The sequence below is a fragment of the Ruegeria sp. YTSA168 genome (assembly GCF_059610045.1).
Genome location: NZ_JBXWMW010000005.1, coordinates 57,141 through 168,612, shown reverse-complemented (window position 1 = coordinate 168,612; position 111,472 = coordinate 57,141). Strand labels below are relative to the sequence as shown.

Sequence of the window (111,472 nt, the reverse complement as noted above, 5' to 3'; positions counted from 1 at the left end):
TCCGGCAAGTAGGGCCCCCATATCGAGCGAATAAATGGTGGTTTCGGACAGCACGTCAGGCGCATCACCACCAACGATTTTGTGGGCCAGACCCTCGGCAATGGCGGTTTTGCCAACCCCGGGATCGCCCACCAGAAGCGGGTTATTCTTGCGACGACGGCACAGGACCTGGATGCAGCGTTCAACCTCATCCGAGCGCCCGATCAGCGGGTCCACATCGCCAGCCCGCGATTTAGCGTTCAGGTCGACGCAGTATTTCGCCAGTGCGCTTTCCTTTTGTTCTCCCTCACCAGCACTGGCCTGAACCTCTTCCTCGGCCTGATCGGCGCCGGAAACTGTACGGCTTTCGCCATAGGCAGGGTCCTTGGCGACACCATGCGCGATGAAGTTGACCGCGTCGTAACGGGTCATGTCCTGTTCCTGCAGGAAATAGGCGGCGTTGCTTTCGCGCTCAGCGAAGATGGCTACCAACACGTTAGCGCCGGTGACTTCGGTACGGCCAGAGCTTTGCACGTGGATCGCGGCACGCTGGATCACGCGCTGGAAAGCAGCCGTTGGCACGGCCTCTGATCCATCGATATCGGTGACAAGGTTTGACAAATCTTCGTCGATAAACTCGACCAAAGTGCTGCGCAGCTCATCCAGATCGACGCTACAGGCTTTCATGACGCGGATCGCGTCAGGTTCTTCCAGAAGCGCCAGAAGCAGATGCTCCAGCGTTGCAAACTCGTGTCGCCGTTCATTCGCAGCCGCCAGGGCCGCGTGGATGGCTTGTTCTAATGTGCTCGAGAATGAAGGCACGCGGGTGCTCCTCTGTCTTGGGTCAGAAGGGGGCGGGCTGTCGGCCGGATCCCCATCCCAACCATGTCCTCATAGTATTAGAGTTTGGTTGATCGTGGCCCGGCTTCAAGGGTTTTCTTTCACTTGACAGTCACATTTGTTGTGACCGTGGCCGTGAAGAGGGGGAAATAGGCATCAGAACCGGTCTTTTCTAGCCCTGATTTCGGCAAAAACCACAGCGGGATTAGCGCCAACCATGCCCAGCTGCGCCTGAATTGCAGAATCTGCAGCGCGCAGAAAGGGATTTGTCGCCTTTTCCAGCGCCAAAGTTGAGGGCACTGTTGGTTGCCCGGCATCCCGTGCCCGCGCTATATCCATCACGCGTTGTTGCAATTCGGCGTTATCAGGATCGACCGTAACCGCAAATTTAGCGTTGGATTGTGTATACTCGTGGCCCGAGCAGACAATTGTTTCGTCGGGTAAAGCCGCCAGCTTGTTGAGTGATGACCACATTTGTGCGGGCGTCCCCTCGAACAGGCGGCCACAACCCAAGGCCATCAGGCTATCTGCGGTGAAGACAGTTGCGCTGTTGGGCAGGTAGAATGCGATGTGACCCATTGTGTGCCCCGAGACATCCAGCACCTCGACCGGTTCGCCACCCAGTTCGAAAATATCTCCTTCCGACACCTGTTGGTCCAGTGGTGGCAGACGATGGGCATCTGCGGTCGCACCAATTACTTTTGCTGGGTGCTTCTCTAGAATGCCCGGCAGGCCATCGACATGATCCCAATGATGGTGCGTCAGCAACACGTGGCTCAGAGTCCACCCGCGTTGGTGCAGTTCGGCCAGAATCGGGCCGGGTTCTGGCGCGTCCACCAACGCGGTCTGGCCAGAGGCCGCATCATGCGCCAGAAAGGCGTAGTTATCGCTGAGACATGGGATAGTTACGATCTCAAGAGGCATGGCCTTTTGCCCTTTCGTTGCTAGACTGCGCCCAGCTAAGCCGATTGATTAGGTCACCGCAATGCATCTTGATGTGCAGGATCTCAGGAATTTTTACTACCGCAGCACTTTGGGGCGCGCGGCGCAGGGTGCTATTCGCGGTCGCCTGCTGGATCTGTGGCCCGAAGCCAAGGGGCAGACAGTTGCCGGTTTTGGCTTTGCGGTACCGCTCTTGCGGCCATACCTGAAGGATGCGCGCCGCGTGATCGGCCTTATGCCGGGGCCGCAGGGGGTGATGCCCTGGCCTGCCGGTATGCCAAACGTGTCGGTTCTGACGGAAGAAACCATGTGGCCGATTGAGACTGGTCATGTGGATAAGCTGGTGGTGATGCATGGGCTTGAGACATCGGAACGACCAAGCCAGTTGCTTGAAGAATGCTGGCGCGTGCTAGGTCCCGGGGGCAGGGCCTTTTTCGTGGTGCCGAACCGGGCGGGGCTATGGTCTCGGTCGGATAAAACCCCGTTTGGATATGGGCGACCTTATTCTGCGACACAGTTGGAAAATCAGCTGAAGGCGCATCATTTCGTGCCCGAAAATCACTGTTCCGCGTTGTATCTTCTGCCCTCGTTTCGAAAATACTGGCTGAAATCCGGCGGGCTGATTGAAAAAACCGGTCAGCGCTTGCCAACAATCATGGCGGGCGGCGTGTTGATGGTTGAGGTCAGCAAACACCTGCGGCCACCCAGCGGCAGCGTGACAAAAGATGCGGTGAGACGCCCGATCAAGGCATCCGACGGATTGCTTAGACCGGCCTGACATGTTGTCGTCTCCATGAGGCGGGTTCAGCAGCAAATCCGCTGCAAAAAGGCCGCAGGAATCGCAAAAACCTTCAGTTTCGAAACATTTTTGAAACGCTCTGATGGGTTCAAAGCGTCGCACTTTTTCTAACATGCTGAATCTAAACAGTTTGTGGATAAATTCATTGCCGCTATATTATGTTGCTAGGTTGGTTCACCTCTGTTACATCCCCGGTGATTTTGATCCCCGCCCTTTAAGGACGGGGTTTCTTCACGCCCCCGGGGTGGCTGCGCGCGCGGTTTTCGGGGCCTAAAATATCGGAAGGGTGGACGTGTCCGAACCAGCTTCGATTTCCACAGGCATCGCCGAGCGCTATGCCACTGCGATCTTCGCGATCGCGAAAGAGAATAACGACCTTGCAGGTCTGGAAACCGGAATCAACGATCTGGCAGCAGCTTTGGGCGACAGCGCCGATTTGCGCGATCTGATCGCTTCGCCGCTGGTTTCCCGTACCGAGCAAGAGGGCGCGATTACCGCAATCGCTTCGAAAATGGGTCTGAACACCCTGCTCAGTAATACATTGGGCCTGATGGCACAGAAACGCCGCCTGTTTGTTGTACCGCAGCTGGTGCAGGTTCTGCGCGAGATGCTGGCTGAAGAGCGTGGCGAAGTGACCGCTGATGTAGCCTCGGCCAAAGCGCTAACCAAGACGCAAATGGAAAAGCTGTCCAAGACGCTGTCCGAGCGTGTGGGCAAGACCGTGACTATCAATGCGACCGTGGATGAAAGCCTCATCGGCGGTCTTGTCGTTAAAGTGGGCTCGAAAATGATCGACAGTTCGATCCGTTCGAAGCTGAACTCCCTACAGAATGCAATGAAAGAGGTCGGATAAATGGGAATCCAAGCTGCAGAGATTTCTGCAATCCTGAAGGACCAGATCAAGAATTTTGGTCAGGAAGCCGAAGTGGCCGAAATCGGCCGCGTGCTGAGCGTCGGTGACGGGATTGCCCGTGTATACGGCCTGGACAACGTGCAAGCCGGTGAGATGGTCGAATTCCCCGGTGGCATCATGGGCATGGCGCTGAACCTGGAAAGCGACAACGTCGGTGTCGTTATCTTCGGCTCCGACCGTGATATCAAAGAAGGTGACACTGTTAAGCGCACCAACTCGATCGTGGACGTTCCGATCGGTGACGAGTTGCTGGGTCGCGTTGTTGATGGTCTGGGCAACCCGCTGGACGGCAAAGGCCCGATCAGCGCAACCAAGCGTGGCGTTGCAGACGTCAAAGCGCCCGGCATCATCCCGCGTAAATCGGTGCACGAGCCGATGGCAACCGGCCTGAAATCGGTTGACGCGATGATCCCGATTGGTCGTGGCCAGCGGGAACTGATCATTGGGGACCGTCAGACAGGTAAAACCGCCGTTGCGCTGGACACCATCCTGAACCAGAAGGTCTACAACGAAGCTGCTGGTGATGACGAGTCGAAGAAACTGTACTGCGTTTATGTTGCGGTTGGTCAGAAGCGTTCGACCGTTGCGCAGCTGGTGAAGAAACTGGAAGAGTCCGGCGCGATTGAATACTCAATCGTTGTCGCCGCGACCGCGTCCGACCCGGCGCCGATGCAGTTTCTGGCGCCTTACGCCGCGACTGCGATGGCCGAGTACTTCCGTGACAATGGCCGTCACGCGCTGATCATCTACGATGACCTGTCAAAACAGGCTGTGTCCTATCGTCAAATGTCCCTGCTGCTGCGCCGCCCGCCGGGCCGCGAAGCGTATCCGGGTGACGTTTTCTATCTCCACTCCCGCCTGCTGGAGCGTTCGGCGAAGCTGAACGAAGATTTCGGCGCGGGCTCGCTGACCGCTCTGCCGGTTATCGAAACCCAGGGTGGTGACGTTTCGGCGTTTATTCCGACCAACGTGATTTCGATCACCGACGGTCAGATCTTCCTGGAAACCGAACTTTTCTACCAGGGCATCCGTCCTGCCGTGAACACCGGTCTGTCGGTTTCGCGTGTGGGCTCGTCGGCTCAGACCGATGCGATGAAATCGGTTGCTGGTCCGGTGAAACTGGAGCTGGCTCAGTACCGCGAAATGGCGGCCTTTGCGCAGTTTGGTTCGGACCTAGACGCCGCCACTCAGCAGTTGCTGAACCGTGGTGCGCGCCTGACCGAGCTGATGAAACAGCCGCAGTACTCGCCGCTGACCAACGCCGAGATCGTCTGCGTCATCTTTGCGGGCACCAACGGTTATCTCGACAAGATCGACGTCTCAGACGTTGGCCGCTATGAGGCCGGTCTGCTGGCGCATCTGCGTGGTAAGCATGCTGACCTGCTGAAGTGGATCACCGACGAAGATCCGAAGATCAAAGGTGAAGCGTCCGACAAGGTCAAAGCAGCGATCGACGAATACGCCGCGACCTTCGCTTGATAGGAGGTTCCGATGCCTAGTCTGAAGGACCTTAAAAACAGGATCGAGTCGGTCAAATCGACCCGCAAGATCACCAAGGCCATGCAGATGGTCGCGGCTGCAAAACTGCGCCGCGCCCAGGAATCTGCCGAAGCCTCGCGCCCCTATGCCGAACGGTTCAATGCCGTGATGGCGGGGCTGGCGGCGTCGGTCGGGGGCAGCGACAGCGCCCCCAAGCTGCTCCGTGGTACGGGCAGTGATGATGTCCATCTGCTGGTTGTTATGACAGCTGAACGCGGCCTGTGTGGTGGCTTCAACTCGAATATCGCCAAGCTGGCCCGCCAAAAGGCGGGCGAGCTGCGCGGCCAGGGCAAGACGGTCAAAGTTTTAACCGTCGGCAAGAAAGGCCGCGATGCGCTCAAGCGTGATTTTGGCGATCTGTTCGTTGGACATGTCGACCTGAGCGAGGTCAAACGCATTGGGTATTCCAACGCGCAGGACATTGCCAAGGACATCCTGTCCCGCTTTGACGGGGGTGAGTTCGATGTTGCGACGATCTTCTATTCGAAGTTCGTCAACGTTGTGACCCAAATTCCGACGGCACAGCAGGTCATTCCCGCCTCGTTCGAGGACGATGCGGCAGGTGACGACAGCGGTGCCATTTTCGATTACGAGCCCAGTGAAGAGGCCATTCTGGCCGACCTGCTGCCCAAGGGGGTTGCGACCGCGATCTTCTCGGCTCTGCTCGAAAACGGAGCGTCTGAACAGGGTGCACGGATGTCCGCGATGGACAACGCGACACGCAACGCGGGTGAGATGATCGACAAGCTGACGATCCAGTTCAACCGCTCACGTCAGGCCGTGATCACCAACGAGCTGATTGAAATTATTTCCGGCGCCGAAGCGCTGTAGAGACTAACCGGAGACGAAACATGGCGAATGCAAAAGGCAAAGTCACACAGATCATCGGGGCCGTCGTTGACGTGCAGTTCGATGACGCGCTGCCTGAAATTCTGAACGCGCTGGAAACCACCAACAACGGCAAGCGCCTGGTGTTGGAAGTTGCTCAGCACCTGGGTGAAAACACTGTCCGCACCATCGCGATGGACGCGACCGAAGGTCTGGTCCGTGGCGAAGTGGTCACCGACACCGGCGCACCGATCTCGGTTCCGGTTGGCAACGCCACCCTGGGCCGTATCCTGAACGTCGTCGGCGAGCCGATCGACGAAAAAGGTCCGGTTGAGGCAAGCGAAGCCCGCGCCATCCACCAGCCTGCGCCGACCTTCGCGGAACAGTCGACCGAGTCGGAAGTTCTGGTTACAGGCATCAAGGTTGTTGACCTGCTGGCCCCGTACGCCAAGGGCGGTAAGATCGGCCTGTTCGGCGGCGCTGGCGTAGGCAAAACCGTTCTGATCATGGAACTGATCAACAACATCGCAAAAGTGCACTCGGGCTTCTCGGTGTTCGCGGGTGTTGGTGAACGGACCCGTGAAGGCAACGACCTGTACCACGAGATGATCGAATCGAACGTGATCAAGCCTGACAATCTGTCGGAATCGCAGGTTGCGCTGGTTTACGGTCAGATGAACGAACCTCCGGGAGCACGTGCACGTGTTGCTCTGACAGGTCTGACTCTGGCCGAGCAGTTCCGCGACCAGTCCGGTACCGACGTTCTGTTCTTCGTCGACAATATCTTCCGCTTCACACAGGCGGGCTCTGAGGTTTCGGCTCTGCTGGGTCGTATTCCGTCAGCCGTGGGCTATCAGCCGACGCTGGCGACCGACATGGGTGCCCTGCAGGAACGCATTACCTCGACCAAGTCGGGCTCGATCACCTCGGTGCAGGCGATCTACGTGCCTGCGGACGACCTGACCGACCCCGCGCCGGCAACATCGTTTGCTCACCTGGATGCGACCACCGTTCTTAACCGTGCGATCTCGGAAAAGGGTATCTACCCGGCTGTTGACCCGCTCGACTCGTCCTCGCGTCTGTTGGACCCGGCCATCGTTGGTGAAGAGCACTACGCGGTAGCGACCGACGTTCAGCAGATCCTCCAGCGCTACAAGTCGTTGCAGGACATCATCGCCATCCTCGGCATGGACGAACTGTCGGAAGAAGACAAACTGACCGTTGCCCGTGCCCGTAAGATCGAGCGCTTCCTGTCGCAGCCGTTCGACGTTGCCGAAGTCTTCACCGGCAGCCCTGGCGTTCAGGTTCCTCTGGATGTCACCATCTCGTCGTTCAAGGCCGTTGTGGCCGGCGAATACGATCACTTGCCCGAAGCGGCCTTCCTGATGGTTGGCGGTATCGACGATGTGATCGCCAAAGCGGAGAAGATGGCCGCAGAAGCCGCCTAAGGAGTATCCTTGATGGCAAACACGATGCAATTCGACCTCGTCAGCCCCGAGCGGAGCCTTGCTTCGCTTGAGGCCAGCGCGGTCCAGATTCCCGGCGCAGACGGGGACATGACGGCGATGCCGGATCATGCCCCGACGATCACGACGCTGCGCCCCGGTCTGCTGAAGGTCGAGGCACCCGAAGGCACCAGCGAATACCTGGTCACCGGTGGGTTTGCCCAGATCAACGGCGACAGCCTGTCGGTATTGGCCGAAAAGGCCATCCCGGTCTCGGAAGTGACCCGGTCGCATCTGGATGAGATGATTGAAGAGGCGCGCGCCTCGCACGAGGCCGCCAAGGCCGGTGACGATCAGACCATCGTTGATGATGCCGCCAAGCTGCTGGCCGATATGGAAGCCCTTGGAACGCATATGAGCCTGTAACAGGTTCAACACGCAACACTTGAACGGCCTCGCTTTTGCGGGGCCGTTTTTTGTCGTGCTTTCGCCAAAAAGGCAGAGTAGGTTTCTGGAATTCAAGAACAATGATGACAGAATGAAGAAATTTCTAACCCATCCCATCGGCATCGATCAGGGCGAAGAGGTGCTGTTTTCCGAGTTCGCCGAAGGGGGCGACATGTGGACGGGCGAGGGCCCGCGCGAACGCCGATCTGCGATCCGGTTCACCGAAGCATTCCGCTCTGCGCCAGTGGTTCAGGTCGGGATCTCGCTCTGGGATGTGGATACATCCTCCGCATTACGCGCCGAAGTCAAAGCTGTGGATGTGACGCCCGAGGGGTTTACTGCGGTGTTCCGCACGTGGTCTGACACCCGGATCGCTCGCATTCGGGTGAGTTGGACAGCCTTCGGTGAGGTGGCGCATGCAGATGATTGGAACATATCCTGAGGTTCAGACGATGGTCAGACGCGAGCGTTCGTGATGAGTTTGGTAGCTGTGCGTCGAACACTCGTCCTTCTGCTGATCACGCTCGCTTTGACGACCGGCTACATCCTAACATTAGATCGAACGACTGAATCTTTGCCCACTTTGTTGCAAGGACTTCCTGTCAACTTCGTAAAAGCAGGGGATGAACTTCAAGCCCGCCTAGAGGTTGAGTACACACCGCCGTTTCCCGAAGAGGAACTGGTTCATCAGTTGCAGTTACAAGGTATTCCCGTCGACCCCGAGAACCGATTTGCACGCGTGAGAAAAGGAGATTTTGCGTGCACTTACATCTGGGATATTTGGTGGCAATCCGAAGATGGTATGGTGAAAAGATTCGAAACCCAGGTTGGGGCAATTTGCCTTTAGCCTAGAGCTACAACCGTTGCGTTTGACCGATGGCGATGACTAAGCGCTCAGTCTTCAATCATATCCACGCGAGTTGCATGTCGGCCGCCTTCGAATTCAGCATCCAGAAATGCATCTACGATGTCCAGTGCCGTGCCTTCCCCCACGACACGCGCGCCGATGGATAGCATGTTGGCATTGTTGTGCTGACGGATCATGCGGGCCGAGAACGTGTCGGAACATACGCCACAGCGAATGCCTGGCACTTTGTTGGCGGCCATCATGATGCCCTGGCCGGTGCCACACAGCACAATTCCCAACTGACAATCACCCGACGCTACGGCCTGTGCGGCGGCTTTGCCGTGCAGAGGGTAGTGCGTGCTTTCGGGCGTGGTTGGGCCGATATCCAGGACGTCCCAGCCTTGCCCAATGATGTGGGCTGCAACCGCCTGACGCAAATCGATGGCGGCGTGGTCACTGGAAAGGACGATACGTTTGGATGCAGTCATCTCAGCGGTTTCCTGTTCAATATCGGTGGTGTGGTCGGAATGTGCCCGACCCCACACTCAGTCCATGTGATAGAGCGACTCATAGATCGGCGTCAGCGTCTTGTCTTCGAACAGTGATGACACGCTGGTGCCGTTCCAGATGTTCAGAATGGCCTGCGTAAAGATCGGCGCGGTGGGCACGATACGGATGTTCGGTGCTTTTACCACCTCGGGTCTCGGCTGGATCGTGTCGGTCAGCACAAGCGACTTCATCACCGAGTTCGTCACACGTTCAACCGCCGGGCCGCTCATGACGCCGTGGGTGATGTAGGAATGGACTTCCTTGGCGCCGTTGTCCAGCAGTACCTGCGCCGCCTTGCAGAGCGTTCCGGCGGTGTCGCACATGTCGTCTACGATCAGGCAGATCTTGTCCTTCACGTCCCCGATGACGGTCATTTCCGCCACTTCACCGGCTTTTTCGCGGCGTTTATCCACGATCGACAGTGGCGCGTTGATCCGTTTGGCCAATTCCCGTGCACGGGCCACGCCGCCGACATCGGGTGAGACCACCATGATCTCGTCCAAATTTTCCTTGAACTGGGTTTTCACATCCAGCGCAAAAATCGGCGAAGCATAAAGGTTGTCGACCGGGATATCAAAGAACCCCTGTATCTGCGCGGCGTGCAGATCCATGGTCAAAACACGCTCGATCCCGGCGCCGGTCAGCATGTTGGCTACCAGCTTGGCACTGATCGGCGTGCGCGCCTTGGTGCGGCGGTCCTGACGGGCATAGCCGAAATATGGGATGACGGCAGTGATCCGTTGAGCAGAGGACCGGCGCAGCGCATCGGCGATGATCAGCAGCTCCATCAGGTTGTCATTGGCCGGGTTCGAGGTTGGCTGGACAATGAACATATCCTCGCCGCGCACATTTTCGAACACTTCGACGAAAATCTCGCCGTCATTGAACCGTTCAACCCGCGCATCGACCAGTCCCTGGTCAACACCACGATGCAAGCTCATGCGGCGTGCGATGGTTTCGGCAAGTGGAAGATTTGCGTTCCCAGCAATAAGCTTGGGTTCGTGAAGTGTCGGCATCGGCTGAGGTCCCCGGGCAGCTTTGGCAATGTGACAGATTCGTGATGTTGACACCGCTTAGCATGGCCTTACCGTCCCGCAAAGGTAACCCAGCGGAGAAAGTGAACATGACCCGGATTGACTACTATTTTGCGACAATTTCGCCCTATAGCTACCTGGCAGGTACACGGCTGGAGGAGATCGCGGCAAAGCATGGCGCGGAGATCAATTACAAGCCACTGGATATCATAGCCTTGTTTGCGCGCACCGGAGGTACGCCGCCGAAAGACAGGCATATCTCTCGCATCGAGTACCGCGCGCAAGAGCTGCTGCGGCAGGCCAGAAATTTGGGTATGACGTTTAATCTGCAACCGGCGCATTGGCCCACGAATATGGCCCCATCTTCCTACGCAGTGATCGCCGCGATCAAGGACGGATCAGGCGATGTGGGCAAGCTGTGCCATTCGCTGTTGCGCGCCTGCTGGGCTGAAGAAAAGGACGTGGCACAGGATGATGTGATCCGTGCCTGTCTGGCTGACGCAGGGTTTTCCCCGGATTTGGCCGATAGCGGCTTGCTGCTTGGGGCTGAGACCTATACCGCCAATCTGGAAGAAGCCGTGGAGCGCGGTGTGTTTGGTGCCCCATTCTATATCACCGAGGACGATCAGCGGTTCTGGGGGCAGGATCGGCTAGCGGACCTGGAGCGACATCTGGCCGACCATCAAGGGTAGAAGATCAAGATGTCCGTAGCGCAAAACTTACATGTCAGCCACCTAGGCCAAGGCGATCGCAAGGTTCTGGCCCTGCATTGCACCATTGCCCATTCGGGCGTCTGGGCCGGTCTTGCCGCGGTGATGAATGGGCAGGCGAGTTTTGTTGCGCCGGATATGCTGTCGCACGGACGCAGCCCAGACTGGGACCGACAGGGTGATCTGTTTGAACGTTTGACCGAGGCTACGCTTGAACATCTGACGGAACCTATGGATGTGATCGGCCATTCCTTTGGGGCGATGATCGCCTTGCGGCTTTCGGTGGAACATCCTGAACTGGTCCGCAGCGTTGTTCTGATCGAGCCGGTATTCTTTGCCGTAGCGCAGCAGGCGGCGCCGGAACTGGTCGCAGAATATGCGCATGTCGCGCAACCCTATATGGATGCGATTGCAGCCGGGGATGAACCTTTGGCCGCCCGCCTGTTCAATCGCATGTGGACCGGGGACGCCGGGCCGCACTGGGCCGACCTGCCCGAAGCTGCACGCGCTGGGATGGTGCGCGGTATTCATCTGGTGGGGGCAGTGGAAAACGCACTGCTCAACGACACTATGGGGCTGCTGGACCCTATCAGGATCGCGCAGGCCAAAATGCCGGTTCTATTGCTGCACGGCTCGCAGACCCATAAGGTAATGGTTGCCATCAATAGTGGTTTGCAGACCCGCCTTCCAAAGGCCCAAAGCGCCGTGATCGAAGGAGCGGGGCATATGGCCCCCATCTCTCATCCACGCGAAACCGGTGCCGCAATCGCGGCGTTCTGGAGCGGATTGCCGTCATAAGTGTGACACCCTTCTAGCGCCGCCAGCGTTAGAGCAGCTCCAGAAACTGGTCGATCAGTTCGTCGCTGATGGACCAGTCACAGACCAGCCGGCAAGCCAGAATTTCCTCGTCGTCCGACCCATCCAGCTCAGCGCCCCACAGGTGATAGACGGCCCCAGCCTCATGCAGCTGTTTGTGTCGGGCCCGCGAGAACTGGGTAAAGATCATGTTCGCCTGTGGCTCGTGTAGGAACGAGGCATCCCTGGCGCGCAGCCCATCGGCCAGCCGGGCGGCGTTTGCATTGGCCTGACGTGCCAGTTTCAGCCACAGATCATTGTCCAGATAGGCAGCCATCTGGGCGGACAGATAGCGGTGTTTGGAAAACAGATGCGCCCCGCGTTTGCGGCGCAACTCAAACTCCCATGCCTTGCTTTCGTCAAAGAAGACAACGGCCTCGACACCCAACAGACCGTTCTTGGTGCCGCCAAAGCTGAGCGCATCGACGCCGGCTTTCCATGTCATTTCGGCTGGCGAACAGTTCAATGCAACCAAAGCGTTGGAAAAACGTGCGCCGTCCAGATGCACAGGTAGCTCGAATTCCTTGGCCACGGCGCAGAGCGCTTGCAACTCTTCCAGCGTGTAGACCGATCCGCGTTCGGTCACCTGCGTGATCGATACGGGCCCGCGCTGCGGTCCGTGAACGCCGCGTGTTTCCTCGCCAAGGATCGACCCCCGCAACGCGTCGGGCGTCATCTTGTCACCGCCTGGAACAAGCGTCAGTTTGGCCCCGCTGTAGAATTCGGGCGCGTTGCACTCATCCTCATGAATATGGGCGACCGGAGAGCAAAAGATCGTCTCCCAAGGGTTGGACAAGGTGGCCAGAGCCAGCGAATTCGCCGCTGTCCCGGTTGCCACCAGGTAGACCGCCGCGTTTGGTGCCTCAAAGACTTCGCGAATGCCTGCGCGAACCTTATCCATCATCGTGTCCGCCCCATAGGCCATCTGATAGCCCTGATTGGCTTCAGCCAGTTTGGCCAGAACATTAGGATGGACCGGGCCGGAATTGTCAGAGGCAAAGAACATTAGGTTGGCTCCTCAATAATGTGGTCTTCCCACTCTTCCATGGGGGTTTCAAACTCGGAAACGGTGCGCCCCTGAACGGAAACGCCGGCCGCATGCACGCTGTCCGGCGTGCCGGATATCAGAGGGTGCCAATCGTACAACCGCTTGCCTTCCCAGAGCAGACGATAGGCGCAGGTTTGCGGCAGCCAATAGGCGTGATCGTCGATGTTGTCGGGCGTCATGACGATACATTCGGGCACAAATTGATGTCGGATATCATATTGCATGCACCGGCAGCTTTCATCATCCAGCAATCGGCAAGCAACGCAGGTCAGGGCAACCTCGCCACTGTCCTCGTCCTCCAGCTTGTTCAGGCAACATTTGCCGCAGCCGTCGCACAAAGCCTCCCACTCGCGCTGGTTCATCTTGCGCAGGGGTTTGCGTTCCCAGAACCGGGCAGGCAAGCCTGTGCGTTCAATCGGGTCCGCGCTCATAGGCCGCCCAGAATGCTGCGCGCCTTGTCGCAATCCGCATCCATTTGCGCGATCAAAGCGTCCAGCCCGTCAAAGGTCAGTTCCGGGCGCAGGAAATCAATCAGACCCACCGACAAGGTCGCGCCATACAGATCGCCGGAAAAGTCAAAAAGGAAGGTTTCAATATTGGGCACTTCACCGTTGAACATGGGCCGCACCCCGACCGAGGCCGCACCGTGATAGCTGCCCCTATGCGGGCCATCCAACACATCGACCAATACGGCATAGACTCCGAATTTCGGCGGGTGCAGCCCTTCGATGGACATGTTGGCCGTTGGAAAACCCAGCTCACGCCCGCGTTGCTCGCCTCCAATCACTTCGCCTTCGATCCGGTGCCAATGGCCCAGCATAGCAGCGACGTCCCGTGGCTTGCCTTCACTGAGCGCAGTTCGGATCGCGGTCGAGGACACCACATTGTCAGAGCGCTCCATCAGCGGTGCGATCGTCACGCCAAATCCCATATCCTGCCCAAAGCGGATCAGATCATCTGCCGTTCCGCTGCGCCCTTTGCCAAAACAGAAATCGGCGCCGACAACTACATGCGACAGGCCGAGGCCATCGCAGATCACATTGCGGGCGAACTCCACAGGCGACAGACCTGCAAGTGCGGCGTTGAAGGGCAGTTCATACAGTTTTTCGACGCCCAGCTTTTCCAACCGGTGCGCCCGTGCATTCCCACGCATCAGCCGAAAGGGCTGTGTGTCAGGTGCAAAATACTCACGCGGATGCGGCTCGAACGTCAAAACACCCAGCGGTGCATCAGGGGCCGCGTTGCGGGCCAGCGCGATGACCGACTGATGCCCAAGGTGCACGCCATCAAAGTTCCCGATCGCCACGCTGGCGCCGCGATCTTCTGGCTCAACAAACTGGAAGTCTCGGATGATCTGCATGCGAAGTGGGTACTGTTCATCCCAGCTATGTTCAAGCACCTCATCCGAGTGGGTGAAAAATTCCTGGCTGCAATACCGCCGGCGTTACTGCTCGGGCAGAGAGCCAAAGCGTTTTCCATCGCTCTGGAACGCAATCGGCGACGGATCGGTATCGGTTGAACGCTGATCAGTCGAATTTTCGCGATGGGGCCAGTACCATCGCCTCGCCGATCAGAACCTTTTTGCCATCGACCGAGCAATGGCAGTCCAGCTTGACGCGGCGTTTGGCAAATTCGATGTCGATCACTTTGACCTCGGCATAGACCATGTCGCCGGGGCGCACTGGTGCCAGGAATTTCAGCGACTGGCCCATATAAACTGTGCCATGGCCCGGCAGCTGCTCGCCAATCACGGCCGAGATCAGACCCGCCGTCAGCATCCCATGGGCAATCCGGCCCTCAAAGATCGTATCGCGCGCATAGTCATCATCCAGATGCACCGGGTTCCGGTCGGTGGACACCTGAGCAAACATCTCGATATCTTCGTCTGTCACCACTTTGCGCAGGTGACGGGTCATGCCCATTTCGATGTCTTCGATACAGATCGTTCCGCGTGGAAGATTATCCAACATGTTGCCCTCACTCGACATCGACCGTGAAACAAAAATCCACTGATCGCCCTAAGATGGCAACTTTATTACTTCGCAGATGCAGAAAATCAAGCCCAAAATTTCTATCTCAAACGGCCAATCGTGTAGGTTGGGTTGATCTTTTCTTTTTGAATATAGCCAGTTAGGGATTCTTCGTGCGGATGATGTGTTGTTTTTGTTTCAGCTGCGGCCAAACCGCCCGAGATAAACAGTGTATCGATTCCCTCACCCATGCCGCCCAGAATGTCGGTGTGGGGGCCATCACCAATGGCCAGGATGTCTCCATCGGGAATGTCCGCGCCCAGTTCCTGTAGCCTGCGACGGGCCAGATCGTAGATCGGGGGATGAGGTTTGCCAAAATAGAGACTTTCGCCACCCATTTCAGTATAAAGCTTCGCCAGGGCCCCTGCGCACCACTCGCGCACCTCACCCCGATCCACCACGATATCTGGGTTCGCACAGAGCAGTTTCATTCCCATTTGCTTGGCATATAGGAAATCCGCGCGGTTCACATCCGGGTCCGCCATGGGATCAAAGGGCCCGCAACATACGATCCCTTCAGCCTGATCCAGCGGAACGCGGTCAATATGGATCGGATGATCCAACAGTTTCAACGGTTCGAAAAAACCAGCGTCGCGTTCCCATTCTCCCATGAAATAGACCTTGTGCCCAACAACACCGCGGAACATGGCAGACCGGGCAGAATCTCCGCTGGTCGCGATGGTGTCATAGGCATCGTCTGGCACGTTGAACTGCGCCAATTGCGAGGCAACCCCGGCCCGTGGTTTGGGCGAGTTGGTCACCAGAACGACCAAACCGCCCGCCGCGCGATAGGATTGCAACGCAGCCACCGCTTCGGGAAACGCCGTAATACCGTTGTGGACGCATCCCCAGAGGTCGACAAACAGCGCCTTGTAACGGTCCGAAATCTCGGTCAGTGAGGAGATAATCTGGGTCATAGGCTCTCTTTCAGCGATGGGGCGCGGGTTGCCTAGGCTATGGCAGACAGAAACAGGTTTTGCCAGAGGGGGGGCGCTGCCCCCGCCGCCCTTTGGGCGACTCCCCCGGGATATTTGCGGCCAGATGAAGCAGGGATCCAATCTTCATCTGGCTCTAAATATCCCGGAGCGCGAGGCAGAGCCTCGCAAAAAGAAGAAAGGCGCTCAATTGAGCGCCTTGGTATCTCAGGTTGTCTGCGATCAAACTTTCAGATTTGGGATGATCTGCTTTTTGCGGCTCATGACGCCGGGCAAGACCACGATGTCTCCTTCAACGGCAGCGTCAAAGCTCTTTTCGGCAACGCTTTTGACCAGATCGTTGGGCACCAGCAAGGTGGCTTCTTCGTTCAGAATGTCGACGACGAACAGTAGCACCTGATCCACGCCGTCTTCCTTGGCGACGTCTACCATCGAGATGGCCAGGTTGTCTTTGCGATCCAGCACAACGCCAGGCGCTGTGGTTTCCAGAACCGAGACGCGGAACTTGGTGCCGTCCACTTCGTATTCCTTGCTGTCCATGCGGATCAGTTCGGCATCCGAGAAAGACGAAACATCCGATTTCGCTGCGAACATATCGGCGGCATAGGCTGAGACATCCAAGCCCAGTTCAGCGGCCAGTTTTTCTGCCACGGCGCGGTCATGCGCGGTGGTGGTGGGCGAGCGAAATTCCAGTGTGTCCGACAGGATACAGGTGAGCGCCGCGCCTTTGACAGCGTCAGGCATCTTGGCCGTGTCGTCACCGATCAGGTCGATCATGATAGTTGCTGTGCAGGCGAGCGGGCGCACAGTGATGTCGATCGGGCCTTTGGTCTCCAGACCGCCAACCAGCTTATGGTGGTCGATGATGGCGCGGATATCGGCGTTATTGACGCTGGCGGGCAGCTCGGCCGGGTTGTTGGTGTCGACGACGACAACCGGTGCGTCTGCATCCACATCCGTGATGATGCGGGGTTTTGGAAGATCCCAACGCTGCAACATAAAGGCGGCCTCGGTGTTGGGTTCACCCAGCAGGACGGGCTCGGCCGGTTCGCCTTTGATTTCGTTCAGGTACCAGGACCATAGGATCGGCGAGCCTGTGGAATCGGTGTCCGGAGATTTGTGACCAAATACGAGGGTTGTCATGACAGTATCCTGAGGATTGCAATTTGCGCGCCTTATAGGTTGGTCCAAACGAAATGTCACCAACAGCTTCGCGCATGCGACGGTTCGTCTGATGCGACTTGGGCCATGACAAAATGGCTAGAAGGGTGCAGGGTTCAGCGTGTATCCGGCCTGTTCCAGCAGGGCCAGCAACCCAAAATCATCGCCCAGATGGCCGGCGCCCACCGCGATCACGGCGGTCTGGTTCTGAATATTCAGGATGTGCTCCATCCAGTTGGCATTGCGTTGTACCAGCATCTTCTGCTCGAACCGGTCCCATTCCACAGCGTATTCGCTTTCAGACAGTCCCGACGCCTCAAGCCCCTGCAACCGTGCAAGTTGCAGGATTTGGGCGTGCTTTTCTTCCAGATAGGCGTTGGCCACCGTAGTCAGGTGATTGGCGTCGCTTTTTAGCGCACCGGTCATCCGCACCAGTGACTCTACCTGCTCTTGCATTGGAAGATCATCAAACAAGGTCATCAGATCTTCGACCCGTTCAAGTGAATGCTGTGGGATGTCATTGGCTTCGGCCAGATCGGTCAGCCTGGCATCCATCCCGTATTTCGCATCCGGGTTCTGCATCAGGCAGGGTGGAATGCCCAGCATCATGCTCAGAAACCAGGGGCGCATTTTCGCCGCCATCCAGCTGGGAATGCCCCGTTCTGCCAGTGTATCGGATAGCGTGGCCCAGTCTTCGGCGCTCATCAGATCGATCAGCGTGGGCCCCGAAGTGATCATGACCGGGCTGAGATCCTGTGCGAGACCTTGTTCAAATACCTTCATCTCGGCCTGAGTGACCTCGAAGTAAAAGGCATCGGCTTGGCTCAGCGCAGGGGTCAGGCGTTCAACCACCGCATCCATGCGGGGATCATTGGTATGGAGCGTTCCGATCAGGTGCAGCGTGGTGTCCCCTTTGCGGGCGATCCAATGGTTGCCTTCCGAATAGGGAATGTCGGCGAGGGCTTGCTCCAGACTGTCTTGCTGAGCTTGCGACATCTGCGGGCGCAGGTCATGCCCTTCGCAGGTGGCGTGTACCGTGGCGGGCAGCAGCATAAATCCGATCAAGGCCAACAGGCGCATGCGTGATCCTCCGGGATGGGTCAGGCAAGGACTTAGTCATCCAAATGCAGCATATTCAAGGCGGCGCATCTGGTATTTTTGTTGGAAACCCATAGCATCGAGTCATGGAGCGCGAACAGGATCTATACCCCCCGATCAAAGCGTTGTTAGAGCGTCAGGGTTATACCGTGAAAGGCGAGGTGGGCCCGGCGGATATCATGGCGGTGCGCGGCGGATCTGACCCCGTGATTGTCGAGCTTAAACTGCGGTTCTCGCTGGCCTTGTTTCATCAGGCCATTGCGCGGCTAAAGATCACCGACCAGGTGTATCTGGGGGTCAGCAAACCGACAGGGCGCGCGGCCAGACGCGCGCTGCGCGACAATCTGGCGATGTGCCGCCGGTTGGGCTTGGGGCTGATCACTGTTCGTGCTGATGGCGCGGTCGAAGTGCAGTGTGATCCCGGGCCCTACGCACCGCGAAAGAACAAGGTCAAAGCAGCGCGCATGCTGCGGGAATTTGATCGACTGGAAGGTGATCCCAACGCCGGAGGTGCAACTCGGCACGGGATCGTCACAGCCTATCGGCAGGATGCACTAAAATGCGCCGCGCATCTGGCAGAGCACGGCGCCACCAAAGGTTCTGAGGTTGCGGCTGCAACCGGTGTTTCTGTCGCCACACGCTTGATGCGTGAAAACCACTATGGCTGGTTCGATAAGGTTGAGACAGGTGTTTATGTCCTGTCCTCTGCGGGTGAAGAGGGGCTGAAGCACTGGGCCTATAGCTGGGAGGATGCAGATGAAACCTAGCCGCGCAGATTGGCTTGCTCACTCAGGGTGCGCTTCGATCTCGGCGATTATTGCGCGGCCAATATCGGAAATCACAGCGTTGCGTTTTGCAAAGGATGCGCTTGTTTCGGTGAGATAGATAGCCGCCAGATAGGTGCGTGATTCTGGTGTTTGCAGAAAAGCGATGATCGCGCGGTTACCATGGCCACCAGCGCCGGTCTTGTTACCGATTGTCCACCCTTCTGGTACGTGAGGGCGGATGAGTTCGTCGGCGACCTGATCTTCGATCATCCATTGCCTGAGTTGAGCGGCGGAGGCTGGTGAAAGGCGCATGCCAAACAGTAGCCGTTCCAACGTCTCCAAAATCGCTCGCGGCGTTGTTGTATCGCGTGGATCACCCGGTGTGGCTTGGTTCAGCGCTGTTTCCCATCGATCAAGGCGGGTGATGGTGTCGCCTGTTGTGCGCAGAAAGCTGGTTAGGTCGCTGGGCCCGCCCACTTGCTGCAACAACAGGTTGGCCGCGGTGTTGTCGCTGATCGTGATGGTTGCTTTGCACAGGTCCTGCACGGTCATGCCGGATTCCACATGTTTACTGGTGACGGGCGAGTAGTCGACAAGGACAGATGATTGATAGGTAATGCGTTCCGATAACGCCTGGGTCCCTGCATCGACCCTTGCCAGAACCGCGCCGCATAAAAGAGGCTTGAACGTGCTGGACATCGCAAACCTTTCATCCGCGCGATAGGCAACCTCCCACCCGCTGTCGACCTCATAGAGCAATACACCAATCCGTGCGCTAAGTTCGCGCTCCAATGTCTTGACTGTGTCAGTCAGACTCTGCGCTTGAACCGGTGTAGTCGATCCCGCCATCAGAGAAATCAAAAGGAATAGACCGATGGCAAAGGAATGATATCTACACATTGGATTCTCTCCGACTAAACGTGGCCGCGGCGAGAGTATTCGGCTGGAGACCACAGTAAACCGCTTGGCCCGTAGAATTCGGCAAAAAATATCACGGCAACTTGTTGACTCGCTTCTTGCGACCCCCTAGCTATGCGTCGTTATCACTCTACGACCCTGAGTGCTAACGCCTCACCGATGGGTGAGGGGAGGATAGATAACTTTGAGCCCAAGGAGCTGCAAAGATGGCATTGAAACCGCTTCATGACCGTGTGCTGGTTCGCCGTACCGAAAGCGAAGAGAAAACCGCAGGCGGCCTGATCATTCCCGACAGCGCAAAAGAAAAGCCCAGCGAAGGCGAAGTCGTTGCGACCGGCGAAGGCGCCCGCAAAGACAGCGGCGAGTTGATCGCAATGGCTGTGAAAGCTGGCGACAAGATCCTGTTCGGCAAATGGTCCGGCACCGAGGTTCAGGTCGACGGCGAAGAGCTGCTGATGATGAAAGAAAGCGACATCATGGGGATCATCGAGTAAGCCGCGCGCTTCACTCTGATCTTCATCTTTATACATTTTCTCAAGGAGAAACGACATGGCTGCAAAGGACGTCAAGTTCGACACCGATGCCCGCAACCGCATGCTGTCAGGTGTGAACATCCTGGCCGATGCTGTTAAAGTGACCCTGGGCCCCAAAGGCCGCAACGTGGTCCTGGACAAATCTTTCGGCGCACCGCGCATCACCAAAGACGGTGTTTCGGTTGCCAAGGAAATCGAACTGGAAGACAAGTTCGAAAACATGGGCGCGCAGATGGTGAAAGAAGTCGCCAGCCGCACCAACGACGAAGCCGGTGACGGCACAACTACCGCGACCGTTCTGGCGCAGGCCATCGTCAAAGAAGGCCTGAAGCAGGTTGCAGCGGGCTTGAACCCGATGGACCTGAAGCGTGGCATCGACCTGGCAACCGCCAAGGTTGTTGAAGGCATCAAATCGGCTTCGCGCGAAGTTAAAGACTCGGCAGAAGTTGCTCAGGTTGGCACCATCTCGGCCAACGGCGAAGCTGAAATTGGCAGCCAGATCGCAGACGCGATGCAGAAGGTTGGCAACGAAGGTGTCATCACCGTCGAAGAAAACAAAGGTCTGGAAACCGAGACCGATGTTGTTGAAGGTATGCAGTTCGACCGTGGCTACCTGTCGCCTTACTTCGTCACCAACGCAGACAAGATGATCGCAGAGCTCGACGACTGCATGATCCTGCTGCACGAAAAGAAACTGTCCTCGCTGCAGCCGATGGTTCCGCTGCTGGAGCAGGTGATCCAGTCGCAAAAGCCGCTGCTGATCATTGCTGAGGACGTTGAAGGCGAAGCGCTGGCAACTCTGGTTGTTAACAAACTGCGCGGCGGCCTGAAAATTGCTGCTGTCAAAGCACCGGGCTTCGGCGATCGCCGTAAAGCCATGCTGCAGGACATCGCGATCCTGACCGGTGGTCAGGTCATCAGCGAAGATCTGGGCATGAAGCTCGAGTCCGTCACCATGGACATGCTGGGCACTGCCAAGAAGATTGAAATCACCAAAGACGAAACCACCATCGTTGACGGTGCAGGCGAGAAAGCCGAGATCGAAGCACGTGTTGCTCAGATCCGCACTCAGATCGAAGAAACCACCAGCGACTACGACCGTGAGAAGCTGCAAGAACGCGTTGCCAAACTGGCAGGCGGTGTTGCTGTTATCCGCGTCGGCGGCATGACCGAAGTGGAAGTGAAAGAGCGTAAGGACCGTGTGGATGATGCTCTGAACGCAACGCGCGCTGCCGTTCAGGAAGGCGTTGTTGTGGGTGGCGGTGTTGCGCTGGTTCAGGCCGGTAAAGCACTGGAATCTCTGACAGGTGCAAACGCCGATCAGGACGCTGGCATCAACATCGTTCGTAAGGCAATCGAAGCGCCGTTGCGCCAGATCGCCGAGAACGCAGGCGTTGATGGTGCGGTGGTTGCGGGCAAAGTTCGCGAAAGCGACGACGCAGCATTCGGCTTCAACGCTCAGACCGAAGAATATGGCGACATGTTCTCATTCGGCGTGATCGACCCTGCGAAAGTTGTCCGTACCGCTCTGGAAGATGCGGCATCGGTTGCTGGCCTGTTGGTCACCACCGAAGCAATGGTTGCCGACAAACCCGCCAAAGAAGGCGCGGCACCCGGCGGCGGCATGCCCGACATGGGCGGCATGGGCGGCATGATGTAAGCTGCTTAGGCCTTAGTGCTTATCGACGGGGTCGCCTTCGGGCGGCCCTGTTTCGTTTTGAATAGCCGCTTTGCGGCTATGCCTCCGGCGGAGGTATTTTTGAACAGAAGAAGCTGTGGGCGTGTTTGCAGGAATGTGAGTGTGCAAACCTGACAGAAGCAGGTATGCGGTTGGGATGAAGTTGCTTTTGCTCACAGCCCTGACCATGTGCGCCTTTGCTGCGAATTCGATCCTGAACCGGCTGGCGATTGACAGCGGTGCCAGCGATCCTGCCAGCTTTGCGGTTGTGCGCGTGCTGGCGGGCGCGGTGGTTCTGAGCCTGTTGGTGTGGGCGCGTAAGACTTCAATGCCGCTGCGTTCGGGTCGGCGAGTTCTGGGGGCAGGGTCCCTGTCTTTGTACATGATCGGGTTTTCGGTGGCCTATCTGACGTTGGATGCGGGTCTTGGAGCGCTGATCCTGTTCGGGGTTGTTCAGATATCCATGTTTGCGATCGGCGCATTAACTGGGACAACACCTACAGGCCGGCAAATCGCAGGTGCAGCGGTCGCTTTGGCTGGGTTGGCTTTTGTGCTGTGGCCGACTGAGGCGGTTCAGGTCGACGCCTCGGGGGCGGCGCTGATGGTCGCGGCTGGTTTTGGTTGGGCGATTTATTCTTTGGTCGGGCGGTCCGAACCGGACGCCTTGGCCGGGACAGCGGCCAATTTTGTTATCGCGCTTCCCGTAACGGCGTTGGCGCTGGTTTTCATGGGCGGAGATTGGGAGATCGATGCAACGGGATGTGTGCTGGCCATATTGTCTGGCGGGGTCACGTCGGGTTTGGGATATGCGCTTTGGTATCGGGTCTTGCCGCAACTCGCGCCCTCGGTTGCCGCGGTGGTTCAGTTGAGTGTGCCCGTGATCGCGATTGTCGGCGGCGTGGTCCTGTTGGGTGAAGTTGCAGGCGCGCGGCTGTTGGCCGGGGCAGCTTTGGTACTGGGTGGCATTGCCCTGGCCGTTCTGCGCCGGACCCAAGGGTAGGTCTTCCCTCAGACCCTCATTGGCATTATTGGGCGGTCATGAGAATTCTGTTTGCCCTCATTTTCCTGTGCCTGCCTGCGGCGGCCAGCGCCAAATGTGTCATCCTGTTGCATGGGCTGGCGCGAACCGAGGCGTCGTTCTCGGTGATGGAGCAGTTGTTCAAGGCGCATGGCTACACCGTCATACGCCCTGGCTATCGGTCGACAGATATGGGCATTCCCGAACTGGCTGAACAGACACTGCCCGATGCGGTTGCAGCCTGTGGCGAAGATATAGCTAACGTTGTCGCGCATTCCATGGGCGGTATCTTGTTGCGGTATTGGCTTCAGGATAACAGGCCTGAAAACCTTGGCCGCGTCGTCATGTTAGGCCCGCCTAATCAAGGCAGCCAACTTGTTGATGAGCTCAGCGCTTGGGAAGTGTTTGGTTATCTGAACGGACCCGCCGGATTGCAGCTTGGCACTGGATCTGAAGGCATCCCAAGGAAGCTGCCTGCGGTGGATTTCGAACTGGGCGTGATCGCAGGTGAGAATTCTTTGAACCCAGTGTTTTCTTCACTGATCGATGGGCGGGACGATGGTAAGGTTTCGGTCCGAACCACCAAGGTGGATGGCATGGCGGATCATATCGTTCTGCCGGTGACGCACACGTTCATGATGAACAATCCGCGCGTGATGGCACAGGCCCTGCATTTCATCGAGTTCGGCCAATTTGATCCGCAGATCACTTGGCTGGATGGGGTCACTGACATCATTGACGAGATTTGCATCGGGCAGGATTGCTCTGAACCAGAGTCGGAGCCGACCAGATGACAACGCTGGAGCTGACGCTGTGCAACGCTGAAGTTCTGTTGCCGTGTGCAGGACTGACACAGGAGCCAGTTGTAATAGCTGATGGGCAGGTGCAGGCGTCACGCGTGGGTCGAGAGATTGACCTGACCGGTTATATGGTCCTTCCGGGAATCATCGACCTACATGGTGACGGTTTCGAACGCCACATCGCCCCGCGCCGAGGGGCCATGAAGCAAATGAACGAAGGCATTTTGTCGGTCGAGGCAGAGTTGGCGGCAAACGGGATCACCACCGGAGTACTGGCGCAATTCTATAGCTGGGAAGGCGGCGTGCGCGGTCCCGATTTTGCTGCGCAGGTCTTTGACGCGATTGCTGCGGTTAAGAACAGCACTGTCACCGACTTGATCCCTCAGCTAAGGTTCGAAACCCATATGCTGGACGACTATGGGGACCTGGTTGCGCGGATCAGAGACTGGCAGGTTCCTTACGTGGTCTTCAATGACCACCTGCCGCATGATCGCCTTGCGCAGGGCAAGAAACCGCCGCGCCTGACCGGACAGGCACTGAAAGCGGGACGTAATCCAGACGCTCATTTCCAGATGCTGCTCGAGATGCATGCCCGCCGGGAAGAGGTTCCCGCTGCGATCGAAACGCTGTGCGTTGAGCTAGTGGGGCTGGGTGTTCGCCTCGGCAGCCACGATGACGCGACCGCTGAAATCCGGGGCTGGTGGCGGGATCGTGGCATTCACATCTCTGAATTCCCCGAAACACTTGAGGCGGCTGAGGCTGCGCGTTCAGCAGGCGATCACATTATTCTCGGCTCACCCAATGTGGTCCGGGGCGGGTCACACAAAGGAAATGCCAGCGCGGTTGAACTGATTGCCATGGGTCTGTGTGACGCTTTGGCGTCTGACTATCACTACCCCAGCCCGCGCCGTGCGGCGTTGATGCTGGCCAAAAGCGGCGTTCAGGATTTGGCTGCCGCCTGGGATTTGATCTCCTCCGGCCCCGCGCGTGTTCTGTGTCTTGAAGACCGTGGCACGTTAGAGCCGGGCAAACGCGCTGACCTTGTCATTCTGGATCGGAAGACCCTCCGCGTCGCCGCTACGCTGGCCGGAGGGCGCATCAGTTACATGTCCGGAGACATCGCGGCCCGGTTCATCTCTTGAACCCGGCCCCCTTCTCTTGTTCACAAATACCTCCGCCGGAGGCATCACGCGCTAGCGTGATTTCTATTCGCGCGCGATCCGGTTGAAATGTCCCATCTTCCGGCCTGCCTTTACTTCGGCCTTACCGTAGAGATGCAGGGCGACGTCCCGTTCCTGAGCCAGCTCAAGTACGCGGTCCATATCGGCACCGATCAGGTTCTCCATCACCACATCCGAATGCCGCTGCCCATCACCTAAGGGCCAGCCAGCCACAGCGCGGATATGTTGTTCAAACTGATCGACGGCGCAACCATTCTGCGTCCAATGGCCCGAGTTATGAACGCGCGGCGCGATCTCATTCACGATCAAACCCTTGGGCGTCACAAACAGCTCGACCCCCATTACTCCAACATAGTCGAGCGCATTCAGGATATTGGCGGCCAGCAGGATCGCATCTGTGCGCTGCGCCGGACGTAGGCGGGCAGGTACTGTGGTCGTGTGCAGGATGCCGTCCCGATGCACGTTCTCGCCCGGATCGAAACAGGCGACCTGACCGTCCAGCCCGCGCGCGGCAATAATTGACACCTCATGGCTGAAATCAACGAACCCTTCCAGGATCGAGGGCGCGCCGTTCATGTCCGCCAACGCGGCGCTGGCATCCTCGGGCATGCGCAGCCGCGCCTGGCCTTTCCCATCATAGCCGAAACGACGGGTTTTTAGGATGGCCGGGGTTCCGATTTGCTCAATTGAGGCCTCAAGGCTGCTCAGATCTGATACATCCGCAAAAGGCGCCGTGTTCAGGCACAGCTCCTGCAAGAACCGCTTTTCTGTCAGTCGATCCTGACTGACGCGCAAGGCTTCACGCCCGGGGCGAATGGGGCGATGCGCTTCCAGAATATCCAGCGCCTCGGTCGGTATGTTTTCGAATTCATAGGTGATGACATCAACCGAATCTGCAAAGGCCTTTAGCGCCTCGGCGTCGTCATACGCCGCCGTTGTTATGCGATCTGCCACCTGACCGGCAGGTGGGTTCGCGCCGGGCTCATAGATGTGGCTGACAAAACCCAGTCGCGCCGCTGCGACTGACAGCATGCGGCCCAACTGACCACCGCCCAGAATTCCAATCGTTGCACCGGGGGCCAGCATTTGTGTCATCATCAGGTCTCCAACCGTTTGCCAATCGCGGCCAGGGCGGCGTTCAGCGCGTCATGTGCCTTGCCCGACTGTAACGCATCGGTCATCTGCAGGCTCAGCGTTCCATCTGTGGCCAGCGCATCGCGCTCGGCCGCAAGTCGCCCTGCTTTGCCCTTTTCCATCGCGGAAAGAAAGCCCGAGATCAGCTGTGTGGTATAAAATTCGGCACCGTCTGAGTTTCCGGTTTGATCGGACAACCAGCCTGCTCCCGTCGCCATCAAATCCAGCATCCCCGGCACCATGGCGCAGATTGCGAAATGGGCGTTCAGCGCCGTCTCATCCGCGACTTTGATCACGGGGTTCTCTGGCTCGAACAGATTGGCCAATAGGCGATCATTGCCCAGGGCGGCCAAGGGGCAACCACCGGTTGCCAGAAAGCCTAGTGGGATGGTCTGCACGAAATCCGACGCAGGCGTACAGAGCTCTGCCAACTGATCTGTCGAAACGGCAGCCATTACAGAAACAATCTGTTGATCCGCGCGAAAGGTCAGAGGCGTCAGAATGTCAGCGGCCACCTGTGGGCGCAGACACAAAAACACGATGTCTGAGGCGTCGAGCACAGATTGGATATCCGCAACTGTCACACCCAATTCTGATTTGAGTTGTGCAGATACTTCGGCATTGCGTTCGGTGATCCATATGTCATGATCTTTGGCCGCCAGAAAGCGCACCATCGGTGCAGCGATGTGGCCGGTTCCGACAAAGCCGACCCGCCTCATCCTTCGGGTTCTTCTGCGATAGAGGCTGATAATGCCATTCGCCATGCGTCTAGCCGCTGGGCCAACGCGTCATCCCGAAGTGCCAGAATACCAGCGGCCATCAGCCCTGCGTTTGCACCTCCGGCCGATCCGATGGCCATGGTGGCAACCGGGAAACCTTTGGGCATCTGCACAATGGAATACAGCGAATCAACACCTGACAGAGCACGGGTCTGAACAGGAACGCCAATCACCGGCACCCGCGTTTTCGATGCCATCATACCCGGTAGGTGCGCCGCGCCGCCTGCGCCAGCGATAATCACGTTCAAGCCACGTTCGACAGCGGTTTTGCCATAGTCCCAGAGGCGGTCCGGTGTGCGGTGGGCCGACACGATGCGCTTTTCATAGGCGACACCCAATTCGTCCAGAATATCTGCGGCTTCCTTCATCGTGGGCCAGTCGGACTGGCTGCCCATGATGATCCCAACTTTGACGTTACCCATCCGCTTGATCCCCGCCTTGTTCGCAGAGCGCGCAATATATCCAAATCCGCCTTCGTGGCAATGCGTTAGGCCGATATCAGGCGATGATGTCCGGCGTTAGACGATCTTCGATCAATCGGATGATATCCTTAAGGCGCAGCTTTTCCTTTTTCAGCCGGCGCAGGGTCAGCTGATCTGCGGTCCCGCGGTCATGCAGTGCTTCGATGGCCTCATCCAGATCACGGTGCTGTCGTCGGAAAACCTCAAGCTCAACCCGCAATACGTCATCGGTTTTCATCGAAAGATCGGTGGGCGCGTTCATTGGCGACTCGAGCTGGTTGTGGTGCTTACCCAACAAGATAGTGTGTCAGACGTTATCACGCCAGACCTTGTGGACATCCTGGTTTCTTCCCATATTCTATGGTGCGCGGTTGCCAGAACGGGGCCGCACCACACGTCGCTTTGGCAATAAAGGACGAGAAAACGTGTCAAAACTTACTCTTGGCTCATACCCGCATCTATTGGGGTTCGAGCAGTTGGAACGCCTTCTGGAACGGTCTGCAAAGGCCGGTAATGAAGGCTACCCGCCCTATAACATCGAACAGACGTCGGATTTTTCGTACCGGATTACTCTGGCTGTGGCCGGGTTTGCCGAAGAAGACTTGTCGATCACCATCGAGGATCGCCAACTGGTGATCCGGGGCCGTCAACGCGACGACAGCGAGGGGCGCATCTTCCTGCACCGTGGCATCGCGGCGCGTCAGTTTCAGCGCATGTTTGTGCTGGCCGACGGGGTCGAGGTGGGCGAGGCGATCATGGAGAACGGTCTGCTGCATGTGGATCTAACCCGCGCCGTGCCGGAAACCGTGGTGCAGACAATCAACATACGAAAGGGGTAAGAGCAATGAATACACCGATTGAAATCAACACCGAAGGCGACCGTATCGTTTATGTCAAAACGGTCGAGGTTGCCGATCTGCCAAGCGATCTGCAGGATCAGGCGGGTGATCTGGATCAGCTTTATGCCGTGCATGATTCCGATGGTCAGCAGCTGGCACTTGTGGCTGACCGCAAGCTGGCCTTTGTGTTGGCACGACAGCATGATCTGTCTCCGGTCGCTGTTCACTGAGGGGGCCCTTTAAGCCTGATTTGGGCGTGACAATCCCAATGACACACGCGAAGGTTTGAGACCGGCGGACCCTGCCGGATTTGTCCTGTGTTCGGAGGCCGCGCGATGAGCTGGTTTGACTTTGATTGGGTGGATGCCTTCAGTGACCGCGCCTTTGGCGGCAATGGCTGCGCCGTTGTCCATGATGGCGCAGCGCTGCCAGCCGATGTTTGCATGGCCTATGTCCGCGAGACCTCGCTGGTGGAGTGCACATTCACCGGGCCGTCCGAATTTGCAGATATTCATGTGCGGTACTTTCTGGCCAGTCGCGAGATCCCCTTTGCCGGTCATCCAACAATCGCGACGGTTGCCGCAATGCGGTCGCGGGGATTGATCTCGGGCGATTCTCTGACACTTGAAACAGGTGCGGGGCTTGTGGCGATCAAGTTGAACGGCGACGAGATTGAGATGACGCAGGTCGCGCCGGAGTTCGGTGCATATGTGCCTGCTGACCTTGTCGCTTCGACAATCCAACTGCCGGAAGATGCCATCATCTCACCGCCTCAGTTTGTATCGACCGGGTTGCCCTTTTGCATAACGGTTCTGCGTGATCATGAGGCGCTGCGCGCAGCACGACTTGATGTAGAGCCGTTGCGTGAGGTTGCCGCCGCTGCCGGGTTCTCCGGTTCGGATATGGCCGAGCCGTTTCTGGTGGCTTTACAGGGCGCAACGGCCAAGGGCAATACGTTCTCGCGCCTTTTGCTGGCCCCGCCCAGCCCGCCGGAGGACCCGTTTACAGGATCAGCGACCGGCGCGATGGCTGCATATCTTTGGAAACACGGATTGATGCCAAAGGACAGTTTCATCGCGGAGCAGGGTCACGACATGGGCCGTCCTGGTCAGGCGACGGTGACCCGCGTTGGGCCATCTGAGGCGATGACCGGGATCAAGGTCGCAGGGCGTGGTCATGTGCTGATGCGCGGACAGGTGGATTTGCCTGATCAGATGTAAGCGCATGTGGGGTTAAGTCAAAAGAAAAGCCCCCGTTTTGGCGGGGGCTTTCTGTATTCTGGTATTTTACCCGGCGATCAGGCCCATGCTTTCCAGCTTTAGCAGAACCTGATGGGCGCAATTATCGACTTCGACATTCTCGGTCTCGACGCTTAGCTCAGGGTTCTGCGGCACGTCATAGGGGTCCGAGATCCCAGTGAACTCCTTGATCTTGCCTTCACGCGCCAGCTTATAGAGCCCCTTACGGTCGCGGCGTTCGCATTCCTCAATGCTAGTCGCCACATGGACCTCGCAGAAGGCGCCGAACTGCTCGATCTCCTCGCGCACGGCACGGCGCGTGGTTGCATAGGGCGCGATCGGGGCGCAGATGGCGATGCCACCGTTCTTGGTGATCTCAGACGCAACATACCCGATGCGGCGGATGTTCAGGTCGCGGTGTTCTTTCGAGAAACCCAGTTCCGAAGACAGGTTCTTCCGCACGATATCACCATCCAGCAGCGTTACCGGACGTCCGCCCATCTCCATCAGCTTGACCATAAGTGCGTTTGCGATGGTGGATTTACCTGAGCCTGAGAAACCGGTGAAGAACACGGTAAAGCCCTGCTGGCTGCGCGGCGGTTTGGTCTTGCGCAGTTCCTTAACAACTTCGGGGAAGCTGAACCATTCTGGGATTTCCAGACCCTCAGACAGACGGCGGCGCAGTTCGGTGCCTGAAATGTTCAGGATCGTGACATTATCCTTGTCTAGGATTTCGTCATTCGGTTCGTACTGGGCGCGTTCCTGCACATAGACCATATGTTTGAAGTCGACCATTTCAACGCCGATTTCATCCTGGTGCTTACGGAACAGGTCCTGCGCGTCATAGGGGCCGTAGAAATCGTCACCCGCCGAATTCTTACCCGGCCCGGCATGATCGCGTCCGACGATGAAGTGGGTGCAGCCGTGGTTGGCACGGATCAGGCCGTGCCACACCGCCTCGCGCGGGCCTGCCATGCGCATGGCGAGGTTCAGCAAGCTCATCGAGGTGGTCGAGGCCGGGTATTTATCCAGCACAGCCTCATAGCAGCGCACGCGGGTAAAGTGATCGACGTCGCCCGGTTTGGTCATGCCGACAACCGGATGGATCAGCAGGTTGGCCTGTGCTTCCTTGGCGGCGCGGAAGGTCAGTTCCTGATGCGCGCGGTGCAGCGGGTTGCGTGTCTGGAAGGCGACGATGCGGCGCCAGCCCAACTTGCGGAAGTAGGCGCGCAGTTCATTCGGTGTATCCCGACGGGCGCGGAAATCATAGTGCACCGGCTGCTGGATGCCGACGACGGGACCGCCCAGATAGACCTTGCCAGCCACGTTGTGCAGGTAGTTAACCGCAGGGTGTGCATCATCATCGGCACCAAAGACCTTTTCGGCCTCACGCGACTTGTCCGGTGTCCACCGGTCGGTCACAGTCATGGTGCCAAGGATCACGCCTTCCTGATCGCGCAGGGCGATATCCTGGCCCAGCTCAATACCTTCGGCAAAGTCTTCATTGACGTCCAGCGTGATGGGCATGGGCCACAGGGTGCCATCGGCCAAGCGCATGTTTTCGACGACATTGTCATAATCGGCTTCGCTCAGGAAACCCTTGAGCGGGTTGAATCCGCCATTCATCAACAATTCCAGATCGCAGATCTGGCGCGGGCTCAGGTCCCAGCTTGTCAGATCGGCGGCTTCAACTTTTAACTTCTGGGCCGAGTCATACGATACATACAGTTCGGGGATCGGAGCCAGATTACTTAACATCGTCATCAGAATACTCTTGTCACAGTGGAAAATTTGCCGGTGATTCTCGGCCGTTTCGGGGCGGATTTGCCCCGACTCTTACCCGAAGTCCACCACCGGTCACCAAACAAAGGACGATATGCGCTGATTTCCCCGGAATTGGAAGGATTTTCCAGTACACAATTCCAAAGGCGACTGAGGTTCTGTTTCTGTAACGCGATCCAATCAGGCAGAGGATGCCTGTTCTTCCTTGGCCGCCGTGCTGCGCAGTTCGGCGGCACGTGCGACAGGCAGTGCGGGAACCGGTTCGGTCACGCCACGCAGTTGGAACAATCGGATTTGCTCGGGATTGATTATTACTTCTGCTGCTTGCAACAATTCCTCTGATACCAGCAGTTCGGCCCCAAGTGCTTTGGTCTCGCTTTCAAGGCGGCTGGCGACATTGACAGCATCTCCGATAATCGTCTGCGAAGCGTGCCCGGCGGCACCGATCTCGCCCAGTACCAGATCCCCCAGATGCAGACCCATTCCAATGCGAATGCCCGGGCTGCCTTCGGTTGCGAGGCGTTGGTTGAAACCATCCAGCGCAAGGCTGATCTCGATCGCAGCGTTGAGCCCTGATTTGGCGGATGCAGCCGCGTCGGCTTTGTTAAACACCGCCAGCAACCCATCGCCCATGTATTTGTCAACCACGCCGCCCGCATCCGTGATGGCCGGAACGATGGCGTCGAAGAACCGGTTCAGTAAAAAGACGATGTCATAGGGCAGTTGCCCGGTTGTGCGCGCTGTGAAACCCCGCATATCCAGAAACAGTACAGCCAGTTGCCGTTCCTGCCCTTGGCTGGCATGCCCCCGGTTCCGCTCGCCATCCGGGCGAAAGACACGGAAGACGGTCAGCGAGTCGGTTGGCCGGATTTGGCAGGCAAGTCGGGTCCGGGGCGAGGCACCCACCGCAGCCAGGCTGCGGGCCTCTACTTCGCTTGGGGCGTCCAGCCCTTCGCCGCCGTCCTCGACGATGACACGACATGTGGTGCAACGCCCCTTACCGCCACATAGTGCCGTGTGTGGGATGCCGTTGGCTTGAGATATCTCAAGCAATGTCATGCCCTTTTCCGCAACCACATCAGGGCCTTGCGCATAGGTGATCCGCACTGAATGCCTACGGCGCCAAAGCTTGCGGCCCAGAAAGAAGACCCCGCATGCACCGAGCGTGATCAGGAAGCCCAGAACGGCATTGTTCTTCATTGCAAACAGGATGTCGAAGGTTTCAGCTGAGGGCCAGTTATAGTGCTCAACATATTGTTCGCGCAGAAACTCATCCGCGAAATCCACCCAGATGCGCCGGCCTTCGGTTAAGACACCAGCCAACGCAAAGGAGGGCACAAAAACCGCTAAGCCGATCAGGTAGGGAACGGTTTTTGACCACCAACTGGTCAGGCGCAGCCACATATGCAGGCCGATACAGCCATGAATCCAGACGATCAGCAGCAGCAGGCTCTGCATCCAGATGGCTGAGCTGGGCCACATCAGGACGATGATGTAGCCCATCTCATCATTGACGTCGAATACCTCATGCGCGACGCGGGTATGCACGATGTGCGAAATCAATTGCAGCGGGATCAGTAACCCTAGCACAACCTGCAACGCGGAACTGAAAGGCATGCGCAAGGTTCTGCGCTGGATGATCGAGATCACCGCAAGTGCCGCGTGAAGGATCAGCGCAGCGTAGAAGAGCAGGCTGACGACATTGTGCCGGGTGATTGCCTTACGACCTTCCTGCATCCCGTGCAGGTAGTCGGTGTGAAACAGGCCCAGCCCGATATTGATAAAGTGAAAAAACGCAAAAACAAACAGGATCAGGCCGCTGCCAATCCGTAGCTGGGCTGCCCACCCGCCGCGCCAAAGAGCGTTATCCAATTCCAGTACCCGCGAATGCTTCGTTGGGGTCAAGTGTGAGGGCCGGGCTTGCGCGGGTCAAGCAGACCTGTACCGCCGAAGGTAAAAGGGCGGAGGTTTCGATGTGCCCCGAAACCTCTGCGCGCCACTCTATTCCTGTTCGGCCAGAAAACGCTCGGCATCCAGGGCGGCCATGCACCCCATGCCCGCGCTGGTCACGGCCTGGCGGTAGATGTGGTCGGTCAGGTCGCCTGCAGCAAACACGCCTGGAATTGAGGTTTCGGTCGAACCCGGCTTGGTCACCACATAGCCGCCCATGTGTGTTTCCAGTGTGTCTTTGACCAACTCATTGGCGGGTGCGTGGCCGATAGCTACAAACACCCCCTTACAGGGAATCTCAGAGATTTCACCGGTCTGGACATTCTTGACCCGAACGCCTTCAACACCCAATGGCGCATCCGTTCCAACGACTTCTTCCAATTGGTGGAACCAAAGGGGCTCGATCTTTTCGTTTTTGAACAGGCGATCTTGCAGGATTTTCTCGGCGCGCAACTCATCCCGTCGGTGGATCAGGGTCACTTTGCTGGCAAAGTTGGTCAGGAACAAGGCTTCCTCCACAGCAGTATTGCCGCCGCCAATCACGACGATTTCCTGTCCGCGATAGAAGAAACCGTCGCAGGTTGCGCAGGCCGAGACACCAAAGCCTTTGAACTTCTCTTCCGACGGCAGGCCAAGCCATTTGGCGCGGGCGCCTGTGGCCAGAATAACCGCATCCGCAGTATAGATGGTGCCGCTGTCGCCCTTGGCGGTGAAGGGGCGCTTGCTGAGGTCCAGATCGCTGATGATATCGCCGATCACCTCGCACCCCATGGCCTTGGCGTGATCCTGCATACGTACCATCAGATCAGGGCCCTGAACCTCGGTATCGCCGGGCCAGTTCTCGACCTCGGTCGTGGTGGTCAACTGACCACCCGGTTCGATGCCTTGCACCAGAATGGGTTCCAGCATGGCCCGGCTGGCATAAACGCCTGCGGTATATCCTGCGGGTCCCGACCCAATGATCAGAACCTTGGTGTGTCGTGTCTCGGCCATGGTACCCCCGCTCGAACTGCCTGACTTGGGCATCTCGCCCGCCGCACCGATATAGCGGCGTGCGCGCAGGGCTTAAAGCCCCTTCCTTTTCACGAACGAGGCAGATGCGTGGTGGTTTTTGCGATCTGAAAACAAAGAATATTGCGCAGCAGCGAAAGATTATTGCGCAAGCGGTGGGTGCTGATATAAGAACCGAAAAATCAGGAGCGCTTTATGGTCACCACACGGCTGGATGAGATTGATCGCAAGATTCTGGCAGAGTTGCAGGCCGACGGTCGGATGACCAATGTTGAGCTTGCCAAACGTGTCGGGATCTCTGCGCCGCCGTGCCTGCGCCGGGTGCGTACATTGGAAGAATCCGGTTACATCAACAGCTATCACGCTGCGGTAAACGCGCGCGAATTGGGATTCGAAGTTCAGGTCTTTGCCATGGTCGGTTTGGACAGTCAGGCTGAATCCGAACTGCGCGCATTTGAAGAACGTTGCCGTGAATGGCCGCTGGTCCGTGAATGCCACATGTTGAATGGCGAAGTGGATTTCATTCTGAAATGCGTCGCCCCAGATCTGAGCAGCTTTCAGCAATTCCTGACCGGTGAACTGCTGACCACGCCGAACGTGGCCAGCGTTAAAACCTCGCTTGTTATCCGAGGCGCAAAAGACGAGCCAGGCGTACCATTCGACGTTCTGGAAGAGCGTATGAACCGTAGCGCGTGAACCGCGTCTGTTTTGGATGTGGCTGGCAGGGTGGCAGCATTGCCGCCACCGCCAAGGATACAATCCAGCTTAGTAATATCTGCATGATGCCCCCGCTCTGCAGTAATATGTAAATTTTAAGCCGTCAGAGCGTCTACCTCTCCGTCTCCGGCGCGCGGCAACAGCAGCGGGCCGAAATCGTTCAGTGTTTCGACATGCGCAAACAGATTCAGATAGATCGACCGCAGCGAATGGCTGATCAAACGAACCGCGTTTACCCCCGGGTGATAGGTTTCAAACTGTAACCCATCGACGCGAATGACCGAATGCTTCTTCAGGCAAATGTGAAACAACTCTACCGGAGTTGGCGGCATTGTTTCAATAACGTTCATGCCGTCCTGAAACTCTGACACTGGTGTCAGAACGGGTCCGTCCCCATAAATGTGCCGCAAATGCCCCGGCGTGCCCAGTAGTCGCGCAGCGGGGCCGGCGATCACACCTGACAGAGGCTTTTGCATGCCGAACGTGTCCGCCATGATTCGCGTCAGGGGACGCGTACGTCCATAGGAATCCTCGCGCCCCGGAATCAGTGTGACCGATCCTTTCCAGACGACGGTTTCCGAGGTTCCATCCTGTGTCAGGACAGTATCCCCGGGCATAAGGTCTTCAATCGCCATAGGGCCATGTTCGGTTTCCACCAGCGATCCACGCGAGAAGGCGCAAAATGCGTCCTCGAACATGGGCAACGCAGGTGCAATATGGCGTGTTTGCGCGACATCCCCGTTGTCGAGCAGGGTGCTTACCTCATACCGGCGCAGTTGCGCCTTTGGCTTTGATGCTTGTCTTGGAACCTCGCGCAACAGTGCGGATGTCTCAACCGCATTTCGGGCCGCGCGGGCCAGTGAACTAGGAATAGTCACTAGTATTCCTTCCTTTCTAATATCCGAACAGACGAGGCATACCCCCGTACAGGCCCGTCCGACGGAATAGTTCTTTGCCTTGAAATAAATGAGGGACCCTTGGGCACTGCCAATGACGGCGGTGCACAGCGACAAAACCTTCGCTTTCCATTGGTCAACACATTGACCCCCCAGGCAAACTCGTACTTTGCGGGCGTAAATTGCCCGCACACACACTCCTGAACATAAGATCGCCATGGTATGGCGATCCCACGTGCACCGGGCCGGAGCATTCCCGATGCGCGCTCCACCGCAGGACCGGCAGCTTGGCCCTGGTGGTTCTCTGGTTCAGCGTCGTGCCATCAACCGACGGGCGACCCTGACAGAATGGCTTGAAACCCGTTTCCATGGCATTTCCAGATTCTGGTCCTGCGTCGCGGCTAAAACCGCGTTGAGAAAGCGGGTTTTCGATTTCATTCTCTGGTCCTGCACTGATAGGGCTTACTGCCCTTTTCCCTTATGCCCCCAAGATCATGCCGTTTTGCGGCAGAGTTGTGGCTAATCCGGGTTAATATCAGGACTGAAAGTGAAGTTAGGCAACTCCTCCAACTTGAAGCGCCAGAGTCCACTTGAGTGGACGTCAGGTAACGATCTGAACACTGGCAAAAACACTACGATTCTGCCCTCAGATAAACACAATGATTGTGGCGGAAAGGTGGCGACTTTGCCTTAATCGGAACTATTTCTATAACCGAATCGCAGAAATCAAACGGCCGTAATCCGCTTCTTTCGAGTGGGTTGCGCGGCGGTAGGAATAGAATCGATCAGGGTCGGAATAGGTGCAATGCCGGGTCCATTCGGCCTGGCCAACACCAGCCCTGCGCAGCCGATGAAGCCCAAATGCGGGAAGGTCAAATTGTAACCGATCTTCCTGCCCGTTCGCAAAGAAGCGGCTGTTATCCGGGGATTCTGCCAGAAAATCATCCAGGAACTCCGGGCCGACTTCGTAGGCGCGTTGCGAGATGGATGGCCCGATCACGGCGCGGGTGTTTGCACGTTGCGCACCCAATGCTTCCATTGCGTCAAGCGTTGCTTCCAGCACCCCGTCCAGCGCCCCGCGCCATCCGGCATGGGCGGCGCCGATAACCTTAGCCTCCGGATCGGCAAACAGAACCGGTTGGCAATCGGCAGTCAGTATGGTCAGCGCAAGATCGGGGGTCGCGGTAACAATTGCATCAGCTTTGGGTTTCTCGCCCTGAATCGGTGCATCAATTGTCAGAACGGTTGGTGAATGGACCTGATGAAGCCCGATCAGCTGCTCAGGTGCCACATCCATGGCCGCGGCGACCCTGTTCCGATTCAGGGCGACGGCTTGTGTTTGATCCGATGATCCATGCCCGCAGTTCAAGCCGGCAAAAATACCAGAGGACGCGCCGCCCCGCCGCGTAAAGAACCCGTGCCGTACGGGCGACAGCATGTCGGAGGTCAAGATTTCCAGTGTCATGGCTCCAGTCCCGGCGGTGGCGCTGATTGTGCGGGGTACAGGCCCAGCACTTTGAACAGGTTTCCCATTTCATCGGGATGCGTCAACCGGCGATGTGCGCTGATCAGACGTTTCTGCTCTGGCGCGTTGAGGTTCTGCAGCAAGGCCTGCGCACGTGGGGTGATTCCCAATCGTTCCAGAAACACGCCTTGTGGCGTCAGCCGGGTATGCGCGCATCCCGAAGCACGGGCCGTCATCGCCAGCGGTTCAAAATCGACATGCGCGGTTAGATCGGACTGGCCCGGATCGTCCAATGGTTTGGTTTTCTCATGCGCTTTCACGGCTTGCAGCGTATCGCCCAGCGAGCGCCAATCGCCGTAGTCGATGATCAAAGCCGCTCCGCCATGGGAAGTGATCCGGGTGGCGATATCGGTCACGATCGGGGTTGCGGTTGCGCATAGTTCGACAAGGTCGCCATCCTTGGTATCGCCGAGCCTGTCGTTCAGAGTCGCCTGAGGCGCATTGGGTCCCAGACCGAATGCAAGACCGTCTTCTGCCATGCCAACCCGTCGTTCTCGCCAACCGCCGCCCTCTCGAATGAACTGGCGAATGGGCAGGGCATCAAAGAATTCATTAGCGACCAGATACAGGGGCTGTTCGGGCAGCTCGGTGGCGGTGCCAATCCAGTTGGGCGTGTCCTGGCCCAGCGTTTTCGCCTGAACCTGCCGCAGCGTGGGCGACGCTTCGACCAGATATATCTGTGCTGCTTCGTGAAACCCTGAAACCTGCTGTGTGGCGCGCAGGATATCGGACATCAACGTCCCGCGTCCGGGGCCAAGCTCGGCCAATGTAAACGGGTTTGGGCGGCCTTGATCCATCCAGCTTTGTGCCAGCGACAGACCGATCAGTTCCCCAAACATCTGGCTGATCTCGGGGGCGGTGATGAAATCCCCTTGCGCCCCAAACGGGTCGCGCGTGCTGTAATACCCTAGTGTGGGATGCAGCAGGCATTCAGTCATGTAATCAGCCACGCTCATCGGGCCATCATGCTGGATACGCGCGATCAGGTGATCCTTAAGCGTCATGTTTCCCGCCGGGCACGCAGGGCAAACCACAGGCCAATGGCAATCATCGGAAGTGACAAAAGTTGGCCCATTGTCAGGCCGTAGCCGCCAACATGCCAGGCCAGGCCCAGCGGGTTGCCGAGAGAAACGAACTGAGCATCTGGTTGCCGAAAGAATTCGACAATGAACCGTGAGGCGCCATAGCCCGCGAGAAAAACACCCATGATCAGGCCGGGTTTGCGAAAGGCGCCGCGGCGATAGGCCAGCCACACAAGGACTGCACCCAAGATCAACCCCTCAAGCGCGGCTTCATAAAGCTGCGAAGGATGGCGCGCGCAAAAACCCGCAACGACGCCCGGGCAATCCTGCGCGGCGGTGCCGGGGAAGATCACAGCCCAGGGCATCTCGCTTGGGCGGCCCCATAGTTCGGCGTTGGTGAAATTGGCAAGGCGCCCCAGCAACAGGCCGGGCGGCACTGTGTAAGCCACCAGATCGCCCAACGACAGGATTGGCAGGGCGTGACGGCGCGCATAGAGATAAGAGGCCAAGATGACCCCTAGCAGGCCGCCATGGAAGGCCATGCCACCCTGCCAGACCTTAAGGATGTCGATCGGGTGCGAAAGGTAGTAGGCAGGTTGATAAAACAGTACGAAACCAAGTCGCCCACCAAGGATGACGCCCAGAATGATCCAGGTCATCAGATCTTCCAGCTGTTCCGGTTTCATCGGTGTTGCATCATCGCGCCACAATGAGGGTCGCCTGAGGGCAATGATCGCCATGCGCCAGGCGATCAGGATGCCGGCGATATAGGCCAGTGCGTACCATCTCAGGGCGAACTCCATCCCGAACAATGAGATCGAGAAGAGTTCGGGTGACAGATCGGGGAAATTCAGAACAGCCTGCATGTGCGTCTCATTGCCCGGGGTTTGCAGGGCAAGTCAACCTTGAGCCTGCGCCAATCATTCCCCATATAGAGACCAACAGCGTTATCGGAGTAAAGCCATGCAAACCCGCAACAAGATCCTCGACGATGTCTCTCAGTTGATGACCAACGCCATGGGCGTGGCGCAGGGCGCACGGGAAGAGGCCGAGAACGCGATGAAATCGATGTTGGACCGCTGGCTGGCGGATCGGGATTTCGTAACGCGGGAAGAATTTGATGCGGTGCACGCGATGGCTCAGAAAGCGCGCGAGGAGAACTCGGCGCTCGAAGCCCGCATCGCCGCACTTGAGGCGAAACTGGACAAGTAACGCCCAAACGTCTGATTTTCGGAAAACACTAAACACCGCGCAGACCTTTCCGGGTTTGTGCGGTGTTGTGCATCTTGCCGCCTTGCAAAATTTAATCAAGACAAAGCTGCATCCAACGCCAGTATTTTGATTGTCGTTGCCAGCTGTCCACAACTTATTGCGGTTATCCCCAAGAAATAGGGTTGCCAGAACGCGCCTCGCGTCGCACCATATTTAGTACAGGCCTACGGGGGAAGCCCGGCTTGTAGAGCAGGCAACTAGCGCTGGGGCGCTGCCAGCCCCAACATGCTAGAGATTAGTGAGGTGGCATTATGGCCCTTTCCGAGCAGTTTCTCGAAGAAGACCTTCATCCAATCGATATTGTTGAACACCTGGCCGAACATCACGACTGGGATTTTGATCGTATCGGCGACGATCAGATCGCCATGGCCGTTGAAGGGCAGTGGCGGACCTATTCCATCACACTCGCCTGGTCCAACTATGACGAAACGCTGCGCATGGTGTGCTCATTCGAAATGGAACCACCGGCCGAGCGTGAAATGCAGCTTTATGAGCTGCTCAATAAGATGAACGATCAGTGCTGGGCAGGGGCGTTTACCTATTGGGCAAACCAGAAACTGATGGTCTATCGCTACGGTCTGGTTCTGGCTGGCGGCCAGATGGCCAGCCCGGATCAGATCAACACAATGATTTCCGCCGCTGTGATGAGTGCTGAACGCTACTACCCCGCAATTCAACTGGTCACATGGGGCAATCGCGATCCGGAAGATGCAATACAGGTTGCCATTGCAGAGGCCTACGGCCGGGCGTAAAGCTTTGCCCCAAACCGATATGTAAGGGGAGGGGCAATCATGAACATATCGCGCGTGGCCGAAAACGGCCTGGTGCTTTTGGGGTGCGGGAAAATGGGGTCCGCGATGCTGGCGGGTTGGCTGGAACACGGTCTGCCCGCTTCATCCGTTTGGGTGATCGATCCCTTTCCATCAGATTGGCTGCAAGCGCAGGGCGTTCATATCAACACCACATTGCCGGACGCGCCTGCGGTGGTTCTGGTGGCCGTCAAGCCGCAGATGATGGGGGATGCTCTGCCTGCCATCCAGGCGCTGGGCGGAGGTGGCAGCCTGTTCGTTTCAGTCGCGGCAGGTACGTCAATTGCAACATTCGAAAGCGTTCTGGGCGCAGGCACGCCGATCGTTCGTGCAATGCCCAACACGCCGGCGGCGATTCGGCAGGGAATCACGGCGATGATTGGCAATGCACATGTGAGCGAGGATGATCTGAACCTGGCCGAGAGTCTTCTCTCTGCGATTGGTGAAACCGTCCGACTATCGGAAGAGGCGCAGATTGATGCGGTTACAGGTGTCAGCGGTTCAGGTCCGGCCTATGTGTTCCATCTGATTGAAACGCTGGCGGCTGCGGGCGTGGCGCAGGGGTTGCCGGATGACCTGGCCATGAAACTCGCCAAATCCACGGTTGCCGGGGCAGGGGCGTTGGCTGTTGCCGCCGAAGACGACCCAACGCAGTTGCGGATCAACGTAACCTCGCCGAATGGCACCACTCAGGCTGCGCTTGAGGTGCTGATGCATGAGCAGGAAGGCTTTCCCGATCTTCTGCAGCGCGCAGTCAAGGCCGCGACGGATCGATCTAAGGAATTGTCCGGTGAGTGAAATCAGCTTTGATGACTTTCTGAAAGTGGATATCCGCGTGGGTGAGGTCATCCGTGCGGAACCGTATCCCGAAGCCCGAATGCCCGCGATCAAGATGTGGATCGATTTTGGCGATGAGATTGGTGAGCGGAAAACCTCGGCCCAGATAACGGCCCATTACGACCCCGCCACGCTGGTGGGGAAACAGGTCATGGCCGTAGTCAATTTCCCGCCGCGCCAGATTGGCAAATTCATGTCCGAAGTGCTGGTGCTGGGTCTGCCCGATGAAAGCGGTGAGATCATGCTGATCGGGCCGGATGGGAAGGTGCCTTTGGGCGGGCGAATGCACTGAACACACTATGTGTCTGTGCCTGAATCTAGCCGCCGACAGCCTCGCGCCAGTGTTTGCGGCAAAGTGAGACATAGGTCTCATTCCCGCCGATTTGCACCTGCGCACCTTCGGTGATCGCGTTGCCGTTCTCGTCCTGCCGAATCACCATCGTGGCTTTGCGTCCGCATTTGCAGATGGTGCGGACCTCTCGCATTTCATCGGCCAGGGCCAACAGTGCGGCAGAGCCGGGAAACAGCTTGCCCTGAAAGTCAACGCGCAACCCGTAGGCCAGCACCGGGACTTTCAGGTCATCGACGGCGCGGGCCAGTTGCCAGACTTGATCCTCAGACAAAAACTGTGCCTCATCAATGAACACACAGGCGACAGGGCCGCGTTTCAAGCGGGTATCAATCATCGCAAACACATCATCATCGGGCCGGAAAGTATCTGCCTGTTCCGAGATACCGATACGCGAGGCGATACGGCCCTGACCGGCGCGCCCGTCAACGGCTGCCGTCATCAGATAAGTCTCCATGCCGCGCTCACGATAGTTATGCGAGGCCTGCAGCAACACGGTCGATTTGCCCGCGTTCATGGTCGAATAGTTGAAATACAGCTTTGCCATAGGCCGGGTCTAATTTGCCTAGGCCGGCGGAACAAGACTTCAAAAAATACCTGGAAAAAATAGACGCCGCCGTTGCAATTGCAAAGGTCGAGCACAGGCTCTTTGGGGATGGAACCCCTGCGCCTACAACAGCGACGCTATCGGCCAACATGAGGCCTGAACAGTGCGAGGCTCAACAATCTTGCCTCACGATTACTCGTTACCGGCAGGAACTGCCGCCACTCACTCACAAAATCCCCCGCATATCTGAGGGATAGCCAATGTATGACATTTCAATTATGACTCTGTTATGGGAAATTTCCCGGCGCTTTCCCCCAATACTGGCGGTGGAACAGCGCATGCAGGTAACAAAGGTAAAACAATGGCAGATATCGGGGCTTATCTGAAGAAACACACCGAGGCGCTGGTCAAAGATGTCGGAATCGAAGCGGCCTGCGAGATCACCGGAAAATCCAAGGCGACACTTGGCCGGTACTATTCCGACAACACGGAACATGCCGACAGGTTTATGCCCGTGGACGCGGTCGCTCGACTTGAAAACGCCGCATCCTATCCGCATGTCACTTCGGCGTTGGCTGATCTTAAAAATATCACGCTGTCCTACGATGGGCGGAACACTGATGCCCCTCGTACTGGCGGCGTAAACTCGGATGTCATCGCGCTGAGCCAGCGTTTTGCCATGCTGATGACAGAATATCAGGCCGCTATCGAAGACGGTATCATCACCGTGAACGAGGCAAAGCGTTTGCTGAAAGAAACCAGCCTTCTGCAACAGGTTTTGATCGAGATGAAACTGCATCTGGAAGAAGAAAGCGTCAGCTGAGTAAGGGGCGAACCCCTCTGATGCGCCAAGGCTCTGGCATGGATGTCGGGTGCCTCAATTCCGTCATTTCTGGTGGATATGAAAGCGACCTGGGCAGGTCGGTCAAAGGCAATCCAAAATGAATACACGGCATGAGGCTTATAGCATCCTGTCCGACAGGCTGGTTTTCCGCCTGTACTGGTTTGCTTTGGTGATCCTTGTCGCCTTGATGACGATGGCGGGTTCGATTGATGGGCCGGATGACTTCATGCGCTGGGTCTCGGTTCAGGACTTGCGAAACGGGCAGGGGTGGTTCGACCCTTATCAGCACCGTTTGGGGCCCGGCGAAGGGACGCTGATGCATTGGTCCCGCTTCGTCGATGCGCCGATTCTGGCGATTTATGAACTAAGCGCAGTGTTTGTTTCACCAGAGGCCGCGTTTGTGGTTACCGGGTTTATCTGGCCAACCTTGCTGGCTGGCCTTACCCTTTGGGCTTTTGCAGCGACCGGCGGCGCGTTGGGTGGGCGCGAAGGGGCAGTTGCGGCACTGCTTTTTGGCGTTTTGGCCCTGCTGAACTCGGGCAAGTTCGATCAGTATTCCTTTGATCATCACGGGTTGCAGATTTTGCTGTTTGCCGCTGCGCTGATGTTCTTTGTCCAAAGGCAGGACAGAAGGTACGCCGGGTTTTGGCTGGGCGTGTCTCTGGCACTGTCTTTGTCCATTGGCACCGAGTCGCTGGCTCAGATCGCCCTGATTGCGGTTTTTTCAGCGCTCGATTGGGCTCTGACCGGGGGTGAGGCTCGGCGCAGGACTGTTACGCTGTGCCTTGGGATTCTGGCGACTTTGCTGGTGGCGATCCTCGTTACGGCCAGCCGCACCAGTTTCTTCTATCCGGGCTGTGATGCGCTGACGCTTAGCGTCGCACTGCCGCTTAGCCTGGCTGCGCTGGGATTACTTATTGCGGCTGCTTTGACCTCGCAAAGCTCTGTCTGGATTCGTTTCACGGGCCTTGTGCTGATTGCAGGCATCGCGGTGTTCGCGTCGTATATTTATGCGCCCTATTGCCTTGGAAACCCAATTGATCAAATGCCTCTGGCCGTCAGGCAATTCTGGCTCAGTCAGATCACCGAGTCCCAGAACGTTCTGCTGGTCCTTCAAAGACATGCGGGCGAGACCATCGCTCTGATCCTGATCTCGCTGTTCCTGGTCTTCGCCTCTATGGTGTTTATCCGCAGGAGTGATGCGAAGATCGAATTCACCCTGTTTCTGTGTCTGATCGCTGTAGGGCTTGTTCTGTTCATGTATCAGTCGCGCCTGATGACGTTCCTGACCATGTCGCTGGTTGCCGTGCAGGCACAGGTTTTGGCGGTGTTGTATCGCAGATACAGGGCCGAGGGCCGTTCGGCCCTTGGGGTTCTGATGATCCTGTTTGTCGTCTTCATGTCACCGAAAACGGGTTCCGCGATTGAGGATCGCGTCGCGCCCCGGGGGGTCTCAGACGCAACAGCGGGTACACAAATCGCCGCACCGACTTTTGAATGCAACACTCAGCAGGCCATTCTGCCGCTGCGAGAGCTTGAGCCGGGCTTCGTTGTCGCTGATTTCGACTATGCCGCTCAGATCCTGCGGCATACGGATCATTCGGTTTTGGCGGGGAATTACCATCGGAACAAGGCCGGTATGCTGGCGCAGATTGACCTGTTCCGGTCCGAATCAGTTGATGCCGGCCCGCGTCTTAACGAACTGGGCGTGGATTACATTTTGATCTGTAAATCGCACCCGCGCGCCGTGTATTGGTCCAGCGTTTCGGAGGGTATTGGGTTCCCGGCAGGCATGATCCAGGGCAAACTGCCAGAGAATGTGGTGGAGATTCCCACCGACGCCGATGCTGTGTTCCAGATGTTCCGCGTTCAGGATGCGACAGGGTCCTAGATCAGACGTGCCGTTTCACGATCACCGATCCAACCGAATAGCCAGCGCCAAAAGAACAGATCAGTCCGACATCCCCGTCTTTCAGATCGTCCGAGTGTTTGGAAAACGCGATGATTGAACCCGCAGACGATGTGTTGGCATAGTCCTGCAGGATGTTGGGTTGCTCATCCGCTTCCGGCTCGCGCCCCAGCACCTTTTTACCAATAAAGTCGTTCATGGTCTTGTTGGCCTGATGCAGCCAGAGACGTTTGAGATCTTCGCTGCCGACGCCCTCAGCCCCCATATGATCGCTGATATGTTTGCTGACCATTGGCAACACTTCTTTGAAGACCTTGCGACCGTTCTGCATGAACTGCATGTCGCGGCGATCATCCATCCCGTCAGGACGTGAACGGCGGAGAAAGCCGTTGTTGTTGCGAATGTTGTTGGAAAATGCAGTGGCGCAGCGGGTCGAAAGAATCTCGAAATGCGGCCCTTGTGCGTCCTCGATCCGTTCGATCAGAGTAGCAGTTGCCACATCGCCGAAGATGAAGTGGCAATCCCGATCCCGCCATTCCAGATGACCCGAACATATCTCGGGGTTTACCACCAGCGCAGCCCGAATTGAGCCAGACCGCACCATGTCCGCTGCAGCCTGAATGCCGAACGTGGCTGACGAACAGGCGACATTCATGTCAAACCCGAACCCGTCAATGCCCAAGGCTTGTTGGATTTCAATCGCAACCGCGGGATAGGCCCGTTCGTGGTTCGAAGCAGCGCAAATGACCAGATCGACATCCGCAGCCGTGTGACTGGCCTGCGCTAGTGCTTTGTTGCAAGCGTCGATCGCCATTTCCGTCATGATACCCGGTTCATCATCGCTGCGCTGGCGCAGTGCCGGGTACATCTTGTCCGGATCAAGGACGCCGGTCTTGTCCATGACATAGCGGTTTTCGATGCCAGAGGCCTTTACGATGAACTCTTCCGAGGAGTGCTGTATCGGTTCCATTTTGCCATTGGCGATGGCTTCTGCGTTTTCCGCGTTCTGCTTATCAGCATAGGCGTTGAACGCTTGAACAAGCTCAGCGTTGGTGATGACGTTTTCTGGCGTGAAAACACCGGTACCTGTGATGGCGGGCGTATGCATGACGGGTCCTGAAAGTTTCGAATCCGCCTAAAATGCAGTCACTGGCGATTTTGATCAAGGGGAGTTGACCCAAGGGAATGAGCGCGAGCTTGTCTTAAAGTAGCTTCATAACTTGAATAGTTCAGATAATGAAGTATATGGCGGCCACCTAAGTGGAAAAACCCTGTGTCAGAAGATGTCAGCGAAAGGCTTTGTCGTCTGAGTCCTGAAATTCAGTCCATAATGGGGGTCTATGCCCTGTACTGGAAACTGGAAGAGGCGTTTGAGAGCATCGAAATAGAGCTTAGCCATCCTGAATGCCACATGTTGATCAAGCTTGATCAACCCAAGCGCATGGGCATTCTGGCGGCTGATATGCTGACCGTTCCGTCCACAATCACGGCGACGGCAGATGCGCTGGAGAAGGCAGGGTACCTCAAGCGGGAGCGTGACCCAATAGACCGGCGCGCCTGGTTGTTGGTTTTGACCTCAAAAGGAGAGGACGCCCGAAACATGCTGGTGGCCGAAGCTGGGGCACTGTTCCACCGCGCCTCGGGTCTGGATGCGGACGAGACCGCTCAATTCGCGCAACTGGCGCACAAAATCCGTGATACCATTGTGAAAACAGGAATTCCCGAGGGACTGAAGAAATGAAATTGCTGACTTCTTTGGGCTTTGCCCTGACTGTTCTTTCGTCTCCGCTGGCTGCACAGGATGTCGCCAAGCCAGTTAAGTTGATGCTGGTGCAAGAAACGATGCCGGGGTTTTCACGTCAGTTCTTCGGGCGTGTCGCTGCGAGGCAGACTGTCGATCTGGCCTTTCAGGTGTCAGGCCAGATTGTCGAGATGCCGGTCACCGAAGGGTTTGTCATCCCCAAGGGCCAGCTGATTGCCCGCCTCGATCAAGAACCCTTTCAGTTGCGTTTGGATCGGGCAAAGCTGCAAAAGGAACAGGCAGACCGGACCGAAGCCCGCTTGTCACGCCTGCGTGGAACCACTGCCAGCCAGGTTGCTGTCGACGACGCTGTGACCGAAGCCCAATTGGCGGCTATCGCGCTTCGCGATGCGGAATACGAACTGGAACATGCAACCCTGACCGCACCTTTCGATGCGCTGGTATCCAGCCGCGCGGTCGAGGCGTTCACAACCGTTTCCTCGGGTACGCCAATTGTGCGGATTCACGATATGTCCGAACTGCGGATTGAAGTGGATGTGCCAGAAATCCTGTTCCAGCGCACTGGTCAGGAAGATGACATTGTCCTGACTGCAAAGTTTCCTGTCAGCGACGAAGTGTTCCCGCTGGAGATTCGCGAATTTGATGCCGAATCCTCGAGCGTCGGTCAAACTTTCCGCATTCAGTTCGGCCTGACCCCGCCTGAGGGCTTGCAGATTCTACCCGGGTCTTCTGTGACCGTGACTGCGCAGGTGCAGGATCACAACCGGGGCATCACGATTCCCGCAACTGCAATTGTAGCCGATGCCAGCGGCGCGCTTTCGGTGATGGTTTTTTCGCCTGTTGGTGCCGATGAGGGCACCGTGCGTCGTGTTCCCGTTACGATCGAGCCAACGCAGTCGGGCGATGTTCGGGTGCTGACAGGTTTGTCCAGCGGCGACGAGATTGTCGTCGCAGGCGGGGCCGTGCTGACAGATGGTCAGGCGGTGCGCCGCTTTTCCGGCTTCGCCAACTGAGGGGCTGAGATATGAACATCGCGCGCGCCTCGATCGACCGGCCTATCTATACGTGGCTGATCATCCTCATTGCTTTGTTCGGCGGTATCTGGGGGTTTCTGTCACTGGGTCGCTTGGAAGACCCGGCCTTTACCATCAAAAACGCCGTTATCGTCACGCAGTACCCCGGTGCCACGGCCGAACAGGTGGCGCTGGAAGTGTCCGAGCCCCTTGAATCAGCCATTCAGCAGATGGGCGAGGTAGACACCATCACCTCGGTCAATCAACCCGGGCGATCCCTGATCGAGGTCGAGATCAAATCCACCTATGATGGCAGCGAGCTACCCGCCGTCTGGACCCGATTGCGCGCCAAGATACGCGATGCGGCGCGTGGGCTGCCCTCTGGGGTCAGCCAACCCTTCGTCAACGACGGCTTTGGGGATGTGTTCGGTCTGTTCTATGCGGTCACAGCCGAGGGGTTTTCGGATGCAGAAAAGCATGAACTGGCGACCTTCTTGAGGCGCGAATTGCTAACCGTCTCAGGCGTAGCGGATGTCGAAGTTCAAGGCCTGCCGCAAGAGGCGATTTTCATTGAGCCCGACCTTGCGATTTCGGTCAATCAGAACGTCCCGATTCAGGCAATTAACGAGGCGATTTCCAACGCCGATTCCGTCAATGCTTCGGGCTCGGTGCGGTCAGCCGATGATCGCACCACGATTCTAACAGCCGAAGGGTCTGACAGCGTGTCCGCTATCGCGGGGCTTTCGGTCGGCTCGCAGGGGCAGGTGATCAACCTGTTTGATATGTCCAACGTCTACCGCGCGCGGCAGACCGACCCGGACGTTGTAATCCGGTTTGACGGGGTCGAGGCCTTTACGCTCGGCGTGGCGGGGCTGTCGACTGAGAACATCGTCGAAGTCGGCAAACGCGTAGACGCAAAATTTGCTGAACTTGATACCGCGATCCCCTATGGCGTCGACATCCTACCGATCTATCAGCAGCATGTTGTGGTCGAGCAGGCGTCGAATGACTTTTTGGTGAATCTGGCGATGTCAGTGGCCATCGTGGTCGCAGTGCTGGGTCTGTTCATGGGCTGGCGCGCCGCCGTTGTTGTTGGATCAACCCTATTGCTGACGGTGGTCGGCACGCTGCTTTTCATGTCCATGTTCTCGATTGAGATGGAGCGGATTTCTCTTGGCGCATTGATCATTGCGATGGGAATGCTGGTCGACAATGCCATCGTTGTTGCTGAGGGGATGCAGATTGCCATGCTGCGTGGCAAATCCTCCCGCGATGCGGCGGAAGAGGTCGCTTCAAAAACGCAAATTCCGCTGCTTGGTGCGACAGTAATCGGGATCATGGCCTTTGCGGGTATTGGTCTGAGTTCGGACGCGACCGGAGAGTTCCTGTTCTCGCTATTCGCGGTGATTGGGATCTCGCTACTCCTGAGCTGGGTGTTGGCTATAACCGTGACACCGATGCTGGGGCACTATTTCTTTAAACAGGGCACAGAGGGGGACGTAGACGCCTATGGCGGAATAATGTTCCGTATCTACGGGTCAATTCTGCGCGGTGCATTGCGGATGAGATGGCTGGTTGTTGTCGGATTGGTTGCGGTCACCGTCGCCTGCTACGCCGGGTTCGGGCTTGTGAAGCAGCAGTTTTTCCCGGATTCGAATACACCTCTGTTCTTCGTGCACTACAAACTGCCGCAAGGGACAACCATCGCCCGTACCGCCGAAGACATGGCTGTGTTCGAAGACTGGCTGACAGAGCGGGATGATGTCGTCTCGGTCACAACCTTTGTCGGGCAGGGGGCCACGCGGTTTATGCTGACCTATTCGGCTGAGGACCCGAACCCAAGCTATGGGCATATGATCATCCGTACCGAAACGCTGGAGGACATCCCGCTGTTGCAGGCTGATCTGGAAGAATTCGGCTCTGTCCAGTTTCCCGAAGGTGAGTTCCGGACCAAGCGGCTGGTCTTTGGACCCGGTGGCGGCGATCCGATCCAGGCACGTTTTTCAGGCAGCGACCCGGTGATCCTGCGGCAACTGGCCGACGAAGCGGTGCAGCGCATGGCGTCCGCCTCGCCGAATGCGTTGAACATCTCTCATGACTGGCGCGAGCAAGAGCTTGCGGTACAGCCGATCTATGCGACCGAACGGGCGCAGACGGCAGGTGTCACACGCGAAGACATCGCGGCCACTTTGCAGTTTTCCACCGACGGGATTACCGGGGGCGTGCTGCGTGAGCGGGACCGTCTGATCCCGATTATCCTACGTCGCCCGGCCGATGGCGAATATTCGATCGTCGATCAGGTGGTCTATTCCGATCAGTCGCAACGCTTTGTACCCATCGAACAAATGGTGGATGGGTTTGAATACCGTTCGCTGAACACACTGGTCCATCGACGCAATCGGGTTCTTACCATCACGGTCGGCGCTGATATCCCGCCCGGCTTTACGGCTGCCCAGGTTCATTCTGAGGTTCGGGGTGCAATCGAGGCCATCGATCTGCCACCCGGATACAAAATGGAATGGGGCGGCGAGTTCGAGAACTCTCGCGATGCGCAAGAAAGCCTCGGGCGGCAACTGCCGCTGAGTTTGCTGATCATGGTGTTGATCTCGGTTCTGTTGTTCAACGCGATCCGTCAACCGATCATTATCTGGCTGTTGGTTCCGATGTCCGTGAACGGCGTGGTGATTGGCCTGTTGGGCACCGGGTTGCCATTCACCTTCACCGCGCTTTTGGGTCTGCTGAGCCTGTCGGGAATGCTGATCAAGAACGGCATTGTACTGGTTGAGGAAATCGATCTGGTCCGTGCGACCGGCAAACCATTGCAGGACTCGATCATCGAAGCCTCAATCTCGCGTCTGCGCCCGGTCATGCTGGCCGCGATCACTACGATCCTGGGAATGGCCCCGTTGCTGACAGATGCGTTCTTTGTATCGATGGCGGTGACGATTATGGGTGGGTTGGCCTTTGCCACCGTCTTGACGATGGTCGCCGCACCCTTGTTCTACATGCTGTTTTTCAAGCGGGATGAGCGGCTTCAGGCGGCCGAGAAATCCGCTGTCTAAATGAAAACCCCCCGGTTAGAACCGGGGGTTTTGCTTTACTCTTTGGGTAAATTACCCCTGCAGCGACTGTACCTCGACATCCCCTTCGGCCTGCGCCTTGATGGCCAGTGCGGCGGCGTGGCTGGCGGCTGCTGTGGTGAAGTAAGGGATCTTGTCATAAAGGGCGACGGAACGGATGACCTTGCTGTCCTCAACCGCCTGGGCACCTTCGGTTGTGTTCATCACCAGCTGCACCTGACCGTCTTTCAGCATGTCTGCCACATCCGGGCGACCCTCATAGACCTTGTTGACCAGATCACAGGCAACGCCCTGTTCCGCCAGCCAGCTTTGCGTGCCGCGGGTGGCGACAAGGGCAAAGCCCTGCGCGGCCAGAACCTGTGCGGCTTCGAGCATTGCCGGGGTTTTGTCGGCATCCTTGATCGAGATGAAGGCGCGGCCCGATGCGGGCAGCACCATGCCGGCGCCCATTTGAGCCTTGAGGAAAGCGCGTGGGAAGTCACGGTCCCAGCCCATGACCTCACCGGTCGAGCGCATTTCGGGCCCCAGAATGGTGTCGACACCGGGGAAGCGGGCGAAGGGCAAAACCGCCTCTTTCACCGAGAACCATGGCATGTCGGGATCGGCCAGTGTCATCTGATCAGCGATCTTGGTGTCCTGACCTTCCTGATACGGCGGGCGTTGCGGGAAGTTCGAAAGCTTCTCTCCCGCCATCAACCGCGCCGCGATCGAGGCAATGGCACTGTCTGTTGCCTTGGCCACAAAGGGCACGGTCCGCGAGGCGCGCGGGTTCACTTCGATCAGGTAGATCTCATTATCCTTGATCGCGAACTGAACATTCATCAGGCCGACGACGTTCAGCGCCTTGGCCAGTTTGAACGTCTGATCCTTGATCTGCGCGATGATCTCTTTCGATAGCGAATAGGGCGGTAGCGAACAGGCCGAGTCGCCTGAGTGCACTCCGGCCTCTTCGATATGCTGCATGATGCCCGCGACATGCACATCGGTACCATCACACAGGGCATCCACATCCAGCTCAACCGCACCTGCCAGGTAGCTGTCCAGCAGAACGGGGCTGTCACCCGAAACCACAACGGCCTCGTTGATGTAGCGTTTCAGCTGATCCATATCGCGCACGATTTCCATCGCGCGGCCACCCAGAACGTAAGAGGGGCGGATCACCAGCGGGAAGCCGATCTCATCCGCGATGGCCAGCGCTTCGGCATCAGTGGAGGCAATGCCGTTCTTCGGCTGTTTCAGGTCCAGATCGTTGACCAGCGCCTGAAACCTCTCACGGTCTTCGGCCAGATCAATGGCGTCGGGCGTGGTGCCGAGGATCGGAATACCTTCGGCCTCTAGCGCGTTGGCCAGTTTCAGTGGAGTCTGACCGCCGAACTGTACGATCACACCGTGCAGCGTGCCGTTTTCCTGTTCCTTCGTCAGGATTTCCATGACGTGCTCGAAGGTCAGCGGCTCGAAATACAGGCGGTCCGATGTGTCATAGTCTGTCGAAACTGTCTCGGGGTTGCAGTTGACCATGATGGTCTCATACCCCGCCTCGGTCAGCGCGAAACAGGCGTGACAGCAGCAATAGTCAAACTCGATCCCTTGACCGATCCGGTTTGGGCCGCCGCCAAGGATGACGACCTTCTTGCGGTCGCTGGGGCGTGCCTCGCACTCAACCTCGCCCATCATGGGGGCCTCGTAGGTCGAATACATGTAGGGTGTCTGTGCCTCGAATTCGGCGGCGCAGGTGTCGATGCGTTTGAAGACGGCGGTCACGCCCAGGTTGCGACGCGCACGGCGGACGTTGTCCTCGTCCCGGCCAGTCAGGTTACCCAAACGCGCATCGGTGAAGCCCAGCATCTTAAGCCTGCGAATGCCGTGTTCGGTCACCGGCAGACCGTCCTTGCGGACCTGACGCTCTGCTTCGATGATCTCGCGGATACGGGACAGGAACCAGGGGTCGAACTTGGTAACGCCGAAAATCTCGTCATCGCTCAGACCGTGGCGCATCGCCTGTGCGATGGTGCGCAGACGATCCGGAGTTTGCTGGCTGATCGCCTTGATAACGGCAGCCTTGTCGTCAACCGTGTCCCAGACACCCACATTCAGACCGGGGATTTCGATCTCATCGAAACCTGTCAGACCCGATTCCATCGAGGCCAGCGCCTTTTGCATCGATTCGTGGATGGTGCGGCCAATAGACATGGCTTCACCCACCGACTTCATCGCGGTGGTCAGATAAGGTTCTGAACCAGGGAATTTCTCGAATGCAAATTTGGGGATCTTTGTCACGACATAGTCGATGGTCGGCTCGAATGACGCAGGCGTGACCTTGGTGATGTCATTGTCCAGCTCGTCCAGCGTGTAGCCGACGGCCAGCTTGGCCGCGATCTTGGCGATCGGGAAACCGGTCGCTTTGGACGCCAACGCCGAGGACCGCGACACGCGCGGATTCATCTCGATCACGACCATGCGGCCATCAACTGGGTTGATCGCCCATTGAACGTTCGACCCGCCGGTTTCCACACCGATCTCACGCAACACGGCAATCGAGTGATTGCGCATGATCTGGTATTCTTTGTCGGTCAGTGTGAGCGCTGGGGCCACGGTGATCGAGTCACCGGTGTGCACGCCCATCGGATCAACGTTTTCGATGGAACACACGATGATGGCGTTGTCGGCGGTGTCGCGCACCACCTCCATCTCATACTCTTTCCAGCCCAGCAGGCTTTCATCAATCAGGATCTGACCCACGGGCGAGGCATCCATGCCTGAGCGGCAAATATGGATATAATCCTCACGGTTATAGGCCACGCCACCGCCGGTGCCGCCCAGGGTAAAGGCGGGGCGGATGATGGCGGGTAAGCCGACTGTTTCCAAAGTGTCCAGAGCCAGCGCCACGCCGGCCTCCAGATCTTTTTTGCCCGCTGCGTTCTTGGGGGCGGTCACGATCTCGGCCTTGGGGTTCTCGATTCCCAGCCGGTCCATTGCCTCGCGGAACAGTTTTCGATCTTCGGCCATCTCGATCGCATCGCGTTTGGCGCCGATCATCTCAACACCGAATTCGTCGAGCACGCCCATCTCTTCAAGCGCCAGCGAGGTGTTCAAACCGGTCTGACCACCCATTGTGGGCAGCAGGGCGTCGGGGCGTTCTTTTTCGATGATCTTGGCGACAACTTCGGGTGTGATCGGCTCGATATAGGTTGCATCGGCAAGACCAGGATCAGTCATGATCGTTGCAGGGTTCGAGTTCACCAGAATGACCCGATAACCTTCTTCACGCAGAGCCTTGCAGGCCTGTGCCCCGGAATAGTCAAACTCGCATGCCTGCCCGATAACAATGGGGCCCGCCCCGATGATCATAATCGACTGTATGTCGGTTCTTCTCGGCATGGCTTTGCCCCTTCACAATGTACGAGTCACCGGCACCGCCCCAGTGCCCAAATTGTCCTGCGTTATAGGGTCCGCGCTGAAAGGTGCAAGAGGTATCGGAATTCGGGGCTAAAATGCCGCTTTATTCTCTTTCCATTGGCTGCGTATTCTCTATATCGCGCAGCACTGTTGATGAGGATGCACTTGCGTATTCGTTTCGATCACGGCCCCGCCGGCCCGGGAACCCGGTTTGACCGGCCATCCCGCATTATCCGCGCGGACAGCGCGGAACAGGTGCCGCATGCGCTGGCGGCCTTGGATGAGGCGCGCGCATTGGGTGGATGGCTGGCTGGTTATGCCAGTTATGAGCTTGGCTACACGCTTGAGCCGCGGCTGGTTGCGCGACTGCCAGAGGGACGAAAGCTGCCTTTGCTGTGTTTTGGTGTCTATGACGCACCGCAGCAAAGCGAATTGCCCAAAGCCTTGGGCGGTGTATCAAAGTTTCAGCCGCGTTGGGATGAAGCGCGATACAGCCGGGCGTTTGAATCCGTGCATGACGCCATTGGCGCTGGCGATATTTATCAGGCCAATCTGACATTCCCGATTGATCTTGAGATAGACGGCGACAGCGCCTCGCTTTACGCGGCGCTGACCTCGGGCCAGCCGGTTGGCCACGGCGCGTTGGTTCAGCAAGACGGGTTGCCTGATTTGCTTAGCCGCTCACCTGAGTTGTTTTTTCGCACGGATGAGGCCGGGCAGATCGAAACGCGCCCGATGAAAGGCACACAGCCGCGCAGCGAGGATATGGCCGAGGATGCCCGCCGCCGAAACTTCTTGTCCAGCGACGAGAAGAACCGGGCTGAGAACCTGATGATCGTTGATCTGCTGCGCAACGATATCAGCCGTGTTGCCTTGCCGGGATCCGTCCATGTGCCTGAACTGTTCAAGGTCGAAACCTATGCCACTGTGCACCAGATGGTTTCGCTGGTGCGGGCAAAACTGCAGATTGGTGCCGGGCTGTCGGACATCCTGACGGCTCTGTTCCCGTGTGGGTCGATCACCGGTGCCCCCAAAATCCGCGCGATGGAGATATTGTCTGAATTGGAGCCTTGGCCGCGCGACATCTATTGCGGCACCATTGGTTGGGCCGCGCCGGATGGTCGGGCAGAATTCAACGTCGCCATCCGTACGCTTATGGCAGAGGGTGGCAAAGCGATCCTGAATGTCGGCGGCGGTGTGGTCTGGGACAGCACAGCCCCATCGGAATACGAGGAGGCATTATGGAAAGCCCGCTTTGCCCACCAGTTGAGCCTGATTTCCGCCTGATCGAAACGCTGGGCTTTCGGCCTGGGCAGGGGTTTGACCGGCAGGATCGGCACCTGAACCGCATGGGCCGAACAGCCGCGGCTTTGACCCTGCCTTTCGACCGTGCGGCGGCGCTGGCGATGTTGGCAGAGGTCGATTGCGATGTTGCCCTTCGGTGCAGGCTGACGATGGATGTCGCTGGCTGTTTTGACCTGACAGCCGCCCCGCTGGCAGACAATCCACCCTTTTGGCGACTTGCCGTCTCTGACACCAGGCTGAGTTCTGACGATATCTGGCTGCGCCACAAAACGACGCGGCGCGCGATCTATGATACCGCGCGCGCGTCGCTGCCCAAAACCGTGGATGAGTTGCTGTTTCTGAACGAACGGGATGAGCTGTGCGAGGGGACAATCACCAATCTGTTCCTTGAAACCCGCGATGGACGGCGCTTAACTCCAAAACTGTCAAGCGGGCTGTTGCCCGGTATCCTGCGCGAAGAAATGCTGGAACAAGATTTTGCCGAGGCGGTGCTGACCTTGAACGATTTGAAGGATGCGAAGGCGATTTATATGGGGAATTCCCTGCGCGGACTGATCCCGGCTGAGTTGGTGAGCCTGTGAGCAGGAGCGCGGCATTTGCCACCCCTCCGGTCGCGCTGACGCGCTTGCGGTTTGAATTTTGCCTGTTTTTCATCGCAGCCCCTTTGGCCATCGCGATTTTCCTGCCGCCCAACTGGATGTTCCCGGCGTTATTCGCATTCACCGGTCTGGGTATCCTTCTGCTGCACGCGACCCCTGGGTTTCGCTGGGCCGAACTAAGATACGGATGGGCGAACTGGTCGCTGCGTGAACTGGTGCTGTTTGCTGGGGTGACAGCCGCGTTCTGTATCGCGCTGATCTATGTGACACGCCCGGATGCGGCTTTTGCGCTACTACGGTACCGGCCCGAGATGCTGGCTTTCATCTGGCTTGGGTATCCGCTGCTGTCTGCCTTACCACAGGAACTGCTGTTTCGCCCGCTATTCTTCCGCCGGTATCACGCCTTGCTACCCGAAGGACGCCGGGCCGACTTGCTGAACGCAGCCATCTTTTCCTTTGCGCATCTGATGTATTGGAGCTGGATTGTAGCCATCATGACCTTTGTTGGTGGGCTGCTCTTTAGCTGGGCCTATCGCAAGCGCGGCTCGTTTTTCTATGCGGTTTTGCTGCACGCGGTTGCCGGGAACATCATCTTTGCAGTTGGTCTTGGCATCTATTTCTATTCGGGCAACGTGCAAAGGCCGTTCTGACCGCGCGACTTGCCTTGACTTTCCGGGCCTGACGGGGTGTATCGGCGCGACGAATTCTGCGCCCGAAGGGATATTCCATGCACGCCTATCGCAGCCACACCTGCGCCGCTCTGACCGCCGCCAATGTCGGTGAAACCGTCCGTATTTCTGGATGGGTGCATCGGGTCCGAGATCACGGTGGCGTGCTGTTCATCGACCTGCGCGACCATTTTGGTGTGACGCAGGTTCTGTGTGACGGCGACAGCGCGGCCTTTGCCGAGCTGGAGAAAGTACGCTCGGAATGGTGTATCCGCATCGACGGCACCGTAAAAGCGCGTGACGCCGATCTGGTAAACCCAAAACTGCCCACTGGCGAGATCGAAGTTTACGTGCGTGAGCTTGAGGTTCTGGGCGCGGCCGACGAGTTGCCGCTGATGGTGTTCGGCGATCAGGAATACCCCGAGGAAACCCGCCTGCGCTATCGCTATCTGGACCTGCGCCGCGAGGCGATGCAGCAGAACATGACCCTGCGCTCGGACGTTGTCGCCTCGATGCGCCGCCGCATGTGGGATCAGGGCTTTCGCGAATATCAAACGCCGATCATCACCGCCTCGTCGCCCGAAGGCGCACGCGACTTTCTGGTGCCGTCGCGTCTGCATCCGGGCAAGTTCTACGCTCTGCCGCAGGCGCCGCAGCAGTTCAAACAGCTGATCATGGTGTCGGGTTTCGACAAGTATTTCCAGATTGCGCCGTGCTTCCGTGACGAAGACCCGCGCGCCGATCGCTCGCCTACCGATTTCTACCAGCTTGACCTCGAGATGTCGTTTGTCGAACAGCAAGACGTGTTCGACACCATCCAGCCCGTTCTGACCGGGGTGTTCGAAGAGTTCGGCGGCGGCCGCAAGGTCGATCAAGACTGGCCCCAAATTTCCTACAAGGATGCGGCCCTGTGGTATGGTAGCGACAAGCCCGACCTGCGGAACCCTATCAAAATGCAAGTGGTCTCCGACCACTTCCGCGGGTCTGGCTTCGCGATTTTCGCGAAGCTGTTGGAGCAGGACGGCACCGAGATCCGCGCCATCCCTGCGCCGACCGGTGGCAGCCGCAAGTTTTGTGACCGCATGAATGCCTTCGCCCAGAAAGAGGGTCTGCCCGGTATGGGCTACATCTTCTGGCGCGATCAGGGCGAAGGCATGGAGGCAGCCGGTCCGCTAGCCAAGAACATCGGCCCCGAGCGCACCGAGGCGATCCGTGAGCAGCTGGGTTTGGGCGTTGGGGATGCCGCGTTCTTCCTGGGTGGCAAACCGAAAGCTTTTGAGAAGGTTGCGGGCAAGGCCCGTGATGTGATCGGTGAGGAACTGAACCTGACCGAGAAAGACCGGTTTGCTTTTGCCTGGATCGTGGATTTCCCGATCTATGAACAGGACGAGGAAACCGGTGCGATCGATTTTGAGCATAACCCGTTCTCGATGCCTCAGGGTGGAATGGATGCGCTGAACGGCGATCCGTTGGATGTACGCGGTTATCAATATGACCTGGCTTGCAACGGGTATGAGCTGGTCTCGGGCGCCATCCGAAACCATAAGCCTGAAATCATGCTGAAAGCCTTTGAACTGGCAGGTTATGGCGAGGATGAAGTCAAATCCCGCTTTGGAGCTCTGTTCAATGCCTTCCACTATGGCGCTCCGCCGCACGGGGGCTGTGCTGCGGGCATTGACCGGATCGTGATGCTACTGGCGGATGAGGCCAACATTCGCGAGGTCATGATGTTCCCCATGAACCAGCGGGCCGAAGACCTGATGATGGATGCGCCGTCCAATCCGACCTCGGATCAGTTGATGGAACTGGGTCTGCGGATCATACCACAGGACTAAATCACTCTGGCCAGACCGAGCTGGTGAAGCGTGAACCACTGATCGATTTTTGCCTGACAGGCACTACAAATCGCGACCCCTTCTTCCGCGCATAGCGGGGGGAGGAACCCGAGACGGGACAGATCAGTTTGGGACCTTTGGACTAGTCGATCAACTTATCCGACCGTTCTCGGCTAACGCGAATGGATCGGGCGGTTTGGCGGGTGTGGCGGTACATCCAGACAAACAGCAATGATGCGGTGATAAAATATGCGGTTGCCATTTCAGATTGCCTCTCTCTGTTCTAAGCGGCTTTGAACAAGGCCCGCGACCTGCGCTGCCACTGCCGTGATCGGGGTGCCTTGCGCGCGCGACTGGGCAAGCTTGCGCGCGGCTTCTGCAAGAACGGTATCTTCAGCTTCGCGCGCAACGCCCTGCAGAAACTGCGCGGCATAATCCAGTGTACGCGGATCGGTGGGGCCGGCCAGAACATCTGCGATATGAGCCATGTCATCTTGATAGGCCAGGGGATCGGGTTGAATCACCTCATCTCGAACTGAATGAAGGTCACTGGGGCGCCGATCCTCGGGCAGGCGTTCAAGGATGGATTTCTGAAAATAAGACATTGATTTTAAGGGCTTGGGCAGAAAACCATCCGCCCCGGCACTTTGCGCAACCGCCTGGTTCCCATCATCGCCGGACATGCCCAGAATCACGCTGATCCGTGGGGATGCTGTGCTGAGTTCGGCGATAAGATCGGCGCCTGAACCATCGGGCAGGCCCATATCCACCAGAATGACAGAAGGGCGATAGATCTGCAGATGACGGCGTGCGGATTTTAAACAGTCCGCGCGCCTGATCCGTGCCCCGCTGTGCAGACACATTAAACGAATGGCATCACAGGCATAGCGACTGTCTTCGACGACCAAAATGGTTTGTCCCAGCAGCGGCCGCGTTGCTGTGGGCGCGGCGATGGTGGTGGCGAAGGGGACCGAATCGTCCATGGCAGCTCTCCTATCCAACAGATGGTTCACGCTAGGAACTTCTGGCTAACACAGGGTTAACGGGCGATTTGGCGCACTTGTTCTTTGCCGGGGCTGCCCCCATAACCCAGTTAACGCAAGCCTGAGGAGACTATTATGATAGGACGCCTGAACCACGTCGCCATCGCCGTACCCGACCTTGAAGCCGCATCCGAGCAGTACCGTTCTGCGCTGGGTGCCAAGGTGGGTGCACCGCAGGATGAGCCGGATCATGGTGTCACGGTCGTGTTCATTGAACTGCCCAATACAAAGATCGAACTTCTGTTTCCGCTGGGCGATGACAGTCCGATTAACGGGTTCCTCGAGAAAAACCCCGCAGGAGGCATTCACCATGTGTGCTACGAGGTCGAAGATATCATCGCCGCCCGCGATCACCTGAAAGAAACCGGTGCGCGTGTATTGGGCAGCGGCGAGCCGAAAATTGGTGCGCATGGCAAGCCCGTTTTGTTCCTGCATCCCAAGGATTTCAACGGCTGCCTGGTCGAGCTAGAGCAGGTATAACCATCCCAAGCCCGGAGGGCCCGAAATGACCATCACCGCTGCGCTGGTGCTGTTTGCCGTTATCTGGTTCATGACGCTGCTTGTTGTGCTACCCATCCGCATAAAAACGCAGGGCGATCTGGGCGATATCGTTCCGGGCACCCATGCAGGTGCGCCGGAAGTTCATCATATGAAGAAAAAGATGTGGATCACGACCGGTATCACGTTCGTTTTGTGGGCGATCATCGCGGGGATCATCTTGTCCGGTTGGATTTCTGTGCGCGATTTCGACTGGCTGAACCAGCTGGAACCCCGCTGAATGGTGTCAGGCCGTACGGGCCGACACTGCATGATAGATATGAGTGAAGGTCGCGGCCCCGATAATCGGGATCACCAAATTCACCAGCGGGACGGAGAGTGGGATAGCCATCAGCGTACCCGCCAGCCAGATCGTCGAGGCATGTTTCGCCCGCAGCTGACGCGCTCCACCACGCCCCAGTCGACGCATCGCAGCAAGAGTGAAGTACTCGCGTCCCAGCAGGAATCCGTTCATCGCCCAGAAGATGAAGGGCGCAAAAGGGGGGAACATGGCATAAAGGATCAGCGCCAGAATGTTCGCTAGGATCAACACACCCATAAAGCTGAGACCGTCCATGACCGCCTCGCTGAACGGGATGCGAGGGACGGGCGGCAGATGGGGGTAATGCTTGTCTTCGACCGCTTGTGCCACCTCTTCCAGAAAGATCGAGGTGATGGCCGAGGCGACAGGCACCATCAGGAATACCGGCAGAATCATAACCAAAAAGATGCCCGAATAGTTCAGCACATCATTCAGCCAAGACACCTCGCCAACGAAAGGTAGTGATATCTCGTTTCCGGACAGAGAATTGATGATCCAGATCGCACCCGCGCAAGCGAGGAACAGCAAAAGGATCGTCAGGCCAATTCCACGCAGCAAGACCGACCGAAACTTGGAGTCACCAATCTGACCGAGCGCGGCAAAAAACGCGTTGAGGATGATCATTCAGAAACCCATTCGGTCAGTGCATCAACATCAGGGCGCGGGCGCTCGGGCGGAGTGGGGCCTTCGGTGGCGATATGAATCAGACCGGCCAGACGTTCGTTCTGATCCAATCCAAAGGCGGCCTTGCAAAACGCGGGGTCATGAGATTGCCAGCCAGACAACCAGTTCGCCCCCCAACCCGCCGCCAATGCGGCGTTCAACAAGGCAAGGCAAACAGCCCCTGCGGAATAAGTTTGCTCAATCGCCGGGATTTTTTCCGAAGGTTTTTGAACCTCGACAACGGCGACGGCCAGATGCCCAAGGTCGAACTGATTGCGGGCCTTGGCGATATCTTCCGGAGTTTTCCCGAGTGCCTGACCAAATGTTTCGGTCAACGCGGCCAGACGAGCCATCGCACCTTTCTCGATCACGATAAAGCGCCAGGGCTCCAGCTTGCCATGATCCGGGCTGCGTGCAGCGGCCGTCAGCAAAGGCAATAGCTGATCCCGCGTCGGTGCCGGAGCGACCAGCGTCTTTGCAGGTCGAGACCTGCGCGACAACAGAAACTCTAGTGCGGCGGGGTTCTTCAAGGACATATGTTAACTTCCTTTACATCAGCTCTGTCTATCTTGGGCGGCGTAGCTGGCGTTTCAAGGGCGTGCTAATGTATTTGGCGGATCAATTTCACCTCAACCTGTGCCGTGCAAGTGAAATAATGCACAATACTCCGGCTGCGCCGCCCAAACGCGGCGAGGTTTCTTGGGGTTGGACAGTTTGGTTCGCAGGTCTATTCGCGCTGATCCAGCGTCTCGCGGATCTGGTAAACGCCTTCGGGCAAATCCAAGGCCGCCGCCAGATCACGCACTTGTTCAGGCGACAAGGTGATCTTCTGAATTTGCTCGGTCCGGGGGTCCAATTGTTCCAGCGTCACACATTCGGCGAAACTGTTGATGACGACATCCTCCTGCAAAGGCTTGGGGCCTTCATCCACCAGAGTAATGACGGTCGAGTCGAATTCATGCTCAATCGAAAACATGACGCCAGAGTGCAGCCCGTAGCCCTTCAATGCAACCCGGAACTGGCCGAAACCGCAGTGGTACTGACCGCAGGGTATGACTATGTTGGGCTCACAGCCTGATCGGCAAAAAGGACAACCCATGCATCGCATTGCTATGCTGATATCAGCCGTGTTTCTGGCCGCCTGTTCGACAGGTGATTTGCGTCTGGTTCGGGCCGAGGATTGGCGCGGGTTGACACCTGACGAAACCGCCAGTGCTGCGTCTTTTCGGGAGGTCAGCCGCAAAATCGGGCAGGAAGCCCGCACGCGATGTAAGCGCGCCGCCAGAACGGAGAATTGTGATTTCGACATATTTGTCGATTTGAATCCGTCTGCCCCGGCAAATGCTTTCCAGACTTTGGACGATCAAAAACGTCCTGCCATCATCTTTACCCGCTCGATGATCGCATCGACCCGGAACACCGATGAACTAGCTTTTGTGATGGGCCATGAGGCGGCGCATCACGTGCTGGATCACATTGCCCGTCAAAGCGAGAACGCCAGTATAGGCGCCGCGAAATTCGGCGAGGCGGAACGTATAAGGGGCAAAGGGGACGCTGCGGTGGAAAAGGCCCAACGGTTGGGCGCGAAGGTTGGTGTGCAGGCCTATGTTCAGGACTTTGAGCTTGAAGCGGACCAGCTGGGAACAATCATAACCTTCAACGCTGGTTACAACCCGTTGGTTGGCGCAAAGTACTTTGATCGCATCCCAGATCCCGGAGACAGTTTCCTGGGTACTCATCCCCCCAATGCCGAACGGGTTCAGATCGTTCTGGAAACCTCTCGCAAACTAGGCCTGTCGCCATGACCGAACTGGTGCAGTTGGGTGTGATCCTGACGGATCGCGGATCAAAATATGCAGTCTCTGGCGCGGCGGTGTCGTCGCGTGCGCAGGTCGATGCGGTGTTGACTGCGTTGAAACGCGATAAGTCCTATGCCAAAGCCACCCACAATACCTGGGCCGCGACCCTGCCCACCGGGTCACTCAAGGCTGATGATGGGGAAAGCGGGGCGGGCATGGTCATTCTGCGTATGATGGAGCGCGAAGAGCTGCAAAATCACGTGATCATCGTCACCCGTTGGTACGGCGGGAAAAAGCTGGGCGGTGATCGTTTTCGGCGTGTTCAAGATGCAACGCGCGCCTATCTGGACCACATTGCGGCCTCTGCTTGACCTGAATCAAGGTTTTACCTTGGCCAGCAGATACCTTCCCCTCATGGCGCGACAGGGAAAGGACAGGATATGCCCAGCCGAGAAACTTTGCGATTGCACGCCGGATTGGTCGATGACATGGCGCGAATGCTGGACATCGACTTGCAGGAAACCGCCATTGAAGGCGGCATATCGATTGATGAGATTTCGGATGCCGTTGTTCGGTGTGCCGATTGTCCGAACCCGAAACACTGCCAAAACCTGTTGCAGAATGCCGACACGCTGAACCGTGCGCCGGAATATTGCCGCAACCAGGATTTGCTTCACAAATTAAGGCCCTAGCGATGGTGATCTGATGCCACGGCTCGGAGATATCATGACCCACCTCCGTCTGATTCTACGGATGGGTCAGGCGACCGGTACAGATCTGGTTAAGGCGCATTCCACAGGTCGTCTCAGCCATGAGGAGTGGGCGGAAATGATCCGGTTCTGCCGTGGCTGTATGTGGGCTGAACAGTGCCCCGAATGGCTGAATGAGCACGAGGAGATCACTGCCGCCCCGCATAGTTGTCCGAATCGCACACAGTTTGCTGCGCTGAAGCGCGCGCAGATGGAAGACGTCCGATGCCTTGCGAAAAGCTAGGCCCGATTGAAAAACATTTCTGGCTGAGTCGCTCTGTCGCGCGATCACTGGGCGTTTCTTTTACCGATGCGATGGCCGAAGGGCGACTTTCCGCCGAAGGATATGCGGCATTGGTGACGCGTTGTAGGGCAGCGAATTGCAGCAAGGAATGCGCGATCTGGTTGGATGAAAACCGGTCCTCCGCAACTTCGGCACCCGGGTTCTGTGTAAATGCTGTTTTGTTTGCCGCCCTTCGCCACAGGTCAGATCTTCGAATGTGATCCGTCGCACAGGGGGGCTTTCTGGCTATGCTTGCAACAGCAAAAAAACACCTTTTTGCTGGCTTCAGCCGTGTATTTTAAGGGTTCAATGCCCGTGCCCTTGTGTGATCCATCGCAAAATGGCTGCCTGGCTGATCGGCCGCAGGCGCACCAGAAATAGGTTTTGCCTTCGACCACGTCGACGGCTGCGGGTTCTTTTCTGGCGATGATTGGGGTGTCAGACATGTGGCTCCTCCGGATTTGGCTTATGTCACCACAGAAGTGTAATCCGATGTACCGAGAGGGCCAGAGCGGAATAGATACAGCGTAGGACGTGTTGACACAGGCGTAGCTTCGCTGCCGATCACCGGTGCGTGATCGATTCTGTTGCCAGAGTGAGCTTCTGCTTTTATCCTGACTATGGCCCCGAAAAATTGGGCAATATCAGAAAAGTAATAGAGGAAAGACGGACATGAAACTGAAACTCGCTGCTGTTGGCACTTTCGCGCTGCTTCTGACTGCGTGCGCACAGCCGGAACCAACCCCTGTGTACATTCAGCCAAGCTATGACAAAGCTGGCACACCAAGCTGCCCTGGCGGGTATGACCTGGCGACGACAGAAGCAGGTGAGACTGTCTGTAACCCGGTTACACAATAAGCTTTCCGCAGGCGGTCCAATTTGGGCCGCCTGTCTTCTTTTTGAAACCGCAACGCCGCCCAACGGGCGGTTTTTTGTTGTCGAGCGGTCGCCGAAACAGGGGGCGACCTAGTGTTTCTTGTTGTGAAACCCATGCCTGTAGATAAACACACGATGACCATGGCCCCGAAACGCCCGATTCGGATGGCGTCTAAGCCCCTTGCGTCTGTGACCCGCGCGAACATTGGGTCGGTGCAGGTTCTGATGGTGTTTTCTGATGTGATGCTCGGCTTTGGGGGCATAGTAGTGCCTTTGGACCGGACGGGCGCTCTGGATATGAACGCTGAATTTTCCGCCTCCGACATACACAACATCGGATGACAATTTGCTGAGGCCAACTGCGCCAGCCGGGTTTGACAGTATTAAGGCGGAAATCGCCAGCACCATACTGCGTTTGGCCAAATGAGTTACGCGTGACATGAAAACCTCCGTTTGGTTTCATGTCGAAGATGAGAGTGGCGGCGCCTATTCTCCAATAAACTCAGGTCACGCTTTACCGATGGACGGTGTTCGGACATAGCCCTGCGGTTAGGAAATCTGACCCCACAGGTCATACTCACCCGCTTCGTCAATCGTCACCTGAACGATATCGCCGGGTTTAAGCCTTTCGAATCCTTCATCAATGAATAGGTTCCCATCGATTTCTGGCGCATCTGCCTTGGTGCGGCAAGTGGCGGCCTGATCGTCAACTTCATCAACAATGACGTCAATGGTCTGTCCAACTTTGGCCTGCAACTTCGCCTCGGAAATCGCCTGAGCCTTTTCCATAAAGCGATCCCAGCGTTCTTTCTTGACCTCGCCGGGAACATGATCCGGCAGATCGTTCGAGCGTGCGCCAGCGACGTTTTCGTACTGAAAACAGCCAACGCGATCCAGCTGTGCCTCGTCCATCCAGTCCAGCAAAGTCTGGAATTCTGCCTCTGTCTCGCTGGGATAGCCGACGATAAAGGTCGAACGCAGGGTAATGTCGGGGCACATGGCGCGCCACGCCCGGATCTCATCCAGGGTTTTGGCGGCTGCTGCCGGGCGTGCCATGCGTTTCAGAACATCCGGGTGCGCGTGTTGGAACGGGATATCCAGATAAGGCAGCACGTTGCATCCGGCATCTGCCATCAGCGGAATCAATTCGCGCACATGCGGATAGGGGTAGACATAGTGCAGACGCACCCAGGCCTCCAACTGCCCCAGCTCACGCGCTAGATCGGTGATATGGCTGCGCACCTTGCGGTCTTTCCAGGGGTTCGCATCGTATTTTCGATCCAACCCATAGGCCGAAGTGTCCTGTGAGATCACCAAGAGTTCCCGAACGCCATTGTCGACCAGTTTCTCGGCCTCGCGCAACACGGCATGGGCCGGGCGGCTGGCAAGTTTCCCGCGCATGTCAGGAATGATACAGAACTTGCATTTGTGGTTACAGCCTTCCGAAATCTTCAGATAGCTGTAGTGGCGCGGGGTCAGTTGCACGCTGCTGGCGGGCAACAGATCGACGAACGGGTCCGGGTCAGGCGGAACCGCCGCGTGTACCGCATCCAGAACCTGTTCATATTGATGCGGCCCAGTGACGGCCATAATGCGTGGATGGTGTTCGCGGATGTAATCGGGTTCCGCCCCAAGGCAGCCGGTGACGATCACCTTGCCGTTTTCGACTAGCGCCTCGCCAATCGCATCCAGGGATTCTGCCTTGGCGCTGTCCAGAAACCCGCAGGTGTTCACAATGACGGCATCGGCCCCGGCATAGTCTGGTGAAATGCCGTATCCTTCAGCCCTCAGACGGGTCAGGATGCGCTCGCTGTCGACCAGTGCTTTGGGGCATCCCAACGACACCATACCAATGGTTGGCTGGTTTGAGCGGGATGTCTCGGGCATCCGGGCGGCGGGCGCGAGGTCGGGGCGTAGATTTGGCGGGTTCGTGGTCATGGCGCGGCATATAGTGGGGAAAGCTTCCCCTTGCAAATGTCACGCTGCATTTGGATGATGAAATCAAACAGGCCAGCAGGTGGAGAGCAGACACATGAAATGGCTAATACGCATCTTGTTCATTCTTGTCGCCGTCGTGGGGCTGGTCATCGGTGCCTTGCTGCTGATGCCTGGCGACAAGCTGGCGGCAATCCTGTCCGAGCAGGTGAAGGCCCAAACGGGCCGTGATCTGACCCTCACAGGCGATGTAAACCTGTCATTCTGGCCGGTGCTGGGTATGGAAACCGGACCTGTGACATTCGGCAACGCCTCTTGGGCCGGCCCTGAACCAATGCTGAGCGCGCAAAGCCTTGCCGTGGGTGTTGATGCCGCCGCTTTGCTGGCGGGCGATCTGAAGATCAAACGTGTTTTCGCGGATAATCCCGTTCTGAGGCTTGAACTGGCAGATGGGCGCGGAAACTGGGTTCTGGGCGCGCCTTCCGCGGCGTTGTCCGGAGGTGGCGGTGCCTCCAGCGTAGTGTCGGCCGATTCAAGTGCTGCGGTCACGCTGGAACAGTTGGAGCTTACGAATGCGCGGCTCATCTATGTCGAAAACGGCGTGACCCAGATGGATTTCGCAGGAGTGACCCTGTCGGCCAGTTGGCCCGATATCTCGGCCCCGATGGTCATGGAGGCCAATATGGGTGTGCCGGGCGGTGCGGTACAGGTGGACCTAAAAATTCCCGATCTGCCCGCGTTTTCCACTGGTGAGGTGACGCCCCTAGAGCTGTCATTGAAAGCGCCTGGTGGCGAGATCGGGTTCGACGGTCGGGTTAACCTGTCTGGAGAGATGGACGGCAAGACGCAAATCACCACAAAAAGTACCAAAAAGATGCTGGCTGCTTTTGGGCAGGGTGGTGTTGGCGTTCCCTATGGCCTGGGTCAGACGGCGGATATCTCGACCCATATGACCTATACAACAGACGGCAAGGTGTCGTTGCGCGATATGGTGGCCCAGCTCGATAACAACCGTTTTGCGGGCGAAGCCGATATCACGATTGCCGCGACCCCGAACATCGTCGCCCGGTTGGATGCGGGGGCGTTGGATCTGACCAAAGCAACTGGCGCGGTGGAGGGATCGGATGGGGGCTCGGAATCCTCGGCCAACGAAGGCTGGTCCAAAGACACGATTGATGCATCAGCTTTGTCTCTGGCGAATGGCAAAATTCGCCTGACCGCGAAGTCCATTGCGGTTCCGGGGATGGAGCTTGGCGCGTCGGACCTTACACTAAGTCTGGATCGCGCGCGTGCGGTGCTGGAAATGCATCCGGCCACATTGTTTTCGGGTCAGCTTAACGGGCAGGTGGTTGCGAACAACCGCAACGGCTTGTCCGTGGGCGGCAGCTTGAAAGCCAGCGGCTTCGATCTGCAACAGGCGTTAACGACCCTGGCAGGGGTAGAGCGCCTGTCCGGTACCGCATCAGGTGCGGTCGAGTTTCTGGGGGTGGGGCAGACCGAAGATCAGATCATGCGTTCGCTCAGCGGGAAGGGCAACGTAGATGTTGGGCGCGGTGTGATCTCGGGCTTTGATCTGGATCGGCTTATGGGCCGGGGGACGGGCTCTGGCGGTACGACCGTGTTCAACAGCCTGACCGCCAGTTATGTGATCGACAAAGGCGTGCTGACCAACAATGATCTGCTGATGTCGCTCAAGAATTTCCGCGCTGATGGCGCGGGCCGCGTCAATCTGGGCACGCGCAGCATCGACTATCTGTTTACACCTACCGCCCTGCGCGCCAATTCCGGCGATGGAATTTCGGTGCCTGTGCGCATTGAAGGGCCGTGGAGCAGCCCATCGATCAAACCCGATCTGACGAAAGCCATCGAGGCCGCGGCCGAAGGAAAGGTTAAGGAACTGGAAGACAGTGCCAAACAGAAGGTGTTCGACAAGGTCGGGCAAGAGCTGGACACAACCGTGACAGACAGCGATCAGATCGAAGACGCCCTGAAGAACAAGCTAGAGGAAGAGGCCAAGAAAGGCCTGCTGAAACTGTTCGGAGGCGATTAAAGGCTAGCGGGCAGGGGCTTTGTCCCCAACACCCTCAAATGGTCTGATCGTAGTCGCCCACACCAGGCTCTGACCGGATGACGGCGTCGATATCCGCAAAGATGGCGCGCATCTCGGCTTCGCTTTCGCTGCTTTCGCAGACAACCACCAGATTGGGCGTGTTCGAAGACGCACGCACCAATCCCCAACTACCATTGTCCAGAATGACGCGGGCACCGTTGACGGTCACCACCTCTTTGATCGCGCGGCCCGCAAGGCTTTCGCCCGCTTCTGCTTTGGCGACCAACTTGTCGACCAGCCGGTTCAGAATACCGTATTTTTCGGTATCCGACGCGTAGGGCGACATGGTTGGTGTGGACCATGTCTTGGGCAATGCCTTGCGCAGGTCCGACATGCTTTGGTCAGGGTTGCGATCCATCAGCTTGCAAATCTCAACGGCAACGCGCATGCCGCAGTCGTAGCCACGCCCGACTGGTTCGGCTAAAAAGTAGTGCCCCGATTTTTCGAACCCTGCCAAAGCACCGATCTCTTTGACGCGCCGTTTCATGTGGCTGTGCCCGGTTTTCCAATAGTCGGCTTTGACCCCCAGGGCATGTAGCTCTGGGTCGCTGGCGAACAGACCAGTGGATTTCACATCCGCGACAAAGGTCGCCCCCGGATGCAGTTTGGCCAGATCACGGGCCATGATGACACCAACCTTATCGGCGAAAATCTCTTTGCCCTCGTCATCTACAACGCCACAGCGATCGCCGTCCCCGTCAAAGCCAAGCGCCAGATCGGCACCGCTTGATTTCACGGTATCGGCCATGTCGTGCAGCATCTCCATGGCTTCTGGATTGGGGTTGTAGTTGGGGAATGTGTAGTCCAGCCGGGTGTGGCTGGGCACAATCTCAACCCCGATCCGTTCAAGGACTTCGGGCGCGAATGCCGAGGCGGTACCGTTGCCGGTGGCGCAGACCACTTTCAGCGGGCGGGTCATTCTGAAATCACCGACCAGATCATCGATATAGGCGTCTTTCACGCCATCGACGAATTCATACGAGCCACCTGATTGGGACTGCCCTTCGCCGTTTAGAACGATGTCGCGCAACTCGGCCATCTCATCAGGGCCATGAGTCAAAGGACGTTCGAACCCCATTTTCACACCAGTCCAGCCGTTTGGATTGTGGCTCGCCGTGACCATCGCGACGGCCGGAGCATCCAGATGGAACTGCGCAAAATAGGCCATTGGGCTAAGCGCGGGGCCAATGTCCTTGACCTGAATGCCTGCCTGCATCAGCCCCAGGATCAGCGCGTTTTTGATCGACAGGGAATAGTCACGATAGTCGTTGCCCACCGCTATGACCGGCTCGATCCCGCGCCGTTGAATTTGGGTGCCCAAACCGAGGCCAAGTGCTGTCATTCCCGGTAAATTGATCTCTTCGGGGAATTTCCAGCGTGCGTCATATTCGCGAAACCCGGTAGGCTTGATCATCGCGTCGCGTAGAAAGCTCCAGGTGTTTGGGGACACCTCGGGGATAGGTTTGGTCATAACAGCACTCAATGGTTAGATATGGATGGGGTTCGCTTTAGCCAGCGCGTCAAAACGCATCAATGTGTCGATGAGTTTTGGCATTTGGTCCAGGTAGATCATGTTAGGCCCATCGCAAGGTGCATTGTCCGGGTCCTGGTGCGTTTCCATAAAGACTGCGGCTGCACCAACTGCCACAGATGCGCGCGCCATCACTGGCGCAAACTCACGCTGGCCGCCAGACGATCCGCCCTGGCCACCCGGTTGTTGCACCGAGTGGGTCGCATCCATGACAACGGGGTAACCGGTTTGAGCCATTTGAGGCAGCGAGCGCATATCGGCCACCAGAGTGTTGTAGCCAAAAGATGTGCCACGCTCGGTCAGCAAGATGTTCTGATTGCCAGTGCTTTCGATCTTCGAGATGATATTCGGCATCTCCCACGGGGCCAGAAATTGCCCCTTTTTAACGTTGACCACAGCGCCCGTGTTTCCGGCAGCCAACAGCATATCCGTCTGGCGGCACAGGAAGGCCGGGATCTGCAAAACATCCACTGCCTCGGCAGCGACGGCACATTGAGCCTCGGTATGGACATCTGTCAGCACCGGCACACCGATGGATTTACGGATGTCGTCCAGAACCTTCAGTCCCGCATCAATACCCATGCCGCGCTTGCCCGACAGTGATGTCCGGTTGGCCTTGTCATACGAGGCCTTGAACACGTATTGCGCGCCCGCAGCTTCGCAGGCTTCTTTCATCTTGCCTGCTATCATCTGGGCATGATCGGCTGTTTCAAGCTGGCATGGACCGGCAATAATGGTCAGCGGAAGGTCGTTGCCGACCGTCAGGTCGGAGATTTTTACATGTTTCATGTGTCTTACGAGGATACCTGTTCACGAAGGACCGACGCGGTAAGCGAGATCATCAGGTAGATACCAGCAAACAACAGGAAAGCCAAAATCGTATTTTCGAATTTGCGCGGATAGCTGGGATCCTGGCTTGGCACGGGATTGACCGAGACGGTCAGATACCGCACCTGCCGGTTGGCCTCGGTTCGTGTGGTTTCCATGTACTGCATCGCGGTTTGCAGCAACATATCCCGTGCGACCAAATCAGCCTGTGCCATTTGAATCCGAACGCTCAGGCGGGCCAGCGAGTTTTCGCCTGCCGAGACATCCAGCATCTCGGCATTCAGCTCGTCCAGCACGTTTTCCAGTCGGGCAATATCTGCGTTCACCCCGTCGACCTTGGCCTGATTGGGGCGCAGATTGTCCAGCAAGGCAGCCAGCTCAAGGCGTTTGTCCTGCAGCAAAATCTCAATCTCGTTGATCCGACCACGCAGACCTGCAAGAACGTTTTCGGGGTCAAGAACCGCGCCTTGAAGCTGCAGTTCGATCAGGTCTTCCTGAGCTTGCCTGCGCGCCTCTTGCGCGGCTTCGAAACTTTCAAGCGCATCCCGCATCTGGTCATCACGCTTTTCACCAGACAGAGTGTTCACACGACTTTCTGCGTAGGAAATAAGGCGCTCAGAAAACTCGGTCGAGGTTTGCGGGTCTGGGGCGATGATTTCCATCCGGATGATTCCGTCGGTAGGATCGTATCCGATCGTTACGATGCGCTTATAAAGCTTATATGCCTCTTCAAGTGTTGCGTCTGGAGCCAGACGTTGGACCGGATCAATCCAATCCTGCTTGAACACCTCAGCGAACCCCGCGTCCCGGTCCAGCAGCAGCAGTGCTTCTTTTGATTCCAGAAAATCCTGCACCGAAACCGAATCCTGGGCCGTGGCAAACTGTGTGCCCGACAGTAAGCCGCCTACAGAGCCACCTGCAGCATCCGCTTGCAGGATCGAGAAGGAGGAGTTGCTGGCATACATCGGCGTCGCGATGCGATAGAAATAGAACCCCACCACAAAGGTCGGCAGAAGAACAAACGCGGCCAATCTGGCGAACAAGGTAAAGAGTTTGACGCGCCGCCTGTGCGCGATCTCTTTCTGAATTTGCCCGATTTCCAGATTGCGCCGTTCGGCCGGGCTCATTTCAGGGCCCGGAACGCCATACTGTTTTTCCTGCGTAGTTTGGGGCAGTTGGACCCGGACTTTGTCTTTTGGCTTGCCGGGCTGTGCGTCTGCATCTGGCTCTTTTGCAGCGGCAAGTTCGAGCAGATTTGTCCGCTCGAACGGATCAATGCCCTTTTTGCGCAGCAGGCGCACAGCGTCATAGTCAGAAGACGCGGCAAGCCCGTGCTTTTGGGCAAGACGTCGTGCGATGCGCAATTGGCGACCGGTCAGACCTTCGCGCTTTATGTCGTCCAGTTCTGTTCCGGGCTGGGTTTCATTGGCGGCGGCGGGGCTTTGTGTGGCGTTTCGGATGCGCGCAATAGCATCCGCGCGCGCCTCGGCCGAGGCATCGACCTGCCGCTTGCGGCCCAGATTGTACTTTCTAACCTTGGGTTTCGTAGTCATATAACTGTTTTGCCTCTTCCAAGGTTTCAAACATGTAAAGCTGCCCGTCCAACAGAACCGCCGCCTGTTGGGCAAACTTCTCTAGTGTTTCGGGGCTGTGCGATACAATCACCAAGGTCGTCGTGCGCAGACGCTCCTGTAAGATATCCCCGGCTTTTTTGTTGAACTCAACATCCGTGGAAGAGGGCATCCCCTCATCAATCAGATACATGTCGAAATCCAGCGCCAGCAGTAGCGAAAAGGTGAATCGCGCCCGCATCCCCGAGGAATAGGTCGCAAGCGGCTGGTTGAAATATTCACCCAAACCGCAAAGCCAACTGCAATAGGCCTCAACATAATCGGGATCCATGCCGTATATTTTGGCGATGTAGCGCGCATTTTCCAGCGCCGACATCTTGCTGGACACACCCCCGGTAAATCCCATTGGAAAGGACACTTTGCAATCGCGGCGAATGACCCCTTCATCCGGCTTTTCCAACCCGGCCATCATATTGATAAGCGTGGTTTTTCCGGTTCCATTGGGGGCGAGGACCCCAAGAGATTTTCCCAGTTCAACCCGGAATGACACCTGATCCAGGATCACCTTTCGGCTGGTCCCGGTCCAGAAGGATTTGCTGACATTCTCGAACTCAAGCATCTGCTCTCTGCTGCTCAATCCAGTATTGTGTCGCTCTTATCACATGGCGATGAGGTGCATTTCCTATCGGTCCATGTTGGCTACATTATGTCGAATTATGAAACAAATCATCAATATGCGCCAGCGTTCGGAAGGGACAGGTAACATTCCATGGTCAACCTGATCGATGAGATTCAAGCCTGCAGCCTTTGCGCCGATCAATTTGCGCAAACAGAGACGGCCCATTCGCCGCGACCGGTCGTCTGGTTTAAACCGGGCACACCGATCCTGATTGCGGGGCAGGCGCCTGGTGCGCGTGTACACGAGTCAGGTCGTCCGTTTACTGATCCTTCCGGGGATCGATTGCGCGCGTGGTTGGGTATTGATGATGCCGTCTTCTATGACCGGACCAAGCTGTCAATCGTGCCTATGGCCTTTTGTTTTCCGGGCTATGATGCCAAGGGCGCGGATTTGCCGCCACCGGCAATCTGCCGTAGGACATGGCATGATCGTGTGGTCGAGGCGCTTGGCGGGGTCCCACTGACGGTTCTTGTGGGAGGCCATGCCCATAAGTACCACCTTGGTGCGCGCAGTTCCGTTACAGATACAGTCAAAGACTGGAAGTCCCACGCGCCATATGTCTTCCCCTTGCCTCATCCGTCCTGGCGCAATACGGCATGGTTGAAGAAAAACCCGTGGTTCGAAGCCGAGCTGCTGCCAGTTTTGCGAGCCAGGGTGCAAGAGGTGCTGGATGACTGAAACAACGGCTTTGGACACGGCCCACGCCGCGATGCACGCCGCCCCGAACGATGACAAAGCCCGGCTGAGGTTCTTCGAGCGTTTGGCAGATAGTGAGCTGTTCTTGATGCTGACCGAGGAGGCACAGGGCGAAAATGTCTCGCCCGAGGTGTTCGACGTGGCAGATGGTCAGTTTGTGCTGGCGTTTGACCGCGAGGACAGGCTGGCTCAGTTTGCAGATCGCCCGGTACCCTATGTTGCGCTGTCTGGGCGGGTGCTGTCATCGATGCTTGCCGGGCAGGGGATTGGTTTGGGTCTGAACCTGGACGTGGCCCCGTCTTCGATGCTGATCCCGGTCGAGGCGTTGGGTTGGCTGGCGACGACTTTGCAGCACAGCCCGGAAGAAGTGCAGGAAAGGATTGCTGAGTTTCTTCCGCCGAAAGGGCTACCTGACAACCTGCTGACCGCGCTGGATACAAAACTGGCCACCGCCGGTGGGTTGGCCCAATCGGCCTATTTGGTCGCGACGAAATCAGCACACGGAGCAACAGGGCATTTGCTGGGGTTCGTGGGTGCGGTTGAGGGCGCGGAACCTGCTTTGGCCAAGGCCACCTCGGAGGCATTGACCTTTTCGGGTGTCGAAGCTGGTGCGATGGATGTTGGGTTCTTCGCCATGGACGACGTCGCGGCCGGGCTGCTGGCGAAAACAGGCTTGCGGTTCGACCTGCCGCAGCCGGAACAACCGGATACTATACGCCCTGTACCGGGGAGTGATTCTGAAAAGCCGCCGATCCTGAAGTAGCGATCTGCGCCTTACGCGGTGCCAAAGCGACACCGCGTAAGGATGTGATCTGTTTTATTCGGGCGCTGTTTCCAGCTTGTCCTGAGTGCGCGTTTCGAAATCGCTGGCCTCGTGGCGTTCGTGCAATTGTGTGTGCGGCTCGCCAAACGGGCGGTTGACCATTCGGCCCCTTTGAACCGCCGGACGCGCATCAATCGCTTTGGCCCAACGCATGACGTTCTTGTAGGATTCGACATCCAGAAACTCTGCGGCGTCATACAGGCGGCCCAGAACCAACTGCCCATACCAGGGCCAGATGGCCATGTCGGCAATGGTGTAGTCTTCGCCCGCGATATAGGTTTTCTCGGCCAGTTCCCGATCCAGAACGTCCAGCTGGCGTTTGGTTTCCATTGCGAAACGATCGATGGGGTATTCCCATTTTTCAGGCGCATAGGCGTAGAAATGGCCAAAACCGCCGCCCAGATAGGGCGCGCTGCCCATCTGCCAGAACACCCAGTTCATAACCTCGGTCCGTTCCGGGCCGGACTTGGGCAGGAAGGCGTCGAACCTCTCGGCCAGATGAAACAGGATCGAAGCGCTTTCGAAAACACGGACAGGTTCGTCACCGGATCGATCCCACAGCGCGGGGATTTTCGAGTTCGGATTGGCACCGACAAAACCTGAACTGAACTGGTCACCCTCACTTATATTGACGAGCCAGGCATTGTATTCGGCACCTTCGTGACCCAGGGCCAACAACTCTTCCAGCATCACGGTGACTTTGACGCCATTGGGCGTGGCTAGCGAATATAGCTGCAAAGGATGGCGTCCAACGGGGAGATCCTTGTCATGGGTCGCACCTGCGATAGGCCGGTTGATGTTCGCAAATCGCCCGCCGCTTTCGCTGTCCCATGTCCAGACCTTGGGGGGAGTGTATGTGGATTGATCGCTCATCTGGTGCCTTTCTTACTAATTCCGGGTGCCCGCGCGCCCGGTCCTCCTACAGCTAATGTTGCAATCTTCCGAGTCCAACCCCGCCCAAAAGCGCTTCCTGTAATATTCCCCGCTGAACATCTCACGATTTCTCGTTCTGGGTCACAGCGGCGCGAGCAGGGCTACGTCAGCAAACAAATTCGATTATTGTTATCGCAGTCCCGCCAACACGGCACTTTTAGGCACATGACCGAGAAAAGGAATGACCATATGAAACGCTTTGCTTTGACTTTCGCCGCGGCCATTGCGCTGGCTATTCCGGCCTTTGCCGGCCCGCAATATGTTGATGGAACGGGGTTTGCCGTCTCGGGCTATGACGTTGTGGCCTATCGCAACTTGGATCAGGTTGCCGTTGGCCAAAGCCAGCCGTCCGCTGTGCGTGGAAATGCGGATATCACTGCGGAATACAATGGCGCGACCTGGGCGTTTGCAACCGAAGAGAACCGCGACAAGTTCCTGGAAAACCCGGCCTACTATGCGCCACAGTATGATGGTCACTGCGCCTATGGTGTCTCAAAAGGCGGCAAGGTTCCAGCCAACCCGAACCTTTGGCGCATCGTCGATGACAAGCTTTATCTGAACATCACGGATGTTGTGGTCGGGTTCTGGGAAGAAGATGTGCCGGGCAACATCAATCTGGCCGAAGGCAACTGGCCGGGCATTGAAACCGGCGATGCGTCGACCAGTGTTATCCCTAAATTCACCTCGGAAGGTCCGGTTAGCAACTAACCGATCACTCACGAAACAAGGCCCGGCTTACCCCCATAAGCCGGGCCTTTCACTGATCAGCTGGCAAGCCAGTATTCGTTGCGGATCGCCTGATCAGCTTCGAACCGAATGCGCACACTCTTGGCGCCAGGGAACTTGCGTTCGCAGATTGTGTCTGGAATGACGACCTCACCGGCCCCCTCGTCGTTCGACTGAAAGCTCAAAACCTCGGTTTCGGTGGTCCGGGAAGAGCTTAGAACCGATGTCGGCAGCGCAATGCGATTTGCGCCTTCACACACTGGGGTCGGCACAAAATAGGTCAGGTTGCGCCCATAGCACCCAACCGCGTCCGGCACGTGATCCGAGTCCGCGAGCGTTGCCGCATCTGGATCAGAGGCATCGTGCGATGCCGCATTTGGCAAGGCACGGCCCGGGTCCAGCATGGCCATGCAATTGGCGATATCTTCCGGTTCCAACTCGATAATGCGCCGCCGCAAACGTGGTCGCCGCGGTTGGCGAGGCCCGGCATTCGCCCCTTTGACGGTCAAACCTTCTTTGCGCAGATAGTCATAGGCTGACTTGGCGCGCGCGAAGTTTGCAGAATCCCCACCCGTGTGATCGGGATGGGCGTGAAAGGCGATGCGCCGCCACGCGTCCCGGATGTCATCCGGAGCGGCATTCGAGTCCAGCCCGAGGTCCGCCAATGCGTCGGTGCGTGCCTTAACTTTGTCAACAGTCTCCATACTCAATACACTCTATACAAACACATGAGCCAAGTTTCGATATCGTCACGATTTTGTCAAATTTTACAGAGTATTGGGGCGGGTCGAGGTGACAATAGAATTGTCACCTGCAGATTGTTTTCGAATTGGGCGCTCGCCCCGGCTGGGTCTGCGAGATTGATGGCAAACCTTCCTACAGATGAAGAAAACCCGGACCGCGATGCAGCCCGGGCAGAAAGCCAATAGAAGCGGTTGACTTAGGCGACGTTCTGAAGTTCGGTTTTCGGGGTGATCCCCAATGCAAAGCAGACATCGCGGGTTAGTTCCGGGCGGTTCAGCGTGTAGAAATGCAGCTTGTCCACGCCGCCTTCAATCAGGTCTGAGCAAAGCTCCGTGCAGAGCGCGGTGGCCAACAGATCCTCACGGTCGTCGCGCACGGCTTTCTCAAAAGCCCGATCGACCCAATCCGGGATATGGGTGCCGCAGCGCTGGGCGAAACTACGTGCGCCCTTCCAGTTTTCGATCGGCAATATGCCAGGCACGATGGGCTTGTCGATTCCAGCCTTGACGCAGGCATCGCGGAAGCGGAAAAAGGTTTCGGCCTCGAAGAAGAACTGGGTTAAAGCCTCATCCGCGCCTGCATCCAGCTTTGCCTTCAACCAGTCCACATCCGCTTGCATATCGCGGGCTTCGGGATGTTTGTCAGGATAGGCACCAACCCGGATGTTGAACATCTCGGTCTCGGCCAGCGCTTCGATCAGTTCGACGGAATGGGCAAAACCGTCGGAATGAGGGACGAACTTGTTCTGCCCTTTTGGTGGATCACCGCGCAAGGCCACAATGTTCTCGACGCCCGCGCGGGCGAACCTGTCTGCGATCTCCAGCGTTTCCTGACGCGACGCATCAACGCAAGTCAGGTGCGCGGCGACCGGCAAGCCAGATGATTTGTGCAGCGTCGCAACCGCATCCCGCGTCAGCTCTCGTGTGGTACCGCTTGCGCCATAGGTGACCGAGACAAAGCGGGGCTCCAAAGGGGCCAGAGTCTGCACCGTGTCCCAAAGACGGAATGATGCCTCAAGCGTCTTGGGTGGAAAAAACTCGAATGAAATTTCAGGTCTGGTCATCACGGCCTCGCAGGATCAATTGAGCCTCTTGTGCCACGTAGAGCGATGTGAGACAAACTCATATTCTTCAAGAACAACATGAGTTGCGCGACATATGCATATTGAATTCCGGCATCTGCGGACCATCAAAGCCATCCACGAATGTGGTGGGCTGGCGCGTGCGGCGGACCAGCTGAACATTACGCAATCTGCGCTGAGCCATCAGATCAAGGGCCTTGAGGATCAGGCCGGGGTGGAATTGTTCCTGCGCCGGTCGAAGCCGATGAAACTGTCCGCAGCTGGGTTGCGCCTGTTGCGGCTGGCCGAACAGATCCTGCCGCAGGTCGAAGCAGCGCAGCAGGAATTTACCTCGTTGCGCGACGGGCGCACGGGGCGGATGCATATTGCTATTGAATGCCACGCCTGTTTCGAATGGCTGTTTCCGGTGCTCGAATCGTTTCGGAAATCTTGGGGTGACGTCGATGTCGACATCCGTCCCGGTCTGGCTTTTGATGCCTTGCCCGCGTTGCAAAAGGAAGAGGTTGATCTGGTGGTGTCATCTGATCCCGAAGATCTGCCGGGCGTCGAGTTCGTCGAACTCTTCGATTACAATGCTGTATTTGTGGCTGCCTCGTCGCATCCGCTGGCCGAGAAAGGATATATCGAGGCCGAGGATTTTCGCGGTCAGACCCTGATCACCTATCCGGTAGAACGCACGCGTCTGGATGTCTTCAGCCAGTTGTTGATCCCGGCGCGGGTTGAACCAACCGCTATCCGGCAGGTTGAGCTGACAGCTGTGATCTTGCTGCTGGTTGCGTCAAACCGGGGTATATCCGTGTTGCCTGATTGGGTCGTGCGCGAGGTCAAATACAACTCGGACTACGTTACCCGGCCTTTGACGAACGAGGGGATCACCCGCCGCCTATACGCTGCCGTCCGCTCGGAAGATTTGGAAAAACCTTTTGTGCAGGAACTGATCGAGCTCGCCCGAGACGAGGCGCGCAAGCTTCAAAGCCAATAGACGTCCTGCTACGACGTGGAGGACCTCGCTGATCGCGAGGTCCGGAAATGCCTTAGCACTTGCCGAAGCACTGATGCACAACCTGAATACCCAGTGCGGTAATCGTCACGCAAGCTCCGGTTGGAAAGCCGAGTGTTGTGCATATTTTTATACAGGCTTTTGCTGCGGTTCCGTTGGGGATAGACGATGGAATTGGAAAGCAGACCTTTTTGTCAACGATCGGAATTTTCAGACAGATTTTTCCGTTTTCGACATCTACCGAAATGCAGGTTTCCCCCAGTTTCAAAGGGGTGGCCTCGTGCATCATGTCATTGGCGGACATGGATTTTAGATCCATTTCCGCATAGTGGGCACGTGCGGTTTCAACGAGTTGGTCGATGTCCTGCTGCGGGAATTCATGGTAAGTCGTCATAAAATTAACTCCAAATAAGATTTTAAGCGCGAGAAAAAAAGCGCGGGACCTTAAGGCAACGTGAAACAAAAGTACTAGGAAAAAAGCCAGATTTGGCATTTCGATATTGGGCGATGTTCAGGCGAGAGTCTGTGACAGAGATCACATCACAGGTTTGAAATACACGCTAATAATAGTGGGTTTTGAGTGTCTCTTGAGTCCGCTTGCCGAGAAAGCTGCTATGCAAAGACTATGGTGCTGCTATGCGCATCATTCCACTTGGCAAGTACGCCTTGCCCCAGTATACGCGCGGCTTGACCGGACAGGAGCCTTTTCACAATGGTTGGCAGTGCAAATCTCAATATCATGATCAAAGCCGCGCGCAAAGCGGGGCGATCTCTGGTCAAGGATTTCCGTGAAGTCGAGAACCTGCAGGTATCGATGAAGGGCGCGGGCGATTTTGTGTCCAAGGCCGATATCGCCGCCGAAGCCATCCTGAAAGAAGAACTGCTGGGCGCGCGCCCGACCTATGGCTGGCTAGCCGAAGAGGGCGGCGCGATAGATGGTGAAGACCCGACCCGCCGCTGGATCGTGGACCCGCTGGACGGCACCACGAATTTCTTGCACGGGCTGCCGCACTGGGCGGTCTCGATCGCGCTGGAGCACAAGGGCAAGATCGTTGCTGGCGTGATCTACGACGCCGCCAAGGATGAGATGTTCTTTGCCGAAAAAGGCGAAGGGGCCTGGATGAACGACATGCGCATCCGTGTCTCGGGCCGTCATCGGATGATCGAATCGATCTTCTCGACCGGTTTGCCCTTCGGTGGTCGTTCGGACCTGCCTGCAACCTTGCAAGATCTGGCGCGCCTGATGCCTGTATGTGCCGGCGTCCGCCGGTGGGGTGCCGCCGCGCTGGACATGGCCTATGTGGCCGCGGGCCGCTATGAAGGGTTCTGGGAACGCCGCCTGAACGCGTGGGATCTGGCTGCGGGTATCATCATCGTGAAAGAGGCCGGTGGCTTTGTGCAGCCCCTGAACCCAGAGGGCAACGTTCTGGACGATGGCGAGGTGATCTGCGCCAACGAGCCGATCTTTGACAGTTTTGCAAAGATAATCCGAGGCTAAACCCCTTACCTGCGCGGCACGCGCGGGATGCGGGATTGCGACAGTTTGTATTTTGCTTCGGGATGCGGCGGATGGCCATGGGTGCGATCCCAATACGCGACGCCACCGCGTTTCAACCACAGTGGAATGCACAGGATCAATCCGACGACAAACCCACCGGTATGGGCCCAATAGGCAACGCCGCCTTCGTCGGGGTTGCTGTTCAAGCTGCCCACAAATTGCATTCCCAACCAGACACCCAGCATCACAAAGGCCGGGATCGAAAAGACCCGGAAATACACGATCAGGATCAGCAGGATGTCGACGCGGGCTTTCGGAAACAGCAGAAGATACCCGCCCATCACTCCGGCAATTGCGCCAGACGCGCCGATGGTTGGCACCATCGAGTCGGGCGCGGTGATGACATGGATCAACCCGGCACCGACCCCCGCCACAAGGTAGAACAGAAGAAAGGGCAGATGGCCCATCTCATCTTCCAGGTTGTCGCCGAAAATCCATAGAAACAGCATGTTGCCTGCCAGATGCATCCAACCGCCATGTAGAAACATGGATGTTACAAAGGTTTCGAACGCATAGCCATCCGCGATGCGCGCGGGAATGATCGCGTAGTCGTAGTACAACCGGTTGATCAGCGGCGCGTCATTCATGATCCCCACATAGCTGACAAAGATCAGGATATTGGCGGCCATGAGTGCGTAGACGACATAGGGCGTGCGCCCCGAGGGGTTATGATCGCGGATCGGAAACATGGCGCGACGCTGGGCTTTTCCACGCCCGGCGTCAAGGACAGCTTATGCCGCACTAAGCAACAACGAAGCCCTTCCGCTGCAACTTGACAGAACGCGGAACAAGGTCATCCTTGAGGTATGACACACGTGTTCTATGGCCTGATCATTGGCGTCGCTCTGACCACTTCCGCAGCCGCGCAGACCTGCCCGGATGCTCCGGATCATACGCAAGGGGTGAGCGATCTGATTTCACAGCTTCAAAAAGCCGAGTCGGAGGCTGTGGCGCGCACGTTTTCCAACCAGATGTGGGAGCTTTGGACAGATGCGCCCGACGCAAAGTCACAGACCCTTCTAGATCGCGGTATGGCGCGGCGCGAGGCTTGGGATCTGGTCGGAGCTTTGGAAGAGCTTAATCAGTTGGTTGAATATTGTCCGGAATTTGCCGAAGGCTATAACCAGCGGGCCTTTGTGAACTATCTCAGGCAGGATTTCGGATCGGCCCTGCAAGATCTGGATGTGGCGATTGACTTGTCGCCGAACCATGTTGCTGCAATCAGTGGACGGGCGTTGTCGTTGATGGGTTTGAAACGGCTGGACGAGGCCAGGGCCACACTGAAAGAAGCGCTAGAGCTTAATCCCTGGCTATCAGAACGGGCTTTGTTGCAGCCGGGTGGCTTGCTGGACCCTCCGGGGCAAGACATCTGAACTACCTGGAGCGTCCTCCGACCGCCAGGGTGATGTCGCGCGCGGCTTCGGCAACCAGCCTGCCAAGGTTCTCGACCGTATCAGGGTTAAAGCGGGCCGTCGGGCCAGACACAGAAATCCCGGCGCATGGACTGTTTTGTTCGTTGAAGATAACCGCGCCAATGCAGGACATCCCTACATAGCGTTCTTCTACGTCATATGACCACCCACGCTGCCGGGTGGTTTCAAGATCAGCCATCATCGCATTGGGATCACTCAGCGTTCGTTCGGTAAAAGCCTCGGGTTCGCTCGCGGTCAATACCCTTGAAACGGCCTCAGGCTCCATCGCTGACAGGATGGCCTTGCCAATGCCCGAGGCATACATCGGTGACCGTGCTCCGGGCGGAAAGAACGCGCGGATCGGGTTTTTGGTTTCGATCTGGCCCACAAATACAACGTCACTCGCATCGGGAACGGCCAGATTCGCCGTTTCTCCGGTATCGTTCATCAGCCGGTGCATGATGGGTTGCGAAACCTCGATCACACTGTTGCGTTTGAGGAACGAAGCACCGGCGCGATAGGCTTCGATCCCGATCATCCATTCCTGGCGCATATCGTCGAACCGGACAAAACTGTGCTTGGCCAACGTGGTCAGGATACGATGTGTGGTGGCGGTGGGTATTCCCGTTTCGCGGCTGAGATCGCTGAGGGTGCAGCGTTCGAGCCGTGCAAGGGTGCTGAGCGCCTCCAGTGCGCGATCCAGAGATTGCAGCGTCCCAGCGGAACTTTCCTTAAACAGTGATTTGGGCCTACCTCGCGGCCGTTTCTGAATGTCCAATTTTGGACCCTCCTGAGTCTTGCAGGAATAGTACGAGGAACTCAGATTTTTTCATATATTGAAAAACGTTTTTGATATTTTGGCGGGTTGGATGGGATGGAGTTGACGCCCTGACACAGTGCTCCAATCCAATATTTTTTAAGATTTTTGTTTCGCTACGGGAAACCCCCAATATCGCGCCAGTTTGGGATGCGGTATCAAGGTGAAGTCTATCAGGTCGTGCGCGACCAAATAGTTTTTCCCCGATGAGGGGCTGGCCTATACCCCCTTCTGGCCGGCCCCTCACTTAGTTTTTGGGGGATCAGATCACTTTGCCTGTAGGCTCAAGCATCTGAGCAACCCGCGATGGCAACTCTGCTGCACTATCGTAGGCCGCTGTGTGTGGGATACTGGCAACGGGTGATTTCCGATAGCCTTGCGTGAATAATAGAAACGGAGTTTCAGCTCGGATCGCCGTTTCGGCATCGACTTCGCTGTCGCCGACAAAAAGGCGTGTCCCTGTGCTGCCTATTGCGTCAAAGCTAGCCAGCAGATGCCGAGGATCCGGTTTGCGCATCGCCATGCTGTCTCCGCCCAGAACCACATCGAAGAATCGCGACAGATCCAGCGCATCCAGAATGTGGCGCGCGGGGGCTTCGGGTTTGTTAGTACATACCCCGAAGGAATAGCCCATGGCCCGCAAATCTTCCAATGCGTCAGGGATGCCCGGATAAGGAACAGTCGTGCTGCTGGCAGCGTTGGCGTAGTGAACTTGCATGCGTTTTGTCAATTCAGCATGTCGTTCCGCAGGAAGCCCGACGTGACGGGTCATACGTTCAACCAGCTTGGGCAGTCCGTTGCCTACGAAAGAGGCAATGACCTCTTTCGGCAGAGGCGGAAAATGGATGTCCTCCAGCGTTCGGTTGGCCGCTGCGGCGATATCTCCAAGACTGTCGACAAGTGTTCCATCAAGGTCGAAAATGATTACCGCCGCCATGGGCTGCATTCCTTCTTTGCCGTTTGATTTGCTGTCTAGCGCGCGGAAACTCGGGTCGTAAACCGGCAATCATAGGTATTGTGAGATTGGGTGCTTGACATACCTTACTAAATTAATCAGATTAAAGGGCAAGACAATGAGCCAACCCGGTTTCGGGTCAGCCAGAACTTGAGAAACGCGAACAGATCAGGCGTTTGCCTTGACCCTTCTGGAGTTGACCGATGAATGTGCAGAACCCGAATCCCAGCCAATCCTATGCTGTATCCATCTTGCCATCTTACAAAGCCGATGATCTGACCAAAGGTGGCAATCTTGCGCATATCGAGCTGGGGGACCAATTGTACACCCTGCGGATCACCCGCGCGGGTAAGCTGATCCTCACGAAATGAGCGGCATGTCACCTCGGGGCGGCGCAGCTGTTGGCCGGCTGTCCGACCTGAGCCCAATCGAAGCAGGCGCTGTGATGTATTTGCGGCTGTGGGGCGATGGCCCAGCAGGCCGTGCAGACGCTGCAAGCGACTTTGATATCGCGCTGGGTGAGGATCAGGGACAGGCCGCGATGCTGACGCTGGACAGGCTATGCTCGCTTTGCGCCACTCACGGTCGCCGTCAGTTGGTACGGCACGGTCTGGGATGCGCTTGCCTTGGTGCCGATGAGAACTGTTTTGCGCAGATGATCGGTGCGGCGGCCGATGGCGCGCGCGAGGATGCCATGATGATGGCGTCTTTGATCGTGCGACCGGATTTTGCCCCCGCACTGGCGTCATTGTCCGAGGAATTGGGCTTTGCCCTGCGCCGGATGATGAAATCTGTACCGCTGCCAAGCACCGGTCATCAGACATCATCAACCGCTTTGCATTAGCCCCCTTAACAACACCCGCATCCGGCGTGATGGTGATCATGATCGCGCGCCGGTGCGGGGGTATAATCTCCAACCTCTGACAACACATCCCGCAGCGCCCATAGGATCATATCCACATCTTCGGCTTCGATGGTCAGAGGGGGGCGGATTTTCAGGATGTTATCCTTGGGCCCCTCGCTGCCGATCAGGATGCGATGATCGCGCATCCGGTTCTTGACATATTGGCAGATCTTGGTGCTTTCCGAGCCATCTGGGTTGATAAGCTCAACCCCCAGGAACAGGCCCATCCCGCGTACATCCCCGACGCATGCGAAATCAGATTCAATCTGTTTCAGCCCTGCGATCAACCGTGCGCCCATGGCCCACGCATTACCCTGCAGGCCCTCGTCATCGACGATGTCCAACACCTCTTTACCGATCCGGCAGGAAAGGGTTGAACCTCCAAAGGTTGAAAAGAACTCGATCCCGTTGTCAAAACTTTGGGCGATCTCCTCTGTCGTGATCACAACGCCAAGGGGGTGCCCATTGCCGATGGGTTTGCCCAGCACAACGATATCAGGCAACGCCCCCTGATGTTCGAAGCCGAAGTAATACTCCCCTAAACGCCCCAGCCCGGTCTGCACCTCATCGGCGATACAAACGCCCCCTGCAGCCCGAATTTTCTCATATATCGCAGGCAGATATCCTTTCGGGGGGATGATCTGCCCCCCAACCGAAGGGAAGGTTTCGGCGATAAAACCCGCAATCCCATGGCCACTGTCGCGGAGTGCGGCAATGGCGGGCTCCACAAGCGCGGCGAATTTAGTGGCTCGGTCGGGGTCGTCCCGTTTGAACGATCCGCGATAGTCGTCAGCCACTTCGACCAGTTCCACCCAATCGGCCTGCCCAACGCCGCCGGGTTTGTTGAATTTATAAGCAGAAATCGCCACGGTTGCGTTTGTGTTACCGTGATACCCATGATCCGGGGTCACGATCCCTTTGGCGCCGGTATGGGCGCGGGCCAGCCTCAGCGCAAGTTCATTGGCTTCGGTGCCGGAATTGACGAAGAAGCACACCTGTAAATGATCAGGCAGTTTGGACAATACCTTATCAGCAAACGCCGTTTGTGCCGGATGTAGATAGCGCGTGTTCGAGTTCATCCGTTTCAGCTGATCCGCAGCAACGGCCTGTATTCTCGGATGCGCATGCCCGACATGCGGCACGTTGTTGTAAGCATCCAGATACGGACGGCCCCATTCATCGAACAGGTGATGTTTCCAACCCCGCACCAGCATGACAGGGTCATCGTAGGTTAGGCTGAGGTTGCCGCCGAAATGATCATGTCGACCCTGCAGAACAGTGCTTTTGTCGCTAGGTTTGTAGAATACCTTTTCGTCCGGCAGATTCAGCAACGCCGCCGGGTTTGGGCAGAGTTGGTGCCATAGGAACAGCTCATCCGGGTCGCCAACGCCGGGCCATTCAGCTTCCATTCCTACCGTGGTCAGCGCCAGCTGGAAATGTACATGCGGGGCCCATCCGCCATTCTGGCTGGCATCCCCTAACCGGGCAAAGGCTGCGCCTTGGGCAACCGGATCGCCGGGTTTTAGCCGCTCACAAACCTCAGGGTCCAGATGACCATAGAGTGTGTAAAACGGATCGCCCTCGGGCGTTTCATGACGCAGGATCACCACGCCGCCATAATCCAGGTGAGAGTTCCGATTCTCCGCAACCTCAACTCGCCCGCTCAGTGGTGCATGTAAAGCCGTGCCCGCTGGTGCGAACACATCCACGGCCAGATGCACGGTCCGCCGGTCCGAGGCTTTCCACGGACCATTCCGAAACCCAGGCTCCGCATAGATCAGGCGCGGTTCGTTATAGTAGCCCAGCCAGAGCCCGTCCCCGAACTCCTCCCCCACGCGTGCCGCTTCTTCCAGCGGCATGTGGAACGGGTTTTGTGGCCAGACCGAGTTTTCAACAGACAAAGACCCCATGGGAGCGTCGCTCAGGTCTTCTCCGAACATCGGTGCGAACCCGCCGCGATGTTCGGCAAGGAAGGTGCGAACACGATCAGCCCCGTCGGTCACGGGCAGGCCGCAGGCTGCACGCAGGCGTGCAGGCATCAGGCCGCCGTTGACAGATGCGCTTTCCAAGAACCGCCATGCAGGCGCTTGCGAAATCGTGACATAAGGATCGTCTGGATTTTTCACCGCCATCAGGGTCGAGTTTATAACTGACACCGCCAGACGCATGCGCAGCAGCGGCCAGATAAGATCGATTTCCTCGGCGCTCAGACGGTTGGCGGCGTGATATCCACGCACCAATGCGGTCAGCGCGCGTTCGGGTTTGGGATGATCCAGAACGATATAAGCCGCCGCGATCGCCAGATCGCAAACCCGAGGGGCTGCGCACATATCGCCCAGATCAATCAGGCCCGAAACTGTCCGTCGTTGCCCAAAATCGCCATCGACCAGAATATTGTGGTCATTTGCATCATTGTGAATGGCCTGCTTGGGTAATCGCGCAAGCTGTTCTGAAACAGCCCTGAACCCTTGCGCAACTTCTGCTACCAACATGCGCCGATCCGGGTTCGAGACAGCCTCCAGATGCGCCTCAATCCAGCTGGCCTGCATGAGGTCCCATTTGAATTCTGCCCGCTCCAAGGCCTCATGGGTGAATCCCTCTAACGCACGATCCGTCGCACCAAGTACACGCCCGAGTTTCAGGATCAACTCTTCACTCTTTGGTGCCACCTTGGCGTAGCATTGACCGGGTAAGCGCTCCAATAGCCAAACCAGGCGCGGGGTGCCGGTCTCGTCCTGAAGCTCAGCCAACAGACCCCCATTCAAATTGGCAAAAACCTTTGGAAAAGGCAGGCCTGGTGCCGCTGACGATAGGTGTTCCAACGCCTCGATTTGCAAATCCACAAGGCTGGCTTCGCATCCCGCACGCATGACCTTAAGAACATAATCCTGCCCGTTCTTGGCCTCGACCAGAAAGTTCAGATCAAATTCGCCATCCAGCCGTGTCAAACGGGCCTCAAGCCCCCATTGCGCCCGCAATGCTGCTGTCCAGAAAGCAATCAAATCGCTCATACCTTTTCCTTCTGACCGAAGGCTTCACCCTTCATCTGGCCAAAAATATCCTCGGGGGGAGGCGCGCCGAAAGGCGCGGCGGGGGGCAGACAGCCCCCCCTTACATCAACCCAAAGCGCGCAAACGTTTGAACAATGACGATGTATCCCATCGTCCGCCGCCCAGTTTTTGCACATCCTTATAGAATTGATCGACCAGCGCTGTGACGGGCAGGGACGCCCCTGTGTCATTGGCTGTGTCGAGGCAGATCCCCAGATCCTTGCGCATCCAGTCCACCGCGAACCCATGATCAAAGTGATCGTCCAGCATGGTCTCGAACCGGTTGGACATCTGCCAGCTGCCCGCCGCGCCCTGGCTGATCACCTCGACGACCGAACGGCCGTCCAGCCCGGCCTTCTCGGCAAAATGCAGCGCTTCGCTGAGGCCCTGAACCAGACCGGCGATGGCGATCTGATTGCACATCTTGGTCATCTGTCCTGCGCCACTGTCACCGATCCGACGGCAGATTTTTGAATAGACCTGCATGATGGGTTCGGCAGCCTCGTAAGCGGCCTGATCCCCGCCGCACATGATAGACAGAACGCCATTCTCGGCACCGGCCTGACCGCCCGAGATCGGGGCATCTACAAAAGCGATGCCCTTGCTTTGACATGCTGCATACAGCTCGCGGGTCACTTTGGCGGAAACTGTGGTGTGATCGACAAATGTTGTGCCTGAGGCCATACCGTGAAAGGCCCCATCATCGCCCGTGCAGACCATACGCAGGTCATCATCATTGCCGACACAAGCCATGACAAACTCGGTCCCCTGCGCGGCAGTTAGCGGAGTGGTCGCCATTGATCCACCATGTTGGTCCACCCAGGCTTGGGCCTTTGCGGCGGTGCGATTGTAGACGGTTACGTCATGACCTGCAGCCTGCAAATGCCCCGCCATTGGGTAACCCATGACACCCAGGCCAAGAAACGCAACTTTTGCCATTTTGAAAAACCTCTCTGATATCGGGCCTTGTGGCCTGCGATGTTCCGCAGGCAAGACCGGTTGGGCAGAGACAAAGCAAAGCTGCGCCCAAAGGGCAACCCCGCGTCAGGGCCTGCCGCCAAGATCTTGCAAGATCGGACAATCGGGCCGATCATCCCCAGCACAGGCATCAATAAGATGACCAAGCGTATCCCGCATGGCTTTCAGATCCGCGATTTTCGCATCGATCTGCGCCAGATGATCTCGGGCCACGCGTTTCACATCTGCGCTGGCGCGGGTTTCATCCTCATACAAGGCAAGCAACGTCCGGCAATCCTCAATCGTGAATCCCAATGCGCGGGTACGCCCCAGGAAATTCAGCTTATGCAAATCCTGAGCGCGAAAAACACGATACCCATTATCGTCGCGCAGCGGTTTGATCAGATCGATCTCTTCGTAATAGCGGATGGTCTTTGCAGGTAGCCCCGTGCGGGAGGCGACATCTCCAATATTCATGCGGGGACCTCTCTGGATGTGCCGAACGCGGCATGCGGCAAGTCGGCCCTCACCCGGCGCAGGCGCAGGGCGTTTGAAACGACAAAGACGCTGGACAGGGCCATGGCCCCGGCGGCCAGTGCTGGCGACAGCAAGAGTCCACCGAAAGGATAGAGCACGCCCGCAGCCACCGGGATCAGAAGGATGTTGTATCCGAAAGCCCAGCCCAGATTCTGGCGGATGTTGCGCAATGTCTGGCGGCTGATTTCGACGGCATTCGCCACTCCGCGCAGATCACCTGACATCAAAACGACATCAGCAGTTTCGATTGCCACATCTGTGCCGGTACCAATCGCAAGGCCAATATCTGCGGCTGCGAGGGCGGGCGCATCGTTGATACCGTCACCGACAAAAGCCACCGTGCCAAACTTGTCGCGCAACTCATCAATCGCGTCTCGTTTTCCGTCAGGCAGAACTTCCGCCGTGACGTGATTGATGCCCAAACGATCCGCCAGTGCCTGAGCCGTGCGCGCGTTGTCGCCTGTGACCATGGCCAAGGTTACACCTGTTCCTCCTAAGCGCTTCAGCGCCTCGGGCGTGCCGGGTTTGATCGGGTCCGAGACATAGATCGCCGCCGCCAATTGCCCGTCAATGGCCACGTACAAGGGTGTTGCGCCTTCGGCGGCACGGGTATTGGCCTCGGGTGTGAGGTCACTTACCGAAATCCCAAGCTGATCCATGAGCGATTGCGAGCCAATTGAAACGGATTGACCTTCGACCCGCCCTTGCAGGCCAAGGCCGGTGAGTGATTGAACCTCTGAGGCCTCCGGCAAATTGGCAGGTCCAGCACGAGTGATTGCAGTTGCAATAGGGTGCTCAGACCGCGCCTCCAAAGCCGCAGCGATGCGCAGAACATCAGCCGCGTCAAAACCATTGACGGGGGTCATGCTGTCCAGTTCGGGATGTCCAAGGGTCAGTGTCCCGGTTTTGTCCAACGCAATCACCTTCGCCTGCTGCAATTGCTGCAAGGCAGCGCCTTTGCGGAACAGCACGCCCAGCTCAGCCGCGCGGCCCGTTCCCACCATGATCGAGGTTGGCGTGGCCAGACCCATCGCGCAGGGACAGGCGATAATCAGGACTGAAACCCCCGCGACCAAGGCATGTGACAGGGCGGGTGCCGGACCCAGCAACAGCCAAGCGACAACGGTGACAGCCGCAATGACCATAACTGCTGGTACAAACCGATAGGTGATTTGGTCGACTAAACCTTGAATTGGTAGTTTGGCCCCCTGCGCCTGTTCTACCATCCGAATGACCTGCGCCAACACGGTATCAGCCCCCACATGTGTGGCCTTGACCCGCAAAGCACCGGTTCCGTTGACGGTTCCGCCAACAACCGGGTCACCTGCGGTTTTGCCCACGGGGATCGGCTCGCCCGTGATCACGCTTTCATCGACATAAGCGCTACCTTCCAGCACCTGCGCGTCGACCGGAATGCGCTCTCCCGGACGGATATGCAAGATGTTGCCGGCGGCTATATTAGCTATTGGGAGGTCTTGGGTCTCGCCTTCGATCTCGACGCGAGCGGTTTTGGGCTGCAACCCGACCAGCCTGCGAATTGCCGCGCCGGTCTTGCCTTTTGCCCGCGCCTCGAGCCAGCGACCCAGAAGGATCAAAACCACGATCACGGCGGCGGACTCGAAATAGATATTGGCTGACCCCTGAGGCAACACCTCGAGCGCAAAAACGGCCGTGAACGAATACAGATAGGCGGCACCCGTTCCTAACGCGACCAAGGCATTCATGTCAGGCGCGCCGCGCAGCAGCGCTGGGATACCCTTTTGATAGAATATGCGCCCCGGTCCGATCAGCAGGGCAGAGGTTAGTGCAAACTGAATCAGCTGGCTGGTCTGTACCCCGATGGTTCCGTGAACCCAATGATGAAAGGCGGGGACCAAGTGACCACCCATCTCAAGGATAAACACCGGCAGGGCTAGGATTGCTGCAAGAAGCGTCGCACGGCGCAGGTCTGTCGCCTCATTTGTGTTCGAACTGATATTCGCCTCTGACGAGCTGACCTGCGCGGGATAGCCTATATCTGTGACGATCCCTGCAAGAATGGCGGGCGTAGTACTTCCCTCGGCATAGGTTACATGCGCTGTCTGGGTGGCCAGATTGACATCGGCGCGGACAACGCCCGGCGCTTTGGCCAGCGACCGTTCGATCTTGGAAATGCATGATGCGCAATTCATGCCGTCGATCTTGAGAACAATCTCATTGAGGACGGCAGGATAACCGGCCTGTTCCAACGCGTCGGTCAACACAGAAACAGGCGTGTCGCTGGCCACCTGCGCCGACTGGGTCGCAAAGTTGACCGTCGCGGTTCTGACACCTTCGGTGCCGGATAGCGCGGCTTCGACCCGCGCAACGCAAGAGGCGCAGTTCATACCTGTGATTTTGATCTGTATCTGCTGAGCGTTCGCCATCCGACTCATCCCGGTCCTATGTTGCTGCTTAGTTGGGGGTTCCAGTGACGGGAAGGTCAAGGGCGCGCGTGGCATTTCTTTGGAAACACGACAAGATCTGACTTGGTTTAAGCAGGAACGCAGCGTTGAAACTGCCAGAAACGCCGCGTCACATGGATTGGCGGGACGCGCGCAGACCTGTAGTTTTTGGATAACTACTTATCGGAGAGCTTAAGATGTCGCTTTTTTCTTCATCCGCCGCCTGGGTCACTGATGAACACCGCATGTTTGCCGATATGGCAGGCCGGTTCATGGACGATGAACTTGTTCCCAATATCGAGACTTGGGCCGACAATGGCGTGGTAGATCGCGCGTTCTGGCACAAAGCAGGGCAGGCGGGCCTGATGGCTGGCGCAATCCCCGAGGAATATGGTGGTGTTGGCGGCGGCATGGGGTTTGATGCCGTTACCATTTACGAACAAACTGCAAGAGGTGATGCGGGTTGGGGCTATGGTATCCAATCCATTGTGACGCATTACATCACGGCCTATGGCAGCGAAGACCAGAAACGGAAGTGGCTGCCCAAGTTGGCATCAGGTGAGATGGTTGGGGCTTTGGCCATGACTGAGCCTAGCACCGGGTCTGATGTTCAGGCCGTGCGGACGGTGGCTGAAAAGGATGGCAATTCCTACAAGCTCAATGGCTCAAAAATCTTCATCACCAATGGTCAGTCGGCGGATTTGGTGATCGTCGCGGCGAAGACGGATAAATCTCTGGGTGCCAAGGGTGTTTCGCTGATCGCGGTTGAGACAGAAGGGGCCGAAGGGTTCCGCCGCGGTCGGAACCTCAAGAAACTTGGCATGAAGGGCAACGATACCGCCGAGCTGTTCTTTGAAGACGTCAAGGTTCCAATGACCAATCTGCTGGGTGCGGAAGAAGGTCAGGGGTTCTATCAGCTGATGAAGCAACTGCCGTGGGAGCGGTTGACGATTGGTTTGATGGCTTTGGGCGCGATCGACTTCGCCATCGCCGAAACAGTGAAATATGTGCAAGAGCGCAAAGCCTTTGGGCAGCGCGTCATGGATTTCCAGAATACGCGGTTCAAGCTGGCAGAGTGCAAGACCAAGGCGGAAGTGCTGCGCAGTTTTGTAAACGACTGTATCGCCAAGCTGGAAGCTGGAGAGTTGGACGCTGCCACGGCTTCGATGGTCAAATACTGGGGGTCGGAGGTACAGAATGAAATCATGCACGAATGCCTGCAACTGTTTGGTGGCTATGGTTTCATGATGGAGTACCCGATCGCCCGCCTCTACGCCGATGCGCGCGTGCAGATGATCTATGGCGGCACCAATGAGGTCATGAAGGAACTGATTGCACGGTCTTTGGATGTGTAGAAGGGGCTCCCGCACATCTTCGCCGTTTCTGGCGAAACGACTGTGATGGTTGGGCCGGGCCAGCGCGGGCTTTGCCCGCGCTGGCCCGGCCCCTGCCGTCCGCAGGACGCAAGGCCAAAGGCCGCGCAGATTTTTGATCAGGTTTGATCTTTGGTTGGAATCGGTTGCCATGACGCGCTATGGCTGCATCGAATGACCAAAAAACGCGCCATGAACACTCCCGAGCATCCCCTTTGGCGGACGACCTGTCGCGAAAGCGTCCCAACGACCTCTCTGTCGTCTGACATAAGTGTGGATCTTGCCATCATAGGCGGTGGCTATACGGGCTGTTCGGCAGCTTTGTATGCGGCGCAGCAAGGTGCGTCTGTCTGTTTGCTCGAAGCAAAAAGCATCGGGCATGGCGGGTCCGGGCGCAATGTGGGGCTGGTCAATGCGGGGCTTTGGCTGCCACCGGAAGATATCCGCAACCATCTGGGGCAGGAAGCCGGTGACAGGCTGATCGATCTGTTGGCGCAGGCACCTGCGGATGTATTCGATCTGATCGATCGACATGGGATCAATTGTGAGCCGGTGCGACACGGAACGCTTCACTGCGCGCATTCTGCTTCTGGTTTCCGTGATCTGCAGAAACGACATACGCAGCTAACAACCAGTGGCGCGCCGGTCGAGTTGTTACCAGCGGAGGAAGCGGCACAAAGAACTGGCAGCAGCGCGTTTTTCGGAGCGCTTTTCGATCCACGCGCGGGCACAATTCAGCCGATGGCATTTGCCACAGGCCTGGCGCGTGCGGCCTCCAAGGCTGGCGCGCATATCAATACAGATAGTGCGGTTCGTAACCTGCGACGCGAAGGGGGAAAGTGGTTGCTTGAGACATCTCGGGGAGAGGTACGGGCACAGGCCGTTATTCAGGCCACAAATGCGTATCATCAGGGCCCTGATGATACAGCTCCCGCCTATGTTCCGGTCTATTATTTCCAATATGCGACCGCGCCCCTGTCGCACAATCTGCGAGCCAGTATCCTGCCTGGGGGCGAAGGGTGCTGGGATACAGGGTTGGTTATGACCTCGTTTCGTTTGGACGGGGACGGGCGGATGATCATCGGTGGTATGGGCGATTTGGGTCGTGCCGGGCGGGGTGTGCATGCCGCGTGGGTGAGACGAAAACTGGATCGGATTTATCCGCAACTCTCAGATCAACCCCTTGTAGAGGGGTGGCACGGTCGGATTGCCATGACGTCTGATCACATTCCAAAGATCACGCAGATTGGCCCCAATGCGTTGTCGGCGCATGGGTTTTCCGGTCGGGGCATCGGGCCCGGAACTGTATTCGGGCGTCTGATGGCGCAAAGTCTTCTTTCGGGTGATCCGACCTGCTTGCCTGTTCCGGCTGTACCCAACTACCAAGAACGCTGGACCGGTCTACGACGGACCTTTTTCGAAACGGGCGCTGCGCTGACACATCTGATCAAGGCACGGTTTTGACCGGGTGATTGACGTTCAACTTCTTAACCGCGCTGCGATCTCTTCAATCCGTTTGCGCAACCAGCGATGGGCGGGATCGTTGGCCATGCGCTGATGCCAGACCATGTAGATGGACACAGGTTCGCATTCGAAAGGTAATGGCGCGCTGTCCAGTTCAGATAACGGCCCTTGTTTCATCAGCGCCGTATCGGTCGAAATCAGGGTGCTTCCCTTGACGAATGAGGGGATCGCGTTGAAATGGGGTAAGGTCACGACGGGCGAGCGGATTTGGCTCTGATCCACCCCACGCATCACTGCCCGCGCGCTGCGGCCATCGGGGAACCGCACATCGATATGGTCGCTTTTGCAATAGCTTTCCCAGCTGTCGGGTGCATCGCGTTGGGTTCTGTCGAAGAACACCATCAAGGGGCTGCACAACAGGCGTTTCTGTAGAATATCTGGCCCATCAGGGGGCAGAGGGGTCAGCATCAGCTGGCATCTGTCACTGCGCAGCACATCCGGGTCCGGAACGCCTGAGGCAATGAAGTCGATCCTCAGCCGAACCCCCTCAGTGCGGGTTGCGCGCAGAAGGTCGGGAAAGATCAGTTCGCGCGGCATATCATTGGTTGCGATGGAGATTTTGGTCTCTTCGGATTGCGGATCAAACGGGCGCTCATCGGCAAGCGCACGCATTCCGTCGAGGACGTTTTGAACCGGCTCTTTCAAGGACAGGGCGCGTTCCGTCGGCGTCAGCCCTTGACCTGATCGCACAAAAAGCGGGTCACCCAGCACATGGCGCAGTTTGCCTAATGTATGGCTGATCGCGGATTGGGTCACGCCCAGCCGGTCGGCAGCTTTCGAAACAGAACTCTCTTCAAGGATCGTCAGAAATGCGCGCAGGACCTTCCCGTCAAGATCTGTGAAATCGATTTTCTTCATATGATATATGATTAGGCATGAATGGATTTGCTGTCCACCGGGCGCTAGACAGTCATCAGGCAAGGGGGCTCTATGGGCATTCGATTTTTCTCGGACAAGAACCGACCTGTGCATATGGGTCCATATCCGTTGGAGCGTCTGACGCGCCAAAGCGCCATGCCCAACCTGTCAACGCTGTCTGATATGCCGCGGCTGAGCTTTAACCGGGATGAACAGCCTGAAAGCATCGTTAACGCGATGGGTGAGTTTCAGGCGATGATGGACACGATCCGAGATGGTCTGGTGAACCCGACCGTATCGGATATCCCCGCCGATCCTGCGACCCGCGCGAACCATCTGAAAGCGTTTGGATATTTCAACGATGCGTCAATGATGGGGTGCGGGCCTCTGCCGCGTGACGCTTTCTTGGATCAACCTCGCCGAAATCCCGATATCAACCGTTTGGCGCATGCCTTGCGCAATCGTCAGACCAAGACGTTGGCTTCTGGCATTGATGTGATCATGGCGGACTTGAAGGACAGCGTTGAGGCAACGCCCGGTCCGATCCATAACCATCGCCATGTCATTGTTTTTCTGTACGAACACAACCGCGACCCTGATCCGGGTGAACCCGGCGCGGATTGGATCATGGATGCGCAGGACCACCGTGCTTGCCTTTTGGCGACTGAAAACGCGACGGTTATTGCGAACTACATCCGATTGCTCGGCTTTGATGCGCGGGCGCATTCGGCCATGTCCTCGGATGTTGATCTGGGCAAACTGGCCGTGGCGGCTGGATTGGCCACGGTCGAGAACTCGGTGCTGGTAGCCCCTTGGTTGGGGCGGCGTTTTGGGCTGGCTGCGGTCACCACAGAGATGGAGATTGCGCATGATCAGCCTTTGGCCCCAATGGCGCAGCAGCCCTGGTTCCACACTCAAGGCCCTGCTTGGTGGTTGGGCGCAGGGTTTGCCAAAAATGCGTTAAACCGCGATTCTTATGCCAAAAGGCGCTATGTAGACGGCGCTCATCCGTTTGAAGATTTGAAACGGGTCGAAACACCAACCACGTATATCGACGAAGAAAATGTCGCCCGCGTCCCCAAGCGCGCAGATATGTTCGCCCGCGCCCAGTTCGGGGATATGGGCAAACATCTGCAAGATGCTGCAAAGGGCGGATACTATGTGCGCAAATCCGCCCCAAGCTTTGCGCAACGCCGGGCCCTTGGCGCGTTTGTTCTTTTACAGGATGGCGACAGTGCGGATGTGCCCAAACCCTCGGACGCTGCTCGGAACGCCGCCAACATCAAGGCGGCCAGCTACTTTCTGGGCGTCGATGCTGTCGGGCTCAGCCGCTGCCCGGACTGGAGTTGGTACTCCCACGACGCCACGGGCGAAGAAATCGTACCGCCCCATGATCAGGCCGTCAGCATGATCATCGATCAGGGCTATGAAACGATGGAAGGCGCAAGCGGCGATGACTGGATCAGCGTTGCACAATCCATGCGGGCCTATCTGAGGTTTTCGCTGCTGGGCGGGGTGATCGCGCAGCAGATCAGAAACCTGGGCTACAAGGCCAAGGCGCACACGGTGATGGATGGCGAAGTGCTGCAACCGCCGTTGTTGCTGCTGTCTGGATTGGGTGAGGTTAGCCGCATTGGAGAGGTTATCCTGAACCCCTATCTGGGTCCGCGTTTGAAATCGGGGGTGGTGACAACCGATATGCCGATCGATCATGACAAACCCATCGATTTTGGCCTGCAAAGGTTTTGCGAATCCTGCAACAAATGCGCGCGTGAATGCCCCTCGGGTGCGATTACGGCCGGACCTAAGCTGATGTTCAACGGCTATGAAATCTGGAAGTCCGACAGCCAGAAATGTGCGACCTACCGGATCACGACGCCGGGCGGGTCAATGTGTGGGCGTTGTATGAAAACCTGCCCCTGGAACCTCGAAGGCATCTTCAAGGAACGCCCCTTTCGCTGGGCTGCGATGAACATTCCGCAGGCAGCCCCCGCATTGGCACGGCTTGATGACGCAGTTGGAAATGGCGGGCTGAATGACACCAAGAAATGGTGGTGGGATATCGAGTTGCAGGGCGATGGATCTTATCGGCCCTCAACCCATCCACCTAACCGCCGTGATCTGCAACGGGAGCTTGACCTAAAGTACGAGGATCAGACTTTGGCGGTGTACCCTGCCAATCTGGCCCCGCACCCGTGGCCCTATCCCTTTGCCATGGATCGAGAGGCTGGGATCGCCGCGTATCAGGCGATGGTTTCGGCAGATGAATACAAATCCCGCAAGGCTGCGGGGGATTTGTCTGTTGTACATCGCTATCAGATCGCAGGCGACGCACCTGTGATGCGGGTTGCCGTGACCAAGGTCGATAAGATGACAGCGGATGTTACCAAATACGAGTTCGCATCGCTGGATGGTGCGCCCCTGCCGGGATGGACAGCGGGCGCACATCTGGACGTGCTGGTCGCGCCCGAATTCCTAAGGCAGTACTCGATGTCGGGCGACCCTGCGGACCGGACAACCTATCAGATCGGTGTGCTGCGTGAGGATGAGGGGCGCGGCGGATCCGCCCTTTTGCATCGTATCTTCAGCGAAGGGCGAAAAGTTTTCATCTCAAAACCGATCAACCATTTCGAACTGGACGAAGCGGCGACCAAGACCTTCCTGATGGGTGGCGGTATCGGGATCACGCCGATGATTGCCTTTGCCCATCGCTTGCATGCGCTGGGCCAGGATTTCGAACTGCACTATTCCGCCAGCACGCGCGACGGCGCCGGGTATCTTGAAGACCTGGCGGCAGCCCCTTGGGCAGATCGCGTTCACTATCATTTCTCGGGCGAAGGAACCCGTGCCGATCTGGATGCAATCCTATCGGGCTATCGCGAAGGGTGGCACGTCTATACCTGCGGACCGGATCGTTACATGGACGGCGTGATGCAGGCGGCCACTCGACAAGGTTTCCCTGAGGACGCGCGGCATCTGGAGTATTTCTCGGTTCCGGAAACGCCTGAATATGAAAATCACCCGTTCAGCCTCAAACTCGCACTTACGGGTCAGGTATTGCCTGTGCCAGCCAACAAGGATGCGGCTCAGGTCCTGAATGAGGCCGGGTTTCACGTAGATGTGAAATGCTCAGATGGGATTTGCGGGGTCTGTAAATGTGGGGTCCTGGCAGGTGACGTAGACCACCGTGATTTCGTTCTGTCGGCCAAACAACGTGAAAGCGTGATGATCCTGTGCCAAAGTCGCGCTGCAGAGCCGGACGGCGTGATCGAGATCGACCTTTGAAAAGAGTCTGAAAGCGACATCATTTGACATCAAAATAGGTCGCGCGGGCCATGGACGCCGGAGGGCGGCTGAACTAACGTCCATCCGAACCCCAGTGAATCCTGATCCACAGGCGCGAGGTAAAATCATGGATTATCACAGCCCTGCCAGCTTTGCCGAAGCTTCGGCTCTGGCCGCAAATGCAACGGGCATCACACGATTTCTGGCGGGCGGCACCGATGTCTTGGTGCAGCTGCGCTCGGAACTGGTGACGCCCGATACGCTGATCGACATCAAGAAAATCAACGGTGTACACGACATCACGCGCAACGCCGACGGCAGTTGGACACTTGGCGTTGCCACCACGGGTGCCGAGATGAGTGAACATCCCGAGCTTGGCCGTGACTGGCCCGGTGTGGTCGAGGCGATGGACCTGATCGGATCGACTCAGGTACAGGGGCGCGCGACGCTGACTGGGAACCTGTGCAACGGCTCTCCGGCAGCTGATTCCGTGCCCGCCATGGTCGCTGCTGGTGTGACCGTTTCGGTCACCGGACCAGATGGGACGCGCGAGGTTGCTGTTGAGGACATCCCCACCGGACCCGGCAAGACCTCGCTGGCGAAGGGTGAAGTGATCTCGGCCGTCAATATCCCCGCACGGGACGACAATGCAGGCGACGCCTATCTACGCTTCATCCCGCGTACCGAAATGGACATCGCCGTCGTTGGCGTGGGCGTCAACCTGCGTCTGGACGGCGACCTGATCGCCGAGGCGCGCGTCTCGCTGGGCGCTGTCGCCCCAACCGTCTTGCTGGTAGAAGACTGCGCGAACGCGATCATTGGCAGCACACTGGACGATGCAGCGCTCGATGCGCTGGGCGCGGCAGCCTCTGCCGCCTGCAACCCGATTGACGACAAGCGCGGCACCATAGCGTTCCGTACCGAGGTGGCCGGTGTACTGGCCAAACGCGCCGCGAAAATCGCCTATGCCCGCGCGAAGGGAGAAGACGTATGAGCAAACTTCACGTATCCACCACCGTCAATGGGGACGCGGTTGATTATCTGTGCGACCCGCGCGAAACTCTGCTGGATTGTCTACGCGATAAACTGAATCTGACCGGCGCGAAAGAAGGCTGCGGCACCGGCGATTGCGGCGCCTGTTCCGTCACAGTCGATGGCCGTCTGGTATGCTCGTGCCTGATGCTGGGCGTCGAAGCTGAAGGCAAGCAGATCGAGACGGTTGAAGGTATCGCGGACGGGGACGTTCTGCACCCGTTGCAGAAGAAGATGATCGAATACGCGGCCCTGCAATGCGGCATCTGCACTCCGGGCATTCTGGTCGCGGCCAAATCGCTGCTGGAAAAGAACCCCAACCCGACCGAAGAAGAAACCCGGTACTGGCTGGCAGGAAACCTCTGCCGCTGCACGGGCTATGACAAAATCATTCGCGCTGTGATGGACACGGCGGCTGAGATGCGGGAGGCGTCATAATGGCTCTGGACGATCGCAAAACTGATTTCACTTTTGTTGGCACGCGACCAAACCGCCCCGATGGTCTGGACAAGGTGACAGGCCGCGCCAAGTTTGGTGCGGATATCACCGCGCCCGGCATGCTGCACGGCGCGATCCTGCGTTCTCCCCATGCCCATGCGCGGATCATCAAGATCGATGCGTCCAAGGCCGAGGCGCATAAGGACGTCAAAGCCGTCATCACCCGCGCCGATTTCGCCAATGTCCCGTTCAAGCCCGGTCTGGAAGGCGAATTCTGGAACGTGCTGGAAAACGTCATGGCGGGCGAAAAGGCGCTCTATGATGGTCACGCGGTGGCAGCTGTGGCGGCGACCTCTGCCCTCGCGGCGCGTGATGCGTTGAAACTGATCGAGGTTAAATACGAGGTCCTGCCACATGTCACCGATGTGGATAAGGCGATGGCACCGGACGCGCCGGTGATCCGTGAAGGTGCTGCGGATTATTCCGTGCCTGAAGGCATGCACCCCAACGTTGTGCGCTATCACGAAAGTGGTCACGGAGACGTCGAAGCCGGATTTGCCGAGGCCGATCTGATCGTCGAAGACAGCTTTGTGACCGAGGCGACCCATCAGGGCTATATCGAACCGCATGCCTGTCTGGGCATGTTGGGCAATGACGGCAAAGGTGAGCTGTGGTGCACCACGCAAGGCCACTGGATTGCGCAGAAAACCTGTGCCGCACTGCTGGGGATCGAGACCTCACAACTGCGTGTCACCGCATCCGAAATCGGCGGCGGCTTTGGAGGCAAGACCACCGTCTTCATCGAACCTGTCTCGCTCGCACTGAGCCGTAAGGCGAACCGCCCGGTCAAGATCGTGATGACCCGGTCAGAGGTGTTCCGCGCCACGGGGCCGACGGCCTCGGCATCGATGGATATCAAGATTGGGATGAAGAAGGACGGTACGATTTCGGCGGCACAGGGCGTGTTCCGTCTGCAAGGTGGGGCGTTCCCCGGCGCGCCGGGCGATATGACCGCCATGTGCGCTTTTGCCCCGTACAACCTGACCAACGTCAAGCAGATCGGATATGACGTGATGGCCAACCGCCCGAAACAGGCCGCTTACCGCGCGCCGGGCGCGCCGATGGGGGCGTTTGCCGTCGAATCGGTGATTGATGAGTTGTGTAACAAGCTAGGTCTCGACCCCGTCGATGTGCGCCTGAAAAACGCCGCGCATGAGGGCACCAAAGCCAGCTATGGCCCGACCTATGAACGCATTGGTCTGGTTGAAACGCTGGAGGCGGCTAAAGCCCACGCGCACTACGCGGCTCCGTTGAAGCCGGGGCAGGGGCGCGGAATTTCCTGTGGATTCTGGTTCAACCACGGCGGTGAAACTTCGGTGTCGCTGGCGCTGTCCGAGGATGGCTCGGCGCAGTTGATGGTGGGTACACCGGATATCGGCGGTTCGCGCGCATCGATGGCTCTGATGGCGGCCGAAGTTTTGGGCATTCCCTATGAAAACATCCGTGTAACCATCGCGGATACCGCAACACTTGGCTACAACGACGTCAGCCACGGCTCGCGCGTAACCTATGCCAGCGGATTGGCCACGATCAAAGCCGCGAAACATGCGGTTGAGAAGCTGTGTGAACGTGCAGCGGCTAAATGGGACATTCCCGTCGATGCGGTAAAGTGGGAAAACGGCTGCGCGGTGCCATCCGGGCCCAATGCTGGAAACTTTGACCCAATGCCGCTGGCTGATATCACAGCCAATATGGGGCGGACTGGCGGACCGATCTCGGGCCATTTCGAAGCGACGCCCGAAGGTGCGGGTGTTTCGTTTGGCACGCATATCGTCGATGCCGAGGTCGACCCGGAAACCGGCAAAACCAGCATCATCCGCTACACGGTCATTCAGGACGCCGGTAAGGCGATCCACCCAACCTATGTTGAAGGCCAGTATCAGGGCGGTGCCGCGCAGGGCATCGGTTGGGCGCTGAATGAGGAATACATCTATGGTGAGGACGGGCGGTTGCAGAACTCAATCTTCCTTGATTATCGCATTCCGGTAGCGAGCGATCTTCCGATGATCGATACGGTGATCGTGGAAGTGCCCAACCCCGGCCACCCGTTTGGCGTGCGTGGTGTGGGTGAAACCGGCATCGTTCCGCCCCTGGCCGCTATCGCCAACGCGGTGTCAAACGCCGCTGGTGTTCGGATGAAGCAATTGCCAATGTCCCCGCCGCGCATTCTGGCGGCGCTTAAGGACAATGGTTGAGGTCCACCTTTGGTCTGGCCTCCGGTCGCTGACCGGGGGCCAGCAGGTAGTGGAGGTCGAGGCCAAGACCACCGGAGAGCTTCTCCAAGCTTTGGTCACCGCGCATCCACAATTGCAGGCCCCGATAGATGCAGGCGTTTCTATCGCCATCGACGGACGTGTGATCGCCACGGGTCTGACCGAACCCATCCCCGAAGGCAGCGAAGTCTATCTGATGCAACGTCTCAGAGGCGGCTAAGCCCCGGGCGACCACGGTTCGCGTCCGACCATCCGGTCGGCCTCGGCCGTGATGTCGTTCATGTGTTGCTCAAGGCTCAGCCGCAGCGCCTCGATTTCCTCTTCACTGGCCTTACGCGGCACCGTCTCGGTCCATTCGCGGCACAGAAACACGCCCTCATTGCGCCAGGGGCGGGGCATCAACAGGCGATCCCAGGTACCTGCCTCGCGACCATGTTTGGCAGAAAAGGTGATGCCAAAAACCCGTTTGCCCGAGGTGCGCGCCCAGACCAGTGGTACGGTCGACAACACCCGTTCCGGGCCCCGCGGGCCGTCAGCGGCAATCCCGATTGAGATACCCCGTTTTATCTTGCCGATCACTTCGCGCGACACCGCGATGTTGTTCGCGTTCTTGCTGGTCATGGCGATCGTGTCCATGCCGAATAGTTTCTGTACGCGTCCAACCATGCTGCCCGCGCGTGCCGAGGATGTGATTGAACAGATTTCGCCTTTGTCTAGTGGGAAGAAATAAGGCGATTGGGCCAGTCTTTGGTGCCACAGCACAACGATGACCGGTTCCCCCTGTTCGACCAGCTGGTCCAGTTCCTCATACCCGATGCGCTGCCAGCGCGTGTTGCGGTTGACCAACCGGATATAACTGGCGATCCGCCGCGCAGCCCAATTCAGTAAAACTTCGCTGTCGGCGATTTTCGTGCGGAGGCTCAAGCTGGGTTCCTTTTGCTGCCCGAGCCTTGTCTTACCGCACTGCGCGCGCCACGCAACTTGTTTGTCTGATGACGAACTGAGAAGGATTGCAAAAAAGCCTCTTGAGTCCACCGCGCGGCTGGCATATCTGGTGGCGCACCATAGGGGTATAGCTCAGTTGGTAGAGCGACGGTCTCCAAAACCGTAGGTCGCGGGTTCGAACCCTGCTGCCCCTGCCATTAAAATCAACAACTTAGCCGATTTATCTGCCTGCGCTTTGCAGAACTTTGTGCGTTTTTTTGTGCGTTTTTTCGAAAAAGGGTGTGATTCAGCTTGAGTGACGGTCAGTGAGCAGTCCACATTTAGTCATGGGCTCAGTTTGCCCTAGTGCGAAAGTGTGGGTCAGAAAAACGATGGATAAATCGGACTGGGCATTTCTGATTTCGTGTCTCAGCGTTCTGTTTGCCGGGTTGAGTGTTCTCTACGCCAGACGGATGGCAATAAACGACAGTTTGAGGATGCGTCGTAAACCACTTGTGGCAGAGGTAACCTCAGAACCGTTTAGGGAGTTTCAGGGTTGGTTCGGCGTGACGTTGATCCTCAGAAATTTTGAGCCCGTATCAGCGCGAGTGCATTCGATTCGAGCATCGCGGCGAAAGACACTGTTTTTACTTCCTGAAGCAGCGCTTGTAGCCCCTGACCGTCACAGCCCAGAATATCGCGAGCGTCTGCCAGTAGGCGAAGCTTCGAATAGTCTCGAACTCAAACTAACCGTCGATCCCATCGGACATGTTTCTGAGGTCCCGGGATCAGGACCATCAATATACTTTCACTTCATTTCGAACCGCGACTTATCTTCAAAGGACGTTGTTTTAGACTGGGAATGGTCTGACGGAGAGTAAGCCTGAATGAACACCCCACCGACAACCAGCATAAATCAGCAGAAAGCCCCGCTTGTTTCCATCATTGTGGAAAGGGTGGGCTGCTATTCCTGCTATTCGAGTGTGAAGCCTAAACCTGCCCGCCAGTCAGGTTTTGCCCGCGTTGCGCGATTTCTTACACTGCTTTCAGTATAACAACCAGCCCATTTCTGGACCGGCTGCAAGCTGGAGCATTGGCCTTTCTACGGCTAGCTTCCTCAGATATTCACCTCACCCAGCAGGCGGGCGGTGTCACGGCGAAGGATTGCGTTGGCGTGGGGGTCAACCAGACCATCAACGCGTGCCATGATCCTGGCCTTGATTGTGATATCTTTGAAGTTATACGCCTCGGCTTCGAGTATCTGGCGTTCTAGGTCCATGACCACATCTGAAAGCGGGGCAACAAACTCGTTATAGTGTATATCGGTCAGGTTTTCTTCATTGGGATTGCCTTGTGACAACAGACGGGCCGAATAGGATTCGTTGGCATCAATCATATCTCCGTAGCGATTGGCCTCTTTCTCCCATTGCGCATACGCTGATATCCGGGAATGTGCCGAGGCGTTCGCGCTGGCGGCGCTTGCCGCGCTGTATGACCACCTCCCAAACCTTTGAACCGCGTTTGCCAACGCGCAGGACTAGTCCGCGCACAATCTCGTCACGGACCTCATAGCCCCTGTCCTTGGGGCCTTGTGCGCTGTGCCGTAGGCACTCTCTGAACTGCAAACTCCCGAGCCTTGATCCGATTGGGGTTCAGAGGCCTTGGTTGAACGAATGCCATCCGCTCAGATTGGACATCACCGCATTAACCAGACCCACACACCATCAAGCCAACAATAATTGGTCCCCGATATTCGTCTTGTGCCGGGTCGGCATCGTTTTGGCATCCCGCCCGTCGATGGTCAGTGACAGATCTTTGTAAAACCCCTCGCTATCGAACCACCAGCGATGGGATTTGGCCATCTTGCGCTGCCCTTTCGGCACGTCGCGCTTGTATTGTTCCTCGCAATAGATGTCCCAATGCCCTTTTGAGGTCAGCTTGGGCATTCCAACGCGACCGACACGTTCCCTGCCACCGTTCACAAGGCCGCCGGATAGCGCCAGAACCTTGTCCTTGCCGCTGTAGTAGTTGGTAAACCGCTTGCTGCGCTTTTTCAGAACCAGATCGCCCCAGGCGCCTTTTTCCAACCAATCCGCATCCACATCACCCGAGGCGAAGGTGACCTGATCTGCCGACCAGATTTTGTTGCCGGGTCCTGCGGAATCACCGAAGTCAGAAAAGGCGCGCAAGACAACCAAAGCCCCCATAGAATGCGCCAGAATGTGCACCTTGGGCTTGGGTGTCATGCCGAGAATTGGCAACATCCCATCCCCAACCAGATGCGGGGCTACAGCTTTGGCATCTGCGCGGTCGCTGTCATAGGTATGCAGCGACCCGTCGCTGGGCCAGTCAAAGGCGACAACCGCGCCCTTAAATCCGTTGGCCCGGACGCCCTTTTCAATCTTGTCCAACCGATCCAGCATATCCTTCTGGCTGGTATTGAAGCCGTGAACATAGATTAAAACGGCAGAGTCTCCGCCTTGCTGCTGCACAAGCTCCAGCCATTTCGCCTTTTTGATGATGCCCCCTTTGCGGATACGTCCGTCGGCGGTTTTCTGAGTGATATGGACGTAACGCGTTTTCGCGGCAGGTTTCAGGGTGAATTTCTTCTTCTGTGCATTGTAGGTGCGGCGTGAGAAAAATAAGGCCATTTGTTAAACTCCTTTATTAATAATCTGCTGAGTGTCGCATGAACCGCGGTGTTCACAAAACGCAATTTCGCAAGGGTTGGACGGTCGAAGCATAAGGAAGGTCGACAGGTTCCCTCTGCCGATCGAATGGCCTATGGTCAGGTCCGGTAGACACAGACACACGAGGACCCATGTCGCGCTTTGACGGATATTTCCTGCGGCAGTTGCTGATTCTGTTTGGCTTTTTCACGTTGGTCCTTGTCGGGGTGTTCTGGATCACCCGATCCGTCAGCCTGTTTGACCGGGTCATCAGCGGCGGGCAATCGGCGATGGTGTTTCTGGAGTTCACAGCCCTGACACTGCCAACCCTGATCCGCACGGTGATGCCGATGGCGGTTTTTGCAGCGGCGGTTTACGTCACCAACCGATTGAGCCGTGAAAGCGAGTTGACAGTGATGTTGGCGACCGGGTCCAGCCCGTGGAGGTTGGCGCGCGCCGTGGTTCTGTTTGGCCTGATCACGGGTTTGATGATGGCGATCATCAGTGTCTTCCTGCGCCCGGCTTCGGTTGAGCAGCTTGAGATCAGACAGGCCGAGGTTGCCGGGGATGTGACGGCACAGCTGTTGAACGAAGGTGAATTCATGCACCCGGCCGAAAATGTAACGGTCTATATCGGGGGCATTGATCTGGATGGAACACTGCAAGAGGTGTTTGTATCCGACCGGCGTGATCCAGAGAATGCAGTCAGCTATTCTAGCGCCACGGCCTATCTGGTGAACAACAGCACCGGTATTCATCTGGTGATGGTCGATGGGGTGGCTTTGCGCCTAAATGCCGAGGGGCGGACGCTGTCCTCGACCCTGTTTCAGGACGCATCCTACGACATCTCGGAACTAGCCAATACAGGCGGCATGACCCGGCGCAGCCTCGAGGCGATTTCAACGGCAGAATTGCTCTATTCCATGAAGACCATCGAGGAAACGGAATTTCACAGCCGTGGGCATCTGATCGAAGAATTGCATCAGCGCTTCTCGTGGGTTGCGATCTGTATCGCGGTGTCGCTGGCGGGGTACGCAACGCTCATGCTTGGCAGTTTTTCCCGGTTTGGGCTATGGCCACAGATCCTGGGGGCCTTCACAATTCTGGTGCTGCTGGAAGGCGTCAGAGGGTTTGTGTCGCCCGTCGTAATCGACGATCCACGGCTTTGGGGATTGCTCTACCTGCCAGCGGTGATCGGAATACTCATTTCGGTGCTGTTCCTACTTGTCGCAGGTCGACCGGTGTTGAAGAAACGCGTCAGGCCAGAGGGGGCTGTGGCCTCTCCGGCCTGAGGTTGTTGGCGACGCGGGCCTGAGCTGGTTGGAGTGCCCAAGAACTAGCAGGACGCCATCAGTCGATAGACGATCTGTGCTGTGGTGAAATCCCATGCAGCGTTGCCGTCAGGGGCCAGTTCGACCACGTCAAAGCCAACGCATTTACGGCCTTTCAGGGCGTGTTCAACAAGATGCAGCGCTTGGTAATACCCTAAACCACCGGGAACGGGTGTGCCGGTGGCGGGCATTTGTGAGGGGTCCAGGCCATCGACATCAAAGCTGACATAGACCAATTCGGGGAAATCCTCGGGCAGGTCGACGGCGTGAACGTTGCCGGTCACCAAGTCTTCGGCATCCATGTGGAAGATGTTGTTCGTCAGGCGGCTTTGCGCCTCTTCGGTTGAAAACGCGCGGACGCCGAATTGTGCCAACCGGATGCCTTCCTCAGCCAGCAGGTGCATGACCGAGGCGTGGCTGTGTTTTTCGCCCTGATATGCGTTGCGCAGGTCTGCGTGGGCGTCGATCTGAACCACGCCAATCGGTTGGTTCAGCGCGCGTGCTACGCCCATCACGGCGCCATAACTCAGCGAATGCTCGCCGCCCAAAGTAACCGGCACTTGGCTCGCGTTGATTGCGGCCTCGGTCCGCTGGGCGAGGCGCTCCATCACCTGGGGCAGAGGGCCGTCACAATCAACCGGGGCTTCGGTGAAGATACCCTCAGCGCAAGGTTCCGCGTGGCCGGTAATGCGTTCAAGTTCGTTGCTGGCTTCGATGATCGCTTCGGGGCCTTTCGCGGTGCCTGATCCATAGGAAACAGTACGCTCTAGCGGGACTGGTATTACGCGGAACCGGGCGTCTTCGGAGCGCTCGGATGCGGTTAGCTCACTGTCGAGGAAAATGCTCATGAAAGGCGGTCCTTAAAGTCATCATAGCCGAACTGCTTGATAAGTTTCAGCTCGTCTGTTTCGCTGTTCCACAAGGCGATGGTGGGCAAGGGAACACCGTTGAACGTGTTGGTCTTGACCATGGAGTAATGCGCCTGATCGAGGAAGGCGAAACGCTGGCCGACTTCCAGAGGTTTATCCCATGTATAATCACCGATCACATCCCCGGCCAGACAGGACGGCCCGCCGAGGCGGTAGGTGTGGCCAGTCTCGGCTTCGCCCAACAGGGCGGGGCGATAGGGGGCCTCGATCACGTCGGGCATGTGGCAGGTGGCCGAGATATCGGTGATCGCGAGGGTCATGCCATTGGTCGGCAGGTCAAGAATTTCGCCCACCAAAATGCCCGCGTCCAGAGCGACGGCTTCACCGGGTTCGAGGTAGACATCGATGTCGTGTTTTTCACGGATCGTTTTGATAAAATCCACCAAGCCATCACGGTCATAGTCGTTTCGGGTGATGTGATGTCCACCTCCGAAGTTCAGCCATTTGAGCGCGCCGATGAATGGTGCCAGCTTGGGTTGAACCGCTTCCCAGGTTCGGCGCAGCGGCTCGAAATCTTGTTCGCAGAGCGTGTGCATATGCAGGCCATCGACGCCACGCAGAGTATCGGCGGTCAATTGACTGACCGGGGTGCCCAGGCGTGAGCAAGGGGCGCAGGGATCGTATTTCGGTATCTCGCCTTCAGAGTGTTCCGGGTTGATGCGCAGGCCGACTTGTACGCCTGCCGTTTGCGCTTTGGCGAGGAACCGGTCTTTTTGAGCGGGAGAGTTGAAGATAATATGGTCAGACAGGGACAGGATTTCGTCGATCTCGGCGTCTTTGTATCCGGCGCAAAAGGTTGCGACCTCACCACCATATTCCTCGCGGCCCAACCGTGCCTCATAGATGCCGGAGGCGCAGGTGCCGCCGAGGTGTTGGCGGACCAATGGGGCCAGCGAGAACATCGAAAACGCCTTGAGCGCGCTGAGCACATGCGCGCCGGAGCGGGTGCCGATTTCGGAGAGGATGGTCAGGTTCCGCTCGACAGCTTTTTCGTCGACCACAAAGCAGGGTGTGGGGACGCGGCTGAGGTCGAAATTGCGGAAGGCACCAGCGTCACCGGCTTGGGTTTTCATCATGTCGGACATGTCCGGCGTCTCCGATTGTGCAGAGGCCGGGGGCGCTACCGTCGCCATTGGTGCTCGGACCAATGGCGCATCAATGGCGACCCCCGAGGTATTTTTGAACAGAAGAAGTTCAGGAGATTAGAATTCGACCGGGCCGTCGAGTTCGTGGACCTGCCACGGCAGGCCGTGATCGTTCAACATATCCATAAAGTCATCGGGGTCGAGCTGTTCCATGTTCCAAACGCCCGGCTCAGTCCAATTACCTTTCAGCACCTGTGCCGCGCCGATCATGGCGGGGACGCCCGTGGTGTAGCTGACGGCCTGGCTGCCGACCTCGGCATAGCATTCCTCGTGGTCGCAGATGTTGTAGATGTAGAAGGTTTTCTCGCCCGATCCGTCCTTGGCCTGACCTGTGGCAATGTCGCCGATGCAGGCCTTGCCTTTGGTTTCCGCCCCCAGATCGCCGGGATCGGGCAGCAGGGTTTTCAGGAACTGGATCGGGATGATCTCCTTGCCGTCATGCATCACCGGGTCGATGCGTGTCATGCCGACGTTTTCTAGGACCTTGGCGTGCATGATGTAGGCGTCGCCGAAGGTCATCCAGAAACGGGCGCGCTCGATCTCGGGGAAGTGGGTGCTGAGCGATTCCAGTTCCTCATGATACATCAGGTACATGTTCTTGGGGCCGATGGCGGGGAAGTCGAACTCGACCTTGTGGGTCATGGCGGGGGAGTGCTTCCACTCGCCACCTTCCCAGTGGCGGACCTCGGCCAGCACTTCGCGCAGGTTGATTTCCGGGTTGAAGTTGGTCGCAAATTCCTGATCGTTGCTGCCGCCATTGGCGTCCAGCACGTCGATCTGGCGGATGGTATCCAGCTTGTGCTTCTTCAGCCATTTCGCGAAGACGGATGTCACGCCCGGATCAAAGCCCGAACCGAGGATGGCGGTCAGCCCGGCCTCTTTGAACCGCTCTTGATAGGCCCATTGCCAGTGATATTCGAACTTGGCCTCATCCTCGGGTTCGTAATTCGCAGTGTCGAGGTAGTGGATGCCGGCCTCAAGGCAGGCATCCATCAACACCAGATCCTGATAGGGCAGGGCGAGGTTTACAAGGATTTCAGCTCCGGTTTCCTTGATCAGCTTGACGGTGTCTTCGACCTTGTAGGCGTCCAGTTCTGCGGTCGCGATATCCACACCGACGCGGTCTTTGACGGCTGCGGCAATGGCGTCGCATTTCGATTTCGTGCGGCTGGCCAGAGTGATCTCGGTAAAGATGTCCGAGTTCATCGCCATCTTGTGCACGGCAGCGTGCGATACGCCGCCCGCGCCGACAACCAGTGTTTTTCCACTCAAAGAACCCATGGGGGTCATCTCCTCTCACAGGGGGTTATTCGTAATAGGTGTAGCCGTTGATCGAGTCGCGATAGGCGCTCATCAGGGTTTTGCGGTCCTTGGCTTGCAGAGTACCGGTCGAGATCGCCTCGTCCACCATTTTGCGGAAGGCAGCGACGCAATCCTGCGGGTCGAATTCGACGTAGGACAGGACCTGGCTGATCGTGTCGCCCTCTTGTTCATGCAGCAGGTCGAACCCGCCATCGGCGCGCAGGTCGATGGTGACGACGTTTGTATCTCCGAACAGGTTGTGCAGATCGCCTAGCGTTTCCTGATAGGCGCCGACGAAGAAGACGCCCATGAAGTACTCGTCCTCATCCGGCAGCGAATGCACCGGCAGGCTGGGTGAGACACCGTCGGCCAGA

115 protein-coding genes and 1 tRNA gene (2 of these 116 only partly in view) are annotated in these 111,472 nt (G+C 57.4%); 59 read left to right on the top strand and 57 right to left on the bottom strand.

The features are described 5' to 3' along the window. Positions 1–801 carry the 5' portion of an ATP-dependent Clp protease ATP-binding subunit ClpA gene (clpA, locus tag AC2FFE_RS12200; RefSeq protein ID WP_496846756.1) on the bottom strand. It extends 1,524 nt beyond the left edge of the window, so 801 of the gene's 2,325 nt are visible here — the first part of the coding sequence; it begins with the start codon at positions 799–801; its stop codon lies beyond the left edge, outside the window. A 174-nt stretch (positions 802–975) separates the two neighbouring features. After that, on the bottom strand, positions 976–1,743 hold the full coding sequence (gene gloB / locus AC2FFE_RS12195; protein WP_496846755.1) for a hydroxyacylglutathione hydrolase: 768 nt from the start codon (positions 1,741–1,743) through the stop codon (positions 976–978). 61 nt (positions 1,744–1,804) lie between these two features. On the opposite strand from gloB, the gene AC2FFE_RS12190 reads away from it, so the two are divergent. The 8 genes from AC2FFE_RS12190 (at position 1,805) to AC2FFE_RS12155 (ending at position 8,579) form a co-directional block, all read left to right on the top strand. Further along, positions 1,805–2,539: a class I SAM-dependent methyltransferase gene (locus tag AC2FFE_RS12190; RefSeq protein ID WP_496820279.1), complete on the top strand. Its 735-nt coding sequence runs from the start codon at positions 1,805–1,807 to the stop codon at positions 2,537–2,539. 313 nt (positions 2,540–2,852) lie between these two features. Next, a complete protein-coding gene (locus AC2FFE_RS12185; RefSeq protein ID WP_496820280.1) occupies positions 2,853–3,413 on the top strand; it encodes a F0F1 ATP synthase subunit delta in 561 nt (186 codons plus the stop codon). Further along, entirely contained in the window at positions 3,414–4,952 is a 1,539-nt protein-coding gene (atpA, locus tag AC2FFE_RS12180) for a F0F1 ATP synthase subunit alpha (RefSeq protein WP_496820281.1), read from the top strand. Positions 4,953–4,964: 12 nt separating this feature from the next. Continuing rightward, on the top strand, positions 4,965–5,843 hold the full coding sequence (locus AC2FFE_RS12175; protein WP_496820282.1) for a F0F1 ATP synthase subunit gamma: 879 nt from the start codon (positions 4,965–4,967) through the stop codon (positions 5,841–5,843). Positions 5,844–5,863: 20 nt separating this feature from the next. Continuing rightward, positions 5,864–7,288 (top strand): F0F1 ATP synthase subunit beta, encoded by a 1,425-nt coding sequence (atpD, locus tag AC2FFE_RS12170; RefSeq protein WP_496820283.1) that lies wholly within the window; start codon positions 5,864–5,866, stop codon positions 7,286–7,288. 12 nt (positions 7,289–7,300) lie between these two features. Continuing rightward, positions 7,301–7,711 carry a F0F1 ATP synthase subunit epsilon gene (locus AC2FFE_RS12165; RefSeq protein ID WP_170536213.1) on the top strand — a complete coding sequence of 137 codons (411 nt, stop codon included), beginning with the start codon at positions 7,301–7,303 and terminating at the stop codon, positions 7,709–7,711. Positions 7,712–7,823: 112 nt separating this feature from the next. Then, a complete protein-coding gene (locus tag AC2FFE_RS12160; RefSeq protein WP_496820284.1) occupies positions 7,824–8,174 on the top strand; it encodes an H-type lectin domain-containing protein in 351 nt (116 codons plus the stop codon). A gap of 33 nt (positions 8,175–8,207) precedes the next feature. Next, positions 8,208–8,579 (top strand): hypothetical protein, encoded by a 372-nt coding sequence (locus tag AC2FFE_RS12155; protein ID WP_496846754.1) that lies wholly within the window; start codon positions 8,208–8,210, stop codon positions 8,577–8,579. Between the two features lie 47 nt (positions 8,580–8,626). Here the strand turns inward: AC2FFE_RS12155 and rpiB are convergent, their stop codons facing one another. Both rpiB and AC2FFE_RS12145 read right to left on the bottom strand, forming a co-directional pair. Then, positions 8,627–9,067: a ribose 5-phosphate isomerase B gene (gene rpiB / locus AC2FFE_RS12150; RefSeq protein WP_496820286.1), complete on the bottom strand. Its 441-nt coding sequence runs from the start codon at positions 9,065–9,067 to the stop codon at positions 8,627–8,629. 57 nt (positions 9,068–9,124) lie between these two features. Continuing rightward, a complete protein-coding gene (locus AC2FFE_RS12145; RefSeq protein ID WP_496846753.1) occupies positions 9,125–10,144 on the bottom strand; it encodes a ribose-phosphate pyrophosphokinase in 1,020 nt (339 codons plus the stop codon). A gap of 107 nt (positions 10,145–10,251) precedes the next feature. Between AC2FFE_RS12145 and AC2FFE_RS12140 the strand changes: the two genes are divergently transcribed. Both AC2FFE_RS12140 and AC2FFE_RS12135 read left to right on the top strand, forming a co-directional pair. After that, entirely contained in the window at positions 10,252–10,854 is a 603-nt protein-coding gene (locus tag AC2FFE_RS12140) for a 2-hydroxychromene-2-carboxylate isomerase (RefSeq protein ID WP_496846752.1), read from the top strand. Between the two features lie 9 nt (positions 10,855–10,863). Further along, complete coding sequence (locus AC2FFE_RS12135) at positions 10,864–11,670, top strand: alpha/beta fold hydrolase (protein ID WP_496846751.1); 807 nt, start codon at positions 10,864–10,866, stop codon at positions 11,668–11,670. A gap of 28 nt (positions 11,671–11,698) precedes the next feature. Here AC2FFE_RS12135 and AC2FFE_RS12130 read toward each other — a convergent pair whose 3' ends face one another. The 7 genes from AC2FFE_RS12130 to AC2FFE_RS12100 all read right to left on the bottom strand — a co-directional run bounded on the left by AC2FFE_RS12130 (position 11,699) and on the right by AC2FFE_RS12100 (position 17,981). Then, the gene (locus AC2FFE_RS12130) at positions 11,699–12,733 is read right to left on the bottom strand and encodes a threonine aldolase family protein (RefSeq protein WP_496846750.1); all 1,035 of its coding nucleotides are present in this window, start codon (positions 12,731–12,733) and stop codon (positions 11,699–11,701) included. Further along, entirely contained in the window at positions 12,733–13,206 is a 474-nt protein-coding gene (locus tag AC2FFE_RS12125) for a YcgN family cysteine cluster protein (RefSeq protein ID WP_496846749.1), read from the bottom strand. The genes AC2FFE_RS12130 and AC2FFE_RS12125 overlap by 1 nt, the downstream gene beginning before the upstream one ends. After that, positions 13,203–14,135 carry a bifunctional riboflavin kinase/FAD synthetase gene (locus AC2FFE_RS12120; RefSeq protein WP_496846748.1) on the bottom strand — a complete coding sequence of 311 codons (933 nt, stop codon included), beginning with the start codon at positions 14,133–14,135 and terminating at the stop codon, positions 13,203–13,205. The genes AC2FFE_RS12125 and AC2FFE_RS12120 overlap by 4 nt, the downstream gene beginning before the upstream one ends. Before the next feature lie 166 nt (positions 14,136–14,301). Then, positions 14,302–14,745, bottom strand: a complete 444-nt coding sequence (locus tag AC2FFE_RS12115; protein WP_496820293.1) for a MaoC family dehydratase — start codon at positions 14,743–14,745, stop codon at positions 14,302–14,304. 101 nt (positions 14,746–14,846) lie between these two features. After that, entirely contained in the window at positions 14,847–15,722 is an 876-nt protein-coding gene (locus AC2FFE_RS12110; RefSeq protein ID WP_480828008.1) for a TIGR01459 family HAD-type hydrolase, read from the bottom strand. A gap of 240 nt (positions 15,723–15,962) precedes the next feature. Next, on the bottom strand, positions 15,963–16,883 hold the full coding sequence (locus AC2FFE_RS12105) for a manganese-dependent inorganic pyrophosphatase (protein WP_496846747.1): 921 nt from the start codon (positions 16,881–16,883) through the stop codon (positions 15,963–15,965). Between the two features lie 117 nt (positions 16,884–17,000). Then, on the bottom strand, positions 17,001–17,981 hold the full coding sequence (locus AC2FFE_RS12100) for a TraB/GumN family protein (protein WP_496846746.1): 981 nt from the start codon (positions 17,979–17,981) through the stop codon (positions 17,001–17,003). 104 nt (positions 17,982–18,085) lie between these two features. On the opposite strand from AC2FFE_RS12100, the gene AC2FFE_RS12095 reads away from it, so the two are divergent. Then, entirely contained in the window at positions 18,086–18,766 is a 681-nt protein-coding gene (locus AC2FFE_RS12095) for a DUF2161 domain-containing phosphodiesterase (protein WP_496820299.1), read from the top strand. Positions 18,767–18,784: 18 nt separating this feature from the next. Here the strand turns inward: AC2FFE_RS12095 and bla are convergent, their stop codons facing one another. Beyond that, positions 18,785–19,666, bottom strand: coding sequence for a class A beta-lactamase (gene bla, locus AC2FFE_RS12090; RefSeq protein ID WP_496820300.1), 882 nt, complete (start codon positions 19,664–19,666; stop codon positions 18,785–18,787). Positions 19,667–19,890: 224 nt separating this feature from the next. Here bla and groES point away from each other — a divergent pair, with 224 nt between their 5' ends. From groES to AC2FFE_RS12065, 5 genes are all read left to right on the top strand, one after another. Further along, the gene (groES, locus tag AC2FFE_RS12085; protein ID WP_170352338.1) at positions 19,891–20,178 is read left to right on the top strand and encodes a co-chaperone GroES; all 288 of its coding nucleotides are present in this window, start codon (positions 19,891–19,893) and stop codon (positions 20,176–20,178) included. Positions 20,179–20,233: 55 nt separating this feature from the next. After that, entirely contained in the window at positions 20,234–21,877 is a 1,644-nt protein-coding gene (groL, locus tag AC2FFE_RS12080; RefSeq protein WP_496846745.1) for a chaperonin GroEL, read from the top strand. A gap of 175 nt (positions 21,878–22,052) precedes the next feature. Next, complete coding sequence (locus AC2FFE_RS12075; RefSeq protein ID WP_496846744.1) at positions 22,053–22,895, top strand: DMT family transporter; 843 nt, start codon at positions 22,053–22,055, stop codon at positions 22,893–22,895. A gap of 38 nt (positions 22,896–22,933) precedes the next feature. Continuing rightward, on the top strand, positions 22,934–23,707 hold the full coding sequence (locus tag AC2FFE_RS12070; RefSeq protein WP_496846743.1) for an alpha/beta fold hydrolase: 774 nt from the start codon (positions 22,934–22,936) through the stop codon (positions 23,705–23,707). Beyond that, positions 23,704–24,855: an alpha-D-ribose 1-methylphosphonate 5-triphosphate diphosphatase gene (locus AC2FFE_RS12065; protein WP_496846742.1), complete on the top strand. Its 1,152-nt coding sequence runs from the start codon at positions 23,704–23,706 to the stop codon at positions 24,853–24,855. The genes AC2FFE_RS12070 and AC2FFE_RS12065 overlap by 4 nt, the downstream gene beginning before the upstream one ends. A gap of 63 nt (positions 24,856–24,918) precedes the next feature. Here AC2FFE_RS12065 and AC2FFE_RS12060 read toward each other — a convergent pair whose 3' ends face one another. The 4 genes from AC2FFE_RS12060 to AC2FFE_RS12045 form a co-directional block, all read right to left on the bottom strand. Continuing rightward, positions 24,919–25,989, bottom strand: coding sequence for a 5-(carboxyamino)imidazole ribonucleotide synthase (locus tag AC2FFE_RS12060; protein ID WP_496846773.1), 1,071 nt, complete (start codon positions 25,987–25,989; stop codon positions 24,919–24,921). Between the two features lie 2 nt (positions 25,990–25,991). Next, positions 25,992–26,747, bottom strand: coding sequence for an NAD(P)-binding domain-containing protein (locus tag AC2FFE_RS12055; RefSeq protein ID WP_496846741.1), 756 nt, complete (start codon positions 26,745–26,747; stop codon positions 25,992–25,994). After that, positions 26,744–27,229 carry a 5-(carboxyamino)imidazole ribonucleotide mutase gene (purE, locus tag AC2FFE_RS12050; RefSeq protein WP_496846740.1) on the bottom strand — a complete coding sequence of 162 codons (486 nt, stop codon included), beginning with the start codon at positions 27,227–27,229 and terminating at the stop codon, positions 26,744–26,746. The genes AC2FFE_RS12055 and purE overlap by 4 nt, the downstream gene beginning before the upstream one ends. A 76-nt stretch (positions 27,230–27,305) precedes the next feature. Further along, entirely contained in the window at positions 27,306–27,530 is a 225-nt protein-coding gene (locus AC2FFE_RS12045; RefSeq protein ID WP_170536261.1) for a YdcH family protein, read from the bottom strand. A gap of 163 nt (positions 27,531–27,693) precedes the next feature. Here AC2FFE_RS12045 and AC2FFE_RS12040 point away from each other — a divergent pair, with 163 nt between their 5' ends. The 3 genes from AC2FFE_RS12040 (at position 27,694) to AC2FFE_RS12030 (ending at position 29,327) form a co-directional block, all read left to right on the top strand. Further along, positions 27,694–28,107 (top strand): Hsp20 family protein, encoded by a 414-nt coding sequence (locus AC2FFE_RS12040; protein WP_058275530.1) that lies wholly within the window; start codon positions 27,694–27,696, stop codon positions 28,105–28,107. A 5-nt stretch (positions 28,108–28,112) separates the two neighbouring features. Continuing rightward, positions 28,113–28,337, top strand: a complete 225-nt coding sequence (locus tag AC2FFE_RS12035; RefSeq protein ID WP_170536263.1) for a DUF1150 family protein — start codon at positions 28,113–28,115, stop codon at positions 28,335–28,337. Between the two features lie 105 nt (positions 28,338–28,442). Continuing rightward, positions 28,443–29,327, top strand: coding sequence for a PhzF family phenazine biosynthesis protein (locus AC2FFE_RS12030; protein ID WP_496846739.1), 885 nt, complete (start codon positions 28,443–28,445; stop codon positions 29,325–29,327). Positions 29,328–29,393: 66 nt separating this feature from the next. On the opposite strand, the gene AC2FFE_RS12025 is transcribed toward AC2FFE_RS12030, so the two are convergent. From AC2FFE_RS12025 to trxB, 3 genes are all read right to left on the bottom strand, one after another. Continuing rightward, positions 29,394–31,109, bottom strand: a complete 1,716-nt coding sequence (locus tag AC2FFE_RS12025) for a bifunctional sulfate adenylyltransferase/adenylylsulfate kinase (RefSeq protein WP_496820308.1) — start codon at positions 31,107–31,109, stop codon at positions 29,394–29,396. A gap of 198 nt (positions 31,110–31,307) precedes the next feature. Beyond that, a complete protein-coding gene (locus AC2FFE_RS12020) occupies positions 31,308–32,999 on the bottom strand; it encodes an adenylate/guanylate cyclase domain-containing protein (RefSeq protein ID WP_496846738.1) in 1,692 nt (563 codons plus the stop codon). A gap of 129 nt (positions 33,000–33,128) precedes the next feature. Next, entirely contained in the window at positions 33,129–34,070 is a 942-nt protein-coding gene (trxB, locus tag AC2FFE_RS12015; RefSeq protein ID WP_480499646.1) for a thioredoxin-disulfide reductase, read from the bottom strand. A 213-nt stretch (positions 34,071–34,283) separates the two neighbouring features. Between trxB and AC2FFE_RS12010 the strand changes: the two genes are divergently transcribed. Next, entirely contained in the window at positions 34,284–34,784 is a 501-nt protein-coding gene (locus AC2FFE_RS12010) for an Lrp/AsnC family transcriptional regulator (protein ID WP_496820310.1), read from the top strand. 116 nt (positions 34,785–34,900) lie between these two features. Here the strand turns inward: AC2FFE_RS12010 and AC2FFE_RS12005 are convergent, their stop codons facing one another. From AC2FFE_RS12005 to lgt, 4 genes are all read right to left on the bottom strand, one after another. Next, positions 34,901–35,683, bottom strand: coding sequence for a Hint domain-containing protein (locus AC2FFE_RS12005; RefSeq protein ID WP_496820312.1), 783 nt, complete (start codon positions 35,681–35,683; stop codon positions 34,901–34,903). 724 nt (positions 35,684–36,407) lie between these two features. Beyond that, entirely contained in the window at positions 36,408–37,166 is a 759-nt protein-coding gene (pgeF, locus tag AC2FFE_RS12000) for a peptidoglycan editing factor PgeF (RefSeq protein ID WP_496846737.1), read from the bottom strand. Beyond that, complete coding sequence (locus tag AC2FFE_RS11995; protein ID WP_496846736.1) at positions 37,163–38,230, bottom strand: class I SAM-dependent methyltransferase; 1,068 nt, start codon at positions 38,228–38,230, stop codon at positions 37,163–37,165. Before AC2FFE_RS11995 ends, pgeF begins: the two co-directional genes overlap by 4 nt. Then, positions 38,227–39,114, bottom strand: coding sequence for a prolipoprotein diacylglyceryl transferase (lgt, locus tag AC2FFE_RS11990; RefSeq protein WP_496846735.1), 888 nt, complete (start codon positions 39,112–39,114; stop codon positions 38,227–38,229). The genes AC2FFE_RS11995 and lgt overlap by 4 nt, the downstream gene beginning before the upstream one ends. Before the next feature lie 97 nt (positions 39,115–39,211). Between lgt and AC2FFE_RS11985 the strand changes: the two genes are divergently transcribed. The 4 genes from AC2FFE_RS11985 to AC2FFE_RS11970 all read left to right on the top strand — a co-directional run bounded on the left by AC2FFE_RS11985 (position 39,212) and on the right by AC2FFE_RS11970 (position 41,458). Beyond that, the gene (locus AC2FFE_RS11985) at positions 39,212–39,460 is read left to right on the top strand and encodes an accessory factor UbiK family protein (RefSeq protein ID WP_496846734.1); all 249 of its coding nucleotides are present in this window, start codon (positions 39,212–39,214) and stop codon (positions 39,458–39,460) included. 311 nt (positions 39,461–39,771) lie between these two features. Beyond that, positions 39,772–40,272 carry a type III secretion system chaperone family protein gene (locus tag AC2FFE_RS11980; RefSeq protein WP_496820318.1) on the top strand — a complete coding sequence of 167 codons (501 nt, stop codon included), beginning with the start codon at positions 39,772–39,774 and terminating at the stop codon, positions 40,270–40,272. Positions 40,273–40,311: 39 nt separating this feature from the next. Further along, entirely contained in the window at positions 40,312–41,127 is an 816-nt protein-coding gene (proC, locus tag AC2FFE_RS11975; protein ID WP_496846733.1) for a pyrroline-5-carboxylate reductase, read from the top strand. Further along, a complete protein-coding gene (locus AC2FFE_RS11970) occupies positions 41,120–41,458 on the top strand; it encodes a tRNA-binding protein (protein ID WP_496846732.1) in 339 nt (112 codons plus the stop codon). The genes proC and AC2FFE_RS11970 overlap by 8 nt, the downstream gene beginning before the upstream one ends. A 25-nt stretch (positions 41,459–41,483) precedes the next feature. Here the strand turns inward: AC2FFE_RS11970 and AC2FFE_RS11965 are convergent, their stop codons facing one another. Next, positions 41,484–42,062: a thymidine kinase gene (locus tag AC2FFE_RS11965; protein WP_496846731.1), complete on the bottom strand. Its 579-nt coding sequence runs from the start codon at positions 42,060–42,062 to the stop codon at positions 41,484–41,486. A 361-nt stretch (positions 42,063–42,423) separates the two neighbouring features. On the opposite strand from AC2FFE_RS11965, the gene AC2FFE_RS11960 reads away from it, so the two are divergent. Then, a complete protein-coding gene (locus AC2FFE_RS11960; RefSeq protein WP_353010737.1) occupies positions 42,424–42,885 on the top strand; it encodes a hypothetical protein in 462 nt (153 codons plus the stop codon). 118 nt (positions 42,886–43,003) lie between these two features. Continuing rightward, a complete protein-coding gene (locus AC2FFE_RS11955; protein ID WP_496820323.1) occupies positions 43,004–44,797 on the top strand; it encodes a hypothetical protein in 1,794 nt (597 codons plus the stop codon). A 1-nt stretch (position 44,798) separates the two neighbouring features. On the opposite strand, the gene AC2FFE_RS11950 is transcribed toward AC2FFE_RS11955, so the two are convergent. Continuing rightward, positions 44,799–45,923: a beta-ketoacyl-ACP synthase III gene (locus AC2FFE_RS11950; RefSeq protein WP_496846730.1), complete on the bottom strand. Its 1,125-nt coding sequence runs from the start codon at positions 45,921–45,923 to the stop codon at positions 44,799–44,801. 222 nt (positions 45,924–46,145) lie between these two features. Between AC2FFE_RS11950 and AC2FFE_RS11945 the strand changes: the two genes are divergently transcribed. From AC2FFE_RS11945 to AC2FFE_RS11935, 3 genes are read left to right on the top strand one after another with little or no spacing between them, the layout of a single operon-like run. After that, positions 46,146–46,556: a MarR family winged helix-turn-helix transcriptional regulator gene (locus AC2FFE_RS11945; protein ID WP_496820325.1), complete on the top strand. Its 411-nt coding sequence runs from the start codon at positions 46,146–46,148 to the stop codon at positions 46,554–46,556. Further along, entirely contained in the window at positions 46,553–47,590 is a 1,038-nt protein-coding gene (locus tag AC2FFE_RS11940; protein ID WP_496820326.1) for an efflux RND transporter periplasmic adaptor subunit, read from the top strand. Before AC2FFE_RS11945 ends, AC2FFE_RS11940 begins: the two co-directional genes overlap by 4 nt. 11 nt (positions 47,591–47,601) lie before the next feature. Then, positions 47,602–50,652, top strand: coding sequence for an efflux RND transporter permease subunit (locus AC2FFE_RS11935; RefSeq protein WP_496846729.1), 3,051 nt, complete (start codon positions 47,602–47,604; stop codon positions 50,650–50,652). 51 nt (positions 50,653–50,703) lie between these two features. Here AC2FFE_RS11935 and carB read toward each other — a convergent pair whose 3' ends face one another. Continuing rightward, positions 50,704–54,048 (bottom strand): carbamoyl-phosphate synthase large subunit, encoded by a 3,345-nt coding sequence (gene carB, locus AC2FFE_RS11930; protein ID WP_496846728.1) that lies wholly within the window; start codon positions 54,046–54,048, stop codon positions 50,704–50,706. Between the two features lie 177 nt (positions 54,049–54,225). Between carB and AC2FFE_RS11925 the strand changes: the two genes are divergently transcribed. The 4 genes from AC2FFE_RS11925 to aspS all read left to right on the top strand — a co-directional run bounded on the left by AC2FFE_RS11925 (position 54,226) and on the right by aspS (position 58,473). After that, a complete protein-coding gene (locus tag AC2FFE_RS11925) occupies positions 54,226–55,353 on the top strand; it encodes an aminodeoxychorismate synthase component I (protein ID WP_496820375.1) in 1,128 nt (375 codons plus the stop codon). Further along, on the top strand, positions 55,308–55,952 hold the full coding sequence (locus tag AC2FFE_RS11920; protein WP_496820330.1) for an aminotransferase class IV family protein: 645 nt from the start codon (positions 55,308–55,310) through the stop codon (positions 55,950–55,952). The genes AC2FFE_RS11925 and AC2FFE_RS11920 overlap by 46 nt, the downstream gene beginning before the upstream one ends. After that, entirely contained in the window at positions 55,949–56,620 is a 672-nt protein-coding gene (locus tag AC2FFE_RS11915) for a CPBP family intramembrane glutamic endopeptidase (protein WP_496820331.1), read from the top strand. Before AC2FFE_RS11920 ends, AC2FFE_RS11915 begins: the two co-directional genes overlap by 4 nt. A 77-nt stretch (positions 56,621–56,697) precedes the next feature. Beyond that, the gene (gene aspS, locus AC2FFE_RS11910; protein WP_496846727.1) at positions 56,698–58,473 is read left to right on the top strand and encodes an aspartate--tRNA ligase; all 1,776 of its coding nucleotides are present in this window, start codon (positions 56,698–56,700) and stop codon (positions 58,471–58,473) included. 263 nt (positions 58,474–58,736) lie between these two features. Here the strand turns inward: aspS and AC2FFE_RS11905 are convergent, their stop codons facing one another. Beyond that, positions 58,737–59,456, bottom strand: a complete 720-nt coding sequence (locus AC2FFE_RS11905) for a response regulator (RefSeq protein WP_496846726.1) — start codon at positions 59,454–59,456, stop codon at positions 58,737–58,739. Between the two features lie 135 nt (positions 59,457–59,591). Here AC2FFE_RS11905 and mce point away from each other — a divergent pair, with 135 nt between their 5' ends. Together mce and AC2FFE_RS11895 are read left to right on the top strand one after the other, a co-directional pair. After that, positions 59,592–59,996 (top strand): methylmalonyl-CoA epimerase, encoded by a 405-nt coding sequence (mce, locus tag AC2FFE_RS11900; protein WP_170536308.1) that lies wholly within the window; start codon positions 59,592–59,594, stop codon positions 59,994–59,996. A 25-nt stretch (positions 59,997–60,021) separates the two neighbouring features. Beyond that, positions 60,022–60,294 carry a DUF1467 family protein gene (locus tag AC2FFE_RS11895; protein ID WP_496846725.1) on the top strand — a complete coding sequence of 91 codons (273 nt, stop codon included), beginning with the start codon at positions 60,022–60,024 and terminating at the stop codon, positions 60,292–60,294. Between the two features lie 6 nt (positions 60,295–60,300). On the opposite strand, the gene AC2FFE_RS11890 is transcribed toward AC2FFE_RS11895, so the two are convergent. The 3 genes from AC2FFE_RS11890 to AC2FFE_RS11880 all read right to left on the bottom strand — a co-directional run bounded on the left by AC2FFE_RS11890 (position 60,301) and on the right by AC2FFE_RS11880 (position 62,014). Then, positions 60,301–60,999 carry an EI24 domain-containing protein gene (locus AC2FFE_RS11890; protein WP_496820335.1) on the bottom strand — a complete coding sequence of 233 codons (699 nt, stop codon included), beginning with the start codon at positions 60,997–60,999 and terminating at the stop codon, positions 60,301–60,303. After that, positions 60,996–61,574 carry a nitroreductase family protein gene (locus AC2FFE_RS11885; protein WP_496846724.1) on the bottom strand — a complete coding sequence of 193 codons (579 nt, stop codon included), beginning with the start codon at positions 61,572–61,574 and terminating at the stop codon, positions 60,996–60,998. Before AC2FFE_RS11885 ends, AC2FFE_RS11890 begins: the two co-directional genes overlap by 4 nt. Before the next feature lie 191 nt (positions 61,575–61,765). Continuing rightward, positions 61,766–62,014 carry a DUF8831 family protein gene (locus AC2FFE_RS11880; protein WP_480499623.1) on the bottom strand — a complete coding sequence of 83 codons (249 nt, stop codon included), beginning with the start codon at positions 62,012–62,014 and terminating at the stop codon, positions 61,766–61,768. Positions 62,015–62,135: 121 nt separating this feature from the next. On the opposite strand from AC2FFE_RS11880, the gene AC2FFE_RS11875 reads away from it, so the two are divergent. The 5 genes from AC2FFE_RS11875 to AC2FFE_RS11855 all read left to right on the top strand — a co-directional run bounded on the left by AC2FFE_RS11875 (position 62,136) and on the right by AC2FFE_RS11855 (position 64,090). Beyond that, positions 62,136–62,843 (top strand): M48 family metallopeptidase, encoded by a 708-nt coding sequence (locus AC2FFE_RS11875; RefSeq protein ID WP_496846723.1) that lies wholly within the window; start codon positions 62,136–62,138, stop codon positions 62,841–62,843. Continuing rightward, positions 62,840–63,208 carry a YigZ family protein gene (locus AC2FFE_RS11870; RefSeq protein WP_496820337.1) on the top strand — a complete coding sequence of 123 codons (369 nt, stop codon included), beginning with the start codon at positions 62,840–62,842 and terminating at the stop codon, positions 63,206–63,208. The genes AC2FFE_RS11875 and AC2FFE_RS11870 overlap by 4 nt, the downstream gene beginning before the upstream one ends. A 69-nt stretch (positions 63,209–63,277) precedes the next feature. Next, positions 63,278–63,529: a DUF6455 family protein gene (locus tag AC2FFE_RS11865; protein ID WP_496820338.1), complete on the top strand. Its 252-nt coding sequence runs from the start codon at positions 63,278–63,280 to the stop codon at positions 63,527–63,529. Positions 63,530–63,542: 13 nt separating this feature from the next. Then, positions 63,543–63,830, top strand: a complete 288-nt coding sequence (locus AC2FFE_RS11860; protein ID WP_496820339.1) for a DUF6455 family protein — start codon at positions 63,543–63,545, stop codon at positions 63,828–63,830. Further along, positions 63,812–64,090, top strand: a complete 279-nt coding sequence (locus AC2FFE_RS11855; RefSeq protein ID WP_496846722.1) for a DUF6455 family protein — start codon at positions 63,812–63,814, stop codon at positions 64,088–64,090. The genes AC2FFE_RS11860 and AC2FFE_RS11855 overlap by 19 nt, the downstream gene beginning before the upstream one ends. Here the strand turns inward: AC2FFE_RS11855 and AC2FFE_RS11850 are convergent. After that, the gene (locus AC2FFE_RS11850) at positions 64,073–64,315 is read right to left on the bottom strand and encodes a CDGSH iron-sulfur domain-containing protein (RefSeq protein ID WP_496820342.1); all 243 of its coding nucleotides are present in this window, start codon (positions 64,313–64,315) and stop codon (positions 64,073–64,075) included. The genes AC2FFE_RS11855 and AC2FFE_RS11850 overlap by 18 nt on opposite strands. Before the next feature lie 226 nt (positions 64,316–64,541). Between AC2FFE_RS11850 and AC2FFE_RS11845 the strand changes: the two genes are divergently transcribed. After that, the gene (locus tag AC2FFE_RS11845; protein WP_496820344.1) at positions 64,542–64,727 is read left to right on the top strand and encodes a hypothetical protein; all 186 of its coding nucleotides are present in this window, start codon (positions 64,542–64,544) and stop codon (positions 64,725–64,727) included. Between the two features lie 108 nt (positions 64,728–64,835). On the opposite strand, the gene AC2FFE_RS11840 is transcribed toward AC2FFE_RS11845, so the two are convergent. Together AC2FFE_RS11840 and rimO are read right to left on the bottom strand one after the other, a co-directional pair. Next, the gene (locus AC2FFE_RS11840; RefSeq protein WP_496820345.1) at positions 64,836–65,186 is read right to left on the bottom strand and encodes a hypothetical protein; all 351 of its coding nucleotides are present in this window, start codon (positions 65,184–65,186) and stop codon (positions 64,836–64,838) included. Positions 65,187–65,294: 108 nt separating this feature from the next. Continuing rightward, positions 65,295–66,683, bottom strand: coding sequence for a 30S ribosomal protein S12 methylthiotransferase RimO (rimO, locus tag AC2FFE_RS11835; RefSeq protein WP_496846721.1), 1,389 nt, complete (start codon positions 66,681–66,683; stop codon positions 65,295–65,297). A gap of 94 nt (positions 66,684–66,777) precedes the next feature. On the opposite strand from rimO, the gene AC2FFE_RS11830 reads away from it, so the two are divergent. Next, positions 66,778–68,730 (top strand): AsmA family protein, encoded by a 1,953-nt coding sequence (locus tag AC2FFE_RS11830; RefSeq protein ID WP_496846720.1) that lies wholly within the window; start codon positions 66,778–66,780, stop codon positions 68,728–68,730. Between the two features lie 34 nt (positions 68,731–68,764). On the opposite strand, the gene AC2FFE_RS11825 is transcribed toward AC2FFE_RS11830, so the two are convergent. From AC2FFE_RS11825 to AC2FFE_RS11810, 4 genes are read right to left on the bottom strand one after another with little or no spacing between them, the layout of a single operon-like run. After that, positions 68,765–70,261 carry a phosphomannomutase/phosphoglucomutase gene (locus AC2FFE_RS11825; RefSeq protein ID WP_496820348.1) on the bottom strand — a complete coding sequence of 499 codons (1,497 nt, stop codon included), beginning with the start codon at positions 70,259–70,261 and terminating at the stop codon, positions 68,765–68,767. Positions 70,262–70,276: 15 nt separating this feature from the next. Beyond that, positions 70,277–71,110, bottom strand: a complete 834-nt coding sequence (kdsA, locus tag AC2FFE_RS11820; protein ID WP_496820349.1) for a 3-deoxy-8-phosphooctulonate synthase — start codon at positions 71,108–71,110, stop codon at positions 70,277–70,279. Positions 71,111–71,115: 5 nt separating this feature from the next. Next, a complete protein-coding gene (locus AC2FFE_RS11815; protein WP_496820350.1) occupies positions 71,116–72,702 on the bottom strand; it encodes a KpsE/RkpR family capsule polysaccharide export protein in 1,587 nt (528 codons plus the stop codon). Next, positions 72,680–73,339: an ABC transporter ATP-binding protein gene (locus AC2FFE_RS11810; protein ID WP_353010523.1), complete on the bottom strand. Its 660-nt coding sequence runs from the start codon at positions 73,337–73,339 to the stop codon at positions 72,680–72,682. The genes AC2FFE_RS11815 and AC2FFE_RS11810 overlap by 23 nt, the downstream gene beginning before the upstream one ends. A 150-nt stretch (positions 73,340–73,489) precedes the next feature. Between AC2FFE_RS11810 and AC2FFE_RS11805 the strand changes: the two genes are divergently transcribed. Beyond that, on the top strand, positions 73,490–74,077 hold the full coding sequence (locus tag AC2FFE_RS11805) for a uracil-DNA glycosylase family protein (RefSeq protein WP_496820351.1): 588 nt from the start codon (positions 73,490–73,492) through the stop codon (positions 74,075–74,077). Continuing rightward, the gene (locus AC2FFE_RS11800) at positions 74,070–74,858 is read left to right on the top strand and encodes an SseB family protein (protein WP_496820352.1); all 789 of its coding nucleotides are present in this window, start codon (positions 74,070–74,072) and stop codon (positions 74,856–74,858) included. Before AC2FFE_RS11805 ends, AC2FFE_RS11800 begins: the two co-directional genes overlap by 8 nt. A 54-nt stretch (positions 74,859–74,912) precedes the next feature. Here the strand turns inward: AC2FFE_RS11800 and yghU are convergent, their stop codons facing one another. Beyond that, positions 74,913–75,791 carry a glutathione-dependent disulfide-bond oxidoreductase gene (gene yghU / locus AC2FFE_RS11795; protein ID WP_496846719.1) on the bottom strand — a complete coding sequence of 293 codons (879 nt, stop codon included), beginning with the start codon at positions 75,789–75,791 and terminating at the stop codon, positions 74,913–74,915. Between the two features lie 249 nt (positions 75,792–76,040). On the opposite strand from yghU, the gene AC2FFE_RS11790 reads away from it, so the two are divergent. Further along, positions 76,041–76,559: a YHS domain-containing (seleno)protein gene (locus tag AC2FFE_RS11790; protein ID WP_496846718.1), complete on the top strand. Its 519-nt coding sequence runs from the start codon at positions 76,041–76,043 to the stop codon at positions 76,557–76,559. 56 nt (positions 76,560–76,615) lie between these two features. On the opposite strand, the gene AC2FFE_RS11785 is transcribed toward AC2FFE_RS11790, so the two are convergent. Both AC2FFE_RS11785 and metF read right to left on the bottom strand, forming a co-directional pair. After that, positions 76,616–77,281, bottom strand: a complete 666-nt coding sequence (locus AC2FFE_RS11785; RefSeq protein ID WP_496846717.1) for a J domain-containing protein — start codon at positions 77,279–77,281, stop codon at positions 76,616–76,618. 236 nt (positions 77,282–77,517) lie between these two features. Further along, positions 77,518–78,384 carry a methylenetetrahydrofolate reductase [NAD(P)H] gene (metF, locus tag AC2FFE_RS11780; RefSeq protein WP_496846716.1) on the bottom strand — a complete coding sequence of 289 codons (867 nt, stop codon included), beginning with the start codon at positions 78,382–78,384 and terminating at the stop codon, positions 77,518–77,520. Positions 78,385–78,478: 94 nt separating this feature from the next. On the opposite strand from metF, the gene AC2FFE_RS11775 reads away from it, so the two are divergent. Continuing rightward, the gene (locus AC2FFE_RS11775) at positions 78,479–79,384 is read left to right on the top strand and encodes a LysR family transcriptional regulator (RefSeq protein WP_496820357.1); all 906 of its coding nucleotides are present in this window, start codon (positions 78,479–78,481) and stop codon (positions 79,382–79,384) included. Positions 79,385–79,436: 52 nt separating this feature from the next. Here the strand turns inward: AC2FFE_RS11775 and AC2FFE_RS11770 are convergent, their stop codons facing one another. Further along, positions 79,437–79,796 (bottom strand): hypothetical protein, encoded by a 360-nt coding sequence (locus AC2FFE_RS11770; protein ID WP_496846715.1) that lies wholly within the window; start codon positions 79,794–79,796, stop codon positions 79,437–79,439. Between the two features lie 318 nt (positions 79,797–80,114). On the opposite strand from AC2FFE_RS11770, the gene AC2FFE_RS11765 reads away from it, so the two are divergent. Continuing rightward, positions 80,115–80,900 (top strand): inositol monophosphatase family protein, encoded by a 786-nt coding sequence (locus tag AC2FFE_RS11765; RefSeq protein ID WP_496820360.1) that lies wholly within the window; start codon positions 80,115–80,117, stop codon positions 80,898–80,900. A gap of 5 nt (positions 80,901–80,905) precedes the next feature. Here the strand turns inward: AC2FFE_RS11765 and AC2FFE_RS11760 are convergent, their stop codons facing one another. Beyond that, positions 80,906–81,649 carry a rhomboid family intramembrane serine protease gene (locus AC2FFE_RS11760; RefSeq protein ID WP_496846714.1) on the bottom strand — a complete coding sequence of 248 codons (744 nt, stop codon included), beginning with the start codon at positions 81,647–81,649 and terminating at the stop codon, positions 80,906–80,908. A gap of 117 nt (positions 81,650–81,766) precedes the next feature. Here AC2FFE_RS11760 and AC2FFE_RS11755 point away from each other — a divergent pair, with 117 nt between their 5' ends. After that, a complete protein-coding gene (locus AC2FFE_RS11755; protein ID WP_496846713.1) occupies positions 81,767–82,333 on the top strand; it encodes a tetratricopeptide repeat protein in 567 nt (188 codons plus the stop codon). Position 82,334: 1 nt separating this feature from the next. Here AC2FFE_RS11755 and AC2FFE_RS11750 read toward each other — a convergent pair whose 3' ends face one another. Further along, on the bottom strand, positions 82,335–83,150 hold the full coding sequence (locus AC2FFE_RS11750; protein WP_496846712.1) for an IclR family transcriptional regulator: 816 nt from the start codon (positions 83,148–83,150) through the stop codon (positions 82,335–82,337). 301 nt (positions 83,151–83,451) lie between these two features. Beyond that, positions 83,452–84,126: a phosphoglycolate phosphatase gene (gene gph / locus AC2FFE_RS11745; protein ID WP_496846711.1), complete on the bottom strand. Its 675-nt coding sequence runs from the start codon at positions 84,124–84,126 to the stop codon at positions 83,452–83,454. A 221-nt stretch (positions 84,127–84,347) separates the two neighbouring features. Between gph and hemP the strand changes: the two genes are divergently transcribed. Further along, complete coding sequence (gene hemP, locus AC2FFE_RS11740; protein WP_496820367.1) at positions 84,348–84,515, top strand: hemin uptake protein HemP; 168 nt, start codon at positions 84,348–84,350, stop codon at positions 84,513–84,515. Beyond that, complete coding sequence (locus AC2FFE_RS11735) at positions 84,512–84,988, top strand: hypothetical protein (RefSeq protein ID WP_496820368.1); 477 nt, start codon at positions 84,512–84,514, stop codon at positions 84,986–84,988. The genes hemP and AC2FFE_RS11735 overlap by 4 nt, the downstream gene beginning before the upstream one ends. A gap of 5 nt (positions 84,989–84,993) precedes the next feature. Here AC2FFE_RS11735 and AC2FFE_RS11730 read toward each other — a convergent pair whose 3' ends face one another. The 4 genes from AC2FFE_RS11730 to AC2FFE_RS11715 all read right to left on the bottom strand — a co-directional run bounded on the left by AC2FFE_RS11730 (position 84,994) and on the right by AC2FFE_RS11715 (position 91,997). Further along, positions 84,994–88,059, bottom strand: coding sequence for an aminotransferase class III-fold pyridoxal phosphate-dependent enzyme (locus tag AC2FFE_RS11730; protein WP_496846710.1), 3,066 nt, complete (start codon positions 88,057–88,059; stop codon positions 84,994–84,996). A 105-nt stretch (positions 88,060–88,164) separates the two neighbouring features. Then, positions 88,165–89,037 (bottom strand): NAD(P)-dependent oxidoreductase, encoded by an 873-nt coding sequence (locus AC2FFE_RS11725; protein ID WP_496846709.1) that lies wholly within the window; start codon positions 89,035–89,037, stop codon positions 88,165–88,167. Positions 89,038–89,142: 105 nt separating this feature from the next. Beyond that, the gene (cueR, locus tag AC2FFE_RS11720) at positions 89,143–89,532 is read right to left on the bottom strand and encodes a Cu(I)-responsive transcriptional regulator (RefSeq protein WP_496820371.1); all 390 of its coding nucleotides are present in this window, start codon (positions 89,530–89,532) and stop codon (positions 89,143–89,145) included. Continuing rightward, positions 89,529–91,997 (bottom strand): heavy metal translocating P-type ATPase, encoded by a 2,469-nt coding sequence (locus AC2FFE_RS11715; protein WP_496820376.1) that lies wholly within the window; start codon positions 91,995–91,997, stop codon positions 89,529–89,531. The genes cueR and AC2FFE_RS11715 overlap by 4 nt, the downstream gene beginning before the upstream one ends. Before the next feature lie 215 nt (positions 91,998–92,212). On the opposite strand from AC2FFE_RS11715, the gene AC2FFE_RS11710 reads away from it, so the two are divergent. Together AC2FFE_RS11710 and AC2FFE_RS11705 are read left to right on the top strand one after the other, a co-directional pair. Continuing rightward, positions 92,213–93,370, top strand: a complete 1,158-nt coding sequence (locus AC2FFE_RS11710; protein ID WP_496820372.1) for an acyl-CoA dehydrogenase family protein — start codon at positions 92,213–92,215, stop codon at positions 93,368–93,370. Positions 93,371–93,580: 210 nt separating this feature from the next. Continuing rightward, complete coding sequence (locus AC2FFE_RS11705) at positions 93,581–94,852, top strand: NAD(P)/FAD-dependent oxidoreductase (protein ID WP_496820777.1); 1,272 nt, start codon at positions 93,581–93,583, stop codon at positions 94,850–94,852. A gap of 15 nt (positions 94,853–94,867) precedes the next feature. Here the strand turns inward: AC2FFE_RS11705 and AC2FFE_RS11700 are convergent, their stop codons facing one another. Next, positions 94,868–95,770 carry a LysR family transcriptional regulator gene (locus AC2FFE_RS11700; RefSeq protein ID WP_496820724.1) on the bottom strand — a complete coding sequence of 301 codons (903 nt, stop codon included), beginning with the start codon at positions 95,768–95,770 and terminating at the stop codon, positions 94,868–94,870. A 72-nt stretch (positions 95,771–95,842) separates the two neighbouring features. Between AC2FFE_RS11700 and AC2FFE_RS11695 the strand changes: the two genes are divergently transcribed. From AC2FFE_RS11695 to AC2FFE_RS11675, 5 genes are all read left to right on the top strand, one after another. Continuing rightward, entirely contained in the window at positions 95,843–99,055 is a 3,213-nt protein-coding gene (locus AC2FFE_RS11695) for a reductive dehalogenase (protein WP_496846708.1), read from the top strand. A gap of 127 nt (positions 99,056–99,182) precedes the next feature. Next, the gene (locus AC2FFE_RS11690; protein WP_496820726.1) at positions 99,183–100,049 is read left to right on the top strand and encodes an FAD binding domain-containing protein; all 867 of its coding nucleotides are present in this window, start codon (positions 99,183–99,185) and stop codon (positions 100,047–100,049) included. Next, positions 100,046–100,525 (top strand): (2Fe-2S)-binding protein, encoded by a 480-nt coding sequence (locus AC2FFE_RS11685; protein ID WP_353010563.1) that lies wholly within the window; start codon positions 100,046–100,048, stop codon positions 100,523–100,525. The genes AC2FFE_RS11690 and AC2FFE_RS11685 overlap by 4 nt, the downstream gene beginning before the upstream one ends. Then, on the top strand, positions 100,525–102,780 hold the full coding sequence (locus AC2FFE_RS11680; protein WP_496820727.1) for a xanthine dehydrogenase family protein molybdopterin-binding subunit: 2,256 nt from the start codon (positions 100,525–100,527) through the stop codon (positions 102,778–102,780). Before AC2FFE_RS11685 ends, AC2FFE_RS11680 begins: the two co-directional genes overlap by 1 nt. Continuing rightward, positions 102,773–103,018, top strand: a complete 246-nt coding sequence (locus tag AC2FFE_RS11675) for a MoaD/ThiS family protein (RefSeq protein WP_496820728.1) — start codon at positions 102,773–102,775, stop codon at positions 103,016–103,018. Before AC2FFE_RS11680 ends, AC2FFE_RS11675 begins: the two co-directional genes overlap by 8 nt. On the opposite strand, the gene AC2FFE_RS11670 is transcribed toward AC2FFE_RS11675, so the two are convergent. Beyond that, positions 103,015–103,722, bottom strand: a complete 708-nt coding sequence (locus tag AC2FFE_RS11670; RefSeq protein ID WP_496820729.1) for a lysophospholipid acyltransferase family protein — start codon at positions 103,720–103,722, stop codon at positions 103,015–103,017. The genes AC2FFE_RS11675 and AC2FFE_RS11670 overlap by 4 nt on opposite strands. Before the next feature lie 142 nt (positions 103,723–103,864). On the opposite strand from AC2FFE_RS11670, the gene AC2FFE_RS11665 reads away from it, so the two are divergent. Beyond that, a tRNA-Trp gene (locus AC2FFE_RS11665) sits at positions 103,865–103,940 on the top strand. A gap of 899 nt (positions 103,941–104,839) precedes the next feature. Here AC2FFE_RS11665 and AC2FFE_RS11660 read toward each other — a convergent pair. From AC2FFE_RS11660 to AC2FFE_RS11650, 3 genes are all read right to left on the bottom strand, one after another. After that, positions 104,840–105,118, bottom strand: coding sequence for a hypothetical protein (locus AC2FFE_RS11660; protein ID WP_496846707.1), 279 nt, complete (start codon positions 105,116–105,118; stop codon positions 104,840–104,842). Beyond that, positions 105,111–105,347, bottom strand: a complete 237-nt coding sequence (locus AC2FFE_RS11655; RefSeq protein WP_496846706.1) for an integrase arm-type DNA-binding domain-containing protein — start codon at positions 105,345–105,347, stop codon at positions 105,111–105,113. Before AC2FFE_RS11655 ends, AC2FFE_RS11660 begins: the two co-directional genes overlap by 8 nt. 99 nt (positions 105,348–105,446) lie before the next feature. Further along, the gene (locus tag AC2FFE_RS11650; RefSeq protein ID WP_496820731.1) at positions 105,447–106,373 is read right to left on the bottom strand and encodes an alpha/beta hydrolase; all 927 of its coding nucleotides are present in this window, start codon (positions 106,371–106,373) and stop codon (positions 105,447–105,449) included. A 170-nt stretch (positions 106,374–106,543) separates the two neighbouring features. Here AC2FFE_RS11650 and lptF point away from each other — a divergent pair, with 170 nt between their 5' ends. Then, complete coding sequence (lptF, locus tag AC2FFE_RS11645) at positions 106,544–107,683, top strand: LPS export ABC transporter permease LptF (RefSeq protein ID WP_496820732.1); 1,140 nt, start codon at positions 106,544–106,546, stop codon at positions 107,681–107,683. A gap of 44 nt (positions 107,684–107,727) precedes the next feature. Here lptF and speB read toward each other — a convergent pair whose 3' ends face one another. The 4 genes from speB to speA all read right to left on the bottom strand — a co-directional run. Next, positions 107,728–108,570: an agmatinase gene (gene speB / locus AC2FFE_RS11640; protein ID WP_496846705.1), complete on the bottom strand. Its 843-nt coding sequence runs from the start codon at positions 108,568–108,570 to the stop codon at positions 107,728–107,730. After that, positions 108,567–109,736 carry a carboxynorspermidine decarboxylase gene (nspC, locus tag AC2FFE_RS11635; RefSeq protein ID WP_496820734.1) on the bottom strand — a complete coding sequence of 390 codons (1,170 nt, stop codon included), beginning with the start codon at positions 109,734–109,736 and terminating at the stop codon, positions 108,567–108,569. The genes speB and nspC overlap by 4 nt, the downstream gene beginning before the upstream one ends. Before the next feature lie 117 nt (positions 109,737–109,853). Beyond that, positions 109,854–111,077, bottom strand: coding sequence for a saccharopine dehydrogenase family protein (locus AC2FFE_RS11630; protein ID WP_496846704.1), 1,224 nt, complete (start codon positions 111,075–111,077; stop codon positions 109,854–109,856). A 25-nt stretch (positions 111,078–111,102) separates the two neighbouring features. After that, positions 111,103–111,472, bottom strand: the final stretch of a protein-coding gene (speA, locus tag AC2FFE_RS11625) for a biosynthetic arginine decarboxylase (RefSeq protein ID WP_496820736.1). Its footprint extends 1,520 nt past the window's final position; only the last 370 of its 1,890 coding nucleotides appear in the window; its start codon lies off the right edge, out of view; it ends in the stop codon at positions 111,103–111,105.

Coding starts and splice junctions, on each gene's coding strand:
- AC2FFE_RS11840 (WP_496820345.1), bottom strand. CDS start 65,186: ATGTCACGCGTAACTCATTTGGCCAAACGCAGTATGGTGCTGGCGATT.
- AC2FFE_RS12190 (WP_496820279.1), top strand. CDS start 1,805: ATGCATCTTGATGTGCAGGATCTCAGGAATTTTTACTACCGCAGCACT.
- AC2FFE_RS11730 (WP_496846710.1), bottom strand. CDS start 88,059: ATGAGCGATTTGATTGCTTTCTGGACAGCAGCATTGCGGGCGCAATGG.
- AC2FFE_RS12010 (WP_496820310.1), top strand. CDS start 34,284: ATGGTCACCACACGGCTGGATGAGATTGATCGCAAGATTCTGGCAGAG.
- AC2FFE_RS11805 (WP_496820351.1), top strand. CDS start 73,490: ATGGTCAACCTGATCGATGAGATTCAAGCCTGCAGCCTTTGCGCCGAT.
- proC (WP_496846733.1), top strand. CDS start 40,312: ATGAACATATCGCGCGTGGCCGAAAACGGCCTGGTGCTTTTGGGGTGC.
- trxB (WP_480499646.1), bottom strand. CDS start 34,070: ATGGCCGAGACACGACACACCAAGGTTCTGATCATTGGGTCGGGACCC.
- atpA (WP_496820281.1), top strand. CDS start 3,414: ATGGGAATCCAAGCTGCAGAGATTTCTGCAATCCTGAAGGACCAGATC.
- AC2FFE_RS12130 (WP_496846750.1), bottom strand. CDS start 12,733: ATGTTCTTTGCCTCTGACAATTCCGGCCCGGTCCATCCTAATGTTCTG.
- AC2FFE_RS11830 (WP_496846720.1), top strand. CDS start 66,778: ATGAAATGGCTAATACGCATCTTGTTCATTCTTGTCGCCGTCGTGGGG.
- AC2FFE_RS11675 (WP_496820728.1), top strand. CDS start 102,773: ATGGTTGAGGTCCACCTTTGGTCTGGCCTCCGGTCGCTGACCGGGGGC.
- mce (WP_170536308.1), top strand. CDS start 59,592: ATGATAGGACGCCTGAACCACGTCGCCATCGCCGTACCCGACCTTGAA.
- gloB (WP_496846755.1), bottom strand. CDS start 1,743: ATGCCTCTTGAGATCGTAACTATCCCATGTCTCAGCGATAACTACGCC.
- AC2FFE_RS12135 (WP_496846751.1), top strand. CDS start 10,864: ATGTCCGTAGCGCAAAACTTACATGTCAGCCACCTAGGCCAAGGCGAT.
- lptF (WP_496820732.1), top strand. CDS start 106,544: ATGTCGCGCTTTGACGGATATTTCCTGCGGCAGTTGCTGATTCTGTTT.
- AC2FFE_RS11860 (WP_496820339.1), top strand. CDS start 63,543: ATGCCACGGCTCGGAGATATCATGACCCACCTCCGTCTGATTCTACGG.
- AC2FFE_RS11680 (WP_496820727.1), top strand. CDS start 100,525: ATGGCTCTGGACGATCGCAAAACTGATTTCACTTTTGTTGGCACGCGA.
- AC2FFE_RS12155 (WP_496846754.1), top strand. CDS start 8,208: ATGAGTTTGGTAGCTGTGCGTCGAACACTCGTCCTTCTGCTGATCACG.
- speB (WP_496846705.1), bottom strand. CDS start 108,570: ATGAGCATTTTCCTCGACAGTGAGCTAACCGCATCCGAGCGCTCCGAA.
- AC2FFE_RS12030 (WP_496846739.1), top strand. CDS start 28,443: ATGAGCTGGTTTGACTTTGATTGGGTGGATGCCTTCAGTGACCGCGCC.
- AC2FFE_RS11895 (WP_496846725.1), top strand. CDS start 60,022: ATGACCATCACCGCTGCGCTGGTGCTGTTTGCCGTTATCTGGTTCATG.
- AC2FFE_RS12115 (WP_496820293.1), bottom strand. CDS start 14,745: ATGTTGGATAATCTTCCACGCGGAACGATCTGTATCGAAGACATCGAA.
- AC2FFE_RS11905 (WP_496846726.1), bottom strand. CDS start 59,456: ATGGACGATTCGGTCCCCTTCGCCACCACCATCGCCGCGCCCACAGCA.
- groES (WP_170352338.1), top strand. CDS start 19,891: ATGGCATTGAAACCGCTTCATGACCGTGTGCTGGTTCGCCGTACCGAA.
- AC2FFE_RS11955 (WP_496820323.1), top strand. CDS start 43,004: ATGAATACACGGCATGAGGCTTATAGCATCCTGTCCGACAGGCTGGTT.
- AC2FFE_RS12035 (WP_170536263.1), top strand. CDS start 28,113: ATGAATACACCGATTGAAATCAACACCGAAGGCGACCGTATCGTTTAT.
- AC2FFE_RS12075 (WP_496846744.1), top strand. CDS start 22,053: ATGAAGTTGCTTTTGCTCACAGCCCTGACCATGTGCGCCTTTGCTGCG.
- AC2FFE_RS11850 (WP_496820342.1), bottom strand. CDS start 64,315: ATGTCTGACACCCCAATCATCGCCAGAAAAGAACCCGCAGCCGTCGAC.
- AC2FFE_RS11710 (WP_496820372.1), top strand. CDS start 92,213: ATGTCGCTTTTTTCTTCATCCGCCGCCTGGGTCACTGATGAACACCGC.
- AC2FFE_RS11815 (WP_496820350.1), bottom strand. CDS start 72,702: ATGACTACGAAACCCAAGGTTAGAAAGTACAATCTGGGCCGCAAGCGG.
- AC2FFE_RS11890 (WP_496820335.1), bottom strand. CDS start 60,999: ATGATCATCCTCAACGCGTTTTTTGCCGCGCTCGGTCAGATTGGTGAC.
- purE (WP_496846740.1), bottom strand. CDS start 27,229: ATGGGTAACGTCAAAGTTGGGATCATCATGGGCAGCCAGTCCGACTGG.
- AC2FFE_RS11755 (WP_496846713.1), top strand. CDS start 81,767: ATGACACACGTGTTCTATGGCCTGATCATTGGCGTCGCTCTGACCACT.
- AC2FFE_RS12105 (WP_496846747.1), bottom strand. CDS start 16,883: ATGACAACCCTCGTATTTGGTCACAAATCTCCGGACACCGATTCCACA.
- AC2FFE_RS12070 (WP_496846743.1), top strand. CDS start 22,934: ATGAGAATTCTGTTTGCCCTCATTTTCCTGTGCCTGCCTGCGGCGGCC.
- AC2FFE_RS11650 (WP_496820731.1), bottom strand. CDS start 106,373: ATGGCCTTATTTTTCTCACGCCGCACCTACAATGCACAGAAGAAGAAA.
- AC2FFE_RS11810 (WP_353010523.1), bottom strand. CDS start 73,339: ATGCTTGAGTTCGAGAATGTCAGCAAATCCTTCTGGACCGGGACCAGC.
- AC2FFE_RS11980 (WP_496820318.1), top strand. CDS start 39,772: ATGGCCCTTTCCGAGCAGTTTCTCGAAGAAGACCTTCATCCAATCGAT.
- carB (WP_496846728.1), bottom strand. CDS start 54,048: ATGCCGAGAAGAACCGACATACAGTCGATTATGATCATCGGGGCGGGC.
- AC2FFE_RS11660 (WP_496846707.1), bottom strand. CDS start 105,118: ATGATTGATGCCAACGAATCCTATTCGGCCCGTCTGTTGTCACAAGGC.
- atpD (WP_496820283.1), top strand. CDS start 5,864: ATGGCGAATGCAAAAGGCAAAGTCACACAGATCATCGGGGCCGTCGTT.
- nspC (WP_496820734.1), bottom strand. CDS start 109,736: ATGTCCGACATGATGAAAACCCAAGCCGGTGACGCTGGTGCCTTCCGC.
- AC2FFE_RS12120 (WP_496846748.1), bottom strand. CDS start 14,135: ATGCAGATCATCCGAGACTTCCAGTTTGTTGAGCCAGAAGATCGCGGC.
- AC2FFE_RS12165 (WP_170536213.1), top strand. CDS start 7,301: ATGGCAAACACGATGCAATTCGACCTCGTCAGCCCCGAGCGGAGCCTT.
- AC2FFE_RS11800 (WP_496820352.1), top strand. CDS start 74,070: ATGACTGAAACAACGGCTTTGGACACGGCCCACGCCGCGATGCACGCC.
- gph (WP_496846711.1), bottom strand. CDS start 84,126: ATGGCGGCGGTAATCATTTTCGACCTTGATGGAACACTTGTCGACAGT.
- AC2FFE_RS11865 (WP_496820338.1), top strand. CDS start 63,278: ATGCCCAGCCGAGAAACTTTGCGATTGCACGCCGGATTGGTCGATGAC.
- AC2FFE_RS11705 (WP_496820777.1), top strand. CDS start 93,581: ATGAACACTCCCGAGCATCCCCTTTGGCGGACGACCTGTCGCGAAAGC.
- groL (WP_496846745.1), top strand. CDS start 20,234: ATGGCTGCAAAGGACGTCAAGTTCGACACCGATGCCCGCAACCGCATG.
- AC2FFE_RS11940 (WP_496820326.1), top strand. CDS start 46,553: ATGAAATTGCTGACTTCTTTGGGCTTTGCCCTGACTGTTCTTTCGTCT.
- AC2FFE_RS11880 (WP_480499623.1), bottom strand. CDS start 62,014: ATGTTTTCGATTGAGCATGAATTCGACTCGACCGTCATTACTCTGGTG.
- kdsA (WP_496820349.1), bottom strand. CDS start 71,110: ATGAAACATGTAAAAATCTCCGACCTGACGGTCGGCAACGACCTTCCG.
- AC2FFE_RS12140 (WP_496846752.1), top strand. CDS start 10,252: ATGACCCGGATTGACTACTATTTTGCGACAATTTCGCCCTATAGCTAC.
- AC2FFE_RS11690 (WP_496820726.1), top strand. CDS start 99,183: ATGGATTATCACAGCCCTGCCAGCTTTGCCGAAGCTTCGGCTCTGGCC.
- AC2FFE_RS12160 (WP_496820284.1), top strand. CDS start 7,824: ATGAAGAAATTTCTAACCCATCCCATCGGCATCGATCAGGGCGAAGAG.
- AC2FFE_RS11630 (WP_496846704.1), bottom strand. CDS start 111,077: ATGGGTTCTTTGAGTGGAAAAACACTGGTTGTCGGCGCGGGCGGCGTA.
- AC2FFE_RS12125 (WP_496846749.1), bottom strand. CDS start 13,206: ATGAGCGCGGACCCGATTGAACGCACAGGCTTGCCTGCCCGGTTCTGG.
- AC2FFE_RS11765 (WP_496820360.1), top strand. CDS start 80,115: ATGGTTGGCAGTGCAAATCTCAATATCATGATCAAAGCCGCGCGCAAA.
- AC2FFE_RS11825 (WP_496820348.1), bottom strand. CDS start 70,261: ATGACCAAACCTATCCCCGAGGTGTCCCCAAACACCTGGAGCTTTCTA.
- rpiB (WP_496820286.1), bottom strand. CDS start 9,067: ATGACTGCATCCAAACGTATCGTCCTTTCCAGTGACCACGCCGCCATC.
- AC2FFE_RS12060 (WP_496846773.1), bottom strand. CDS start 25,989: ATGACACAAATGCTGGCCCCCGGTGCAACGATTGGAATTCTGGGCGGT.
- AC2FFE_RS12045 (WP_170536261.1), bottom strand. CDS start 27,530: ATGAACGCGCCCACCGATCTTTCGATGAAAACCGATGACGTATTGCGG.
- AC2FFE_RS11925 (WP_496820375.1), top strand. CDS start 54,226: ATGCACTTGCGTATTCGTTTCGATCACGGCCCCGCCGGCCCGGGAACC.
- metF (WP_496846716.1), bottom strand. CDS start 78,384: ATGACCAGACCTGAAATTTCATTCGAGTTTTTTCCACCCAAGACGCTT.
- AC2FFE_RS11695 (WP_496846708.1), top strand. CDS start 95,843: ATGGGCATTCGATTTTTCTCGGACAAGAACCGACCTGTGCATATGGGT.
- AC2FFE_RS11735 (WP_496820368.1), top strand. CDS start 84,512: ATGAGCGGCATGTCACCTCGGGGCGGCGCAGCTGTTGGCCGGCTGTCC.
- AC2FFE_RS11715 (WP_496820376.1), bottom strand. CDS start 91,997: ATGGCGAACGCTCAGCAGATACAGATCAAAATCACAGGTATGAACTGC.
- AC2FFE_RS12145 (WP_496846753.1), bottom strand. CDS start 10,144: ATGCCGACACTTCACGAACCCAAGCTTATTGCTGGGAACGCAAATCTT.
- AC2FFE_RS11725 (WP_496846709.1), bottom strand. CDS start 89,037: ATGGCAAAAGTTGCGTTTCTTGGCCTGGGTGTCATGGGTTACCCAATG.
- AC2FFE_RS12175 (WP_496820282.1), top strand. CDS start 4,965: ATGCCTAGTCTGAAGGACCTTAAAAACAGGATCGAGTCGGTCAAATCG.
- AC2FFE_RS12055 (WP_496846741.1), bottom strand. CDS start 26,747: ATGAGGCGGGTCGGCTTTGTCGGAACCGGCCACATCGCTGCACCGATG.
- cueR (WP_496820371.1), bottom strand. CDS start 89,532: ATGAATATTGGAGATGTCGCCTCCCGCACGGGGCTACCTGCAAAGACC.
- AC2FFE_RS11965 (WP_496846731.1), bottom strand. CDS start 42,062: ATGGCAAAGCTGTATTTCAACTATTCGACCATGAACGCGGGCAAATCG.
- AC2FFE_RS11845 (WP_496820344.1), top strand. CDS start 64,542: ATGAAACTGAAACTCGCTGCTGTTGGCACTTTCGCGCTGCTTCTGACT.
- AC2FFE_RS11920 (WP_496820330.1), top strand. CDS start 55,308: ATGGAAAGCCCGCTTTGCCCACCAGTTGAGCCTGATTTCCGCCTGATC.
- AC2FFE_RS11935 (WP_496846729.1), top strand. CDS start 47,602: ATGAACATCGCGCGCGCCTCGATCGACCGGCCTATCTATACGTGGCTG.
- lgt (WP_496846735.1), bottom strand. CDS start 39,114: ATGCAGGCTGTTCTGAATTTCCCCGATCTGTCACCCGAACTCTTCTCG.
- AC2FFE_RS11945 (WP_496820325.1), top strand. CDS start 46,146: ATGGGGGTCTATGCCCTGTACTGGAAACTGGAAGAGGCGTTTGAGAGC.
- AC2FFE_RS11995 (WP_496846736.1), bottom strand. CDS start 38,230: ATGACGCTTAAGGATCACCTGATCGCGCGTATCCAGCATGATGGCCCG.
- AC2FFE_RS11770 (WP_496846715.1), bottom strand. CDS start 79,796: ATGACGACTTACCATGAATTCCCGCAGCAGGACATCGACCAACTCGTT.
- AC2FFE_RS11950 (WP_496846730.1), bottom strand. CDS start 45,923: ATGCATACGCCCGCCATCACAGGTACCGGTGTTTTCACGCCAGAAAAC.
- pgeF (WP_496846737.1), bottom strand. CDS start 37,166: ATGACACTGGAAATCTTGACCTCCGACATGCTGTCGCCCGTACGGCAC.
- AC2FFE_RS11760 (WP_496846714.1), bottom strand. CDS start 81,649: ATGTTTCCGATCCGCGATCATAACCCCTCGGGGCGCACGCCCTATGTC.
- AC2FFE_RS11785 (WP_496846717.1), bottom strand. CDS start 77,281: ATGGAGACTGTTGACAAAGTTAAGGCACGCACCGACGCATTGGCGGAC.
- rimO (WP_496846721.1), bottom strand. CDS start 66,683: ATGACCACGAACCCGCCAAATCTACGCCCCGACCTCGCGCCCGCCGCC.
- AC2FFE_RS11855 (WP_496846722.1), top strand. CDS start 63,812: ATGCCTTGCGAAAAGCTAGGCCCGATTGAAAAACATTTCTGGCTGAGT.
- AC2FFE_RS11775 (WP_496820357.1), top strand. CDS start 78,479: ATGCATATTGAATTCCGGCATCTGCGGACCATCAAAGCCATCCACGAA.
- AC2FFE_RS12095 (WP_496820299.1), top strand. CDS start 18,086: ATGGAGCGCGAACAGGATCTATACCCCCCGATCAAAGCGTTGTTAGAG.
- bla (WP_496820300.1), bottom strand. CDS start 19,666: ATGTGTAGATATCATTCCTTTGCCATCGGTCTATTCCTTTTGATTTCT.
- AC2FFE_RS12110 (WP_480828008.1), bottom strand. CDS start 15,722: ATGACCCAGATTATCTCCTCACTGACCGAGATTTCGGACCGTTACAAG.
- AC2FFE_RS11885 (WP_496846724.1), bottom strand. CDS start 61,574: ATGTCCTTGAAGAACCCCGCCGCACTAGAGTTTCTGTTGTCGCGCAGG.
- AC2FFE_RS12065 (WP_496846742.1), top strand. CDS start 23,704: ATGACAACGCTGGAGCTGACGCTGTGCAACGCTGAAGTTCTGTTGCCG.
- AC2FFE_RS12025 (WP_496820308.1), bottom strand. CDS start 31,109: ATGACGATGTTAAGTAATCTGGCTCCGATCCCCGAACTGTATGTATCG.
- aspS (WP_496846727.1), top strand. CDS start 56,698: ATGCACGCCTATCGCAGCCACACCTGCGCCGCTCTGACCGCCGCCAAT.
- yghU (WP_496846719.1), bottom strand. CDS start 75,791: ATGAGCGATCAATCCACATACACTCCCCCCAAGGTCTGGACATGGGAC.
- AC2FFE_RS11985 (WP_496846734.1), top strand. CDS start 39,212: ATGCAAACCCGCAACAAGATCCTCGACGATGTCTCTCAGTTGATGACC.
- AC2FFE_RS11875 (WP_496846723.1), top strand. CDS start 62,136: ATGCATCGCATTGCTATGCTGATATCAGCCGTGTTTCTGGCCGCCTGT.
- AC2FFE_RS11685 (WP_353010563.1), top strand. CDS start 100,046: ATGAGCAAACTTCACGTATCCACCACCGTCAATGGGGACGCGGTTGAT.
- AC2FFE_RS11790 (WP_496846718.1), top strand. CDS start 76,041: ATGAAACGCTTTGCTTTGACTTTCGCCGCGGCCATTGCGCTGGCTATT.
- AC2FFE_RS11700 (WP_496820724.1), bottom strand. CDS start 95,770: ATGAAGAAAATCGATTTCACAGATCTTGACGGGAAGGTCCTGCGCGCA.
- hemP (WP_496820367.1), top strand. CDS start 84,348: ATGAATGTGCAGAACCCGAATCCCAGCCAATCCTATGCTGTATCCATC.
- AC2FFE_RS12100 (WP_496846746.1), bottom strand. CDS start 17,981: ATGCGCCTGTTGGCCTTGATCGGATTTATGCTGCTGCCCGCCACGGTA.
- AC2FFE_RS11960 (WP_353010737.1), top strand. CDS start 42,424: ATGGCAGATATCGGGGCTTATCTGAAGAAACACACCGAGGCGCTGGTC.
- AC2FFE_RS11870 (WP_496820337.1), top strand. CDS start 62,840: ATGACCGAACTGGTGCAGTTGGGTGTGATCCTGACGGATCGCGGATCA.